112 protein-coding genes and 1 tRNA gene (2 of these 113 cut by a window edge) are annotated in these 110730 nt (G+C 71.8%); 79 read left to right on the top strand and 34 right to left on the bottom strand.

Annotated elements, in window-relative coordinates:
• From hslU to ACT80S_RS03985, 19 genes are all read left to right on the top strand, one after another.
• A protein-coding gene (hslU, locus tag ACT80S_RS03895) for an ATP-dependent protease ATPase subunit HslU (RefSeq protein ID WP_377412842.1) crosses the window boundary here: on the top strand, window positions 1-262 show its final stretch. It extends 1046 nt beyond the left edge of the window; the window shows 262 of its 1308 coding nt (coding positions 1047-1308); its start codon lies off the left edge, out of view; the stop codon is at window positions 260-262.
• Between the two features lie 240 nt (window positions 263-502).
• The gene (gene mraZ, locus ACT80S_RS03900) at window positions 503-931 is read left to right on the top strand and encodes a division/cell wall cluster transcriptional repressor MraZ (protein ID WP_377412845.1); all 429 of its coding nucleotides are present in this window, start codon (window positions 503-505) and stop codon (window positions 929-931) included.
• Window positions 932-942: 11 nt separating this feature from the next.
• Window positions 943-1854 (top strand): 16S rRNA (cytosine(1402)-N(4))-methyltransferase RsmH, encoded by a 912-nt coding sequence (gene rsmH, locus ACT80S_RS03905; RefSeq protein ID WP_377412848.1) that lies wholly within the window; start codon window positions 943-945, stop codon window positions 1852-1854.
• 1 nt (window position 1855) lies between these two features.
• Window positions 1856-2152: a cell division protein FtsL gene (ftsL, locus tag ACT80S_RS03910; protein ID WP_377412851.1), complete on the top strand. Its 297-nt coding sequence runs from the start codon at window positions 1856-1858 to the stop codon at window positions 2150-2152.
• The gene (locus ACT80S_RS03915; protein ID WP_377412854.1) at window positions 2149-3882 is read left to right on the top strand and encodes a peptidoglycan D,D-transpeptidase FtsI family protein; all 1734 of its coding nucleotides are present in this window, start codon (window positions 2149-2151) and stop codon (window positions 3880-3882) included. Before ftsL ends, ACT80S_RS03915 begins: the two co-directional genes overlap by 4 nt.
• Window positions 3882-5360 carry a UDP-N-acetylmuramoyl-L-alanyl-D-glutamate--2,6-diaminopimelate ligase gene (locus ACT80S_RS03920; protein ID WP_377412857.1) on the top strand — a complete coding sequence of 493 codons (1479 nt, stop codon included), beginning with the start codon at window positions 3882-3884 and terminating at the stop codon, window positions 5358-5360. The genes ACT80S_RS03915 and ACT80S_RS03920 overlap by 1 nt, the downstream gene beginning before the upstream one ends.
• Complete coding sequence (locus tag ACT80S_RS03925) at window positions 5357-6727, top strand: UDP-N-acetylmuramoyl-tripeptide--D-alanyl-D-alanine ligase (RefSeq protein ID WP_377412859.1); 1371 nt, start codon at window positions 5357-5359, stop codon at window positions 6725-6727. Before ACT80S_RS03920 ends, ACT80S_RS03925 begins: the two co-directional genes overlap by 4 nt.
• Window positions 6727-7905, top strand: a complete 1179-nt coding sequence (gene mraY, locus ACT80S_RS03930; protein ID WP_377412862.1) for a phospho-N-acetylmuramoyl-pentapeptide-transferase — start codon at window positions 6727-6729, stop codon at window positions 7903-7905. Before ACT80S_RS03925 ends, mraY begins: the two co-directional genes overlap by 1 nt.
• 4 nt (window positions 7906-7909) lie before the next feature.
• Window positions 7910-9418, top strand: coding sequence for a UDP-N-acetylmuramoyl-L-alanine--D-glutamate ligase (murD, locus tag ACT80S_RS03935; protein WP_377412865.1), 1509 nt, complete (start codon window positions 7910-7912; stop codon window positions 9416-9418).
• 59 nt (window positions 9419-9477) lie between these two features.
• Window positions 9478-10659, top strand: coding sequence for a putative lipid II flippase FtsW (gene ftsW, locus ACT80S_RS03940; protein ID WP_377413877.1), 1182 nt, complete (start codon window positions 9478-9480; stop codon window positions 10657-10659).
• Window positions 10660-10691: 32 nt separating this feature from the next.
• Entirely contained in the window at window positions 10692-11732 is a 1041-nt protein-coding gene (gene murG, locus ACT80S_RS03945) for an undecaprenyldiphospho-muramoylpentapeptide beta-N-acetylglucosaminyltransferase (RefSeq protein ID WP_377413879.1), read from the top strand.
• A complete protein-coding gene (gene murC, locus ACT80S_RS03950; RefSeq protein ID WP_377412868.1) occupies window positions 11729-13141 on the top strand; it encodes a UDP-N-acetylmuramate--L-alanine ligase in 1413 nt (470 codons plus the stop codon). Before murG ends, murC begins: the two co-directional genes overlap by 4 nt.
• A complete protein-coding gene (locus ACT80S_RS03955; RefSeq protein WP_377412871.1) occupies window positions 13138-14127 on the top strand; it encodes a D-alanine--D-alanine ligase in 990 nt (329 codons plus the stop codon). The genes murC and ACT80S_RS03955 overlap by 4 nt, the downstream gene beginning before the upstream one ends.
• 38 nt (window positions 14128-14165) lie before the next feature.
• On the top strand, window positions 14166-14912 hold the full coding sequence (locus tag ACT80S_RS03960) for a cell division protein FtsQ/DivIB (protein WP_377413882.1): 747 nt from the start codon (window positions 14166-14168) through the stop codon (window positions 14910-14912).
• A gap of 21 nt (window positions 14913-14933) precedes the next feature.
• Complete coding sequence (ftsA, locus tag ACT80S_RS03965; RefSeq protein WP_377412874.1) at window positions 14934-16163, top strand: cell division protein FtsA; 1230 nt, start codon at window positions 14934-14936, stop codon at window positions 16161-16163.
• Between the two features lie 163 nt (window positions 16164-16326).
• Window positions 16327-17574 carry a cell division protein FtsZ gene (gene ftsZ, locus ACT80S_RS03970; RefSeq protein WP_377412877.1) on the top strand — a complete coding sequence of 416 codons (1248 nt, stop codon included), beginning with the start codon at window positions 16327-16329 and terminating at the stop codon, window positions 17572-17574.
• Between the two features lie 94 nt (window positions 17575-17668).
• Complete coding sequence (lpxC, locus tag ACT80S_RS03975) at window positions 17669-18592, top strand: UDP-3-O-acyl-N-acetylglucosamine deacetylase (RefSeq protein ID WP_377412880.1); 924 nt, start codon at window positions 17669-17671, stop codon at window positions 18590-18592.
• 19 nt (window positions 18593-18611) lie between these two features.
• Window positions 18612-18788 carry a hypothetical protein gene (locus ACT80S_RS03980; RefSeq protein WP_377412883.1) on the top strand — a complete coding sequence of 59 codons (177 nt, stop codon included), beginning with the start codon at window positions 18612-18614 and terminating at the stop codon, window positions 18786-18788.
• A gap of 203 nt (window positions 18789-18991) precedes the next feature.
• Window positions 18992-20437 carry a S8 family peptidase gene (locus ACT80S_RS03985; protein ID WP_377412886.1) on the top strand — a complete coding sequence of 482 codons (1446 nt, stop codon included), beginning with the start codon at window positions 18992-18994 and terminating at the stop codon, window positions 20435-20437.
• A 60-nt stretch (window positions 20438-20497) separates the two neighbouring features.
• On the opposite strand, the gene ruvC is transcribed toward ACT80S_RS03985, so the two are convergent.
• Complete coding sequence (gene ruvC, locus ACT80S_RS03990) at window positions 20498-21046, bottom strand: crossover junction endodeoxyribonuclease RuvC (RefSeq protein WP_377412889.1); 549 nt, start codon at window positions 21044-21046, stop codon at window positions 20498-20500.
• A 69-nt stretch (window positions 21047-21115) separates the two neighbouring features.
• Here ruvC and ACT80S_RS03995 point away from each other — a divergent pair, with 69 nt between their 5' ends.
• Window positions 21116-21532, top strand: coding sequence for a group II truncated hemoglobin (locus tag ACT80S_RS03995; RefSeq protein WP_377412892.1), 417 nt, complete (start codon window positions 21116-21118; stop codon window positions 21530-21532).
• Between the two features lie 30 nt (window positions 21533-21562).
• Here ACT80S_RS03995 and ACT80S_RS04000 read toward each other — a convergent pair whose 3' ends face one another.
• Together ACT80S_RS04000 and radC are read right to left on the bottom strand one after the other, a co-directional pair.
• The gene (locus tag ACT80S_RS04000) at window positions 21563-22210 is read right to left on the bottom strand and encodes a Smr/MutS family protein (RefSeq protein WP_377412894.1); all 648 of its coding nucleotides are present in this window, start codon (window positions 22208-22210) and stop codon (window positions 21563-21565) included.
• Window positions 22207-22884 (bottom strand): RadC family protein, encoded by a 678-nt coding sequence (gene radC / locus ACT80S_RS04005; protein ID WP_377412897.1) that lies wholly within the window; start codon window positions 22882-22884, stop codon window positions 22207-22209. The genes ACT80S_RS04000 and radC overlap by 4 nt, the downstream gene beginning before the upstream one ends.
• Before the next feature lie 38 nt (window positions 22885-22922).
• Here radC and ACT80S_RS04010 point away from each other — a divergent pair, with 38 nt between their 5' ends.
• Complete coding sequence (locus ACT80S_RS04010; protein WP_377412900.1) at window positions 22923-23387, top strand: FKBP-type peptidyl-prolyl cis-trans isomerase; 465 nt, start codon at window positions 22923-22925, stop codon at window positions 23385-23387.
• 1 nt (window position 23388) lies between these two features.
• A complete protein-coding gene (gene ispH, locus ACT80S_RS04015) occupies window positions 23389-24333 on the top strand; it encodes a 4-hydroxy-3-methylbut-2-enyl diphosphate reductase (RefSeq protein WP_377412903.1) in 945 nt (314 codons plus the stop codon).
• Window positions 24334-24366: 33 nt separating this feature from the next.
• On the opposite strand, the gene ACT80S_RS04020 is transcribed toward ispH, so the two are convergent.
• Window positions 24367-24627: a hypothetical protein gene (locus ACT80S_RS04020; RefSeq protein ID WP_377412906.1), complete on the bottom strand. Its 261-nt coding sequence runs from the start codon at window positions 24625-24627 to the stop codon at window positions 24367-24369.
• Between the two features lie 131 nt (window positions 24628-24758).
• On the opposite strand from ACT80S_RS04020, the gene serS reads away from it, so the two are divergent.
• From serS to ACT80S_RS04035, 3 genes are all read left to right on the top strand, one after another.
• Complete coding sequence (gene serS, locus ACT80S_RS04025; RefSeq protein WP_377412909.1) at window positions 24759-26066, top strand: serine--tRNA ligase; 1308 nt, start codon at window positions 24759-24761, stop codon at window positions 26064-26066.
• Between the two features lie 63 nt (window positions 26067-26129).
• Window positions 26130-26220 (top strand) — tRNA-Ser (locus ACT80S_RS04030).
• A gap of 45 nt (window positions 26221-26265) precedes the next feature.
• Entirely contained in the window at window positions 26266-26466 is a 201-nt protein-coding gene (locus tag ACT80S_RS04035) for a hypothetical protein (protein WP_377412912.1), read from the top strand.
• Between the two features lie 421 nt (window positions 26467-26887).
• Here ACT80S_RS04035 and ACT80S_RS04040 read toward each other — a convergent pair whose 3' ends face one another.
• The gene (locus ACT80S_RS04040; protein ID WP_377412915.1) at window positions 26888-27622 is read right to left on the bottom strand and encodes a GntR family transcriptional regulator; all 735 of its coding nucleotides are present in this window, start codon (window positions 27620-27622) and stop codon (window positions 26888-26890) included.
• Window positions 27623-27763: 141 nt separating this feature from the next.
• Here ACT80S_RS04040 and ACT80S_RS04045 point away from each other — a divergent pair, with 141 nt between their 5' ends.
• From ACT80S_RS04045 to ACT80S_RS04060, 4 genes are read left to right on the top strand one after another with little or no spacing between them, the layout of a single operon-like run.
• A complete protein-coding gene (locus tag ACT80S_RS04045; protein WP_377412918.1) occupies window positions 27764-28978 on the top strand; it encodes an acyl-CoA dehydrogenase family protein in 1215 nt (404 codons plus the stop codon).
• A complete protein-coding gene (locus tag ACT80S_RS04050; protein WP_377412921.1) occupies window positions 28975-30018 on the top strand; it encodes a phosphotransferase family protein in 1044 nt (347 codons plus the stop codon). The genes ACT80S_RS04045 and ACT80S_RS04050 overlap by 4 nt, the downstream gene beginning before the upstream one ends.
• A gap of 59 nt (window positions 30019-30077) precedes the next feature.
• Entirely contained in the window at window positions 30078-31649 is a 1572-nt protein-coding gene (locus ACT80S_RS04055) for a class I adenylate-forming enzyme family protein (RefSeq protein ID WP_377412924.1), read from the top strand.
• Window positions 31649-33109 (top strand): hypothetical protein, encoded by a 1461-nt coding sequence (locus tag ACT80S_RS04060; RefSeq protein WP_377412927.1) that lies wholly within the window; start codon window positions 31649-31651, stop codon window positions 33107-33109. The genes ACT80S_RS04055 and ACT80S_RS04060 overlap by 1 nt, the downstream gene beginning before the upstream one ends.
• Window positions 33110-33179: 70 nt before the next feature.
• On the opposite strand, the gene ACT80S_RS04065 is transcribed toward ACT80S_RS04060, so the two are convergent.
• The 6 genes from ACT80S_RS04065 to ACT80S_RS04090 are packed head-to-tail and all read right to left on the bottom strand — an operon-like array spanning window position 33180 to window position 39995.
• Entirely contained in the window at window positions 33180-34001 is an 822-nt protein-coding gene (locus ACT80S_RS04065; protein ID WP_377412931.1) for an IclR family transcriptional regulator, read from the bottom strand.
• A 12-nt stretch (window positions 34002-34013) separates the two neighbouring features.
• A complete protein-coding gene (locus tag ACT80S_RS04070) occupies window positions 34014-35000 on the bottom strand; it encodes a Bug family tripartite tricarboxylate transporter substrate binding protein (RefSeq protein WP_377412935.1) in 987 nt (328 codons plus the stop codon).
• A 42-nt stretch (window positions 35001-35042) separates the two neighbouring features.
• Window positions 35043-36248 carry a CaiB/BaiF CoA transferase family protein gene (locus tag ACT80S_RS04075; protein WP_377412938.1) on the bottom strand — a complete coding sequence of 402 codons (1206 nt, stop codon included), beginning with the start codon at window positions 36246-36248 and terminating at the stop codon, window positions 35043-35045.
• Window positions 36245-37489, bottom strand: coding sequence for a CaiB/BaiF CoA transferase family protein (locus ACT80S_RS04080; RefSeq protein WP_377412942.1), 1245 nt, complete (start codon window positions 37487-37489; stop codon window positions 36245-36247). The genes ACT80S_RS04075 and ACT80S_RS04080 overlap by 4 nt, the downstream gene beginning before the upstream one ends.
• Before the next feature lie 5 nt (window positions 37490-37494).
• A complete protein-coding gene (locus ACT80S_RS04085) occupies window positions 37495-38310 on the bottom strand; it encodes an enoyl-CoA hydratase-related protein (RefSeq protein ID WP_377412945.1) in 816 nt (271 codons plus the stop codon).
• 20 nt (window positions 38311-38330) lie between these two features.
• Window positions 38331-39995 carry an AMP-binding protein gene (locus ACT80S_RS04090; RefSeq protein ID WP_377412948.1) on the bottom strand — a complete coding sequence of 555 codons (1665 nt, stop codon included), beginning with the start codon at window positions 39993-39995 and terminating at the stop codon, window positions 38331-38333.
• Window positions 39996-40099: 104 nt separating this feature from the next.
• On the opposite strand from ACT80S_RS04090, the gene ACT80S_RS04095 reads away from it, so the two are divergent.
• From ACT80S_RS04095 to ACT80S_RS04125, 7 genes are all read left to right on the top strand, one after another.
• Complete coding sequence (locus ACT80S_RS04095) at window positions 40100-40426, top strand: ArsR/SmtB family transcription factor (RefSeq protein WP_377412951.1); 327 nt, start codon at window positions 40100-40102, stop codon at window positions 40424-40426.
• 27 nt (window positions 40427-40453) lie between these two features.
• Entirely contained in the window at window positions 40454-40927 is a 474-nt protein-coding gene (locus tag ACT80S_RS04100) for an ArsI/CadI family heavy metal resistance metalloenzyme (RefSeq protein WP_377412954.1), read from the top strand.
• Window positions 40928-40937: 10 nt separating this feature from the next.
• Window positions 40938-41432, top strand: coding sequence for an arsenate reductase ArsC (locus ACT80S_RS04105; RefSeq protein WP_377412957.1), 495 nt, complete (start codon window positions 40938-40940; stop codon window positions 41430-41432).
• Window positions 41429-41917 carry an arsenate reductase ArsC gene (locus ACT80S_RS04110; protein ID WP_377412960.1) on the top strand — a complete coding sequence of 163 codons (489 nt, stop codon included), beginning with the start codon at window positions 41429-41431 and terminating at the stop codon, window positions 41915-41917. Before ACT80S_RS04105 ends, ACT80S_RS04110 begins: the two co-directional genes overlap by 4 nt.
• 1 nt (window position 41918) lies before the next feature.
• Window positions 41919-42998: an ACR3 family arsenite efflux transporter gene (gene arsB / locus ACT80S_RS04115; protein ID WP_377412964.1), complete on the top strand. Its 1080-nt coding sequence runs from the start codon at window positions 41919-41921 to the stop codon at window positions 42996-42998.
• A gap of 151 nt (window positions 42999-43149) precedes the next feature.
• Window positions 43150-44796 (top strand): acyl-CoA synthetase, encoded by a 1647-nt coding sequence (locus tag ACT80S_RS04120; RefSeq protein ID WP_377412967.1) that lies wholly within the window; start codon window positions 43150-43152, stop codon window positions 44794-44796.
• A 46-nt stretch (window positions 44797-44842) separates the two neighbouring features.
• Window positions 44843-45631 (top strand): enoyl-CoA hydratase, encoded by a 789-nt coding sequence (locus ACT80S_RS04125; protein ID WP_377412970.1) that lies wholly within the window; start codon window positions 44843-44845, stop codon window positions 45629-45631.
• 56 nt (window positions 45632-45687) lie between these two features.
• Here ACT80S_RS04125 and ACT80S_RS04130 read toward each other — a convergent pair whose 3' ends face one another.
• Complete coding sequence (locus ACT80S_RS04130) at window positions 45688-46455, bottom strand: SDR family NAD(P)-dependent oxidoreductase (protein ID WP_377412973.1); 768 nt, start codon at window positions 46453-46455, stop codon at window positions 45688-45690.
• A 241-nt stretch (window positions 46456-46696) separates the two neighbouring features.
• On the opposite strand from ACT80S_RS04130, the gene ACT80S_RS04135 reads away from it, so the two are divergent.
• From ACT80S_RS04135 to ACT80S_RS04200, 14 genes are all read left to right on the top strand, one after another.
• Window positions 46697-47392: an EthD domain-containing protein gene (locus tag ACT80S_RS04135; RefSeq protein ID WP_377412976.1), complete on the top strand. Its 696-nt coding sequence runs from the start codon at window positions 46697-46699 to the stop codon at window positions 47390-47392.
• Window positions 47393-47399: 7 nt separating this feature from the next.
• On the top strand, window positions 47400-48455 hold the full coding sequence (locus ACT80S_RS04140; RefSeq protein ID WP_377412979.1) for a Gfo/Idh/MocA family protein: 1056 nt from the start codon (window positions 47400-47402) through the stop codon (window positions 48453-48455).
• On the top strand, window positions 48452-49261 hold the full coding sequence (locus ACT80S_RS04145) for a PaaI family thioesterase (protein ID WP_377412982.1): 810 nt from the start codon (window positions 48452-48454) through the stop codon (window positions 49259-49261). Before ACT80S_RS04140 ends, ACT80S_RS04145 begins: the two co-directional genes overlap by 4 nt.
• 314 nt (window positions 49262-49575) lie before the next feature.
• Window positions 49576-50427, top strand: coding sequence for a branched-chain amino acid ABC transporter permease (locus ACT80S_RS04150; protein ID WP_377412985.1), 852 nt, complete (start codon window positions 49576-49578; stop codon window positions 50425-50427).
• A 22-nt stretch (window positions 50428-50449) separates the two neighbouring features.
• Window positions 50450-51442: a branched-chain amino acid ABC transporter permease gene (locus tag ACT80S_RS04155; RefSeq protein ID WP_377412988.1), complete on the top strand. Its 993-nt coding sequence runs from the start codon at window positions 50450-50452 to the stop codon at window positions 51440-51442.
• Window positions 51439-52167 (top strand): ABC transporter ATP-binding protein, encoded by a 729-nt coding sequence (locus tag ACT80S_RS04160; protein WP_377412991.1) that lies wholly within the window; start codon window positions 51439-51441, stop codon window positions 52165-52167. Before ACT80S_RS04155 ends, ACT80S_RS04160 begins: the two co-directional genes overlap by 4 nt.
• The gene (locus ACT80S_RS04165) at window positions 52164-52868 is read left to right on the top strand and encodes an ABC transporter ATP-binding protein (protein WP_377412994.1); all 705 of its coding nucleotides are present in this window, start codon (window positions 52164-52166) and stop codon (window positions 52866-52868) included. The genes ACT80S_RS04160 and ACT80S_RS04165 overlap by 4 nt, the downstream gene beginning before the upstream one ends.
• Window positions 52869-52926: 58 nt before the next feature.
• A complete protein-coding gene (locus tag ACT80S_RS04170; protein ID WP_377412997.1) occupies window positions 52927-54117 on the top strand; it encodes an ABC transporter substrate-binding protein in 1191 nt (396 codons plus the stop codon).
• A 112-nt stretch (window positions 54118-54229) separates the two neighbouring features.
• Complete coding sequence (locus tag ACT80S_RS04175) at window positions 54230-55825, top strand: FAD-dependent oxidoreductase (RefSeq protein WP_377413000.1); 1596 nt, start codon at window positions 54230-54232, stop codon at window positions 55823-55825.
• Entirely contained in the window at window positions 55822-56064 is a 243-nt protein-coding gene (locus tag ACT80S_RS04180) for a hypothetical protein (protein WP_377413003.1), read from the top strand. Before ACT80S_RS04175 ends, ACT80S_RS04180 begins: the two co-directional genes overlap by 4 nt.
• Before the next feature lie 13 nt (window positions 56065-56077).
• Window positions 56078-57499: an FAD-dependent oxidoreductase gene (locus tag ACT80S_RS04185; protein WP_377413006.1), complete on the top strand. Its 1422-nt coding sequence runs from the start codon at window positions 56078-56080 to the stop codon at window positions 57497-57499.
• Between the two features lie 32 nt (window positions 57500-57531).
• Entirely contained in the window at window positions 57532-59295 is a 1764-nt protein-coding gene (locus ACT80S_RS04190) for an FAD-dependent oxidoreductase (RefSeq protein ID WP_377413010.1), read from the top strand.
• A gap of 15 nt (window positions 59296-59310) precedes the next feature.
• Complete coding sequence (locus tag ACT80S_RS04195) at window positions 59311-60090, top strand: SDR family NAD(P)-dependent oxidoreductase (RefSeq protein ID WP_377413014.1); 780 nt, start codon at window positions 59311-59313, stop codon at window positions 60088-60090.
• A 78-nt stretch (window positions 60091-60168) separates the two neighbouring features.
• Entirely contained in the window at window positions 60169-61107 is a 939-nt protein-coding gene (locus ACT80S_RS04200; protein ID WP_377413884.1) for a LysR family transcriptional regulator, read from the top strand.
• Between the two features lie 26 nt (window positions 61108-61133).
• On the opposite strand, the gene ACT80S_RS04205 is transcribed toward ACT80S_RS04200, so the two are convergent.
• Window positions 61134-61907 (bottom strand): hypothetical protein, encoded by a 774-nt coding sequence (locus tag ACT80S_RS04205; RefSeq protein ID WP_377413017.1) that lies wholly within the window; start codon window positions 61905-61907, stop codon window positions 61134-61136.
• Window positions 61908-62122: 215 nt separating this feature from the next.
• On the opposite strand from ACT80S_RS04205, the gene ACT80S_RS04210 reads away from it, so the two are divergent.
• The 10 genes from ACT80S_RS04210 to ACT80S_RS04255 all read left to right on the top strand — a co-directional run bounded on the left by ACT80S_RS04210 (window position 62123) and on the right by ACT80S_RS04255 (window position 70539).
• Window positions 62123-62944 (top strand): SDR family NAD(P)-dependent oxidoreductase, encoded by an 822-nt coding sequence (locus tag ACT80S_RS04210; protein ID WP_377413021.1) that lies wholly within the window; start codon window positions 62123-62125, stop codon window positions 62942-62944.
• Complete coding sequence (locus ACT80S_RS04215) at window positions 62944-63621, top strand: TetR/AcrR family transcriptional regulator (RefSeq protein WP_377413024.1); 678 nt, start codon at window positions 62944-62946, stop codon at window positions 63619-63621. Before ACT80S_RS04210 ends, ACT80S_RS04215 begins: the two co-directional genes overlap by 1 nt.
• Before the next feature lie 173 nt (window positions 63622-63794).
• Entirely contained in the window at window positions 63795-64787 is a 993-nt protein-coding gene (gene dctP / locus ACT80S_RS04220) for a TRAP transporter substrate-binding protein DctP (protein WP_377413027.1), read from the top strand.
• Between the two features lie 67 nt (window positions 64788-64854).
• Window positions 64855-65373 (top strand): TRAP transporter small permease, encoded by a 519-nt coding sequence (locus tag ACT80S_RS04225; protein WP_377413030.1) that lies wholly within the window; start codon window positions 64855-64857, stop codon window positions 65371-65373.
• Entirely contained in the window at window positions 65370-66674 is a 1305-nt protein-coding gene (locus ACT80S_RS04230; protein WP_377413033.1) for a TRAP transporter large permease, read from the top strand. The genes ACT80S_RS04225 and ACT80S_RS04230 overlap by 4 nt, the downstream gene beginning before the upstream one ends.
• A gap of 9 nt (window positions 66675-66683) precedes the next feature.
• On the top strand, window positions 66684-67409 hold the full coding sequence (locus ACT80S_RS04235) for an SDR family NAD(P)-dependent oxidoreductase (RefSeq protein WP_377413036.1): 726 nt from the start codon (window positions 66684-66686) through the stop codon (window positions 67407-67409).
• An 8-nt stretch (window positions 67410-67417) separates the two neighbouring features.
• Entirely contained in the window at window positions 67418-68494 is a 1077-nt protein-coding gene (locus ACT80S_RS04240) for a Gfo/Idh/MocA family protein (protein ID WP_377413039.1), read from the top strand.
• Window positions 68491-69363, top strand: a complete 873-nt coding sequence (locus ACT80S_RS04245) for a sugar phosphate isomerase/epimerase family protein (RefSeq protein ID WP_377413042.1) — start codon at window positions 68491-68493, stop codon at window positions 69361-69363. The genes ACT80S_RS04240 and ACT80S_RS04245 overlap by 4 nt, the downstream gene beginning before the upstream one ends.
• A complete protein-coding gene (locus tag ACT80S_RS04250; RefSeq protein ID WP_377413045.1) occupies window positions 69356-70069 on the top strand; it encodes an SDR family oxidoreductase in 714 nt (237 codons plus the stop codon). The genes ACT80S_RS04245 and ACT80S_RS04250 overlap by 8 nt, the downstream gene beginning before the upstream one ends.
• A 17-nt stretch (window positions 70070-70086) precedes the next feature.
• Window positions 70087-70539, top strand: a complete 453-nt coding sequence (locus tag ACT80S_RS04255) for a type II 3-dehydroquinate dehydratase (protein ID WP_377413048.1) — start codon at window positions 70087-70089, stop codon at window positions 70537-70539.
• Here the strand turns inward: ACT80S_RS04255 and ACT80S_RS04260 are convergent.
• From ACT80S_RS04260 to ACT80S_RS04280, 5 genes are all read right to left on the bottom strand, one after another.
• A complete protein-coding gene (locus tag ACT80S_RS04260; protein WP_377413051.1) occupies window positions 70485-70964 on the bottom strand; it encodes a hypothetical protein in 480 nt (159 codons plus the stop codon). The genes ACT80S_RS04255 and ACT80S_RS04260 overlap by 55 nt on opposite strands.
• A 29-nt stretch (window positions 70965-70993) precedes the next feature.
• Complete coding sequence (locus ACT80S_RS04265) at window positions 70994-71230, bottom strand: hypothetical protein (RefSeq protein WP_377413055.1); 237 nt, start codon at window positions 71228-71230, stop codon at window positions 70994-70996.
• A gap of 106 nt (window positions 71231-71336) precedes the next feature.
• Complete coding sequence (locus ACT80S_RS04270) at window positions 71337-71588, bottom strand: KGG domain-containing protein (protein WP_377413058.1); 252 nt, start codon at window positions 71586-71588, stop codon at window positions 71337-71339.
• A 92-nt stretch (window positions 71589-71680) separates the two neighbouring features.
• Complete coding sequence (locus tag ACT80S_RS04275; protein ID WP_377413061.1) at window positions 71681-73039, bottom strand: sigma 54-interacting transcriptional regulator; 1359 nt, start codon at window positions 73037-73039, stop codon at window positions 71681-71683.
• A gap of 18 nt (window positions 73040-73057) precedes the next feature.
• The gene (locus ACT80S_RS04280) at window positions 73058-73291 is read right to left on the bottom strand and encodes a hypothetical protein (RefSeq protein WP_377413064.1); all 234 of its coding nucleotides are present in this window, start codon (window positions 73289-73291) and stop codon (window positions 73058-73060) included.
• Window positions 73292-73708: 417 nt separating this feature from the next.
• Between ACT80S_RS04280 and rpoN the strand changes: the two genes are divergently transcribed.
• Window positions 73709-75094 carry an RNA polymerase factor sigma-54 gene (rpoN, locus tag ACT80S_RS04285; protein ID WP_377413067.1) on the top strand — a complete coding sequence of 462 codons (1386 nt, stop codon included), beginning with the start codon at window positions 73709-73711 and terminating at the stop codon, window positions 75092-75094.
• 46 nt (window positions 75095-75140) lie between these two features.
• A complete protein-coding gene (locus tag ACT80S_RS04290; protein WP_377413070.1) occupies window positions 75141-76532 on the top strand; it encodes a sensor histidine kinase in 1392 nt (463 codons plus the stop codon).
• Here ACT80S_RS04290 and ACT80S_RS04295 read toward each other — a convergent pair.
• The 7 genes from ACT80S_RS04295 to pcp form a co-directional block, all read right to left on the bottom strand.
• Entirely contained in the window at window positions 76511-77104 is a 594-nt protein-coding gene (locus ACT80S_RS04295; protein ID WP_377413073.1) for a response regulator transcription factor, read from the bottom strand. The two genes, ACT80S_RS04290 and ACT80S_RS04295, sit on opposite strands and share 22 nt — an antisense overlap.
• Window positions 77105-77183: 79 nt before the next feature.
• Window positions 77184-78473, bottom strand: coding sequence for a tryptophan--tRNA ligase (locus ACT80S_RS04300; protein WP_377413076.1), 1290 nt, complete (start codon window positions 78471-78473; stop codon window positions 77184-77186).
• A 14-nt stretch (window positions 78474-78487) separates the two neighbouring features.
• Complete coding sequence (locus ACT80S_RS04305) at window positions 78488-79156, bottom strand: site-2 protease family protein (RefSeq protein ID WP_377413078.1); 669 nt, start codon at window positions 79154-79156, stop codon at window positions 78488-78490.
• Between the two features lie 42 nt (window positions 79157-79198).
• Window positions 79199-79834, bottom strand: a complete 636-nt coding sequence (locus ACT80S_RS04310) for an L-threonylcarbamoyladenylate synthase (RefSeq protein ID WP_377413081.1) — start codon at window positions 79832-79834, stop codon at window positions 79199-79201.
• A 44-nt stretch (window positions 79835-79878) separates the two neighbouring features.
• Window positions 79879-80769 carry a DMT family transporter gene (locus ACT80S_RS04315; RefSeq protein ID WP_377413083.1) on the bottom strand — a complete coding sequence of 297 codons (891 nt, stop codon included), beginning with the start codon at window positions 80767-80769 and terminating at the stop codon, window positions 79879-79881.
• Entirely contained in the window at window positions 80766-81617 is an 852-nt protein-coding gene (locus ACT80S_RS04320; RefSeq protein ID WP_377413087.1) for a 3',5'-nucleoside bisphosphate phosphatase, read from the bottom strand. Before ACT80S_RS04320 ends, ACT80S_RS04315 begins: the two co-directional genes overlap by 4 nt.
• A 9-nt stretch (window positions 81618-81626) precedes the next feature.
• The gene (gene pcp, locus ACT80S_RS04325) at window positions 81627-82283 is read right to left on the bottom strand and encodes a pyroglutamyl-peptidase I (RefSeq protein WP_377413886.1); all 657 of its coding nucleotides are present in this window, start codon (window positions 82281-82283) and stop codon (window positions 81627-81629) included.
• A gap of 112 nt (window positions 82284-82395) precedes the next feature.
• On the opposite strand from pcp, the gene ACT80S_RS04330 reads away from it, so the two are divergent.
• The 3 genes from ACT80S_RS04330 (at window position 82396) to ACT80S_RS04340 (ending at window position 85823) form a co-directional block, all read left to right on the top strand.
• Window positions 82396-83481 carry a transporter gene (locus ACT80S_RS04330; RefSeq protein ID WP_377413090.1) on the top strand — a complete coding sequence of 362 codons (1086 nt, stop codon included), beginning with the start codon at window positions 82396-82398 and terminating at the stop codon, window positions 83479-83481.
• A gap of 175 nt (window positions 83482-83656) precedes the next feature.
• Window positions 83657-84268, top strand: coding sequence for an OmpW/AlkL family protein (locus ACT80S_RS04335; RefSeq protein WP_377413094.1), 612 nt, complete (start codon window positions 83657-83659; stop codon window positions 84266-84268).
• A 106-nt stretch (window positions 84269-84374) separates the two neighbouring features.
• Window positions 84375-85823 (top strand): DEAD/DEAH box helicase, encoded by a 1449-nt coding sequence (locus ACT80S_RS04340; RefSeq protein WP_377413097.1) that lies wholly within the window; start codon window positions 84375-84377, stop codon window positions 85821-85823.
• A 143-nt stretch (window positions 85824-85966) separates the two neighbouring features.
• Here ACT80S_RS04340 and ACT80S_RS04345 read toward each other — a convergent pair whose 3' ends face one another.
• Window positions 85967-86803 carry a symmetrical bis(5'-nucleosyl)-tetraphosphatase gene (locus ACT80S_RS04345; protein WP_377413100.1) on the bottom strand — a complete coding sequence of 279 codons (837 nt, stop codon included), beginning with the start codon at window positions 86801-86803 and terminating at the stop codon, window positions 85967-85969.
• Between the two features lie 26 nt (window positions 86804-86829).
• Here ACT80S_RS04345 and ACT80S_RS04350 point away from each other — a divergent pair, with 26 nt between their 5' ends.
• The gene (locus ACT80S_RS04350; RefSeq protein WP_377413103.1) at window positions 86830-88125 is read left to right on the top strand and encodes a hemolysin family protein; all 1296 of its coding nucleotides are present in this window, start codon (window positions 86830-86832) and stop codon (window positions 88123-88125) included.
• A 24-nt stretch (window positions 88126-88149) separates the two neighbouring features.
• Here the strand turns inward: ACT80S_RS04350 and ACT80S_RS04355 are convergent, their stop codons facing one another.
• Both ACT80S_RS04355 and ACT80S_RS04360 read right to left on the bottom strand, forming a co-directional pair.
• Window positions 88150-88428, bottom strand: a complete 279-nt coding sequence (locus ACT80S_RS04355) for a hypothetical protein (RefSeq protein WP_377413106.1) — start codon at window positions 88426-88428, stop codon at window positions 88150-88152.
• 83 nt (window positions 88429-88511) lie between these two features.
• Window positions 88512-89525, bottom strand: coding sequence for a glycoside hydrolase family 5 protein (locus ACT80S_RS04360; protein ID WP_377413109.1), 1014 nt, complete (start codon window positions 89523-89525; stop codon window positions 88512-88514).
• 219 nt (window positions 89526-89744) lie between these two features.
• Here ACT80S_RS04360 and ACT80S_RS04365 point away from each other — a divergent pair, with 219 nt between their 5' ends.
• The 6 genes from ACT80S_RS04365 (at window position 89745) to ACT80S_RS04390 (ending at window position 96882) form a co-directional block, all read left to right on the top strand.
• Window positions 89745-91682 (top strand): AMP-dependent synthetase/ligase, encoded by a 1938-nt coding sequence (locus ACT80S_RS04365; RefSeq protein ID WP_377413112.1) that lies wholly within the window; start codon window positions 89745-89747, stop codon window positions 91680-91682.
• A 14-nt stretch (window positions 91683-91696) separates the two neighbouring features.
• Window positions 91697-92518: an ABC transporter ATP-binding protein gene (locus tag ACT80S_RS04370; RefSeq protein WP_377413888.1), complete on the top strand. Its 822-nt coding sequence runs from the start codon at window positions 91697-91699 to the stop codon at window positions 92516-92518.
• A gap of 16 nt (window positions 92519-92534) precedes the next feature.
• Window positions 92535-93464 carry a branched-chain amino acid ABC transporter permease gene (locus ACT80S_RS04375; protein WP_377413114.1) on the top strand — a complete coding sequence of 310 codons (930 nt, stop codon included), beginning with the start codon at window positions 92535-92537 and terminating at the stop codon, window positions 93462-93464.
• A 15-nt stretch (window positions 93465-93479) separates the two neighbouring features.
• The gene (locus ACT80S_RS04380; RefSeq protein WP_377413116.1) at window positions 93480-94556 is read left to right on the top strand and encodes a branched-chain amino acid ABC transporter permease; all 1077 of its coding nucleotides are present in this window, start codon (window positions 93480-93482) and stop codon (window positions 94554-94556) included.
• Window positions 94557-94602: 46 nt separating this feature from the next.
• Window positions 94603-95925 (top strand): ABC transporter substrate-binding protein, encoded by a 1323-nt coding sequence (locus tag ACT80S_RS04385; RefSeq protein ID WP_377413118.1) that lies wholly within the window; start codon window positions 94603-94605, stop codon window positions 95923-95925.
• A gap of 147 nt (window positions 95926-96072) precedes the next feature.
• Entirely contained in the window at window positions 96073-96882 is an 810-nt protein-coding gene (locus ACT80S_RS04390) for an ABC transporter ATP-binding protein (RefSeq protein ID WP_377413120.1), read from the top strand.
• A 104-nt stretch (window positions 96883-96986) separates the two neighbouring features.
• On the opposite strand, the gene ACT80S_RS04395 is transcribed toward ACT80S_RS04390, so the two are convergent.
• Window positions 96987-97676, bottom strand: coding sequence for a Crp/Fnr family transcriptional regulator (locus tag ACT80S_RS04395; RefSeq protein ID WP_377413122.1), 690 nt, complete (start codon window positions 97674-97676; stop codon window positions 96987-96989).
• 169 nt (window positions 97677-97845) lie between these two features.
• Between ACT80S_RS04395 and ACT80S_RS04400 the strand changes: the two genes are divergently transcribed.
• Window positions 97846-99111, top strand: coding sequence for a phenylacetate--CoA ligase family protein (locus ACT80S_RS04400; RefSeq protein WP_377413125.1), 1266 nt, complete (start codon window positions 97846-97848; stop codon window positions 99109-99111).
• 146 nt (window positions 99112-99257) lie between these two features.
• A complete protein-coding gene (locus ACT80S_RS04405; RefSeq protein WP_377413127.1) occupies window positions 99258-102284 on the top strand; it encodes an acetoacetate--CoA ligase in 3027 nt (1008 codons plus the stop codon).
• A 15-nt stretch (window positions 102285-102299) separates the two neighbouring features.
• On the opposite strand, the gene ACT80S_RS04410 is transcribed toward ACT80S_RS04405, so the two are convergent.
• The gene (locus ACT80S_RS04410) at window positions 102300-102509 is read right to left on the bottom strand and encodes a YgaP family membrane protein (protein WP_377413130.1); all 210 of its coding nucleotides are present in this window, start codon (window positions 102507-102509) and stop codon (window positions 102300-102302) included.
• A 99-nt stretch (window positions 102510-102608) separates the two neighbouring features.
• Here ACT80S_RS04410 and ACT80S_RS04415 point away from each other — a divergent pair, with 99 nt between their 5' ends.
• The gene (locus tag ACT80S_RS04415; protein WP_377413132.1) at window positions 102609-102944 is read left to right on the top strand and encodes an ArsR/SmtB family transcription factor; all 336 of its coding nucleotides are present in this window, start codon (window positions 102609-102611) and stop codon (window positions 102942-102944) included.
• A 60-nt stretch (window positions 102945-103004) separates the two neighbouring features.
• Here the strand turns inward: ACT80S_RS04415 and ACT80S_RS04420 are convergent, their stop codons facing one another.
• From ACT80S_RS04420 to ACT80S_RS04435, 4 genes are all read right to left on the bottom strand, one after another.
• Window positions 103005-104030 (bottom strand): YeiH family protein, encoded by a 1026-nt coding sequence (locus ACT80S_RS04420; protein WP_377413134.1) that lies wholly within the window; start codon window positions 104028-104030, stop codon window positions 103005-103007.
• Window positions 104031-104034: 4 nt separating this feature from the next.
• On the bottom strand, window positions 104035-105678 hold the full coding sequence (locus ACT80S_RS04425) for a 3-(methylthio)propionyl-CoA ligase (protein WP_377413136.1): 1644 nt from the start codon (window positions 105676-105678) through the stop codon (window positions 104035-104037).
• Window positions 105679-105697: 19 nt separating this feature from the next.
• Entirely contained in the window at window positions 105698-106675 is a 978-nt protein-coding gene (locus ACT80S_RS04430; RefSeq protein WP_377413138.1) for a Bug family tripartite tricarboxylate transporter substrate binding protein, read from the bottom strand.
• 129 nt (window positions 106676-106804) lie between these two features.
• Entirely contained in the window at window positions 106805-107851 is a 1047-nt protein-coding gene (locus ACT80S_RS04435) for an AraC family transcriptional regulator (protein WP_377413139.1), read from the bottom strand.
• A 122-nt stretch (window positions 107852-107973) separates the two neighbouring features.
• Here ACT80S_RS04435 and ACT80S_RS04440 point away from each other — a divergent pair, with 122 nt between their 5' ends.
• The 4 genes in view from ACT80S_RS04440 to ACT80S_RS04455 are tightly spaced (at most 13 nt apart) and all read left to right on the top strand, a layout consistent with a single transcriptional unit that may run on beyond the window.
• On the top strand, window positions 107974-109029 hold the full coding sequence (locus tag ACT80S_RS04440; RefSeq protein WP_377413141.1) for a BKACE family enzyme: 1056 nt from the start codon (window positions 107974-107976) through the stop codon (window positions 109027-109029).
• A gap of 13 nt (window positions 109030-109042) precedes the next feature.
• The gene (locus tag ACT80S_RS04445) at window positions 109043-109699 is read left to right on the top strand and encodes a DsbA family protein (protein WP_377413143.1); all 657 of its coding nucleotides are present in this window, start codon (window positions 109043-109045) and stop codon (window positions 109697-109699) included.
• Window positions 109700-109704: 5 nt separating this feature from the next.
• A complete protein-coding gene (locus tag ACT80S_RS04450) occupies window positions 109705-110283 on the top strand; it encodes an RBBP9/YdeN family alpha/beta hydrolase (protein ID WP_377413145.1) in 579 nt (192 codons plus the stop codon).
• A gap of 10 nt (window positions 110284-110293) precedes the next feature.
• A protein-coding gene (locus ACT80S_RS04455; RefSeq protein ID WP_377413147.1) for an acyl-CoA dehydrogenase crosses the window boundary here: on the top strand, window positions 110294-110730 show its 5' end (the start). It continues 1357 nt past the right edge of the window; the window shows 437 of its 1794 coding nt (coding positions 1-437); the start codon lies at window positions 110294-110296; its stop codon lies off the right edge, out of view.

Raw genomic sequence — 110730 nt, forward strand, 5'->3', positions numbered from 1 at the left:
GCTGCTGGCCACCGAGGGCGTGACCCTGTCCTTCACGCCCGACGCCATCACCCGCCTGGCGGCCATCGCCTACGAGGTCAACGAGCGCACCGAGAACATCGGCGCGCGGCGCCTGTCCACGGTGATGGAGCGGCTGCTGGAGGAGGTGAGTTTCGACGCCACCCGCCTGGGCGGGCAGACCGTCGCCATCGACGGCGCCTACGTCGATGCACGGCTGAAGGACCTCAGCCGAGACGAGGATCTCTCCCGCTACATCCTTTGAGCTAGGAGGGGGCTTCAGAGATCACTTTCAGAGGCTCCGCTAAGTGCTTAATTTAGAACGGTTTTTGGCGCAGATCAGCTCTCAGAAACCGCTCTAAGTCATTGATTTCATTGCGAATTTTTCGTGAGTGCGCACTTGCGTGGCTGAGTTTTCCTGCTACAGTGGGATTAAGTGCAGTTTCGTGGGAAAAAGTGTCCTTTTCCCCCCGGAACGCAGGCTTCCCCAGCAGGAAAAAACGCGGTGTTCCAAGGCGCCTCCAGTCTCAGTCTCGATGCCAAGGGTCGGCTTTCCGTGCCGACCCGGCACCGTGACGTGCTGAGCGCGAACGCCGGCAACCAGCTCACCATCACCAAGCACCCGCACGGCTGCCTGATGATCTTCCCGCGCCCCGAGTGGGAGAAGTTCCGCGAGCGCATCGCGCAGCTGCCCATGTCGGCGCAGTGGTGGAAGCGGATCTTCCTGGGCAACGCGATGGACGTCGAAGTCGACGGCAGCGGCCGCGTGCTGGTCTCGCCCGAGCTGCGCGCCGCCGCCGGCATCGAGCGGGAAACCATGCTCCTGGGCATGGGCAACCATTTCGAGCTGTGGGACAAGGCGACCTACGATGCGAAGGAAGCCGAAGCGATGGCGGGCGACATGCCCGACGTCTTCAAGGATTTCTCTTTCTGACGGCGGCGGTGGTGGACAACGCATGGACCCACACCACCGTCCTGTTGCACGAAGCGGTCGATTCGCTCGTCACCAGGATGGATGGCACCTACGTGGACGCGACCTTCGGGCGCGGCGGCCACTCCCGGTTGCTGCTGTCCCGGCTGGGGCCACAGGGACGCCTGGTGGCCTTCGACAAGGACCCCGAGGCGATCTCCGAAGCGGCGCGCATCAACGATGCGCGTTTTTCCATCCGCCACCAGGGCTTTCGCGACATCGGCGAGCTGCCGGCGCGCAGCGTCACCGGCGTGCTGATGGACCTGGGCATCAGCTCGCCCCAGATCGACAACCCCGCACGGGGCTTCTCTTTCCGCCACGACGGCCCGCTGGACATGCGCATGGACCCCACGCGCGGCCAGAGCGCGGCCGACTGGCTGGCCACGGCCGAACAAGGCCAGATTGCGCAGGTGATTCGTGACTATGGCGAAGAACGGTTTGCTGTTCCGATTGCAAAGGCGATTGTTTCTCGCCGACAGGAACGGGGCCCTCTTGCAACCACCGCCGAGCTGGCCCAGCTCGTGGCTGGCGCGGTCAAAACCCGCGAGCCGGGCCAGGACCCTGCAACGCGCACATTTCAGGCTCTTCGGATTTTCGTCAATGCCGAGCTTGAAGAGCTCGAGCAGGCGCTAGAGGCGGCCTTGGACATCCTCGAACCCCAGGGCCGGCTCGTGGTGATCAGCTTCCACTCGCTGGAAGACCGCATCGTCAAGCAGTTCATCGCGAAGCACTCGCGCGAGGTGGTGGACCGCCGCGCGCCGTTTGCGCCGCCCGCCCCGCTGAAGCTGCGCGCGCTCGGCCGCGTCAAGCCCTCGGCCGAGGAAGTCGCCGCCAACCCGCGTTCGCGCAGCGCGGTGATGCGGGTCGCCGAGAGGACCGATTCCTGACATGGCGCGCCTCAACCTCGTCCTGCTGCTGGCGGTGATCGCGAGTGCCCTGTACCTGGTGCGGGTGCAGTACGACTCGCGCCGCCTGTACATGCAGACCGAGAAGGCCCTGTCCGAGGCCCGCCAGCTCGACACCGACCGCGAGCGCCTGCTCGCCGCCAAGCGCGGCCAGGCCACGCCGCTGCGCGTGGAGGACATCGCCAAGAACCAGCTGCAGATGCGCCCGGCCACGCCCGGCATCACCCAGTACGTGACCCAGGGCGCCGCACCGGCGCTGGCCGCGGAGGGCGCGAAGTGACCCGCAGCGTGCTGTACACCTCCAGCCCGCTGCTGGCGAGCAAGACGCCGGTGTGGCGTTCCAAGTTCGTCATGGCGGCGATCGCGCTGGGCTTCGTCGGCCTGGCCGGCCGCGCCGCCTGGGTGCAGGTGATCGGCAACGACTTCTTCCAGCGCCAGGGCGAGGTGCGCTTCGCCCGCACCCTCGAGCTGCCTCCCAGCCGCGGCCGCATCCTGGACCGCAACGGCATGCTCCTGGCCACCAGCGTGCCCGCGCCCTCGATCTGGGCCATCCCCGAGGACGTGGACCGCAGCGACAAGTCCAAGCTGGCCCGCATGGCCAAGCTGCTGGAGATGCCGCTGGCCGAGCTGGAGAAGAAGCTCGAGAACGAGGAGAAGACCTTCGTCTGGGTCAAGCGCCAGGTCGACGAGCCCATCGCCAAGCAGGTGATGGAGCTGGGCATCAAGGGCGTCTACCAGCGCAAGGAATACAAGCGCCAGTACCCCGAGGGCGAGGCCGCCGCGCACATCGTGGGCTTCACCAACGTCGAGGACCAGGGCCAGGAAGGCATGGAACTCACGTTCAACAAGGAGCTGGCCGGCCGCCCCGGCTCGCGCCGCGTGATCAAGGACCGCCTGGGGCGCATCGTCGAGGACGTGCGCGAGCAGGTGCCGCCGGTGGACGGCCGGGACCTGCAGCTGTCCATCGACAGCAAGGTCCAGTTCTTCGCCTACCAGAAGCTGCGCGACGCCGTGCAGCAGCACAAGGCCGCCAGCGGCAGCGTGGTCGTGCTCGACGTGCAGACCGGCGAGGTGCTGGCCCTGGCCAACTACCCCAGCTACGTGCCGGACAAGCGCGTCAACCTCAGCGGCGCGCAGCTTCGCAACCGCGCGCTCACCGACACCTTCGAGCCGGGCTCGACGATGAAGCCCTTCGTCGCCGCGCTGGCCCTGGAGAAGGGCCTGGTCAAGCCCGAGACCCCGATCCAGACCGCGCCCGGCCGCATCACCATCGCCAATGCCACCATCACCGACGCGCACCCGCACGGCGTGCTCACCGTCAACGAGGTGATCCAGAAGTCCTCCAACGTGGGCACGGTGAAGATGGCGATGCAGCTGCCGGCGCGCGAGATGTGGGAGATGTTCAGCGCCGTCGGCATGGGCCAGCGCCCGCAGCTGCCGTTCCCTGGCGTGGTCAGCGGCCGCCTGCGGGCCTGGAAGACCTGGCGCCCGATCGAGCAGGCCACCATGAGCTATGGCTACGGCCTGTCGGCCAGCCTGTTCCAGCTGGCGCGCGCCTACAGCGTGTTCGCGCGCGACGGCGAGCTGGTGCCGGTCACCATGATGAAGACCACCACGCCCGCCCCGGGCGTGCGCGTGTTCGACGCCCGCCACGCCGGCGCCGTGCGGCAGATGCTGTACATGGTCACGCAGCAGGGCGGCACCGCGCCCAAGGCGCAGACCATGGGCTATTCCACCGGCGGCAAGACCGGCACCGCGCGCAAGCAGGAGGGCAAGGGCTACGCCGCGGGCAAGTACCGCGGCTTCTTCGTGGGCCTGGCCCCGGTGGACAAGCCGCGCATCGTCGTCGCCGTGATGATCGACGAGCCGCGCGGCGGCAGCTTCTACGGCGGCGAGGTGGCCGCCCCGGTGTTCTCCACCACGGTGGCCCAGACGCTGCGCCTCATGGGCGTGCAGCCGGACGTGAACGTCAAGCCGCAGGTGGTGGTGGGCGTGGAGGAGTCGTTCTGATGATCACCTTCCACAGCCCCCGCGACGCCGCCGACTGGCTGGCCGCCCGCGTGCAAGGCGGCCTGGGCTGCGACAGCCGCCGGGTCGGCGCGGGCGACGGCTTCATCGCCTGGCCTGGCGCCGCCACCGACGGCCGCCGCTACGTCGCCGGCGCGCTGGCGCAGGGCGCCGCCGCCTGCCTGGTCGAGGCGCAGGGCGCCGAGGCCTTCGGCTTCGGCGACGACGAGCGCATCGCCGGCTACGACGGCCTGAAGGCCGCCACCGGCCCCATCGCCGCGGCGTACTACGAGCAGCCCTCGCAGCGCCTGGACGTGCTGGCCGTCACCGGCACCAACGGCAAGACCTCCACCGCCTGGTGGCTGGCGCAGGCGCTGGCCGCCGCGCGCGGCACCGGCTGCGGCCTGGTCGGCACGCTCGGCGTGGGCTGTCCGCCGCAGGTGGAATACACCGGCCTGACCACCCCCGACCCGGTGCTGCTGCAAGGCTGGTTCCGCCGCTTCGCCGACGCGGGCCTGTCGGCCTGCGCGATCGAGGCCTCCTCCATCGGCATCGTCGAGCGCCGCCTCGACGGCACGCGCATCCGCGCCGCCGTCTTCACCAATTTCACCCAGGACCACCTGGACTACCACGGCACCATGCAGGCCTACTGGGACGCCAAGCGCGCCCTGTTCGACTGGCCCGGCCTGCAGGCCGCGGTGGTCAACATCGACGACGAGAAGGGCGACGCGCTCGCCGCCTCGCTCGCCGGCGGCGCGCTGGACCTTTGGACCGTGTCCTGCGAGCGCCCGGCCCGCCTGGCCGCCCGCGACATCGCCTACGGCGCCGCCGGCCTGGAGTTCACCGTGGCCGAGGGCGAGGCCGCCGAGCGCCTGGCCACCCGCCTGATCGGCGCCTACAACGTGGCCAACCTCCTGGGCGTGATCGCCGCGATGCGCGCCGTCGGCGTGCCGCTGGCCCGCGCGGTGGACGCCTGCCGCCACCTGCTGCCGGTGCCGGGCCGCATGGAGTGCCTGCAGCGCGAGGGCGCGCCGCTGGTGGCCGTGGACTACGCCCACACCCCCGACGCGCTGGACAAGGCCCTGGCGGCCCTGCGCCCGCTGGCCGCGCAGCGCGGCGGCCGCCTGTGGTGCGTGTTCGGCTGCGGCGGCGACCGCGACCCGGTCAAGCGCCCGCTGATGGCGGCGGTGGCCGAGAAGAACGCCGACCGCGTGGTCGTCACCAGCGACAACCCGCGCAGCGAGAAGCCGGAGGCGATCATCAGCCAGATCCTGCTGGGGCTGTCGCACCGCGACGAGGTGGTGGTCGAGTCCGACCGCGCCGCCGCCATCGTGCTGGCGGTGCGCGAGGCTGCCGCGGGCGACGTGATCCTGCTGGCCGGCAAGGGCCACGAGACCTTCCAGGAAGTCGCCGGCGTGAAGCACGACTTCGACGACCGCGTCCACGCCGCGCAGGCGCTGCAGGGGAGGGCGTCCGCATGATGTTCCACCTGCAACAGGCCCTGGCCTGGCTCGAGGGCGCCACGCTCAAGGGCGAGGGCGCCACCGCCATCGCCCGCGTGCACACCGACACCCGCAGCCTGCAGCCGGGCGACCTGTTCGTCGCGCTCAAGGGCGAGCGCTTCGACGCCAACGACCTGCTGGCCGAGGCCGCCGCCAAGGGCGCAGCCGCCGTGCTGGCGCACCGCGGCCGCATCCCCGCCGGCCTGAGCGGCATCGAGGTGGACGACACCCGCCTCGCGCTGGGCCGCCTGGCCGCCGGCTGGCGTTCGCAGTTCAGGCTGCCCCTGGTCGCCATCACCGGCAGCAACGGCAAGACCACCGTCACGCAGATGGTGGCCGCGATCCTGCGGGCCTGGCACGGCGAGGCCGCCCTGTCCACGCAGGGCAACCTGAACAACGACATCGGCCTGCCGCTGACGGTGCTGCGCCTGGACGCCTCCCACCGCGTGGGTGTGCTCGAACTGGGCATGAACCACCCGGGCGAGATCGCCTACCTCGCCGGCATCGCCAAGCCCACGGTGGCCCTCGTCAACAACGCGCAGCGCGAGCACCAGGAGTTCATGGCCACGGTCGAGGCCGTGGCCCGCGAGAACGGCTCGGTGTTCGAGGCGCTCGCCCCCAACGGCACGGCGATCTTCCCCGCCGGCGACGAATTCAGCGCGCTGTGGGCCTCGCTGGCCGGGCCGCGCGCCTGCCTCACGTTCGGTGCCGCCGACGGCGCCGACATCCTTCTGGCCGGGTCTGAATGGCAACACGGACACTGGGTGGTACGGGCGAAGACCCCGGCCGGCCCGGTCGATTTCCAGCTCCATATCGCCGGCCGCCACAACGTCGTCAACGCCCTGGCCGCCACCGCCTGCGCCCTGGCCGCGGGCGCGCCGCTGGCCGCCATCGCCGCGGGCCTGTCCGCGTTCGAGCCGGTCAAGGGCCGCTCGCGCGCGCTGTCCGTGGTCGTGGGGGGCCGCGAGCTCACCGTGGTGGACGACACCTACAACGCCAACCCCGATTCCGCGCGCGCCGCCGTCGACGTGCTGGCCGACCTGCCCGGCCCGCAGCTGCTGGTGCTGGGCGACATGGGCGAGGTCGGCGACCAGGGCCCGCAGTTCCACGCCGAGGTGGGCGCCTATGCCCGCGAGCGCGGCATCCCCGCGCTGTTCACCCTGGGCGAGCAGTCGCGCGCCATGGGCGGCACGCATTTCGAGCGCATCGAGGCCCTGCAGGCCGCGGTGCTGCAACACCTTCCGCAAGCCGCCAGCGTGCTGGTCAAGGGCTCGCGGTTCATGAAGATGGAGCGGGTGGTCGACGCGATCACCGCCCGCGCCCGAGAAGAAAAGGAACAGGCCTGATGCTGCTGAGCCTCGCCATCTGGCTGCAATCGATCTCGCCGGAATTCGGCTTCCTGCGGGTCTTCCAGTACCTCACCTTCCGCGCGGTGATGGCCGCCCTGACCTCGCTGCTGATCGGCCTGGTCGCGGGCCCCTGGGTGATCCGCCGCCTGACCGAGCTGAAGATCGGCCAGCCGGTCCGCGGCTACGGCATGCAGTCGCACCTGTCCAAGAGCGGCACGCCCACCATGGGCGGGGTGCTGGTGCTGCTGTCGATCGCCGTCGCCACGCTGCTGTGGTTCGACCTCGCCAACCGCTTCGTCTGGATCGTGCTGATCGTCACCCTGGGCTTCGGCATGATCGGCTGGGCGGACGACTGGCGCAAGGTCGTGCGCAAGGACCCGGAGGGCATGCGCTCGCGCGAGAAGTACTTCTGGCAATCCGTCATCGGCCTGATCGCCGCGGTCTACCTGGTGTTCTCCATTTCCGAGAGCTCCAACCTGAAGGTGGTGGAGCTGTTCTTCACCTGGGTGAAGTCCGGCTTCGACGTGGACCTGCCGCCCAAGGCCGGCCTGCTGGTGCCCTTCTTCAAGGAAGTGAGCTACCCCCTGGGCGTGTTCGGCTTCGTGATCATGACCTACCTGGTCATCGTGGGTTCGAGCAATGCGGTGAACCTCACCGACGGCCTGGACGGCCTGGCCATCATGCCGGTGGTCATGGTGGGCTCGGCGCTGGGCGTGTTCGCCTATGTCACCGGCAGCTCGGTCTACTCCAAGTACCTGCTGTTCCCCTACATCCCCGGCTCCGGCGAGCTCCTGATCTTCTGCGCCGCGATGGCTGGCGCGGGCCTGGCCTTCCTCTGGTTCAACGCCTACCCGGCGCAGGTCTTCATGGGCGACGTCGGCGCGCTGGCCCTGGGCGGCGCGCTGGGCACCATCGCGGTGATCGTTCGCCAGGAGATCGTGCTGGCCATCATGGGCGGCGTCTTCGTGGTCGAAGCCCTCTCGGTGATGGCCCAGGTCATGTACTTCAAGTACACCAAGAAGCGCTACGGCGAGGGCCGCCGCATCCTGAAGATGGCGCCCCTGCACCACCACTTCGAGAAGAGCGGCTGGAAGGAGACCCAGGTCGTGGTCCGCTTCTGGATCATCACCATGCTCCTGTGCCTGGTCGGCCTGTCCACCCTGAAGCTGCGGTAAGAACATGAGTCTCCAGGACCGCCACTGCCTCGTCCTCGGCCTCGGCATCTCCGGGCTGGCGATGGCGCGCTGGTGCGCCCGCCAGGGCGCGCGCGTGACGGTGGCCGACACCCGCGAGGCGCCGCCGCACCTGCAGGCCCTGCGCGAGCAGGTGCCGGGCGCGGCCTTCGTCGCCGGCGCCTTCGATGCGGCGCTGGTGGACGGCGTGGACGCCGTCTTCCGCAGCCCCGGCCTGTCGCCCCAGCAGGTGGCCCCGGTGCTCGACGCCGCGCGCGCGCGCGGCCTGCGCACCGGCGGCGAGCTGGACCTGTTCACCGAGGCCCTCGCCGCGCTGCGCGCCGAGGGCGGCTACCACCCGGCGGTGCTGGCCGTCACCGGCACCAACGGCAAGACCACCGTCACCTCGCTGACCGGCCAGCTCGTCGAGCGCGCCGGCCGCAGCGTCGCGGTGGCCGGCAACATCGGCCCCTCGCTGCTGGACACGCTCACCGCCAAGCTCGAGGCGCAGGCCCTGCCGCAGGCCTGGGTGCTGGAGCTTTCCAGCTTCCAGCTCGAAGGCGTGGCCGGCTTCGAGCCCACCGCCGCCACCGTGCTCAATATCAGCCAGGACCACCTGGACTGGCACGGCGGCATGGACGCCTATGCCGCGGCCAAGGCCCGCATCTTCGGTGCCGAGGGCACGATGGTGCTCAATCGCGAGGACCCGGTGGTCATGGCCATGCTGCCCGCGCCGGTGCGCCTCAAGGGCGGCAAGTACGAGCAGCGCGCCCACGTCACCTTCGGCGGCGACATGCCCCGCCGCCCCGGCGACTTCGGCATCGAGGTCGTGAACGGCATGGCCTGGCTGGTGCGCGCGCAGGACGCCGATGAAACCCTCAAGCGCCGCCGGGGCGAGGAGGAAGAGATCCACATCCAGCGCCTGATGCCGGCCGAGGCGCTTCGCATCCGCGGCCGCCACAACGCGATCAACGCCCTGTCGGCGCTGGCCCTGGCCAGCGCCGCGGGCTGCCCGCTCGCGCCCATGCTGTACGGCCTGCGCGAGTACCGCGGCGAGCCGCACCGGGTCGAGCCGGTGGGCATCCTCAACGAGGTCGAGTACTTCGACGACAGCAAGGGCACGAACGTCGGCGCCACGGTCGCCGCGCTGGCCGGCCTGGGCGCCGAGCGCAAGCTGGTGGTGATCCTGGGCGGCGAGGGCAAGGGCCAGGACTTCTCGCCGCTGGCCGGGCCGATCGCCCGCCATGCCCGCGCCGTCGTCCTGATCGGCCGCGACGCGCCCCTGATCCGCGCCGCGCTCGAAGGCGCGGGCGTGGCCCTGGTCGACGCCGCCTCGATGGAGGACGCCGTGCGCGCCGCCACCGAGCGCGCCCACGCCGGCGACGCGGTGCTGATGTCGCCCGCCTGCGCCAGCTTCGACATGTTCCGCGACTACGGCCACCGCGCCGAGGTCTTCCGCGCCGCGGTCGAGGCGCTGGCCGACGAGGCCGGGACGATGCTCGGGGGGGACGAATGAATTTCATCCCGGCCCGCCTCGCGCAGTGGATCGCCGGCGCCCCGCGCGACGACATCCCCATGCCCGTGCGCGGCACAGGCTTCGCCCGCCCCGGCGCCGGCGTGCGGGTCGAGCTGTTCGACCAGGCCCTGGTCTGGATCGTGGTCGGCCTCATGGCCTTCGGCCTGGTGATGGTCTATTCCGCCTCGGTGGCGATGCCGGACAACCCCCGCTTCGGCCGCTACACCAACACCTACTTCCTGGTCCGCCATTCGATGGCGCTGGCCATGGCCTTCGTCGCCGCGCTGATCGCCTTCCAGGTGCCGGTGGCCACCTGGGAACGCTACGCGCCCTGGCTGTTCGTGGGCTCGCTGGTGCTGCTGGTCGCCGTGCTGGTCCCCGGCATCGGCACCGTGGTCAACGGCGCGCGCCGCTGGATCTCGCTGGGCATCATGAACTTCCAGCCCTCGGAGCTGGCCAAGTTCGCCACCGTCCTCTACGCGGCCAACTACATGGTCCGCAAGATGGAGGTCAAGGAGCGCTTCTTCCGCGCGGTGCTGCCGATGGCGGTGGCCGTGGCCCTGGTCGGCGTGACCCTGCTGGCCGAACCCGACATGGGCGCCTTCATGGTGATCGCGATCATCGCCATGGGCATCCTGTTCCTCGGCGGGGTGAATGCCCGCATGTTCTTCCTGATCGCCGCGGTGCTGCTGGTGGCCTTCGGGATGATGATCGCGATGTCCGAGTGGCGGCGCGAGCGCATCTTCGCCTACCTGAATCCCTGGGACGAGAAGCACGCCCTGGGCAAGGGCTACCAGCTGTCGCATGCGCTGATCGCCATCGGCCGCGGCGAAGTCTTCGGCGTCGGCCTGGGCGGCAGCGTCGAGAAGCTGCACTGGCTGCCCGAGGCGCATACCGACTTCCTGCTCGCCGTGATCGGCGAGGAGTTCGGCTTCGTCGGCATCGTCGCGGTGATCCTCGCCTTCTTCTGGCTGACCCGCCGCGTCATGCACATCGGCCGCCAGGCCGTCGCCATGGACCGCCTCTTCGCCGGCCTGGTGGCCCAGGGCGTGGCCATCTGGATCGGTTTCCAGGCCTTCATCAACATGGGCGTGAACCTCGGCGCGCTGCCCACCAAGGGCCTCACGCTGCCCCTGATGTCGTACGGCGGCTCGGCCATCCTGATGAACCTCGTCGCGCTCGCGGTCGTCCTGCGGATCGACTACGAGAACCGCGTGATCATGCGGGGAGGGCGGCCGTGAAAACCGCGAACCTCTCCCGCACCGCGCTCGTGATGGCCGGCGGCACCGGCGGCCACATCTTCCCGGGCCTGGCCGTGGCCGAGGCCCTGCGCGCCAGGGGCTGGTCCGTGCACTGGCTCGGCGCCCCCGGCAGCATGGAAAGCCGCCTGGTGCCGCCGCGGGGCTTCGCCTTCGAGCCGGTGGCCTTCGGCGGCGTGCGCGGCAAGGGCCTCAAGACCCTGGTGCTGCTGCCGCTGCGCCTGCTGCGCGCCTTCTGGCAGAGCCTGCAGGTGGTGCGCCGAGTCAAGCCCGACGTGGTGATCGGCCTGGGCGGCTACATCACCTTCCCCGGCGGGATGATGGGCGTGCTGCTTGGCAAGCCGCTGGTGCTGCACGAGCAGAACTCGCGCGCCGGCATGGCCAACCGGGTGCTGGCCGGCGTGGCCGACCGCACCTTCACCGCCTTCCCGAACGTGCTGCCCAAGGCCGCCTGGGTCGGCAACCCGCTGCGCGAGGGCTTCCTGAACCAGCCCGCGCCGGCCGAGCGCTTCGCCGGGCGCAGCGGCCCGCTGAAGCTGCTGGTGGTCGGTGGCAGCCTGGGCGCCAAGGCGCTCAACGACCTGGTCCCCCAGGCCCTGGCCCTGATCCCCTCCGGCCACCGCCCCCATGTGCTGCACCAGAGCGGCAGCCAGCAGATCGACGCGCTGCGCGCCAACTACGCCGCCGCCGGCGTGCTGGCCGAGTGCACCCCCTTCATCGAGGACACCGCCTCGGCCTTCGCCGAAGCGGACCTGATCATCTGCCGCGCCGGCGCCAGCACCGTGACCGAGCTCGCGGCGGTGGGCGCCGCCGCGGCCTACGTGCCTTTCCCCCATGCGGTGGACGACCACCAGACCACCAACGCGAAGTTCGTGGTCGACGCCGGCGGCGGCTGGCTGCTGCCGCAGGCCGAACTGACCGCCGAGGCCATCGCCCGCCTCGTGCAAACCGTGACCCGTGAAGAACTCGTGAAACGCGCCGAAGCCGCCAGGACATTGAGCAAGACCCACGCCACCGACGACATCGTGGCCGCCTGCGAGGAGCTCGCCGCATGAAGCACGCGATCAAGCACATTCATTTCGTCGGCGTGGGCGGCTCGGGCATGTCCGGCATCGCCGAGGTGCTGCGCAACCTGGGCTATGCCATCTCCGGCTCCGACATCGCCGACAGCGCCACGCTGCGCCGCCTGCAGGGCCTGGGCATCACCACCTACGTGGGCCATGCCGAGGCCAACATCGCCAGCGCCGACGCGGTGGTCACGTCGACCGCGGTGCAGGCCGACAACCCCGAGGTGGTGGCCGCGCGCAAGCGCCACATCCCCATCGTGCCGCGCGCCATCATGCTGGCCGAGCTGATGCGCCTGAAGCAGGGCATCGCCATCGCCGGCACGCACGGCAAGACCACCACCACCAGCCTGGTGGCCAGCGTGCTGGCCGAGGGCGGGCTGGACCCGACCTTCGTGATCGGAGGCCGCCTGAATTCCGCCGGCGCCAACGCCAAGCTGGGCGCGGGCGACTACATCGTGGTCGAGGCCGACGAGTCCGACGCCTCGTTCCTGAACCTGATGCCGGTGATGTCGGTGGTGACCAACATCGACGCCGACCACATGGAGACCTATGGCCATGACTTCGGCAAGCTGAAGAAGGCCTTCGTCGACTTCCTGCACCGCATGCCGTTCTACGGCACCGCCATCCTGTGCGTGGACGACCCCGCGGTGCGCGAGATCCTGGAGCAGGTGAACTGCCCGGTGACCAGCTACGGCGTGAGCGAGGACGCCCAGGTGCGCGCCGTCGACATCCGCGCCGTGGGCCCGCAGATGCATTTCACCGTGCAGCGGCGCAACGGCGTCACGCTGCCGGACCTGCAGGTCCGGCTCAATCTGGCCGGCCACCACAACGTGCTGAACGCGCTGTCCGCGATCGCGGTGGCGGTGGAACTGAGCATCCCCGACGAGGCCCTGCTCAAGGCGCTGGCCGAGTTCCGCGGCGTGGGCCGCCGCTTCCAGAGCTATGGCGACCTGCCGGTGCGCGCGGCCAATGGCGGCGGCACGTTCCATGTGATCGAGGACTACGGCCACCACCCGGTCGAACTCGCGGCCACGCTGTCCGCCGCGCGCGGCGCGTTCCCGGGCCGCCGCCTGGTGCTGGCCTTCCAGCCGCACCGCTACACCCGCACGCGCGACTGCTTCGAGGATTTCGTGAAGTCCATCGGCATGGCCGACGCCGTGCTGCTCGCCGAGGTCTATGCCGCCGGCGAAGCCCCGATCGTGGCCGCCGACGGCCGCTCGCTGGCCCGCGCGGTGCGCGTGGCGGGGAAGGTGGAGCCGGTCTTCGTCGACGACATCGCCGACATGCCCGGCGCCATCCGGGAGATGGCCCGCGACGGCGACGTGGTCATGTGCATGGGCGCAGGATCGATCGGCGGGGTGCCCGCCAAGTTGGTTGAAATGGGAGGCGGCGCATGACCGTCAACGCGCAGGTCAATGTGCAGGATTTCGGCAAGGTCGCCGTCCTGATGGGAGGGCGCTCCGCGGAGCGCGAGGTGTCGCTCATGTCCGGCAGCGGCGTGCTCAAGGCCCTGCAGGGCAAGGGCGTGGACGCCCATGCCTTCGACCCCGCCGAGCGCGACCTGTCCGAGCTCAAGGCCAAGGGCTTCGCCCGCGCCTTCATCGCGCTGCATGGCCGCTTCGGCGAGGACGGCACGGTGCAGGGCGCGCTGGAGCTCCTGGGCATTCCGTACACCGGCTCGGGCGTGATGGCCTCGTCCATCGCCATCGACAAGACCATGACCAAGCGGGTGTGGATGCACGAAGGCATCTCCACGCCGCGCTACGTGCTGCTTCGCAAGGGCGCCTACACGCCGGCCCAGGTGGCGGCGGTGCCGGGCGAGCTGGGCCTGCCCCTGATCGTCAAGCCGGCGCGCGAGGGCTCCTCGATCGGCCTGGCCAAGGTGACCGACGCGGCGCAGATGGCCGCCGCCGTCGAGGCCGCCGCGGCGCTTGATTGCGACGTGCTGTGCGAACAGTTCATCGCCGGCGACGAGGTCACCTGCCCGGTGCTGGGCACCGGCGACGGCGCCCGCGCGCTGCCGGTGATCCGCATCGTCGCGCCCGGCGGCAACTACGATTACCAGAACAAGTACTTCAGCGACGACACGCAGTACCTCGTGCCCTGCGGCCTGCCCGCGGGCGAGGAGGCCGCCATCCAGGCGATGGTGCTGCGGGCCTACCAGGTGCTGGGCTGCCGCGGCTGGGGCCGCGTCGACGTGATGATCGACGCCGCCACCCGCACGCCCTACCTGCTGGAGATCAACACCTCGCCGGGCATGACCGGCCACTCGCTGGTGCCCATGTCGGCGCGCGCCGCCGGCATCAGCTACGAGGACCTGTGCGTGCAGCTGCTCGCCTCGGCCTCGCTCGACCAATCCGCCCGGGAGGACGCCGCGCCGTGACCGCTGCCGCCACCCCCCAGCCGCTCGACGTGCGACTCATGAACGCCACCGCCACGATCCTGTTCGTGGCCTGCGGCGCGCTGGTCGTCGCGGCGCTGGCCTGGTGGGCGCTGCGGCACCCGGCGTTCGCGCTGGGCCGCATCACGGTGGTGGGCGACGTCACCCACAACAGCGTCGCGACGGTGCGCGCCAACGTGGCGCCGCGCATCGCCGGCAACTTCTTCACCGCCGACCTGCGCGCCGCGCGCGAGGCCTTCCTGCAGGTGCCCTGGGTGCGCGAGGCCACGGTGCGCCGCGAGTTCCCCAACCGCCTGCGCGTGGTGCTGCAGGAGCACCGGCCGGTGGCCTTCTGGGGCGCCGAGGGCGAGACCACGCTGGTGAACAGCTTCGGCGAGGTCTTCGAGGCCAACCCCGGCGACATCGAGGACGAGGACCTGCCGCGCCTGGCCGGCCCGCAGGACCAGTCGGCCCAGGTGCTGGCGATGTACCGGGCGCTGGCGCCGGCGTTCGAGCCGCTGGACCTGGAGGTCTCGCAGCTGGTGCTCACCGCCCGCGGCAGCTGGCAGGCCCGGCTCGACACGGGCGCCACCATCGAGATGGGCCGCGGCACGCAGGACGAGGTGCTGGCGCGCGTGCGCCGCTTCGTCGACACGATCACGCAGGCGGCCTCGCGCTACGGCCGCCGGGCCGAGGCGGTGGTCGCGGCCGACCTGAGGCATGCCGACGGCTATGCCATCCGATTGAGGGGCGTCAGCACCGTGAGTGCGGACGCGCAGAAGAAATAAAGAGGACCAGCAGAGGGATCTATGGCAAAGGAATACAAGGACCTGGTCGTCGGCCTGGACATCGGCACCGCCAAGGTGATGGCGGTGGTGGCCGAGGTCATGCCCGGCGGCGAGCTCAAGCTCGCCGGCCTGGGCGTGGCGCCGTCCAACGGCCTCAAGCGCGGCGTGGTGGTGAACATCGACGCCACCGTCCAGAGCATCCAGCAGGCGCTGAAAGAGGCCGAGCTGATGGCGGACTGCAAGATCACCCGGGTCTACACCGGCATCACCGGCAGCCACATCCGCGGCATCAACTCCAGCGGCATGGTGGCGGTGAAGGACAAGGAGGTCACGCCGGCCGACGTGGCCCGCGTGGTCGAGACCGCCCGCGCCATCAACATCTCCACCGACCAGCGCCTGCTGCTGGTCGAGCCGCAGGAGTTCGTGATCGACGGCCAGGACGTGAAGGAGCCGATCGGCATGAGCGGCATCCGCCTGGAGGCCAAGGTGCACATCGTCACCGGCGCGCAGAGCGCGGCGGAGAACATCATCAAGTGCGTGCGCCGCTGCGGCCTGGAGGTCGAGACGCTGCTGCTGAACCCGCTGGCCTCCAGCATGTCGGTGCTCACCGCCGACGAGAAGGAGCTGGGCGTGGCGCTGGTGGACATCGGCGCCGGCACCACCGACGTGGCGATCTTCACCGGGGGCGCGATCCGCCACACCGCGGTGATCCCGATCGCCGGCGACCTGATCACCAGCGACATCGCGATGGCCCTGCGCACCCCGACCAAGGATGCCGAGGACATCAAGGTGGAGGCCGGCTTCGCCAAGCAGCTGCTGGCCGACCCCGAGCAGCAGGTGGAAGTGCCCGGCCTGGGCGACCGCGGCCCGCGCATGCTGTCCAAGCAGGCGCTGGCCGGCGTGATCGAGCCGCGCATCGAGGAGATCTACTCGCTGGTGCAGCAGGTGATCCGCGAGTCCGGCTACGAGGAGGTCCTCGGCTCGGGCATCGTGATCACCGGCGGCTCCAGCGTCATGCCGGGCATGGTGGAACTGGGCGAGGACATCTTCCTCAAGCCGGTGCGCCGCGGCGTGCCGAAGTACGCCAGCGCCCTGTCCGACATGGTGGCCCAGCCGCGCGCGGCCACCGTCATGGGCCTGCTCGAGGAAGCGCGCCTGGCCCGCGTGCGCGGGCAGAAGGTGGCGCAAAAGAGCGGCTCGGTGAAGACGGCCTTCGGCCGCCTCAAGGAATTCATCGTGGGGAACTTCTGATGCCGCAAGCCCGCATCTGGCTCGCGCGCGGAAGCCCGCCGGTTCGACGACGGCGGGGGCGATGTTGCCCTGCAGCACCCCCCGCCCCGGCCTGACGGCCACCCTGGTTACCCGAAAAACAATCTAGTCCAACCGGCAACTGCAAGCATTCGAGGAGTTAGCAATGAGCATCGAGATGATCGAAGTCGAGGAATTCAACATGGGCACCCAGATCAAGGTGATCGGGGTGGGCGGCGGCGGCGGCAACGCCGTCGAGCACATGATCGAGCGTGCGGTCCAGGGCGTCGAATTCATCAACGCCAACACCGATGCCCAGGCCCTGGCGCGCACCGCGGCCCACAAGACCATCCAGCTCGGGCAGACCGGCCTGGGCGCCGGCTCCAAGCCCGAGAAGGGCCGTGAGGCGGCCGAGGCCGCCGTCGAGAGCATCCGCGAGGCGATCTCCGGCGCGCACATGCTGTTCATCACCGCCGGCATGGGTGGCGGCACCGGCACCGGCGCCGCGCCGGTGATCGCCCGCGTGGCCAAGGAAATGGGCATCCTGACCGTGGGCGTGGTGACCAAGCCCTTCGACTGGGAGGGCGGCCGCCGCATGACCAACGCCGACAACGGCCTGGCCGAACTCGAAGCCAATGTCGACTCGCTGATCGTGGTGCTGAACGAGAAGCTGCTCGAGGTGCTGGGCGACGACATCACCCAGGACGAGGCCTTCGCCCACGCCAACGACGTGCTGAAGAACGCGGTCGGCGGCATCGCCGAGATCATCAACGTCCCCGGCCACGTGAACGTGGACTTCGAGGACGTGCGCACCGTGATGGGCGAGCCCGGCAAGGCCATGATGGGAACCGCCGTGGCCTCCGGCCCGGACCGCGCCCGCCTGGCCGCCGAGCAGGCCGTGGCCTGCCCGCTGCTGGAGGGCATCGACCTGTCCGGCGCCAAGGGCGTGCTGGTGCTGATCACCGCCGCCAAGGGCAGCCTGAAGCTGTCGGAGTCCAAGCTGGCCATGACCACCATCCGCGCCTGCGCCTCGCCGGACGCCCACGTGATCTACGGCACGGCCTACGACGACAGCCTGGGTGACCAGGTCCGCGTGACCGTGGTGGCCACCGGCCTGTCCCGCCAGGGCCAGGTCCGCCGCACCGCGCCCCCGCTGCAGGTCCTGCGCACCGGCACCGACAACGTGCCGTTCCAGGTCTCCGGCATGGGCGGCATGGGCAGCGTGGGCGTCCAGCCCGCCTCCGGCCTGGCCACCGCCGCGACCGCCGCCGCCGGCAACGACTACGGCAACCTGAGCGTGCCCAGCGTCTGGCGCACCAACCGCACCACCGCCGCCGCCAAGGTCGACGCGCTGGCCTCCGGCGGCATGGACGACTACGAGATCCCGGCCTTCCTGCGCAAGCAGGCGGACTGATCGCCGGGGGCCCCCTTCCGCGAGGAAGGGGGCTATCGCCGTGATCAATTCCCTTGCCGGGGAAGGTTAGTGCCTCCTCATTAAAATCGCGGGCATGCTGCAGCAACGTACCCTCAAGACCCTCACCCGCGCCGTCGGCGTGGGCCTGCACAGTGGCCAGAGGGTCGAGCTGACGCTGCGGCCGGCGCCGCCGGACACGGGCATCGTGTTCCGCCGCGTCGACCTCGCCCAGCCGGTGGACATCCCGGTGTCGGCCACCGCCGTGACCGACACGCGCATGGCCTCCACCATCTCGAATGGCGGTGCCAAGGTCCACACCATCGAGCACCTGATGTCGGCGGCCTGCGGCCTGGGCCTGGACAACCTCTACGTCGACATCACCGCCGAGGAAGTCCCCATCCTCGACGGCTCCTCCTCCTCCTTCGTCTTCCTGCTGCAAAGCGCCGGCATCGAGCTGCAGAAGGCGCCCAAGCGCTTCATCCGCGTGCTGCAGCCGGTGGAAGTGCGCGAAGGCGAGGGCGACAACCTCAAGTGGGCGCGCCTGGAGCCGTACCACGGCTACAAGCTCAGTTTCGAGATCGACTTCGCGCACCGCGTGGTCGACGCCACCGGCCAGCGCTACGAGTTCGACCTGGGGCGTGACAACTACAGCCGCGACATCGCCCGTGCCCGCACCTTCGGCTTCACCAAGGACGTGGAGATGCTGCGCGCCAACGGCCTGGGCCTGGGCGCCGGCCTCGACAACGCGGTGGTCATGGACGACTGGCGCGTGCTCAATGCCGACGGCCTTCGCTACGACGACGAACTGGTCAAGCACAAGATCCTCGACGCCATCGGCGACCTGTACGTGGTCGGCAAGCCCCTGCTGGCGGCCTACACCGCGTTCCGCTCCGGCCACGCCATGAACAACAAGCTGCTGCGCGCGCTGCTCGCCCAGCCCGCCAGCTACGAGATCGTGAGCTTCGAGGACGAGCGCCAGGCCCCCGCCGGCTTCGCCCAGCCCGCCCGCGCCTGGTGAGGCGCCAAGGACCGCGGCCATGCTTCTGTTCCGCTGGTCCCTGATGCTCCTGCTGCTGGCAGCGGGCGTGTGCTTCGCGTTCTACGCCGGCACCGGCCAGGTCCGCTTCCGGCACTGGGGCCTCGTCATCCTCAAGTGGACGCTGATCGCGGCGTTCGGTTTCTTCGCGGTCCTCATCCTCGAGCGGCTGGCCTGACCGGCCGGCTACCCCCCCTGCCCGTGACTTCCTGCGCACGTCCCGCGCGGCCGTGCCGAGCGTTGCGCGTGTAACGCACGCCCGCGCAAAACTCGCCCCATCCCCCTCGCTCCTTCACCGGGTCGCCCTGGCCGACCCCGGGCGGCCGGCTGCCTGCGTGTCCCCGCGGCCGTCCTTCAACCCCTTGAAGAAACGAGGTCTCCATGAAGACAGGCTCCCATCCCGGCGCGCGGCTGTGGCGATGCAACGCGGTGTGCGCGGCCGTCCTGCTGGCGCTGGCCGGTTGCGGCGGCGGAGGCGGCCCTCCGGGCGAGCCGCCGGCCGAGGCGATCGCCAAGGCCGCGGCCACGCGCACCTTCATCGTCCTGCTGCGGGAGGGCTCGGTCACCGGCGCCGACCTCTCGGTCTCCGCGGTGCGGCCCTACGGCGGGGAGGTGACCTTCACCTACGCCGTCGCCGTCAACGGCTTCGCCGCGCGGGTGCCGGCGCAGCGCGCCGACGACTTCGTGGCGGACATGCGCGCCCACGCCGAGGTGGTGCTGGTCGAGGAGGACCAGCCGATGTACGCGAGCCAGTCGGTGCAGCCCAATCCGCCCTGGGGCCTGGACCGCATCGACCAGCGCGCGCTGCCGCTGGACCAGCGCTACACCTACACGGCCACCGGTGCCGGCGTGCGGGCCTACATCCTGGACACCGGGCTGTTCGCCGGGCACCAGGACTTCGCCGGCCGCACCGCGCCGGGCTTCACCGTGATCAACGACGGCCGCGGCACCAGCGACTGCGTGGGCCACGGCACGCACGTCGCGGGCACGGTGGGCGGCACCACCTATGGCGTGGCCAAGCAGGTGATCCTGGTGCCGGTGCGCGTCCTCGGCTGCGGGGGCTCGGGGTCCACCAGCGGCGTGATCGCCGGCGTCGACTGGGTGGCGGCCAACGCGCCGCGGCCGTCGGTGATCAACATGTCGCTCGGCGGGGGCGCGTCGACCGCGCTGGACTCGGCCATCGCCCGCGCCACCGCGCGCGGCATCACGGTGGCCGTGGCCGCCGGCAACTCCAACGCCAACGCCTGCAACGGCTCGCCCGCGCGCGCGCCCTCGGCGCTGACGGCGGGCGCCACCGCCAGCAACGATGCGCGAGCCTCGTTCTCCAACTACGGCGCGTGCGTGGACGTGTTCGCGCCGGGGGTCGGCATCCGCTCGGCCAGCAGCACCTCGCCGACCGGCAGCCTCCTCATGAGCGGGACCTCGATGGCTTCGCCGCATGTGGCGGGCGTCGCGGCGCTGGTGCTGCAGGTGCGGCCCGGCGCCTCGGCCGAGGAGGTCGCCGCCGTCATCACCGGCACCGCCACGACGGGCGTGGTGGGCAACCCGGGGCCGGGCTCGCCGAACCGGCTGCTGTACTCGCTGGGCGTGGGGGATGCGCCGCCACCACCACCCCCGCCGCCGCCGCCGCCGCCGCCGCCGCCGCCGCCACCGCCACCGCCACCGCCACCGCCACCGCCACCGCCACCGCCACCGCCACCGCCACCGCCACCGCCACCGCCACCGCCACCGGCGCCTCCGCCGCCGGACTGGCACCCGCCCGGCAAGCCGCCCGGCTGGCACCCCCCGGGCAAGGCCCCGGGCTGGGTGCCGCCCGGCAAGCGCTGACGCAAGCGCTCAGGCAAGCGCTCAGGCAAGCGCGTGGCCGTGGCCGGGCCGCGGCGGGGGTCAGACCGCGCGGCCGGCCTTGTAGGCGCCGGTATTGCGGCGCACGCGGTCGGCGGCCTGCGCGAGCCGGGCGATGGCCTGGCCGGCATGGGCGTGGGTGACGGCCAGGCCCAGGGCATCGGCCGCGTCCGGGCCGGGCAGGCCGGGCAGGGTGAGCAGCCGCTGCACCATGGCCTGCACCTGCGGCTTGCCGGCGCGCCCGTGGCCGGCGATGGCGCGCTTCATCTGCAGCGCGGTGTACTCGGCCACCGGCAGCCCGCCCGCCACCAGGGCGGTGATGCAGGCGCCGCGCGCCTGGCCGAGCAGCAGCGTGGACTGCGGGTTGGCGTTGACGAAGACGATCTCGATCGCCGCCTCGTCGGGCGCGTAGCGTTCGCGCAGCTGGGAGATGCCGTCGAACAGCACCTTCAGCCGCGCCGGCAGGTCGCCGCGGGGCAGGTGGGTAGTCTGGATGGTGCCGCTGCCCACGTAGCGCAGGGCGTGGCCGTCCACGTCGACCACGCCGAAGCCGGTGGTCTGCAGGCCGGGGTCGATGCCGAGGATGCGCATGCCCGGGATTGTGGGGCATGGTTGATGCACCTCATTCGTGGGCGGCGGCGAGCCGCGACAATCGCGGGCATGAGTACCGAGGACATCGACGACGACACCCCCGAGGGCGAGACCCCGTTCAGCTTCATCGGCGGCGAGCCGGCGGTGCGCGCGCTGGTGGACCGCTTCTACGACCTGATGGACCTGGAGCCGCGCTACGCCGCGCTGCGCGCCAGCCACGGCCCCGACCTGGCGAGCGCCCGCGACAAGCTGTTCCTGTTCCTGTGCGGGTGGCTGGGCGGGCCGCAGCTGTACGTCGAGAAGCACGGCCACCCGATGCTGCGCGCGCGGCACCTGCCGTTCGCCATCGGCATCCAGGAGCGCAACCAGTGGGTGGCGTGCATGGACCAGGCCATGGGCGAGGTCGGCATCGAGCCGCAGCTGCGTGAGCGCCTCTACGACGCCTTCATGCAGACGGCGGACTGGATGCGCAACCGGCCGGGCTGAAGCCTGCCGGCCGCCGGGCCCGCCAGCCGGTCAGCCCGGGCCCTGCGACGGCCGCAGCAGCACCACCAGCGCCCCCGCGCCGCCCTCGGACGCGCGGGCCTGGACGAAGGCCAGGACCTGGTTCTTCTGGGTCAGCCAGCTCTGCACCCGGCCCTTGAGCACCGGCGTCTTCCCCGGCGAGCCCAGGCCCTTGCCGTGCACCACCCGCACGCAGCGGATGCCCTGGCGGTGCGACTCGCGGATGAAGTGCGCCAGCGCCTCGCGCGCGTCCTCGCGGCGCAGGCCGTGCAGGTCGATCTCGCGCTGGATGCTCCACTCGCCCTTGCGCAGCTTGCGCGTCACGTCCAGCCCCACGCCGGGGCGGCGGAAGCTCATCGCGTCGTCCACGTCGAGCAGGGTGGTGGCGTCGAACTCGTCGGACAGCGCCTCGTGCAGCACGCGCTGCTCGTCCAGCTGCTGCTGGACCGCCACCGGCGCGGGCGGGCGGCGGAACGGGTCGATGCGGCCGTCGTGCGGCAGCCGCTGCACCACGCCGGCGGCGCGCTGGAACAGGTTCTTCTCCGCCTCGGCGCGCCGCTGCGCCTCGCGCCGGGCGGCCTCCTCGGCGGCCACGCGCTGGCGCTCGCGCGCCAGGTGCGCCTGGATCGCCTTCAGGTCCTGCAGGGAGTTCGCCTTCACAGCCACCCCCGCTCGGCCATCGACAGGCCCTGGCCGGGGCCGACGATCACATGGTCGACCACCCGCACGTCCACCAGCCCCAGCGCGCTGCGAAGCAGCTGGGTGAGCGCCGCGTCGGCCGGGGAGGGCTGGACATGGCCCGTGGGGTGGTTGTGCGCCAGGACCACCGCCGCCGCCCGGTGGTGCAGGGCGCGCACCACCACCTCGCGCGGGTAGACGCTGGTCTGCGTGAGCGTGCCGCGGAACATCTCCTCCAGCGCCAGCAGGTGGTGGCGGTTGTCCAGGAACATCACCGCGAACACCTCGTGCGGCAGGTGCGCCAGGTGCAGCTGCAGGTACTCCATCACCGACCGGGGCGACTCGAAGGCCGGACGCTCGCGCAGCTGCTGCTGCATCGCCCGGCGCGCCAGCTCCAGCACCGCCATCAGCTGCGAGCGCTTGGCGGTGCCGCCCAGGCCCTTGACGCGCTGCAGGTCGGCGGCGCCGGCGCGCAGCAGGCCGGCCAGCCCGCCGAAGGTCTCCACCAGCTCCTGCGCCAGCGCCAGCACGCCCTTGCCCGCCAGCCCGGTGCGCAGCAGCAGGGCGAGCAGCTCGGTGTCGGAAAGGGCGCCGGGGCCGCGGGCCAGCAGCTTCTCGCGGGGTCTTGCGTCGGCGGGAAGTTCGAGGACGGGCATGGCTTTCTACAATGGAGGGTCAGTTTATCGGGACTCCCATGGCCTCCAGCGCACCCCGGATTGCACCGGGCTCCTTCCTCACGCTGCACTACCGCCTCGCCGGTCCGGCAGGCGACATCATCAACACCTTCAGCGGCAAGCCCGCCACGCTCACCCTGGGCTCGGGCGAACTCGCGCCCGCGGTGGAGGAGCGGCTGATCGGCCTGGAGGAGGGCGCTCACGTGACCTTCGAGCTGCCCGCGGGCGCCGCCTTCGGCGAGCGCAACCCGGAGATGGTGCAGTGGGTCGCCCGCAAGCTCCTGAACCAGATGGGGGACCCCGACGAGCAGTACCGCCCCGGCGACGTGGTGGAATTCCCCACGCCCGACGGCCTGGGCAGCTACGCCGGCGCCGTACGCCAGGTCGGCCACGAGGGCGACCCGCAGGCCGTGCTGTTCGACTTCAACCACCCGCTGGCCGGCCAGCCCGTGACCTTCGAGGCGCGGGTCATCGGGGTGCTCTGAGATGACGGTCCCCACCGGCGAGATCCTGCTGGCCGAGCCGCGCGGCTTCTGCGCCGGCGTCGACCGCGCCATCGACATCGTCGAGGCCGCCCTGGCCAAGTTCGGCGCGCCGATCTACGTGCGCCACGAGATCGTGCACAACACCTTCGTGGTCAACGACCTCAAGGCCAAGGGCGCCATCTTCATCGAGGACCTCGCCGAGGTGCCGCCCGGCGCCACCCTGGTCTTCTCCGCCCACGGCGTGAGCAAGGCGGTGGAGCGCGAGGCGCATGACCGCGGCTTCTCCGTCTTCGACGCCACCTGCCCGCTGGTCACCAAGGTCCACGTGGAGGTGGCCAAGCTGGCCAAGGAGGGCTACGAGTTCCTCATGATCGGCCACAAGGGCCACCCCGAGGTGGAAGGCACCATGGGCCAGCTGGACTCGGGCATCCACCTGGTGGAGGACGTGGCCGATGTCGCCCGCGTCAGCCCCGCCCAGGAAGACAAGCTCGCCGTGGTCACGCAGACCACGCTGAGCGTGGACGACGCCGCCGAGATCATGGCGGCGGTGGTGGCCCGCTTCCCGAACGTGCGCAAGCCCAAGCAGCAGGACATCTGCTACGCCACGCAGAACCGGCAGGACGCGGTCAAGGTCATGTCCCGCCAGGTCGACGTGGTGATCGTCGTGGGCAGCCCCACCAGCTCCAACAGCAACCGCCTCGCCGAAGTCGCCCGCAAGCTGGGCGTGCCCGCCTACATGGTGGACAACGCCGGCGAGCTGCAGCCGCAGTGGCTGGAGGGCAAGGCCCGCGTTGGCCTCACGGCCGGGGCGTCCGCGCCGGAGGTGCTGGTGCAGGAAGTCATCGCCCGCATCCGCGAGCTCGGCGCGGTGGCCGTGCGGCGCATGGAGGGCATCCAGGAGACCGTGAAGTTCCCGCTGCCCAAGGGCCTCAAGCTGTACGCCTGAGGCCCCGGCGGCCCTCGAGGCCGCACCGCCTCGTCAGGTGTTGCGGCGGCCCGGGCTGCCCTGGCCCATGTCCTGGCGTGAGCCGCCGGGGTTGCTGCGGTCCTCCTGGCGGCCCTGGCCGCCGGAGGGCTGGCGCTCCCAGTCCTGCTGCTGGCCGCCCTGCTGGCGTCCGCCGCTGGCCTGGCCGCGCCCCTGCTCCTGCTGGAGCTTGTCGCGGTCCTGCTGCGTGCCGGGGTTGTCCATGTCCTGGCGGCCGCCCCCCTGCTGCTGTTGCTGCTGCGGTTCATTCGGCATGGCGAAGTCCTTTCGGGAAAGTTGGAAGAGGCCCGCAGCCTAGGCCGCGGTTGCGGCTGCGCATGTCGGCGGCGCCCGACGGGGGGCGTGGGCACCGGCCTACCCCGGGGCCGGCCGCCTAAAATCGGCGGATGCTTGACATCAGCCTGCTTCGCAAGGACCTCGACTCGGTCATCGCCCGCCTGAGCGCGCGCAAGAGCCCCCAGCCCTACCTCGACGTCGAGGCCTTCCGCCGCCTCGAGGCCGAGCGCAAGACCCTCCAGACCCGCACCGAGGAACTGCAGTCCCAGCGCAACGCGCTGTCCAAGCAGATCGGCCAGCTCAAGGCCAAGGGCGAGTCGGCCGACGCGGTGATGGCCCAGGTTGCCGCCATCAAGACCGAGCTGGAGGCTTCGGCCGCCCGGCTCGAGCAGATCCAGCCCGAGCTGCAGGCCCTGCTGCTGGCCGTGCCGAACCTGCCGCACGAGAGCGTGCCCCCGGGGCAGGACGACGCCGGCAACGTGGTGGTGCGCGAGTGGGGCGAGCCCCGCGCCTTCGACTTCCCGGTCCGCGACCACGTGGACATCGGCGAGAAGATCGGCCTGGACTTCGAGACCGGCGTGAAGCTGGCCGGCGCCCGCTTCACCGTGATGAAGGGCCCCATCGCCCGCCTGCACCGCGCGCTCGCCCAGTTCATGCTGGACGTGCAGACCGAGGAGCACGGCTACACCGAGTGCTACACCCCCTACATCGTCAACGCCGACAGCCTGCGCGGCACCGGCCAGCTGCCCAAGTTCGAGGGTGACCTGTTCGCCGCCAAGAAGGGCGGCCAGGAGGGCGAGGTGGCCGAGGACGCGGCGCTGTACCTGATCCCCACCAGCGAGGTGCCGCTGACCAACTTCGTGCGCGACGAGATCGTCGCCGAGGCCGACCTGCCGATCCGCCTGACCGCGCACACGCCCTGCTTCCGCTCCGAGGCGGGCAGCGCCGGGCGCGACACGCGCGGCATGATCCGCCAGCACCAGTTCGACAAGGTCGAGATGGTGCAGGTCGTGCACCCGGAGAAGAGCTACGAGGCGCTGGAGCAGATGACGGGCCATGCCGAGGCCATCCTGCAGAAGCTGGGCCTGCCCTACCGCGTGATGCTCCTGTGCACCGGCGACATGGGCTTCGGCGCGGCCAAGACCTACGACCTGGAGGTCTGGCTGCCGGCGCAGGACACCTACCGCGAGATCAGCTCGGTCTCCAACTGCGAGGCCTTCCAGGCCCGCCGCCTGCAGGCGCGCTTCAAGACGGCGGCCGGCAAGAACGAGCTGGTGCACACCCTCAACGGCTCCGGCCTGGCGGTGGGCCGCACGCTGGTGGCGGTGCTGGAGAACTACCAGAACGCCGACGGCTCGGTCACGGTGCCGGAGGTGCTGCGTCCCTACCTGGGCGGCCTGGCGGTGATCGGGGGCTGAAAGGAACTGGGCGCGGAATGCGCTAGAATCGAGGTCTTCGCACCACGCGAGACCGAATAAAACGGAGCGGTGGCAGAGTGGTCGAATGCGCCGGACTCGAAATCCGGTATACGGTTATACCGTATCGAGGGTTCGAATCCCTCCTGCTCCGCCAGCACACAACCCCGCCGGGCCCACGCCCGCGGGGTTTTCTCTTTCCATGACGACGCAGACCTCCACCCCCTCCCGCCGCGCCGAGTTCGCCGAGATCGAGATCGGCCAGAAATTCTTCGACCTGATCAGCGCCGAGTACTTCATCAAGACCTCGGACACCACCGCCGCCATGGTGCGCTCGGGCGTGGGCGACCCGTCGAAGGCCGACGAGTTCGAGCCGGACGACGTGGTGCGGGTGGACGAGTAAGTCTGCCGTCCCGCCCGGTTCGCGCGCCTGGACATCGGCGAGGAAGGCCGGCTGCATCAGCGCCGCGCGCGCCTGCTCCGGCGTGCCGCCGGGCAGTTCGCCGTAGACCTTCTGCCATGCGGTGAGCAGACAGGGTGCGAAGAGCTGGTGGCCGACGATGGCGCGCGGCGCGGATCGCGTCGACCACCGTGCCGGCCTCGGAATCGGCTTGCAGGTAGGGGGGTAGGGGAAGCCGGACTTCGCGAAGCCCAGGGCGTCGCTGGCCACCACCGCATCGCCCTGGCCGGCGGACATCGCCGCGAGCAGGACGGTCTCGCCGTCCTGCGGGTTGGCCAGGGTGCGGGGCTTTTGTACGTCCGTCCCTTGGCGTAGGCCACCTGCACGTCGCACGCGGCGGCCCCGGCGAGGGCGCGCAGGCCGGTCAGCTTGATCTGCAACCTTCTGCAAGCGGCCCCTCGGTGCGACCACCGGGCCGCGCCAGCCTCGGCAGCGTCCGCTCGCCCGTCCGCTCGATATGCCGCCGCGCCGCCTTCTCCGCGCGGTGGCCGTCGCCGGCCAGCACGGCGTCGGCGATCTCGCGGTATTCCAGCGTCATCGCGTCCAGGTCGGCCCTCGTGAGCAGGGTGAAGAACTGGGTGCGGAACAAGTGGGCCTGCCAACTGGGCAGGGCCCGCACCAGCTCCGGGTTGCCGGCGATCTCGAGCATCACCTGGTAGAAGCGGGCGCGCTCCTCGAGCAGCTGCGGCAGGTCCGCGGCGGGGCGCGGCTCGACCAGGGGCTTCGCCGCCGCGGTGAAGGCGGCCGCATGGCCCTTGAGGTCGATGCGGCCGGCCGCCAGCCGCGCCGCCAGCCCGGTCAGCACCTCCAGCACCGCGAGCAGGTTGCGCGCGTCCTCGGCGGTCAGCCCGCGCACCACCGCGCCGCGGTGCGGAATGATCTCCACCACGCCATGCGAGGCCAGGATCTTGAGCGCCTCGCGCACCGTGCTGCGGCCCACGCCCAGGCGGGCCGTGAGGTCGGCCTCCACCAGCCGCTGGCCCACCAGGTACTCCCGCCGCAGCAGGCCCCGGGTGATGACCGCGGCCACCCGGTCCGGGCTGCTGGCGGGCAGGGTCTTGGCGGCGGGCGCCGGGCGGGCGGGGGCGGAGCGGGGCATCAGGGCGTCTCGCAGGGGACAGAAAATTCTAGGCGGAATTGTCTGACAATTTGACGTCTCAAGAGTAGTGAAGATAATGGCCTGATTGTCAGACAATCCGGCCCCGCCTGCTGGCGGTCCGGTGTCCAAGAAAGGCCTGTCTTGTTCGAACTCCCGCCCCATGTCGTCGCCCTGCGCGAGCGCCTGCTCGCCTTCATGGACGAACATATCTACCCCAACGAGCGCCGCTACTACGAGGAGGCCGAGCGCCTGGGGCCCTGGGCGGTCTACCCGGTCATCGAGGAGCTCAAGCCCCTGGCGCGAGCGGCGGGCCTGTGGAACCTGTTCCTGCCCGAGAAGGGCCATGGCGCCGGCCTCACCAACCTGGAGTACGCACCGCTGTGCGAGGTCATGGGCCGCGCCCACCTCGCGCCCGAGGTGTTCAACTGCTCGGCCCCCGACACCGGCAACATGGAGGTGCTCGCCCGCTACGGCACGCCCGAGCAGCAGGCGCGCTGGCTCACGCCGCTGCTGGCCGGCGAGATCCGCTCCTGCTTCGCCATGACCGAGCCGGCCGTGGCCTCCAGCGACGCCACCAACATCGAGGCCTCCATCGTCCGCGACGGCGACGACTACGTGCTCAATGGCCACAAGTGGTACACCACCAACGGCACCGACCCGCGCTGCAAGATCGCCATCTTCATGGGCAAGACCGACCCGCAGAACCCGGACCGCCACCGCCAGCAGTCCATGATCCTGGTGCCCATGGACGCGCCGGGCGTGCGCGTCGTGCGCCCGCTGGCGGTGTTCGGCTTCTACGGCGTGCCCGACCGCGCCTCGGAGGTGGTCTTCGAGAACGTGCGCGTGCCCGCCTCCAACATGCTGCTCGGCGAGGGCCGCGGCTTCGAGATCGCGCAGGGCCGGCTCGGCCCGGGTCGCATCCACCACTGCATGCGCCTCATCGGCCTGGCCGAGCGCTCGCTGGAGATGATGTGCGAGCGCGGCCTCTCGCGCGTGGCCTTCGGCAAGCCGGTGGCCCTGCAGGGGCCGTGGGGCGAGCGCATCGCGCAGGCCCGCATCCTGATCGAGCAGTCGCGCCTGCTGACGCTGCAGACCGCGCACCTGATGGATACCGTCGGCAACAAGGAGGCCAAGGCCCACATCGCCATGATCAAGGTGGCCGTGCCGGCCATGGCCTGCCAGGTCACCGACTGGGCCATCCAGATGTTCGGCGGCGGCGGCACCAACAACGACCTGGGCCTGGCCAGCGCCTATGCCACCGCGCGCCTGCTGCGCCTGGCCGACGGGCCCGACGAAGTGCACCGCCAGCAGCTCGCGAAGCTGGAACTGGCCAAGCACAAGAAGGCAGCGGCATGACTGGCGCACCGGCCCCCGGCATCGACCTGCGCGCGCTCGACGCGTGGCTCGCCGGGCGCGTGGCGGGCCTCGCGCCGCTGGCCGGGATCCGGCAGTTCCAGGGCGGCCAGTCCAATCCCACCTTCCTCCTCACCGACGCCGCGGGCCGGCGCTACGTGCTGCGCAAGAAGCCCGACGGCGTGCTGCTGCCCTCGGCCCATGCCATCGACCGCGAGTACCGCGTGATGCAGGCCCTGGCCGGCACCGCGGTGCCGGTGCCGAAGGTGCTGTGCTACTGCGACGAGCCGGGCGTGATCGGCGCGCCGTTCTACCTGATGGATTTCGTCGAGGGCCGCATCTTCTGGGACCCGGCCCTGCCCGAGCTGCAGGCGCCGCAGCGCGCCGCGATGTACGACGAGATGAACCGCGTGATCGCCGCGCTGCACACGGTGGACCCGGCGGCGGTGGGCCTGGGCGACTACGGCCGGCCCGAGGGCTTCTTCCAGCGGCAGGTCGAGCGCTGGACGAAGCAGTACCGCGCCTCGGCCACCGGGGAGATCGAGGCGATGGAGCGGCTGATCGAGTGGCTGCCGCAGCATCTTCCCGCAACCTCGCTGTCCGGCGTCTTCCATGGCGACTTCCGCCTCGACAACCTGATCTTCCACCCCACCGAGCCGCGCGTGCTCGCGGTGCTCGATTGGGAGCTGTCCACGCTGGGCGACCCGCGCGGCGACTTCGCCTACCACCTGCTGCCCTGGCGCCTGACCTCCGCCGAATTCCGCGGCATGGCCGAACGCGACCTCGCGTCGCTGGGCATCCCCAGCGAGGCCGACTACGTGCGCCGCTACGCCGAGCGCACCGGGCGGGAGGTGGACCCGGCCGACCACGAGTTCGGCGTGATCTACAGCATGTTCCGGCTCGCGGCCATCCTGCAGGGCATCCTCAAGCGCTCGCTCGATGGCACGGCCGCCGACCCGAAGGCCCATGAGACCGGCCTGAAGGCCCGCGGCGTGGCCGAGGCGGCGTGGCGGCAGGTGCAGGCCCACTGGCCCGGCGCCTGAGTCCACCCGCACCAAGACAACGGCACGCGCGAACCGAACCGCCGAATCCAGGAGACCCGATGCCCGACACCCGAATCGAACTGCAGGCCGGCCGGCTGGTGCGGGCCTACGCGTCTCGCCCGGCGAACGTGGCCGACCTGCTGCACGCCAGCTTCGCCGGGGCGGGGGAGGCCACCGCCATCGTCGACGGCGCGCGCCGCGTCAGCTACCGCGAGCTGTCCGCGCTGGCCGGCACGGTGGCTGCCAACCTCGCCGCCGCGGGTGTGCGCGCCGGCGACCGGGTGGCGGTGATGCTGCCCAATGGCCTGGACGCGATGGTCTCGGTGGTCGCCATCGCCTGGCTCGGCGCGGTGATCGTGCCGATCGGCACGCGCCTCAAGCGTCCCGAAATCAGCCACATCTTCGGCGACAGCGAGCCGGTGGCCGTGGTCTACGCGCCCGAGTTCGCGCCCGAGCTGCCGTCCGAAGGCCCGGCCCTGCGCCTGGCCGCCGGCAGCGCCGCCTGGGCCCGCCTCGACGAGTCACAGGGCGCGCCACTGCCCACGCCCGCCCTCGCGCAGGACGACCTGTTTGGCATCCTCTACACCTCCGGCACCACCGGCCGCCCCAAGGGCGCGATGCTCACGCACTTCAACGTGGTGCACTCCTGCCTGCACTGGCCCGCCGTGCTGGGCCTGGGGCGCGGCGAGCGCACCGTGCTGTGCATCCCCTGGTCGCATGTGGCCGGCCTGTGCGGCGTGGTGCTGCCGTTCCTGGCGATCGGCGCCACGCTGGCCATGATGGCGGAATTCAAGCGCCGCGAGTTCCTGCAGCTCGCGCAGGCCGAGCGCATCACCCACGCGCTGATGGTGCCGGCCATGTATGGCCTGTGCCTGCTGGAGCCCGACCTCGCCTCGTTCGACCTCGGGTCCTGGCGCCTCGGCGTGTACGGCAGCGCCCCCATGCCCGAGCCCACCATCCGCCGCTTCGCCGAGGCCTTCCCGCAGCTGCAGATGTGCAATGCCTACGGCGCCACCGAAACCACCTCGCCCACCACCATCATGCCGCCCGGCGACGGCGTGGCGCACTCGGAGAGCATCGGCCGGGTCGTGCCCTGCGGCGACATCCGCGTGATGGACGAACAGGGCCGCGAGCTGCCCCCCGGCGAGGAGGGCGAGCTGTGGATCGGCGGGCCGATGGTGGTCCCCGGCTACTGGCGCAACCCGCAGGCCGATGCGGACGCGTTCGCCGGCGGCTACTGGAAGTCGGGCGACATCGGCGCCATCGACGCGCAGGGCTACGTGCGCATCGCCGACCGCAAGAAGGACATGATCAACCGCGGCGGCTACAAGGTGTACCCGGCGGAAGTGGAGAACGTGCTCACCGGGCTGGCCGGCGTGGTCGAGGCCGCGGTGGTGGGCCGACCGGACGACATCCTCGGAGAACTCGTGGTCGCCTTCCTCAACGTCAACCAGCCGCTGGACGCCGCGCAGGTGCGCGCCTTCTGCGCCGAGCGCATGGCCGACTACAAAGTGCCGGGCCGCGTCGTCATCGGCCAGCAGCCGCTGCCGCGCAACGCCAACGGCAAGATCCAGAAGGCCGACCTGCGCCGCATGGCGCTGGAGCTGCCCGCCGAAGGAGGCCGCGCGTGATGGACCTGGACCGCACCCCCGTCCTGGTGGGCATCGGCACCGCCACCCAGCGCGAGGAGGACTTCCGCCGGGCCCTGGAGCCGATGGACCTGATGCTGCAGGCCGTGCGCGCCGCCGGCGCCGACACCGGCAGCGCCGCGGCCCTGCCCGGCGCGCAGTGGATCGCGGTGCCGCGCGGGCGATGGCGCTACACCAACCCCTCGGGCGAGATCGCCCGCAGCATCGGCGCGAAGGAGGCCACCAGCGTCTTCACCACCGTCGGCGTGCTGCAGCAGACCCTGATCGGCGAGGCCTGCGGCCGCATCGCCCGCGGCGAATCGCACACCACCCTGGTGGCGGGCTCCGATGCCGGCTACCGCCTGCTGCGCGCCCAGATCGCCGGCGAGACCGCACCCGAGCGCAGCGAGCAGGGCGCACCCGACGTGCTGCTGGAGCCCAAGGAGGAACTGCGCCACCCGGTGGAGCGCCGCGCCGGCCTGAAGATGCCGGTGGGCCTGTACGCGCTGATGGAGAGCGCCTTCCGCCATGCCCAGGGCTGGAGCGTGGAGGAACACCGCGACCGCCTGGCCGCCCTGGTCGCGGGCTTCAGCCGTGTCGCCGCCGACAACCCGCACGCCTGGACCCGCCGCGTCGTCGAGGCGGCCGAGATCCGCGAGGCCGGCCCGCGCAACCCGATGCAGGCCTTCCCCTATGCCAGGCTGCACTGCTCGTCGTGGAACGTGGACCAGGCGGCGGCCTTGCTCTTTTGCTCGGCGCGCCGGGCGCAGGAACTGGGCATCCCGCGCGAGCGCTGGGTGTTCCCGCTGGCCAGCACCGAGTCCAATCACATGGTGGCCCTGGCCGCGCGCGAGAAGCTGCACGAGTGCGAGGGCGCGCGCGTCGCCGGCGAGGCGGCCCTGGCCGCGGCCGGCCTGCGCGCCGAGCAGGTGGACCTGGTGGAGCTTTACAGCTGTTTCCCCATCGCGGTGCAGGCCTACGCGCGGGCCCTGGGCCTGCCGCTGGACCGCCCGCTCACCGTCACCGGCGGCATGAATTTCGCGGGCGGCCCCTACAACAACTACCAGCTGCAAAGCACCGCCCGCGCCGCCGAACTGCTGCGGGCCGGGCAGGGCCGCACCGCCCTGGTGTCCTGCGTCTCCGGCATCCTGACCAAGCAGGCCTTCGGCCTGTGGTCCACCGAGCCCGGCGCGGGCTTCGTGCAGCAGGACGTGAGTGGCGAGGTGGCCCGCCGCACCGGCGTGCTGCCGGTGGTGGACGGCTACACCGGCGCGGGCTGCGTGGCCGGCTGCACCGTGCTGCATGGCCGTGACCAGGCGCCGCGCGGCGTGCTGCTGGTGGACACGCCCGAGGGCCGGCGCGCCCTGGTCACGAGCACGAACCCCGCCCTCGTCGACGCGCTCCAGCGCGAGGAATTCGTGGGCCGTGCGGTGCAGGTGGTGAACGACGAGGTGACCGCATGACCAAGACTGTGGAGGAACTGCTGGTCACCACCTGCGGGTGCGCCGCGCGCACGCCATACCCCTGAGGGCCTCAGGCCGGCGGCCAGTCCCCGACCAGGCCCAGCGTGCGCGAGATGTCCTCGGCGGTCCCGCGCACCATGCGGCGGATTGAGGACAGGTGCGGCGCCATGCGCGCCGCCGGGCCGCCGGCGCTGACCGCGGCCATCACCCGGCCGCTGGCGTCGAAGATCGGCGCGGCGACCGACATGACCTCGGCGACCGTGCCGCTGTCGGTCACGCTCACCTGCTCCTCGCGTACCCGGGCCAGGGCGGCCAGCAGGGCCTTGCGCGAACCCACGGTCTTGCGCGTGAGCTTCTCGAAGTGCACGCGCTCCAGGATCGCCTCGACCTCGGCCGGCGGCAGGTAGGCCAGCATGGCGTGGCCGGTGCCGGTGGCATAGGAGGGCTTGAGGGAATCCGGCAGCACGCTGAATCGCAGCCAGTTGCCCGACTCGATCACCGAGACATAACGGCAGTTCATGCCGTCCGCGGTCAGCACCGCGAGGAAGCTGGTCTCGCCGGTGCGCCGGCTCAGGCTCTGCAGGCTCTCGCGGGCGCACTCCGGGAAGTTGCGCCGCGCGCTCGCCGCCATCGCCGCGCCCAGGGCAACGGCGAGGGGGCCAAGCCGGTACACGCCGGACGCCACCTCCAGGTGGCCCGACCCCTGCAGGGTCCTGAGCATCGTGAACAGCGTCGTCTTGGGAACGCCCAGGGCCTCGCACAGCTGGCCGAGGGTGCGGCCCTGCGGGTGCTCCGCGAGGTGGCCCAGCACCTGCATCACGCGCAGGATCGCGCGCGGGCCGGGGGCGCTGCCTTCCAGGGCCTGCAGCTCGAACACGGGGGCCTCGATCATGCGCCGGCCCGCTTACTCGGGCTGGATGCCGGCCAGGGCCACGTTGCGGCCCCAGATCTCGAGCTGGCGCTTGACCAGGTCGTTGAAGGCGCGCGGGTCCGAGGGCGTGGGCTCGGCGCCCAGGCCGGTGATGCGCTCGCGCACCTCGGGCTTGGCCAGTGCGCGCTGCAGCGCGCCGGAGACCTTCTCCACCACCTCCGCGGGCAGGCCGGCGGGGCCGAACATGCCGGTCCAGGCGGCGAGGTCGAAGTCCTTCAGGCCCAGGGCCTCCTCCACGGTGGGCAGCTCGGGGGCGAGCGCCGAGCGCTTGGCCGAGGTCACGGCCAGCGGGCGCAGGCGGCCGGACTGCAGGTGCGGGCGGGCCGAGGCCAGGTCCACCACGATGAACTGGGCCTGGCCGCCCACCACGTCGGTCAGGGCCGGCGGGCTGCTCTTGTAGGGGATGCCGACCGCGCCCATGTTCATGAGGCGGTTGATCGCCTCGGCCGGAATCTGCACCGTGGGCGTGCCGTAGGCGTAGTTGATCTTGCCCTTGTTCTGCTGCGCGTACGTCACCAGCTCCTGCGCGGTGCGCACCGGCAGGCTGGCGTTGACCGCGAGGATGAAGGGGAAGTAGGCCACGCCGCCCAGGGGCGTGAACTCGGCCACCGGGTCGTAGGGCAGCTTCTTGAACAGGTGCGGGTTGACCGAGTGCGTGGTGTTCGAGGTGAGCATCAGCGTGTAGCCGTCGGCGGGCGACTTGGCCACCGCGGTGGCGGCGATCTGCGCCGAGGCGCCGGGGCGGTTGTCCACCACGAAGGGCTGGCCCAGGGCCTGGCGCAGTTCCTCGGCGACCAGGCGCGAGATGATGTCGGTGCCGCTGCCCGGGCCGAAGCCGATGATGATCTTCACCGGATTCCTCGGGTAGCCGCCGGCCTGGGCGGAAGCGGTCGCGGGCAGGCCGCCCAGGCCGCCGAGGGCGGCGGCGGACAGCAGCTGGTTGAAGTGTCGGCGTTGCATCGTTGTCTCCTGTGTCGGTGTTGTCGAAGCGGTGAAGGGGGCTCAGGCGGCGGGCGCCCGCACGGCGCCGGCCGCGACGAGCGCCGCGCGGCGCCCGCTGTCATACCCGAGTTCCTCGAGGATCTCCAGGCTGTGTTCCCCGAGCACGGGGGCGGGGCCGGCCCAGGGCACGGGCTGGCCGTCCACGAGCCAGGGCAGGCGCACCAGCGGCACGCCCTCGCTGGGCATGAAGGTGCCGCGCTCGGCGGCGATGTCGCTCACCACCGCCTGCTCCAGGCCGCTGGCCTGCGTCACCGGCACGCCGGCGCGGGTGAAGCGCTCGACCCAGGTGGCCACGTCCTCGGCGCCCAGGCGGGCGTTGATCTCGGCCTCCAGCGCCTTCACGTGGCGCGTGCGGGCGGCCAGGGTCTGGAAGCGCTCGTCGGCGGCCAGCTCCGGGTCCGCGAGGGCCTGCACCACCGCCTCCCACAGGCGCTGGCTCGGCGCGGCGATCATCAGATCGCCGTCGCGCGCCCGGTACACCTGGTAGGGCGCGGCGATGGGGTTGCCCGAGCCGGCCTTGGGCGGGCGCTGGCCGCTGAGGCGGGCGGCGGTGGCCTGGTAGGGGATGACGCTGAAGGCCGTGTCGATGAGGGCGGTCTCCATGCGGCCGATGCGGGCGCCCTGGCTGCGCGCGAACAGCGCCGCGAGGATGCCCATGGCGATCCACTGGCCCGTGCCCAGGTCGATGAGGGAGGGCGCGCAGCGCGTGGGCGGCGAGCCCTCGTGGCCCGTCATCTGCATGATGCCGCTGAAGGCCTGCACCAGCGGGTCGTAGCCGGGCATCGATTGGCCGCGCGGCCCGGCGCCGAAGGCGTTGAGGTCGTAGTACAGCACCTGCGGGTTGGCGCGGCGCGCCGCGGCCTCGCCGATGCCCAGGCGGTCGGCCACGCCGGGGCGCATGCTTTGCAGCACCACGTCGCTGCGGCCGACGAGGGCCAGCGCCACCTCCACCGCCTCGGGCTTCTTCAGGTCCAGCGCGAGGCCGCGCTTGCCCGCGCCCATGTGGCGGTGGGTCAGGCTCTTGCCGTCCACCAGGGGCGGCCAGGCGCGGGCGTCGTCGCCCTCGAGCGATTCGACCTTGACCACGTCGGCGCCGAGCTGCGCCAGGATCATGGTGGCGAACGGGCCGGCCATGTTGGAGCTGAAGTCGGCGATGCGCACGCCGCGCAGCGGCTGCAGGGGAGGGGTGTCGGGGCGGGCGGTCACGGCAGCACCTTGGCGTCGCGCAGTCGTTGCAGTTCGTCGTCGGCGTAGCCGAGGCTGCGCAGCAGGGCGTCGGCGTCGGCGCCCACGGCGGGCGGGGCGCCGGCGGGGCCGGCGGGGGTGGCGCTGAAGTCGACCGGCGTGGCGACGCCGTTGGCCGCCTCGGGGGCCGCGCCGCCCGCGGCCTCGGGCACGCGCACGAAGGCGCCGGCGGCGATGGCCTGCGGGTCGGCGATGACCTCGTCGATCGAGTTCACCGGCGCCCACCAGACGTCCTGCGCGCGGAAGATCCCGGCCCACTCGGCGCGGCTGCGGGTGGCCAGCGCGGCGTCGATGGCGGCGACCAGCTCGGGCGCGTTGCGGCGGCGGTCGCGCGGGGTCTTGAAGCGCTCGTCCTCCACCAGGTGGGCCAGGCCCAGGGCCTGGGTGATCACCGGCCAGTGCCGCTCCGATTCCGCGCCCACCAGCCAGAACCACTTGCCGTCGCCGGAGCGGTACAGGTTCATCAGCGGGTTCTGCGGCTTGGTGCGCGGCGGCGGCGAGGCGGCGCGGCCCAGGCCGATGCGCGAGGACACGTCCATGCCGATGGCGTAGATGCCGGTGCGCAGCAGCGAGGTCGCCACCAGCTGGCCCTGGCCGGTGCGCTCGCGGTGGAACAGCGCGGCGCAGATGCCGGAGACCAGCGAGAGCGCACTCACGTTGTCGCCCAGGCCGCCCGGCAGGATCGGCGGCTGGCCGCCCTCGGGCGTGGCGCGCTCGGCCAGGCCGCTGCGGCCGGAGAAGGCCGCCATGTCGTAGCCCGGCGCGTCGCGGTCCGGGCCCTCCAGGCCGTAGGCGGTGAGGCTGGCGTAGACCAGGCGCGGGAAGCGCCGGCGCAGCGTGTCGGGGTCGAGGCCCACGCGCTCGAGGAACTGCGGGCGCATGTTGGTGATGAACACGTCCGCCGTGGCGAGCAGCCGCTCCATCAGCACGCGGCCCTCGGGCGCGTTGACGTCCAGCGCGAGGCTCCTCTTGCCCCGGTTGTACAGGTCGAAGGGCGGGCAGCGCGCCTCCCTGGAGCCGGAGAGCGCGGAGAACAGCTTGCGCATCGGGTCGCCGCCGGGCATCTCCACCTTCACCACCTCGGCGCCCCAGTCGGCCAGGATGCCGCCGGCGGCGGGGCCGGCGACCCACAGGCCCATCTCGACGACGCGCACGCCGGCGAGCGCGCCGCCCGCGTGTTGCGCCGCGGTCTCTTGCGCCATGCCGGTCATGCCTTCTTCCTCCCGCGGAACACCGGCGGGCGTTTCTCCATGAAGGCGCGCGGGCCCTCCTTGGCGTCGTCCATCGCCGCGTTCTCCTTGGTGCACTGGGTCTCGATGGCGAAGGCCTCGTCCAGCGGCAGGCCGCTGCTGCGGACCATGACCTCCTTGGTCTTTTCCAGGGCCACCGGCGCGCCCAGGCTCACTCGGCGGGCGATGTCCAGGGCCTTCTCCAGCACCTGGTCCTGCGGCACCACCCAGTTCACCAGGCCCATGGCCTGCGCGCGCTCGGCGGAGACCGGCTCGCCCAGCATCAGCAGCTCCATCGCATGGGCCCAGGGCACCTGGCGCGGCATGCGAACCAGCGAGCCGCCGCTGGCGATCAGGCCGCGGCGCACCTCGGTCACGGCGAGCGTGGCGTTGCCGGCCATCACCCGCAGGTCGGTGGCCAGCACGAACTCGGCGCCGCCGGCATGGGCATGGCCGTTGATGGCGGCGATCACCGGCTTGTAGAAGCTGGCGCCGCGCAGCAGGGCGCGGCCCAGGGCCTTGCGGTCGGCGGCGAAGCGCTCCTCCCACTCGCCCTCGGGCGGGCGGGTGCGCATCATCAGCGGGATCAGGCTGCCCATGTCGCCGCCGGCGCAGAAGGCCTGGTCGCCGGCGCCGGTGACGACCACGGCGCGGACGTCGTCGTCCTTCGCGACCTCGTCCCAGAAGTCGGCCAGCTTGACCACCATCTCGGGCGAGAGGGCGTTGCGCTTCTCGGGGCGGTTGAGGGTGACCAGGGCCACGTCGCCCCGGCGCTCCACGATCAGGTGGGACATCGTTCTTTCTTCCATGGGATTCAGGGGGCGGTCCGCGCGCGCACGGCCTCACCGGCGCCGCTGCGCAGGCCGAGGTAGTCGGCCTTGCCGTTGGGGCCGCGCCCGACGGAGTCGACGAAGACCACATGGCGCGGCACCTTGTGGCCGGCCAGGCGGTCGCGTACGTGCTGGATCAGGGTCTCCGCCGCCAGCTGCGCGCCGGCCGCCAGTTCGACCACCGCGGCCACGCTCTCGCCGAAGCGCTCGTGGGGGATGCCGACCACCACGGTGTCGCGCACCTGCGGCAGCAGCTTGATGCACTCCTCGACCTCCTCCGGGAAGACCTTCTCGCCGCCGGAGTTGATGCTGACGGAGCCGCGCCCCAGCAGGGTCACCGAGCCGTCCGCCTCGACCCGGGCGAAGTCGCCGGGGATGGCGTAGCGCACGCCGTCGATCACGGGGAAGGTGGCGGCGGTCTTCTGCGGGTCGCCGTAGTAGCCCAGGGGCACGCCGCCGCGCACCGCGATGCGGCCGACCTCGGGGCTGCCGGGGGGCAGGGGGCGGCCCTCGGCGTCGAGCACCACTGCGTTCTTGCCGAGCTTGAAGCGGGCGGCCTCGCTGGCGCGCTCGCGCGAGGAGACCGCGCGGCCCATGCCGCTGGCCTCGCTGCTATTGAGGAAGTCCACCAGCACCGCGTGGCGCGCGTGCTCCAGCAGGCGCTGCTTGTTGGCGGGGCTCCACATCATCCCGGAGGAGGAGACGGCCTTGAGGCTGGACAGGTCCCAGCGCGCGGGCTCGGCGTCGAGCGCGTCCACCATGGGGCGGCAGAAGGCGTCGCCGACGATGCACAGCTCGGTCACGCGGCGGTCCTGCACGGCGTCGAGCAGCTCGGTCATGTCCAGCGTGCGGCTCGTGAGCGTGACCACGGTGCCGCCGCGATTGAGGATGGTGGAGGCGAAGACATAGGCCGTGCCGTGCATCAGCGGCGCGGCGGGCAGGCCCACGGGGGCGGCGCTGTCCGGATCGGTCACGCGCCGGCGCACGTGGCCGAGGTCGGCCTGCGCCGGGTCGGCGGTGGTGTTGGAGGCGATGTACAGGTCATGCTGGCGCCACATCACGCCCCGCGGATGGCCGGTGGTGCCGCCGGTGTAGACCAGGACCAGGTCGTCGCCGGAACGCGGCCTGGCGCCCTGGGGCCGCTCGGCGCGGGGCGGGGCCGCCGCGGCGAGGGCGCTGGCCCAGCCCGGGCAGAGCGCCGGGTCGCCCACGTAGAGCCAGGCGCGCACCTTGGGGCACTGCGCGCGGATCTCCTCGATGGTGGCAGTGAAGCTGGCGTCGAACACCACGGCGCTGGCGTCGGCGTTGTCCCAGAGGAAGCGCAGCTCCTGCTGCTTGTAGCGGTAGTTGGTGTTCACCGGCACCAGCGAGACCTTCAGGCAGGCAAAGGCGGCCTGAAGGTACTCGGGGCCGTTGTACAGGTACAGGGCCACCTTGTCCTGGTGCCGGCAGCCCGCGCGCAGCAGCCAGTCGGCGATGCCGTTGGCGCGCTGGTCGAACTCGCGCCAGGTCAGGGTGAGGCCGCCGTGCACCTGGGCCGGGCGCTCGGGGCAGGCCTGGGCGACGGCTTCCCAGACGTCGGCGAAGTTCCATTCGGCCGCGGGGGCGCCGGGGTCCGGGGGGCGGGGGCCGGTGGCGGTCGGTTCCATGCCGGTGATTCTGAATGGGGCTGTCTTTGTTCCGAATGCGGAATTGCCCTTGCATGTCCGGGGTGGTGATGACAAGAGATCAATAATTCAAGTAATATTGAATCATGGAAGAAGATGCAGTCATCAAGGCCCTCGCCGCCCTGGCCCAGCCGGCGCGGCTGAAGGTGTTCCGTGCTCTGGTGGTCACCGGCGTGCAGGGGCTGACCCCGTCGGTGATGGCCGAGGGCCTGGGCATCTCCCCCAGCGCGCTGTCGTTCCACCTCAAGGAGCTGCTCAACGCCGGGCTGGTCACGCAGGAGCGCGCCAGCCGGCACCTGATCTACCGCGCCAGCTTCGACCGCATGAACGCGGTGCTCGGCTACCTCACGCAGAACTGCTGCGAGGGCGAAGCCTGCGCCGTCGAACCGGCGGCTGCGGCCTGCGGCTGCTGAACCCGCCTTTTTCACAAGGAGCCCCCCATGAAGCGTTTCCATGTGCACACCCATGTCCCCGACCTGCAGGCGGGCATCGCCTTCTACTCCAAGCTGTTCGGCGCGGCGCCGGCCCGCGTCGAGGCCGACTACGCCAAGTGGATGCTGGACGACCCGCGCCTGAACTTCGCCATCTCCACCCGCGGCGAGGCGCCGGGCATCGACCACCTGGGCTTCCAGGTCGACTCCGAGGAGGAACTCGCCGGCCTCAAGGCCCGGGCCGAGGCCGCCGACATGGCGCTGCTCGACGAGGGCAGCACCACCTGCTGCTACGCCCGCAGCGACAAGCACTGGGTCGTCGACCCGGCCGGCATCGCCTGGGAGCATTTCCACACGCTGGGCGACATCCCCGTCTTCAGCGAGAAGCAGGCGGCCGAGCCCGCGCCTGCCGCCCCCGCCTGCTGCGCGCCGCGCGGCAAGCCGGTGGGCATCGCTGTCAAACCGGCGTCATCCTGCTGCTGACACTGTCGACATGACCGAACCGACCTACAACATCCTGTTCGTCTGCACCGCCAACAGCGCGCGGTCGATCATCGCGGAGGCCCTGACCAACGCGCTGGCCGCGGGCCGCTTCAAGGCCTGGTCCGCCGGCAGCCAGCCGAGCGGCGCTGTGCATCCGATGGCGCTCCAGGAATTGCGCCGCCTGGGCATCCCCGTCGACGGCCTGCGAAGCAAGGGCTGGGCGGAGTTCGCCGCGCCGGGCGCGCCGCAGATGGACTTCGTCTTCACCGTGTGCGACCAGGCGGCCGGCGAGGCCTGCCCGGTGTGGCCGGGCCAGCCGGTGACGGCCCACTGGGGCATGCCGGACCCCGCGGCGGCCCAGGGCAGCGAGGAGGCCCGCCTGCGCGCCTTCCGCGACGTCGCCGTGATGATGAAGCGCCGCCTCGAGCTGCTCCTGGCGCTGCCCGTCGAGCGGCTGGACCGCATGGCGATGCAGCACCATGTCCGCGAGATCGGCCAGTCATGACCACCCACATCCTGATCCTGTGCACCCACAACTCGGCGCGCAGCGTCCTGGCCGAGGGCATGCTCAATCACTGGGCGCGCAAGCTGGGCCGCGACGTGCGGGCCCACAGCGCGGGCAGCGCGCCGAGCGGCCGCATCAACCCGCACGCGCTGCAGGCCCTGGGCCAGGCCGGCGTCGACACCGAGGGCTACCGCAGCAAGAGCTGGGACGAGTTCACGCAGCCCGGCGCGCCGCCCATGCGCCTCGTGATCACCGTGTGCGACAGCGCCGCGGCCGAACAATGCCCGTACTGGCCCGGCGGCCCGGTGAAGGTGCACTGGGGCTACCCCGACCCCTCCGGCGCCGCCGAGGCCGACAAGCCCCGGGCCTTCGAGCTCACGCGCCAGGCCATCGGCTACCGCATGCTGCAGCTGCTGCAGCTGCCGCTCGAATCGATGGACGACACCTCCCTGCGACAGGCCCTGGCCGAAATCGCCCGCCACTGACATGAACGACACCCTCACCCCGGCCGCGGCCGCCCCGGCGGCCCGGCCCGCCATCGGCTTCTTCGAGCGTTACCTCACCCTGTGGGTGGCCCTGTGCATCGTCGCCGGCGTGGCGCTGGGCCAGGGGCTGCCCGGCCTGTTCAAGGCCGTCGCCGCCCTCGAGGTGGCGAAGGTCAACCTGCCGGTGGGCCTCCTGATCTGGGTGATGATCATCCCGATGCTGCTGAAGATCGACTTCGCCGCCCTCGGGCAGGTGAGGGCGCATGCGCGCGGCATCGGCGTGACGCTGTTCGTGAACTGGGCGGTCAAGCCCTTCTCGATGGCCCTGCTCGGGTGGATCTTCATCCGCCACGTGTTCGCGCCCTGGCTGCCCGCCGACCAGGTGGACAGCTACATCGCCGGCCTGATCCTGCTGGCCGCCGCGCCCTGCACGGCGATGGTGTTCGTCTGGAGCCAGCTGTGCAAGGGCGACCCGTACTTCACCCTCTCGCAGGTGGCGCTGAACGACGCGATCATGGTGGTGGCCTTCGCGCCCATCGTGGCCCTGCTGCTGGGGCTGTCGTCGATCGCCGTGCCCTGGGACACGCTGATGGTCTCGGTGGGCCTGTACATCGTGGTCCCGGTGGTGATCGCCCAGGCCTGGCGGCGCGCGCTGCTGGCGCGCGGCACGGCGCACTTCGAGGCGGTGGCGGCGCGCCTGGGGCCGTTCTCGATCTCGGCGCTGCTGCTGACGCTGGTGCTGCTGTTCGCGTTCCAGGGCGAGGCGCTGCTGCGCGAGCCGCTGGTGATCGCGCTGCTGGCGGTGCCGATCCTGCTGCAGGTGGTGCTGAACTCGGGCCTGGCCTACTGGCTCAATCGCCGCTTCGGCGTCCAGCACTGCGTCGCCGGCCCCTCGGCGCTGATCGGGGCGAGCAACTTCTTCGAGCTGGCGGTGGCCACCGCGATCAGCCTGTTCGGCTTCCAGTCGGGCGCGGCGCTGGCCACGGTGGTGGGCGTGCTGATCGAGGTGCCGGTGATGCTGGCCGTGGTGGCGGTGGTGAACCGCTCGCAGGGCTGGTACGAGGGCCGCGCCGCCGCCTGAGGCGCTGCGACGCCGGGGCGCCGGGGCGCCGGGGCGGGCCCCCGGCCGGCTGTACGATTGCGGTCAGTTTGGATGCATAGATTCACGGCGCGGCCCGCGCCGTTTCCCTCGCGTGCGGGCCTCTCCCATCACAAAAGCCACGAGGAGCCCCATGAGCATCTACGACCAGGACCTGGACCCGAACCCCGCCAACCACGCGGCGCTCTCGCCGGTCAGCTTCGTCGAGCGCAGCGCCGAAGTCTTCGGCGACCTGCCCGCGGTGATCCACGGCAGGCGCCGCTACACCTGGGCCCAGATGCGTGAGCGCTCGGCCCGCCTCGCCGCGGCGCTGAAGGCGCTGGGCGTGGGCCGCGGCAGCACCGTCAGCGTGATGCTGCCCAACACCCCCGAGATGGTCGAGGCGCACTACGCGGTGCCGGCCCTCGGCGCGGTGCTCAACACCCTCAACACCCGCCTGGACGCCAGCCTGCTGGCCTGGCAGATGAACCACTGCGAGGCCTCGGTCCTGGTCACCGACAGCGAGTTCGCGCCGGTGATGGGCAAGGCCCTGGCCCTGCTGCAGTCGCAGCACGGGCGCACCGTGACCGTGGTCGACGTGTGCGACAGCGAGTTCGCCGGCCCGCACGAGCGCCTGGGCGCGCACGCGTACGAGGACCTGCTGGCCGCCCACGCGCCCCTGGACCGCCTGGAAGGCCCGCAGGACGAGTGGGACGCCATCGCCATCAGCTACACCAGCGGCACCACCGGCGACCCCAAGGGCGTGGTCACCCACCACCGCGGCGCCTACCTGAACGCGGTGTGCAACGCCGCCACCTGGACCCTGCCGCACTTCCCGCGCTACCTGTGGACGCTGCCGATGTTCCACTGCAACGGCTGGTGCTTCCCGTGGACGCTGGCGATGCTGGGCGGCACCCATGTGTGCCTGCGCCACATCAGCGCGCAGTCCATCCTCGAGGCGATGCGCGAGCACCGGGTGGACCACTACTGCGCGGCCCCCATCGTCCACAGCCTGATCTACAACGCGCCGGCCGAACTGCGCCAGGGCATCGACTGGCAGGTGCGCGGCATGGTCGCCGGCGCCGCGCCGCCGGCCGCGATGATCGAGGGCATGGCGAAGATCGGCTTCGCCATCACCCATGTCTACGGCCTGACCGAGGTCTACGGCCCCGCCGCGGTGGCGGTGCAGCGGCCCTCGTGGGCCGGCGAGAGCCTCTCGGAGCAGACCCGCCTGAACGGCCGCCAGGGCGTGCGCTACCCGCTGCAGGAGGGCATGACGGTGATGGACCCGGAAACGATGCGCGAGGTGCCGGCCGACGGCCAGTCCATGGGCGAGATCATGTTCCGCGGCAACATCGTCATGAAGGGCTACCTGAAGAACCCCGCGGCGACGAAGCAGGCCTTCGCCGGCGGCTGGTTCCACACCGGCGACCTGGCGGTCATGGAGCCGGACCGCTACGTCAAGATCAAGGACCGCAGCAAGGACGTGATCATCTCCGGCGGCGAGAACATCAGCTCCATCGAGGTCGAGGATGCCCTGTACCGCCACCCCGCGGTGCTGGCCTGCGCGGTGGTGGCCAAGCCCGACCCGAAGTGGGGCGAGACGCCGCTGGCCTATGTGGAGGTCAAGCCCGGCGCCACGGTGACCGCGCAGGACCTGGTGGCCCATTGCCGCGAGGTGCTGGCGCACTACAAGGTGCCGCGCGAGATCCGCTTCGAGGAGATCCCCAAGACCTCGACCGGCAAGATCCAGAAGTTCCAGCTGCGCGAGCGCGCGAAGTCGGCCTCGGCGATCGGGTGAGCCGCCGGCGCACCGGATGCCCACGACCACGACAGGAGACGAGACGATGCCCCAGGACACCACCCCCGGCCTGCCGGTGCTGCGCGAGGACGACGGCCGCGGCCTCGTCACCCTGACCCTGAACCGGCCGCAGGCGTTCAACGCGCTCGGCGAGGAGGTGCTGGCGGCGCTGCAGCGCGAGCTGGCGTCGCTGGCCGACGACGAGTCGGTGCGGGTGGTGGTCATCGCCGCCGCCGGCAAGGCCTTCTGCGCGGGCCACGACCTCAGGCAGATGCTGGCCGACCCGCGCGAGGCCTACTACCGCGACCTGTTTTCGCGCTGCGGCCAGGTGATGCTGGCCATCAACCGCCTGCCGGTGCCGGTGATCGCCAAGGTGCAGGGCGTGGCCACGGCCGCGGGCTGCCAGCTGGTGGCGCAGTGCGACCTCGCGGTGGCCTCCAGCACCGCGAAGTTCGCGGTCAGCGGCATCAACCTCGGCCTGTTCTGCGCCACGCCCAGCGTCGCGCTCTCGCGCAACGTGGGGCGCAAGCAGGCCTTCGAGATGCTGGTGACGGGCGAGTTCATCGACGCCGGGGAGGCGCGGGCGCGCGGGCTGGTGAACCGCGTCGCCGAGCCCGAGGCGCTGGACGCCGCGGTGGAGGCGCTGGTGGACAGCATCCTGGCCAAGCCGCGCGTGGCGCTGGCGATGGGCAAGCAGCTGTTCTACCGGCAGCTCGAGGCGGGGCTGGAGGCGGCCTACCAGGACGCGGTGCAGACCATGGCCTGCAACATGGTCGACGCCTGCGCGCAGGACGGCGTGCGGGCCTTCGTGGAGAAGAAGCCGGCGCGCCCCTGACCGCAGGAGGTCAGGACAGGCCGCCGCAACTGCAAGGGTGATGCGGCGCCTGCCCCTCAGACCCCGCGTCCCCCCGAGAGGTCGAACACCGCGCCGGTGCAGAAGGAGCACTCCTGCGAGCACATCCAGGTGATCATCGCGGCGGCCTCGTCCAGGCTGCCCGCGCGGCCCATCGGGATGCGCGCGAGGGCCGCCTGCATGTACTCCGGGGTCAGTTGCGACAGCAACTCGGTGGCGACCAGGGCCGGCGCGATCGCGTTCACCACCACGCCCGATCCCGCCAGCTCCTTGCCCATGGATTTGGTCAGGCCCACCAGTCCCGCCTTGGAGGCCGCATAGGCGGCGATGTTCTTCGGGCCCTCGTTGGCCGCCACCGAGGCGATGTTCACGATGTGACCGCCCTGGCGCCTCAGGTGGGGCAGGGCCGCCTGGCTCACCACCAGGGCCGCGGTCAGGTTGATCGCCAGGATGCGGTCCCAGGCGCTTCGCCTGACGTCCCAGAACGGGCCGTTGTCACCCACGATGCCCGCGCCGTTGACGAGGATGTCCAGCCGGCCGAAGTGCTGCGTGGCCTGCGCCATCGCGGCCTGCACGCGCGCGTCGTCGGTGACGTCGACCTGCTGCACGAGCACCCGCGGGCCGTGTGCGCCGTGCACGGCGTCCAGGCGGGCGGCGTCGATGTCCCAGACGGCCACGCGCGCGCCTTCCGCCACCAGCCGGTCGACCGTCGCTCGCCCCATGCCCGAGGCGCCTCCGGTGACCAGGGCCACCCGGCCTTCGAAGCGCCCGGGAATGATGCGGGGGGATGCGGGGGCGTGGACCATGGCTCGGAGTCTCCTGTTCGTTGGAATGGCCGGCACTATGCCCGGGCACGCCGGGCCGGGGAAATGGCGATTCCGCATGACCCATGTGTCCACGGGCATGGGCCGGCCAGGTATGGCCTGGAATGGATGGACCATGGGATAAGTTCATGGCGGCCGCCATGCCTTCGCCCGGATACTGCGCCGGCACAACGACAACGACCAGGAGACGACCCGCCGGGACCCGGCGTCCCGCGGCACCCCCATGCTCACGAAGTTCTCGGTCCTTCGGCGCCGCGCCGACCTCGACCCCGCGCAGTTCGCCCGCCACTGGCGCACGACCCACGTCCACGTGCTGGTCGACCAGGCCGGCCACAAGGCCTACAACCGCCGCTACGTCCAGAACCACTTCCTCCATGACGCCGGCATTCCCGGCCTCTCCCGGGACTTCGACGGCGCGGCCCAGATGCTGCCGCCCGGCGACGGCGTGCTCGCCCGCGGCTTCCAGGACGACCCGCTCTACGCGCGCTTCGTGCGACCCGACGAACTGCTGTTCCTCGACGTGCCCGCCTGCCGGGTCGTCTACTGCGACAGCCTGGTCCTGCGCGCCGACCCGCAGGCTGCCGGCGTCAAGCTGCTGGAGTTCACGCGCCGCGCGCCCGGCCAGTCGCATGCGCAGTTCATGCAGGCCTGGGCCGGGCCGCAGGCGCAGGCGCTCCTCGCGCTGCCGGGCCTGCGCGGCCTGGCGTTGCACGAGGTGCGCCAGGAGGCGTTGCGCGGCATGGCCGCCGGCGAGCCGGTGGACGCGCGCACCGCCTGGGACGGCGTGCTGGAGCTGCGCTTCGCCACGCTGGAGGACCTGCGCGCCGCGCTCGCTGACCACCCCCGCCCCGAGGACCCGCTCGTGATGCGCTTCGCCGCCCGCGAGGACCTGATCTACGACGACACCGCCACCCGCTGAGAAACCCATGACCCAAGCCGCCACTCCCGCCCGCCTGCCCGTCGCCGTCATCGGCGCCGGCGCCATCGGCCGCATGCACATCGAGCGCATCGCCACCCACCCGGACGTCAGCCTCGCCGGCATCGCCGACCCCACGCCCGCCGCGCGCGAGCTCGCGCAGTCGCTGGGCGTGGCATGGTACGCCGACCCGATGGAGCTGGCCGCCACCACCACCGCCCGCGCCGCCATCGTCGCCACGCCCAACGCCACGCATGCGGACATCGGCATCGCCTGCCTCGAGCGCGGCCTGGCGACCCTGGTCGAAAAGCCCATCGCCGACACCCTGGAGAACGGCCAGCGCCTGTGCGACGCCGCCACCCGCCTGGGCGTGCCCCTGCTGGTGGGGCACCAGCGCCGGCACAACCCCATCCTGCGCAAGGCCCGCGAGCTGGTGCAGGCCGGCGCGCTGGGCCGCGCCGTCTCGGCCACCGCCATGGCCACCTGGCTCAAGCCGGACAGCTACTTCGAGCTGGCCTGGCGCCGCCAGGCCGGCGGGGGCCCGGTCCTGATCAACATGATCCACGACATCGACCTGCTGCGTTTCCTGCTCGGGGACATCCGCACCGTGCAGGCGGTCAGCTCCAGCGCCGTGCGCGGCTTCGAGGTGGAGGACACGGCCGCCGTGGTGGTGCGCTTCGCCTGCGGCGCGCTGGGCACGCTCACCGTGAGCGACGCCGCCGCCGCGCCCTGGAACTGGGACCTCGCCGCCGGCGAGGCCGCCCACTACCCCAAGCAGGACGTGGACGCCCTCTTCATCGCCGGCACCGAGGGCTCGCTCACGCTGCCCCAGCTGCAGTTCTTCTCGTACCGCGGCAGGCGCGGCTGGCACGACCCGCTGACGCAGGAGCGCACGCCCGTGCACCGGCAGGACCCCTACGTCGAGCAGCTGCGCCACCTGCGCGCGGTCGCCGAGGGCCGCGAGTCGCCCGTGTGCTCCGGCCCCGACGGCCTGCGCACCCTGCAGGCGACGCTGGCGGTGCACGAGGCCGCGCGCAGCGGCGCCACGGTGCACCTGCCGGCATGAGCCCGGGCTTCCTGGCCCACGTCGGCGTGCGGCTGCAGGCCGGCGAGCCGGGTTTGGCGGCCTGCTCGCTGCGCGTCGGCCCGCCGCACCTCAACCCGGGCTCCCGCCTCCACGGCGCGGTGGTCATGACGCTGCACGAGGCCGCGATGGCGCAGGCGCTTCGGGCGGCCGCTCCCCCCGCGCCCGGCGCGCGCGTGCTGCCCCTCTCGAGCCACTACGAGTTCCTCGCCGCCGCGCAGCCGGGCGAGGAGGTCACGGCCCGCGCCCGCGTCACCCGCGCGAGCCGCACCGTGGTCTTCATCGACAGCGAACTCACCGGCCCGCAGGGCCTGCTGTCCACCGCGCGCGGCCTGTATGGCCTCACCAGCGCGCCGCCGGGCGAGGCCGTGCCTTCCGCGCTGCCCGCCGGCCATGTGCGCTCCCCGTCGCCGGCCGATGCCTTCTCGCGCCATGCCGGCCCGCTGTACGAGAAGCCCTGCGAGGGCGCGCGCAGCTTCGGCGCCGTCGAACTGCTGCCGCACCACGACTCGCCGGGGGCCTTCGGCGGCCCGCTCGACCTGCTGCGGCTGCTGGGGGATGTCTGCCTCGGCCGCGCCGCCGAGCGCGCCAGCGGCGGGCGGCCCGAGGTCACGCTGGCCCTCACCTTCCAGTACCTGGGCGAATTGCGCGTGGGCGACGTGGTGGCGGCCACCGCGACGGCGTGCGGCGTCACCCCGCTGGGCGCGGCCCTCACCGGTGAATTCCACGTGGGCGACCGGCTCGTGGCCACGGCCAGCGGCGCCTGGAAATACATCGGCACGCGCTGAGGGGGGCAGCCATGTCGCGCCAGGCATCCTCCATACGAATAGTTCATTGGATCGGTTATGGCTCGCGCTTCACACTGCGATGCAGCCGATGCCGGTGACCCTGGGAGTCCTCCCGGCGCAGGCATCAACAGAACGACACCTACGGAGACGACATGAGACACCCCGCCCGACCCGCCGCCGCGCCCTGACCGGCGCCGCCGCCTTCCCCTTCCCCTGATCCCGGGCCGCGAGGCCCATCACCGCGGAGCCCCGCTTCCGCACCTGCCTGCGCGCCGGTGCGGCGGGCAGGCTCACGCCTCGAGAGGACGTGTCACGTGTTAGTGAGCAACCTGTTCAACGGCCTGGTCTACGGCGCATTGCTGATCGTGATGTGCTCCGGCCTGGCCCTCATCTACGGCCTGCGCCGGGTGGTCAATTTCGCCCATGGCTCGCTGTACATGCTCGGCGCCTACCTGGGCTACACCATCGCCGCGCAGAGCAACTTCTGGGTCGCCCTGGTGGCCGCCCCGGCCGTGATGCTGGTGGTGGGCGTGCTGCTGGATCGCTATGGCTTCCGCCTGCTGCAGGACCGCGAGCCGCTGACCGTGGTGCTCGTCACCTTCGGGCTGCTGCTGGTCATCGAGGACATGGTGCAGACCGTCTGGGGCAAGGCCAACCTCTCGGTGCCCGCGCCCGACGCGCTGAACTTCTCGGTGAGCCTGCTGGGCGCGCAGGTGCCGGCCTACCGCATCGGCGTGATCGTGGTGGGCGCGGCGGTGGCGCTGGGCCTGACGCTGTGGCTGCGCCATTCGCGCGCCGGCCTCTTCGTGCGCGCCGCCTCCACCGACCCCACCACCACCGCGATGCAGGGCGTGAACACCGACCTGCTGTCCGCCCTGGTGGTGGGCGTGGGCACCGCGCTGGCCGGCCTCGCCGGCGTGGTTGCGGCGCCCTTCCTGTCGCTGTCGCCCTCCATGAGCGCCGACGTGATCATCGACTCCTTCGTGGTGGTGGTGATCGGCGGCCTGGGCTCGCTGGCCGGCGCGTTCATCGCCGCCCTGGTCCTGGGGATGGTGCAGGCGATCGGCGCGGTGTACCTGCCCGACACCGCGGTGCTGCTGCCGTTCCTGCTGATGGCGGCGATCCTGGTCTGGCGCCCGTCCGGGCTCGCCGGCAACCGCACCTGAGGCCTTTCCTGGGAAACGACGCATGAAAACCTCCCGCATGTGCCTGGCCACCGTGGCCCTGCTCGCCCTCGGCGTGCTGGTGCCGGTCGTGGTCACCTCCAACTCGATGGTCAGCCTGTTCACGCAGGCCCTGATCAACGCCGTCTTCGCGGTGGGCGTGGGCCTGCTGCTGAAACAGAACGGCATGGTCAGCTTCGGCCATGCCCTGTACTTCGGCGGCGCCGGCTACGTCATCGGCATCCTGGTGCAGACGAAGGCGATGCCCGCCGAAGTGGCCATCCTGGGATCGCTCGCCGTGATGACCGTGCTGGCCTTCCTCATCGGCCTGATCGTGGTGCGCGTGCCCGGCATCGCCTTCGGCATGCTGACCCTGGCGATCGGCCAGATGGCCTACCTCACCGCCAACCGCGCCCGCGGCATGACCGGCGGCGCCGACGGCATGAACATCGACTGGCCGGCCACCCTCTTCGGCATCCCGCAGTCCGTGCTGTTCAAGCCGCAGGCCATGTTCATCCTGAGCTGGTCCACCCTGGTCGTGGTGCTGTTCCTGCTCGCCCTGCTGCTGCAAAGCCGCTTCGGCTCGATCACCGAGTCCGTGCGTGACAACGAGGAGCGCGCCCGCTTCATCGGCATCAGCACGGTGCTGCCCCGTGCCGCGGTGTACGCGCTGTCGGCCCTGGTGGCCGGCATCGCCGGCGTGCTGTCGGCGATCAACACCGGCTTCATCTCGCCGGAGCTGCTGCACTGGAGCCTGTCCGGGATGGTCATGATGATGGTCGTGATCGGGGGCTTCAAGGTGCTGTGGGGCCCGCCGCTGGGCGCCGTCGTCTACTTCCTGTTCAAGGACGTGCTGGGCGACCACGCCACGCACTGGATGTCGATCTTCGGCATGGTGCTGATCGCGGTGATCGTGTTCTCCCCCACCGGCATTGCCGGCGCCCTGCAGCGCCTGGCCCGCCGCCGCGGCGGCCGCGCGCTCGCCGTGTCCCCCGTTGCCGTGGAGGCCCGCCCGTGACCGCCGCACCTGACGTGATCCTCCAGGCCGAGGATGTCGCCATCCACTATGGCGGCGTGAAGGCCCTCGATGGCGTCGCCATCACCTTGCGCAAGGGCCAGATCCGCGGCCTCATCGGCCCCAATGGCGCGGGCAAGTCCACCGTCATCGACGCCATCACCGGCCGGCGTCCGCTCACCCGCGGCAAGGTCACCCTGATGGGGGAGGACGTCAGCGCCCTGGGCGTGGTGGACCGCCGCCGCCGCGGGCTCTCGCGCTCCTTCCAGCGCACCTCGATCTTCGGCCAGATGAAGGTGCGCCAGCAGGTCGAGCTCGCCTCGCACAAGATGGGCGTGGCCGACAGCCATGCCGATGCCGAGGCGGTGCTGCGCGAGCTGGACCTGCGCCATCTCGCCGACGCCACCGCCGAGGACCTGGGCTACGGCGAGCAGCGCCGCCTGGACCTGGCCCTGGCCCTGGTGGGCCGCCCCGGCGTGCTGCTGCTGGACGAGCCCATGGCCGGCCTCTCGGTCAAGGAGTCGCTGGACCTGGCCCAGCACCTGAAGGCCCTGACCTCCCGCTGGGATGTCTCGGTGCTGCTGGTGGAACACGACATGGACGTGGTCTTCGGCATCTCCGACGCCGTCACCGTCTTCGAGCTCGGGCGCGTGATCGCCCAGGGCTCGCCCGCCGAGGTGCGCGCCGACCCGCGTGTGCGCGAGGCCTACCTGGGGAGCGCCGCATGACCACCCTGCTCAGTCTCGAGGGCGTCAACGCCTACTACGGCTCCGCCCACATCCTGCATGGCCTGGACCTGCGCGTGGACGCCGGCGAGCGCGTCGCCCTGATCGGGCGCAACGGCGTGGGCAAGACCACGGTGGTCAACACCATCCTCGGCCTGGCCCAGATGAAGTCGGGCCGGCTGCGCCTGGGGGGCAAGGCCATCGAGCGCCCGCGCGCCTACATGGCCGCCCAGCACGGCCTCTCGGTGGTGCCGCAGGGCCGGCGCATCGTGGCCAACCTCAGCGTCGAGGAGAACCTGCTGCTGGGCGCTGCCGTCGGCCGCAAGGGCCCGTGGACCGTGCCCGCCATCTACAAGCTGTTCCCGATCCTGCAGGAGCGCGCCCACACCCCGGGCACCGCCCTGTCCGGCGGGCAGCAGCAGATGCTGGCGGTGGGCCGCGCCCTCATGACCAACCCCGCCCTGATCCTGCTGGACGAGCCCACCGAGGGCCTGGCCCCGGTGATCGTCGACCAGCTCGCGACCATCTTCCGGGCCGTGGCCGACGAGGGCACCGCGCTGCTGCTGATCGAGCAGAACATGAGCCTGGTCACCCGGGTCGCCCACCGTTACCTGGCCATGGCCAAGGGCTCGGTGGTGGCGCAGGGCGAGGTGGAGAACTCGCGCGAGGGCCTGAAGGACCTCGAGGCGCACGTCATGGTGTGAATGACGTGGATTCCGGCCGCCGGACCGTTTCCGGTGCAAAGAGTGTGAGGAGACTTCCGTGTTGAAACTCAAGAAACTGCAGGCCCTGCTGGCGACGGCGACCCTGGCTGCCGCCATCCCGGTGACGGCGCTCGCGCAACTGAAGGACCCGGTCAAGGTCGGCCTGGTCTCGTCCAAGAGCGGCGTGTGGGCCGAGATGGGCGAGGAGACCATCCGCGGCATCCGCTTCGCGATCGACGAGGTGAATGCCAAGGGCGGCATCGAGGGCACCAAGGTCGAAGTGGCCGAGGGTGACGACGAGAGCACGCCCGACGGCGGCCGCCGCGTCGCCGAGAAGCTGGCGCGTGACGGCTTCAACCTGATCATCGGCCCGATCGGCTCGGCCACCTCGCTGTCCATCATGCAGAACCTGGACCGCTGGGACGCCGCCTACTTCGCCACCCTGAGCAAGTCCGACAAGATCACCGGCGACACGTGCAAGTCGCGCGCCTTCCGCACGGTGCAGTCCGACGCCATGGACATGGCCATGATCAACGCCTGGGCCAAGAACCTCAAGGGCAACACCTTCGGCGTGATCGGCGCCGACTACGCCTGGGGCCGCGAGTCCTCCGAGTCGTTCCGCAAGGCGGCCGAGGCGCTGGGCAAGAAGGTGCCGGTGATGCTGTTCGCCCCCCTGGGCACCAAGGACTACTCGCCCTACATCTCGCAGCTCAAGGCCGCCGGCGTGGACGCCGTGTGGGCCGCCATCCCGGGCCGCGACGGCATCGCCTTCATGAAGCAGGCCGCCGAATTCAGCCTGACGCCCAAGACCGCGCTGCTGGGGCACGCCATGCTGTCGGACTTCATGCTGCGCGCCACCGGCAAGGTGCAGGACGGGATGGCCGGAACGCTGGGCTACGCCTCCGACATCGACACCCCGCGCAACAAGGCCTTCGTCGCCGCCTTCAAGGCGAAATTCAACCGCCTGCCCACCGAGACCGAGGGCCTGGCCTACCACGGCGCCACGGTGATGCTGGAAGGCGCCCGCCTGGCCAAGAGCGGCAAGCCCGCCGAGGTGTCCAAGGCGCTGCGCGGCGCCACCATCGACTCGGTGTACGGCCCGATCCAGGTGCGCGCGGCCGACCACCAGGTCATGGTCCCCAACTTCATGGGCCGCGCCAAGGTGGCCGACGGCGGCATGCGCTCCTTCGCCGAGCACACCTACGCCCCGGCGCTGATCCCGGCTGCCTCGCCGCTTTGCAAGATGTAAGAGGGCCGCGCGGCCAGCCCGCGCATTCCTGAACCCAGCCCGCTCCCGATCCCGCTGCGGCGCCCGGCGCGTCGCAGCGCGGGGGCGGCTGTTCCCGAAAAGACGCAGACACATGAACCAAGCACAGACCCCCGCGCGCCGCGAGACCGTCGACGTCGTGGTGATGGGAGCCGGCGGCTCCGGCATGGCCGCGGCGATCGCCGCCGCCGAGGAGGGCGCGCGCGTCATCGTCCTGGAGAAGAACCCGCACGTGGGCGGCACCACGCGGCTGTCGGTGGGCTCGATCACCGCCACCGGCACCCGCTTCCAGAAGGCCAAGGGCATCGCCGACACGCCCGACGAGCACTTCGAGGACATGTCGCTGTTCCTCACCCCCGAGCTGGCCGCCAAGGAGAACCTGGCGCTGCGCCGCGTGCTGGTGGACCATGCCCCCGAGACGCTGGAGTGGCTGATCTCCATCGGCCTGTGCTTCTACGGGCCCATGCCCGAGCCGCCCCACAACAAGCCGCGCATGCACAACGTGCTGCCCAACTCCCGCGCCTATGCCTACTACCTGCACAAGGAGTGCCGCCGCCTGGGCGTGGACATCCGCCTGAACGCGCGCGTCGAGCGCCTGGTGGTGGAGGGCGGGACGGTGCGCGGCATCGTCGCCGACACCGGTGACGGCCCCACCGAATTCATCGCCGCCGGCGGCGTGGTGCTGGCCAGCGGCGACTTCAGCGCCAGCGACTCCCTCAAGCGCGAGCACGTGCCGCACGCGATGCACGTGGACGCCATCAACCCCGCCAGCACCGGCGATGGCCACCGCCTCGCGCAGCAGGTGGGCGCCTGGATCCGCAACCCCGAGGTGATGTGGGGCCCCAGCATGCGCTTCAAGGCGCCGCCGGTGGAGACCCTGCTGCGCCGCCTGCCTCCCTACCGGTGGATCACCAAGCCGATGCAGTTCGCGCTGATGAACCTGCCGCTGTGGATGTTCCGCCCCTTCGTCACGCGCTTCATGACGGCTTCGCTCGCGCCCGAGCCCTCGATGCTGCGCGCCGGCGCCGTCCTGGTGAACCAGCAGGGCGAGCGCTTCGCCGACGAGCTGGACCGGCCCGAGCTGCAGGTGGCCCGCCAGCCCGGGAAGCAGGCCTACCTGGTGTTCGACCACCGCGTGGCCAGCGCCTTCGAACAGTGGCCGAACTTCGTCTCCACCGCGCCGGGCGTGGCCTACGCCTACCTCAAGGACTACCGGCGCACGCGCCCGGACCTGTACTTCGAGGCGCCGACGCTGGAGGCCCTGGCGCGCAAGATCGACGTGCCGGTCGAGTCGCTGCGCCGCTCGGTCGAAGGCTACAACCGCGAGCTCGCCGGGCGCCCGGGCGATGCCCGCCAGCCCGTCTCGCAGGGACCGTTCTACGCGCTGGGCCCGGTCATGAGCTGGATCGTCTTCACCGAGGGCGGTCTGGCGGTGAACACCCGCCACGAGGTGATCGACACCGCTGGCGCCGCCATCCCCGGCCTGTACGCCGCGGGCTCGGCGGGGCAGGGCGGCGCCCTGCTCGCCGGCCACGGCCACCACATCGGCTGGGCCATGGTCTCCGGCCGCCGCGCCGGCCGTTTCGCCGCGCAGCAGCGCCACACGCCCGCGCCGGCGACCGCTGCCGCGTCCCGACCCGGCCCTCAATCCGCATCCCACTCCGCGCCCGTCGAGGCGACCCCCGCATGAGCCAGGACTACACCCCCCCCACCTATCCCGTCGTCCAGTTCCTCGTGGCGCGCGGCAAGCCGCTGTCGATCGCCCTGGCCGCCGCGGTGCTGCTGCTGTCGCTGGGCGCCGGCGTCGCCACCGGCGCGCTGTGGATCGTGCCCGCGGGCGTGATCGCCGCCGGCGTGCTGCTCGGGCTGCTCCTGAGCTATGTCGAGGTGCTGCGGATCATCGCGGACACGCTGATCCCCAAGTACTGAGAAGGAGCGGACCATGACCGACGCTTCCTCCCCCGACGTGATCGTGATCGGCGCGGGCCTGGCCGGCCTGTCGGCCGCCAACCGCGTGGCGCAGGACGGCCTGTCCGTCGTCGTGCTCGAACAGGGCACCGACGAGGCCTACCTGTGCAACAGCCGCTACACCGGCGGCCTGTTCCACATCGCCATGGACGACATGGCCGGCGACCCGGCCTGGGTGCGCGCCAACCTGATGCGCGTGACCCGCGACACCGCCGACCCGGCGCTGGCCGACGCGCTCACGCAGAACGCGCGGCGCGCGCTGCGCTGGCTGTCCTCCCTCGGCGTGCGCTTCATCCAGGCCGGCCCCGACGGGCTGCGCCGCAACTCGCTCTCGCCCCCGGGCGTGCGCCAGACCGGCCTGAACTGGCGCGGCCGCGCCGGCGACGTGATGCTGCGCACGCTGGGCGAACGCCTGGCCGAACGCGGCGGGCGCATCCGCCGCGGCGTGACGGCCCGCCGCCTGGTCATGGAGGAGGGCGCCTGCGCCGGCGTGCAGGCCATCACCGCGCAGGGCGAGGCGATCACGCTGCGCGCGCGCAGCGTCGTCATCGCCGACGGCGGCTTCCAGGCCAACCCCGACCTCGTGCGCCGCTTCATCAGCCCGCGCCCCGAGCGCCTGCTGCAACGCAACGCCGAGACCGGCCGCGGCGCCGGCCTGCTCATGGCCGAGGCGGTGGGCGCGAAGCTGGTGGGCATGTCCGATTTCTACGGCCACCTCCAGCACCGCGACGCCTTGACGAATGGCGGCCTGTGGCCCTACCCGGTGGTGGACTTCCTGGCCACCGCGGGCCTGGTGGTGGACGGGCGCGGCCGCCGCTTCTGCGACGAGGGCCTGGGCGGCGTCTCGGTGACCAATGCCGTCGCCCGGCTGGACGACCCGCTGTCGGCGGTGATCGTGATCGACGAGGCGATCTGGAACGGCCCGGGCCGCGACTGGCTGCTGCCCGCCAATCCCTACCTCCTGAGCGCCGGCGGCAACCTGGTGAGTGCGCCCACGCTGGGCGAGCTGGCGGGCAGGCTGGGCCTGGACGCCGCGGTCCTGCAGGACACGGTGGACCGGTACAACCGCCTCGTCATCGGGCAGCCCGGCGCCGGCGAGCAGCCGGCGCGCAGCACCGGCGCCTACAAGGCCTGGCCGGTGCTGCTGGGGCCCTTCCACGCGGTGCCGGTGTGCGCCGGCATCACCTACACCATGGGCGGCATCGCCACCGACGCGAAGGCGCGCGTGGTCGACGACGCCGGCCGGCCGATCCCCGGCCTGTACGCCGCCGGCGCCTGCACCGGCGGGCTGGAGGGGCAGGGCGGCGCCTCGGGCTACTCCGGCGGCCTGTCCAAGTCCGGCGTCTTCGGGATGCTGGCGGGCGAGGCCATCGTCGCGAGCCTGCAGCCGGCCTGAGCCCGGCCCGACACACGAAGAGGATGGAAACGATGCAAGACACGCAAGGACGGGCCCCGGCCTGGGACGAGGAGGCCGACCTGGTGGTCGTCGGCGCCGGCGCGGGCGGCATGGGCTGCGCGCTGGTGGCGGCGCTCGAGGGGCTGAAGGCGGTGCTGGTGGAGAAGTCGTCGCAGGTCGGCGGCACGATGTCGACCTCGGCCGGCACCATCTGGATCCCCGGCAACACGCAAAGCCGCGAGGCCGGCTTCGACGACACCGCCGAGGCGGCCGATGCCTACATGCAGGCGCTCACCGGCGCGCCCGACCCCTCGGGCCGGCGCGCCGCCTACCTCGAGAGCGGCCCGCAGATGGTGGACTACCTGCGTGCGCGCAGCGACGTGCAGTTCGTCCCCTGCGGCAAGCACCCCGACTACCGCGACATGCCCGGCGCCGCCGTCACCGGCCGCGCGCTCGCACCCGCGCTGTTCGACGGCCGCCTGCTGGGGCGCGACTTCGAGCGGGTGCGCCCCCCCATCCCGGAGTTCATGGTGCTGGGCGGGATGATGGCGGGCAAGGCCGACATTCCTCGCCTGATCAACCGGTTCGGTTCGGTGTCCGACTTCCTCTACGCCGGCCGGCTGTTCCTGCGCTACCTCGGCGACCGCCTGCGCTTCTCGCGCGGCACGCGGCTGGTGATGGGCAATGCGCTGGCCGCGCGCCTGTTCCACAGCCTGCGCCGGCAGCAGGTGCCGGTCCTGTTCGACAGCACGGTGCGCGAGATGGTGCGCGAGGGCGACCGCATCACCGGCGTGGTGCTGGACGTCGCCGGCACCCCGCGCCGCATCCGCGCGCGCAAGGGCGTGGTGCTGGCCACCGGCGGCTACGGCCACAACCCGGCGATGCGCCGGCAGTTCATGCCCGCGCCCACGCCGCCGCTGACGGTGGCCTGCCCGACGAACACCGGCGACGGCATCGCCCTGGGCCAGCGCCTCGGCGCCGCCGTTCGCCCCGAGACGCAGGGCCCTGGCGCGTTCTGGACGCCGGTCTCGCGCACCCGCCGCCGGGACGGCAGCCAGGGCGTGTTCCCGCACCTGTCGCTGGACCGCGCCAAGCCGGGCCTGATCGCCGTGAACGGCGCGGGGCGGCGCTTCGTCAACGAGGCGGCGTCGTACCACGACTTCGTCGAGGGCATGTACGCCTCGCACCGCACCGCGCCGACGATGCCGGCCTACCTGGTGTGCGAGGCCGCCTTCGTGCGCCGCTACGGCCTGGGCGCGGTGCACCCGGGCACCCGCGACCTCGGCCCCGCCGAGCGCGAGGGCTACCTGGCGACCGGCGCCACGCTGGAGGAGCTGGCCCGCAAGATCGGCGTCGATCCCGGCGCGCTGGTGGCCACCGTCACCCGCTACAACGGCATGGCCCGGGCCGGCCGCGACCTGGACTTCGGCAAGGGCGATACCCAGCTCAATCGCTTCAACGGCGATCCGGCGGTGCAGCCCAACCCGTGCCTCGCGCCGATCGAGCAGGGGCCTTTCGTCGCGGTGGCCGTGTGGCCCGCGGAGATCGGCACGAGCACCGGCCTGGAGACCGACCCGAACGGGCGCGTGCTCGACGCGCAGGGCCGCCCCATCGGCGGCCTGTATGCCTGCGGCGCTGACATGGCCTCGGTCATGCTCGGCACCTACCCCGGCCCCGGCACCACGCTGGGCCCGGCGCTGACCTTCGGCTACCGCATCGCCCTGCATGCCGCCGGCAAGCTTGGCGAGCCCCGCCCCGCCGCCGCGCGCGCGGCTTCCGCCGCCGTCGCGGCCTGACCTGGACGCATCGCCATGAACACCGCCTACCTGCAGAAAACCTTCGGATTGGCCGGGCGCACCGCCCTGGTCACCGGCTCGGCCCGCGGCATCGGCCGCGCCATCGCCCAGGCCCTGGGCCAGGCCGGCGCGCGCGTCGTGGTCAGCGACATCGACGCCGCCGCCTGCGAGGACGCCGCGTCGCAGCTGCGCGCCCTGGGCCTGGACGCGCGCGCAGCGCCCTTCGACGTCTCCGACCTCGCCGCGGTGCAGGCCGCCCAGCGCACCCTGGCCGTGGCGGGCTGGAACGTCGACATCCTCGTGAACAACGCGGGCAACCAGAACCGCAAGCCGCTGGTGGACATGCTGCCGCAGGAGTGGCAGTCGCTGATGAACGTGCACGTGAACGGCGCCTTCCACTGCACCCAGACCTTCCTGCGCGGCATGTGCAGCCAGGGCTTCGGGCGCATCATCACCACCTCGTCGATTTCGGCCGAGGCGACCATGCCGAACATCGCGGCCTACACCACGGCCAAGGGCGCGCTGGCGGCCTTCACCCGCGCGGTGGCGGTGGAGTACGCGGCCTACGGCATCACGGCCAATGCCATCGCGCCAGGCTTCGTGCGCACCGAGTTCACCACCGGCCTGCAGACGCGCGCGGGCTTCGAGGACTTCCTGCGCCAGTCGGTCCCGGTGGGCCGGTGGGCCGTGCCGGAGGACGTGGCGCCGGCGGTCCTGTTCCTGGCCAGCGCCGGCGCCAGCTTCGTCACCGGGCAGCTGCTCGCCATCGACGGCGGCCTGCTCGCCAGCATGTGAGGCCCCGGGGGGGTGTATGCCTTTGGGCTATAGTCCGCGGCCTGACCACGACCCGTACATGACGCTGCCCGCATGAGCCTGGACTGGACGCACCGACTTCGCCTTCGCAACCTGCAGATGCTCCTGAGCCTCGCGCAGACGGGCAACATGAGCCAGTCGGCCGAGTCGCTGCACACCACGCAGCCGGGTCTGTCCAAGTGGCTCAAGGAGCTGGAGGAGGATGTCGGGCTGCCGCTGTTCGAGCGGCATGCGCGCGGGCTGCGGCCCACCACCTATGGCGCGGCCCTGATCGCGCACGCCCGGCGCATCGAGGCCCACCTGGACACCGCCCGCGACGACATGCAGCTGATGCGCGCGGGCAGCAGCGGCCTGGTCACCATCGGCTTCGCGGGCGCGTCGTCGGTGGACACCGTGCCGATGGCCGTGCTCAAGGTCAAGGACAAGCTGCCCTCGGCGCATGTGCGGATCCTGGAGAACAAGATCGACCAGCTGATGGACGCCCTGAGCAGCGGCGAGCTGGACGTGGTGGTCGGTCCCTCGGAGATGTCCACCCAGGACCCGCGCGTGCGCACCGAGGTGCTCTATGCGGAGCCGATCCACCTCGTCGCGCGCAGCCACCACCCGATCTTCGAGCGCGCCACCATCGACTGGGAGGCGGTGATGCAGTACCCGTGGGCCCTGTGGGCGCGCGGCACGCCGGTGCGCCGCGCACTCGACCGGGCGCTGGCCCTGGTGGGACAGATACCGCCGGCCAACCACGTGGAATCCAACTCCGCCACCCTCACCACCACGCTGCTCCTGCACAGCGACATGATCGGCGTGGCCTCGCAGCGCCCGGCGCTTCGCTACAGCCGGCTCAAGCTGCTCTCGGTCATCCCGCTGAACCTCGGCGTGCTCGGCTCCATCTCCATGTACTGGCGCGAAGACGCCCTGGACCGCATCGCGGTGCACACCGCGGTCGACGCGATCCGCGAGGTGGTGCGCGAGTTCTCGACGCAGGCGGCCACACCGCCCTGAGCGCCGGCGCGTCGATTGCCCGCGGGTCAGCGGCCGCGGGAAGGCGGCGGGACGACCGCCTGTTTGACTTCGCCCGCCTGGTTGATGCCACTCGCCTGGTTGATCCCTCCGGCCTGGTTGATGCTGCCCACCTGGTTCACGTCACCCATCTGGTGCCCCCGGCCCACCTGGTTCACGCCGCCAGGGCCGACGACATTCCCGTAGTTCACGCTGCCACCGAGCACGGCCGGGGTCGGCATGGGCTGGACCACGGGTGCGGGCGGAGTCCCCGAGCGCATGACCTCGGCGCCGCCAGGTACGGGGGCCTTGCCCAGTGAGTCATACATCTGCGCCATGGCCGCCGGGTTGCCCAGGTTCAGGGCCTCGACCGCGCCTTCGACCATGGCGTTGATGTCCATCGTCAGGGCGGTCCCCAGCCAGGTGGAGAGGTTGGATTGCAGCGCCGCCACCTGCTCCTTGGTGCACCGGGGCAGGTAGCGGCGCAGCCAGTCCTCGGCGAGCGCGGCGCGCTGCACCGGGTCGTGGGTGCGCATGCCCAGGGCCTTGAACTGGGCGACCACGCACATGGGCGGCGGCGGGCCGGGCCGGGCAGCCGCGCGCTTGCGCGCGGGGGCGGAGGCCGCCGGGGCGGGCGCGTCCGGCGGGGCGGAGGCTGCGGGCGCGGGCGCTGAAGCGGCTGCCGAGGCCGCCCGGGCCGGCGCTGCGGGCGCGGCAGGTGCGGGGGCCTGTGCCCGGGCCGCAGCGGCCAGCAGCAGGCCGAGGAGGAGGGCGAGGCGGTGGACCGGTCGGACGTGGCGCATGAAGGTGGATCGGCAGCAGCCGGCGAATCTTGAAGCCCCGCATCCCCGGCGCGCGGACCTCGCGCTTCGGCGCCCCCGCCGTGCCGCCGCGAAGCCCTCGCCGCCCGAGGGAAAACCCCTGCGATGCCACAGACCGGCGGGCTGGGTAATTCACGATCGAGTGCATTATTCTCCGGTCCATCGCGCACCCGCGCCCGCCTGCCCTGGAGAAACCCATGTCCCGACCCACCCCCTTCCATGCCCTCGTCACCGGCGCCACCGGCGGCATCGGCCACGGCATCTGCCGGGCGCTGATCGACCAGGCCGGGCGCGACGGCCGCGCGCTGACCCTCACCGTCACCGGCTCGCGCGCCGGCGAGAAGCTCGATGCGCTGGCCGCCGGCCTGCGTGCGCCCGGCGTGACGGTGCACGCCCTGGGCGGCGACGTCACCGACCCGGCCCGCTGCCGCTCGCTGGTCGAGGACGTCGTGGCCCTGGGCGGCGACCTGTCCGCGCTGGTGTGCGTGGCCGGCGCCTCGGCGCCGGGCAAGCTGGCCGAGATGTCCGTCGAGCAGTGGGACCAGTGCTTCCACCTGAACACCCGCTCGGTGTGGCTGATGGCGCAGGCCGCGCGGCCCAGCCTGCTGCGCACGCGCGGCAGCATCACCGCCATCGCCTCCATGACCGGCCTCCAGCCGATCCCCGGCATGGGCGCCTATTCCCCGGCCAAGGCCGCCCTGGTGATGCTGTGCCGGCAACTGGCGCAGGAATGGGGGCCTGACGGCATCCGCACCAACACCGTCTGCCCCGGCATGATCCGCACCCCGCTGACCGAGGCCGTCTACCAGGACGACGAGACCCGCGCCCGCCGCGAGGCCCTGGTGCCGGTGGGGCGCATCGGCACGCCGGCGGACATCGGCCACGCGGTGGCCTACCTCGTGAGCGAGGGCGCGTCCTACGTCAATGGCGTGGACCTGCTGGTCGACGGCGGCATCTCCGGCCACATGATGGCCATGATCCCGGGCCGGCCCGGCAAGGCCGCCGCGCCGAAGTCCTGATGGCGGCCGCCCGCAAGCCCCGTCCGCCGCAGCCGCCCGGGGAGGCCCAGGGCGAGCGGCGCCAGCGCGACGCCGAGCGCTCGCGCCGCCTGATCCTGGCGGCGGCGCGCACCCACTTCGCCGAGCAGGGCCTGTCCGGCACGCGCCTGGACGCCGTGGCCCAGGAAGTCGGGCTCGACAAGCGCCTGATCTATTACTACTTCGGCAGCAAGGAGCGGCTCTTCGTCGAGGTGCTGGTCGACGCCATCGCCGACATCCGCCGCGAGGAGATCCGCCTGAACCTGCAGGACATGGACCCGGTGGACGCGGTGCGCACCCTGATCCGCTTCTCCTGGGACTACTACCTGCGCCATCCCGAATTCCTGCGCCTGATCAACACCGAGAACCTGCACCAGGCGCGGCACCTGGCCCAGTCCGACAACATCGGCCGCATCAACGAGCCGCTGGTGGAGTCGCTCGCCGCCATCCTCGAGCGCGGGCGCGCCGCCGGCGTCTTCCGCGGCGGGGTGGACCCGCTGCAGCTGTACATCAGCATCGTCGGCCTGACCTACTACTACGTCTCCAACCGCCACACCCTGGCCCTGATGTTCAAGCGCGACCTGATGACGCCGCGCGCGCTGGCGGAGCGCCTGTCCCACGTGACCGACGTGATCCTGGGCTACCTCCTGATGCACTGACGCCCCAGGGTCTGTCAGCGAATTCCCCGGGCCCAGGGAATTCGCTGACAGACCCTAGGGTCACCCCGAATGTTATTCACTGGGTCGTGAAATAGACTGGCCCGGCCGTCAGCGGTCGCCGGGCCTGCGCCTGCGCCGTCGAGACCGGCCGAACGATCAACAGGAGACGCCCCATGTCCATCGCCATGAACCGCCGCGCCCTCGTCCAAGCAGGTGCCGCACTCGCCGCCACGAGCCTGGTCCCCGCCGCCTTCGCGCAGGCGAGGATTCCGCTGACTTTCTCGGAGACGATGACCGACCAGGACGTCCGCGCCAAGCTGCTGGTCGAGAAGTTCGGCCCCGCCCTCGGCCCGGACTTCGAGTTCAAGCCGTACTTCGGCGCGACCCTGTTCAAGCAGGGCACCGAGATCGTCGCGATGCAGCGGGGCAACCTCGACATGGGCGCGCTGTCGGTCTCGGACATCCAGCGGCAAATCCCTGAATGGGGAATTGTGGGCGCCCCCTACGTCCTGCGCGACCTGGCCCACATGCAGAAGACCTTCGCCAGCGACGTCGGCAAGGAGCTGTTCAAGATGTCCGAGGACAAGATGGGCATCAAGATGCTCTCGGTCTTCTACATCGGCACGCGCCATGTGAGCCTCAAGCCCAAGAAGAAGATCAACAAGCCCGCCGACCTGGCCGGCATCAAGCTGCGCATGCCCGCCGGCGAGGGCTGGCAGTTCATCGGCACGGCGCTGGGCGCCAACCCGGTGCCGGTGGCCTTCACCGAGGTCTACACCGCGCTGCAAAGCGGCGCCATCGACGCCCAGGACAACCCGCTGCCGCTCACGCGCACGATGAAGTTCTACGAGGTCCTGAGCCAGTACGTGCTGACCAGCCACCTGGTGAACTTCAACATCCTGTCCATCCGCAAGTCCAAGTGGGACACGCTGAGCGCCGCCCAGAAGCAGCGCCTGCAGGCGGCCGCCGACGACGTGGCCGCAGCCATCACCGCGCAGATGGTCAAGGAGGAACAGGAGCTGGTCGCCTTCATGAAGTCCCAGGGCCTGGACGTCTACGCCCCCGACACCAAGGCCTTCCGCGACCACGCGATCGAGATCATCAAGAAGTCCAAGTACCTCGCCGAGTGGAAGCCCGGCATGCTGGACCGCATCAGCGCGCTCTGATGCCCGCCCGCGGCGGCGTCCCGGCAGGCGCGCCGCCGCGCCTTCCCGCTGATCCCGAGGGGGTTTCATGCTTGCTGCAATGAGCCGGGCGGGGCGCTGGTCCCTGGCCCGGTCGGAGAACGTCGCCGCCTTCCTGATGGCGACGATGATGGTGTCGTTCCTGTACCAGGTGACGGCGCGCTACGTGTTCAACGCGTCGACGCCCTGGGCCGAGGAGATCTGCGTCATCGCCTGGATCTGGTCGGTGCTCTGGTGCTCGGCCCTCGTGGCCAGGCCGGAGGACGACATCCGCATCGACCTGATCACCGTCGCCGTGCCGCCGCTGGCGCGCCGGGTGATCGAGGGGGGCTGCGCCGTGGCGGTGATCGTGCTGTTCGTGATCGGCCTGCCCGGCGCCTGGAACTACATCACCTTCATGCGCGTGGAGACCACCGCCGCCCTGGGCTGGCGCTTCAACTGGGTCTTCGCGGTCTACATGCTGTTCTCGCTGGCCGTGATCGTGCGACAGGCCATCGTGCTGTGGCAGGCCGTCACCGGCAGCGCGGCGCAACGCTTCCTGGAGGGCCGGGAGGCCGCCGAACTATGAGCTTCATCCAAAGCCCGTTCGGGCTCACCGTCCTGATCATCTTCGGCCTGAGCATGCTCGGCGCGCCCATCGGGCTGGCGATGATCGGCGCCTCCATCTTCTACCTGTTCGCCGTGGGCCAGGACATCGGCATCGCCGCGGAGCAATTGCTGCAGGGCCTGTACGGCAGCTACACCCTGCTGGCGATCCCGCTGTTCATCGTGGCCGCCAACTTCATGTCGGTCGGCGCCCTGAGCGACCGCCTCATGGACTTCTGCAATGCGCTGGTGGGCCGCTTCCGCGGCGGCCTGGGCCACGTGAACGTGATCTCCAGCCTGATCTTCGCCGGCATGTCCGGCTCCGCGGTGGCCGATGCGGTGGGCGTGGGCAAGCTCACCATCGAGATGATGGTCAAGGGCGGGCGCTACACCCACAGCTACGCCGCGGCCATCACCGCCGCGACCGCGGTGATCGGGCCCATCATCCCGCCTTCCATTCCCATGGTGCTGTATGCGCTGGTGTCGGACGCCTCGATCGGCTACCTGTTCCTGGCCGGCGTGATCCCCGGCCTGGTGATGACGGTGGTGATGTCCGGCGTGAACTGGTACATGGCGGTCAAGCACGGCTTCCCGGTGGAGAAGCCGGTCCCCCTGCGCGAGCTGCCGAAGATCACCTGGCACGCGCTGCCGGCGCTGATGATGCCGGTGGTGCTCCTGGGCGGCATCTACGGCGGCGTGATGACGCCGACCGAGGCGGCCGCCGTCGCCGCCGCCTACGCGCTGGTGATCTCCTGGCTCCTGTACAAGTCGGTGACCCTGCGCGCCACCTACGCGTCGCTGATCGCGAGCGCCCGCAACACCGCCTCGGTGGGCATCCTGATCGCCGGGGCGCTGGTGTTCAACTACGTGGTGACGGTCGAGAACATCCCGATGGCGATCAAGGCCTGGCTGGACACCTTCCAGCTCACGCGCGGCGAGTTCCTGCTGATGGTGAACCTGCTGCTGCTGGGACTGGGCTGCCTGCTGGACGCCAGCACCGTGCTGCTGGTGATCGTGCCGATCCTGATCCCCACGGCCCAGGCCCTGGGCGTGGACATGGTGCACTTCGGCCTGGTGGTGGTGATGAACCTCATGATCGGACTGATCACGCCGCCGTACGGGCTGCTGCTGTTCATCGTGGCCAACATCACCAAGGCCCCCTTCAAGTCCATCGTGCGCGACACGATGCCCTTCATCTACGTGCTGGTCGCGGCGCTGGCGGTGCTCACCGCCTTCCCCGACCTGGTGCTCTGGCTGCCGCGCCTGTTCGGCTACAAGGGATAACGAGCTTCCATGAACCATTACGACGTCAAGGGCCGCGTCGCCGTCATCACCGGCGGCGCCGGCGGCCTGGGCCGCGCGATCGCCCAGCGGCTGCTCGAAGGCGGCGCGACCGTCTGCATCTGGGACCTGGCCGCGCCCGCGGCGCAGCCGGGCCTGCATTTCCTGCAGGTCGACGTGACCCGCGAGGACTCGGTGCGCGAGGCCGTGCGGCGCACGCAGTCCGAGGTCGGGCCGATCGACATCCTGGTGAATTCGGCAGGCATCACCGGCCCGGTGCTGCCGGTGGCCGAGTACTCGCTGGAGGCGTGGCAGCGGGTGATGGCGATCAACCTCACCGGCACCTTCCTGTGCTGCCGCGAGGTGGTGCCGCAGATGCAGGCGCGCAACCGCGGCCGCATCGTGAACATGGCCTCGATCGCCGGCAAGGAGGGCAACGCGGGGCAGTCGGCGTATTCGGCGGCCAAGGCCGGCGTGATCGCGCTGACCAAGTCGCTGGGCAAGGAGCTGGCCGCCACCGCCATCCGCGTGAACTGCATCGCGCCGGCGATGGTGGCCACCGACCTGCTCGACCAGATGACGCCCGAGAAGCGCCGCGAGAACCTGGCCCGCATCCCCATGGGCCGCGCCGGCGAGCCGGCCGAGATCGGCGCGCTCGCAGCCTGGCTGGCCAGCGACGACTGCTCCTTCTGCACCGGCGCGGTGTTCGACGCCTCTGGCGGCCGCGCCACCTACTGATGCCGGCCATGACCGAGACCACCAGGGCGCGCATCGCCGTGATCGGCGCCGGCCTGATCGGCCGCGAGCACGTGGCGCTGCTGCGCCGCCACCCCGGCGCCGAGCTGGCCGCCATCGCCGACGTCACGCCCGAGGGCGAGGCCCTGGCGCGCGAGTGCGGCGTGGCCTGCCACGCCGATTACCGCCGCATGCTGCGCGAGGTGCCGCTGGACGGCGCCATCATTGCCCTGCCCAACCAGCTGCACCTGGAGGCCGGCCTGGCCTGCATCGAGCACGGCGTGGCCATGCTGATGGAAAAGCCGGTGGCCGACACGCTGGCCTCGGCGCTGGCCCTGGCGCAGGCGGTGGAGGCCGGCGGCGTGCCGCTCCTGGTGGGCCACCAGCGCCGCCACAGCCCCGACATCGTCGCCGCCCACCGCGCCATCACCCAGGGCGAGCTCGGCCCGCTGGTGACCGTCAACGGCATGTGGTGGATGCACAAGAACGAGCGCTACTTCGATGCCGAGTGGCGCCGCCGCCCCGGCGGGGGACCGTTGCTGATCAACCTGATCCACGACATCGACTGCCTGCGCTTCCTGTGCGGCGAGGTGGAGACGGTGCAGGCCAGCGTGTCCAGCCATGCGCGCGGCTTCGCGGTGGAGGACACCGCGGCGGTGATCCTGCGCTTCGCCAACGGCGCCCTGGGCACCTTCAGCCTGAGCGACGCCGTGCCCTCGCCCTACACCTGGGACGGCAGCTCCGGCCAGGCGCTGTACTTCCCCTCGCAGCGCGAGAACTGCTATTTCATCGGCGGTCGCCGCGCCTCGCTGGCCGTGCCCACGCTGGCGCGCTGGCAGCACGAGGGCGAGGGCCGCTGGCAGGACCCGCTGGTGTGCCATCAGGTGCAGCGCGAGGTGGCCAGCGCCTACGAGCGCCAGCTCACGCACTTCCTGGCGGTGGCCGCGCGCCGCGCGCCGCCCGTGGTCAGCGCGCGCGACGGCATGCGCACGCTGGCGACGATCCACGCGATCCAGCAGGCCGCCGCGAGCGGGGCGCCGGTGCGGGTGGACGAGGTCATCGCCGAGGCGTCAGGCGAGGTCGCATGATCCCCGCGATCGACATGTACTGCTACCACCGGTACTTCGGCGAGGTCTACCCCGGCCTCGAGGAGGACCCGGGCCGGCGTTTCACCGTGGACGACGTGCTGGCGCGCGTGCAGGCGCTGGGCCTGGGCGGCGTGTCCCTGGAGTCCTGTTTCTTCGCCGACACCGGCGCGCCGGCGGTGGCGGCGCTGCGCCGCAAGCTGGATGACGCGGGCCTGCAGCGGGTGTGGGCCTGGGGCCACCCGGGCGGCCTGCAGTCCGGCGCCGACCCGCAGGCGCTGGCCGACCTGGTGCGCCACATCGGCGTGGCCCGTGACCTCGGCGCGCGGGTCATGCGCATCTGCTGCGGCGGCCGACGCACCCGCCCCGACGACTGGGACACGCACCGCCGGCAGCTGCTGCCGATGCTGCGCGAGGCCGCGCAGGAGGGCGAGCGCCATGGCGTGGTGCTGGCCATCGAGAACCACATCGACCTGCTGGCCGACGAGCTCGTCGAGCTGCTCGAGACGGTGGCCTCGCCCGCGCTGGGCGTTTGCCTGGACACGGCCAACAACCTGCGCATGCTGGAAGACCCGGTGGAGGTGGCGCGCAAGCTCGCGCCCTGGGCCCGCGCCACCCACGTGAAGGACGTGGCGGCGTACCGCGGCAACCCGCGCACCTTCGCCTTCTGGCCCAGCGTGCCGCTGGGGCAGGGGCTGGTCGACCTCCCGACGGTCCTCGGCCTGCTGCACGAGGCGGGCTACGACGGCCTGCTGGCGCTGGAGATCGACTACCTGCACCCCCACCACCACCGCGCGCCCGGCGATGACGAGCGCGCCATCGCGGCGAGCATCGGCTACCTGCGCGGCTTGCTGGGAGAACAGCATGATTGACCTGTCCGGCCAGCGCGTGCTGTGCGTGGGCGGCAGCTCCGGCATCGGCCGGGCCACCGCGCAGCTGGCCCTGCAACTCGGCGCCGACGTGACCCTGGCCTCGCGTTCACCCGCGAAGCTGGCGGCGGCGCGCGAGGCCCTGGGCGGCGGCGCGCGCACCGCCGTTCTCGACGTGACCGACGATGCCGCGGTCGAGGCCTTCTTCGCCGAGGGCACCCCCTGGGACCATGTCGTCGTGACCGGCTCGGACGTGCGCATCGCGCCGGTGCGCGAGCTGCCGCTGGCCCAGGCCCTGGCGTCGTTCGACAGCAAGTTCTGGGGCTTCTACCGCGTCGCGCGCAGCGCCCGCCTGCGGCCCGGCGGCTCGCTCGGCGTGGTCGCCGGCTTCCTGGCCACGCGGCCCGCGCCCGGGCGCGCCCTCATGGGCGCCATCAACGGCGCGCTGGAGAGCCTGGTGCGCGGCCTCGCGCTCGAGCTCAAGCCGGTGCGCGTCAACGCGGTCTCCCCCGCGATGGTGCGCACCGAGATGTGGGCCGGCCTGCCCGAGGCCGCCCGCGCCGAGGCCTTCGCGCGTGCCGCCGCCGCGTACCCGGCGGGGTGCGTCGGCGAGCCCGCGGACATCGCCCGCCAGCTGCTGCTGCTGGCGGCCACCCCCTATGCCACCGGCGTCGTCGTCACCCTGGACGGCGGCGCCTCCATCGGCTGAACCCTGCGAGGACTTCCATGGCTTCCACGATCTACCTGCTCAATGGTCCCAACCTGAACCGCCTGGGCAAGCGCGAACCCCACATCTACGGCAACCAGAGCCTGGACCAGGTGCGCGAGCGCTGCGAGGCCAAGGCCCGTTCGCTCGGCCTGGAGCTGGTGTTCCGCCAGACCAACTTCGAGGGCGCGCTGGTCGAGAGCGTGCACGAGGCCTGCGACGGCAAGGCCGACGGCATCATCATCAATCCCGCGGGCCTGACCTTTTCCTCCGTCGTGCTGATGGACGCCCTCAAGATGTTCGACGGCCCCAAGGTCGAACTGCACATCTCGAACGTGCATGCGCGCGAGGCGGTCTACCACCACTCGCTGATGTCCCCCGTGGTGACCGCGGTGATGGCCGGCTTCGGCACGGACGGCTACACGATGTCGCTGGAGTGGATGGCGCGCCGGTTGGACAAGGCCAGCGCCTGAGCCGCCTGGAGCGCGGCCTCCTGCCGCTGCCGCAGGGCGGCGAGCTGCGCCTCGTGGTCCGAGTCCAGCCAGGCCTCCGGGTCGTCCCGGCGCAGCGACCGCTGCCGGTGCGACAGCCGCTCGATCGCGTCGTCGGCCTGCGCCAGGTCGGCCACCGCGCGGGCCACGCGCGGCCCCAGCGGACCCGCGCAGGCCTGGGCCCGGCGCAGCGCCGCGGCGACCGAGGCGCGTTCGACCGCGCCGCCCAGCCCGCTGCGCTGGGCCGCCAGCCACAGCGCGTACAGCCGCAGCGCCGAGAGCAGGCCGCGCGCCTGCGCCTCGCGCCGCGCGTGCTGGCCGACCCGCGCCACCAGCCAGGCGCTCAGCCCCGCGGCCAGCAGCAGGCCCAGCCCCATCCAGGCCAGGTGGTAGGCGAGTCCGGTCATGGCGGGCGGGTCCATGGTGCCCCGGGGCCTCAGTGCCAGCCGGCCAGCCCGGCCCAGCGGCGCGCCAGCCGCGCGAAGGCGCCGCGGCTGCCGGGCGCGAAGTGGGCCGCCTGCGCCGTGAGCGTGTGGAAGTTGCGCGCGATGCGGCGCGCCAGCATCGTGCGCTGGGCCGGGCCGGCCGCCTGCGGGTAGGCCTTCATCAGCGAGAAGGTGGCGCGCCACAGGTCGCGGCAGGCGTGGGCCAGGGGGTCGTCGGTCGCGGGCACGGGGCGTTCCTCTCCGGGGGGCGGGGTGGGGCGCATCCTAGGCAGCCCCGCGAGGCCGGCCGTGTCAGCGCGCGGCGCGGCCGCCCCGCGCCCGCTCCTACAGCCGTCAGCGCCCGGGGCGGCCGGCGGCGGACGCGCCCTCGGCCCGCGCGGCCTGCGCCCGCTGGTGGCGCTTCTTGCCTGCGGCGCGCGCCTCCTCGCTGGTGAATTCGTGGGCATGGCCGCTCTGGTGTGCCGCACGGCCGCCCAGGCTGGCGATCTCGCGCTGGCGCTTGGGGTCCATGGCGGCGAACCCGCGCAGCCCGCGGCGCGCGGGCAGGGCATCGCCGGCTGGGGCGTGGGAGTCGGGCAGGGTCATGGCGTGGCTCCTTTCAGGGTCGGACGACGGTGTCCCGCCCCGTCCATGGCAACGGGCGTGCCCGCGAGGCCGCCGTCCGGCGCGCCGGGCCCTCAGAGCCCGTAGTCCTTCAGCCGGTTGTAGAGGGTCTTCAGGCTCACCCCCAGCGCGGCGGCCGTGCGCTCGCGGTGGTGGCCGTGGTGCGCCAGCGTCGCCAGGATCACCTGCCGCTCCACCGCGGCCAGCGGCATGCCCAGGGCCACCGCCAGCGTGCCGGCCTGTGCGGCCGGGGCCTGCGCGGGCGGGTCGCGCGGCAGCCAGTCCTCGCCGATCACGTCGCCGGCGGCCATGACCCAGGCGCGCTGCAGCACGTTGCGCAGCTCGCGCACGTTGCCGGGCCAGCGGTACTGCGCCAAGCGGGCCAGCACCTGCGGCGTGGCCTGGCGCAGCGCGCCCTCGCGCTCGCCGATCTGGCGCAGGAAATGCGCCGCCAGCAGCGGGAGGTCGTCGGCGCGCTCGCGCAGCGGCGGCATCTCGATGGGGAAGACGTTCAGCCGGTACAGCAGGTCCTCGCGCAGCGCCCCCTCGGCCACCGCGCGCTCGAGGTCCCGGTTGCTGGCGGCGACCAGGCGCACGTCGGCCTCCTGCGCCGCGGTCGATCCCACGCGCATGAAGGTGCCCGACTCCAGCACCCGCAGCAGCTTGACCTGCAGCGCGGTGGGCATCTCGGTGATCTCGTCGAGGAACAGGGTGCCGCCGTGCGCGCGCTCGAAGAAGCCCTGGTGCTGGCGCTCCGCGCCGGTGAAGCTGCCCCGCTCGTGGCCGAAGATCTCGCTCTCGATCAGGTGCGGCGAGATCGCGCCGCAGTTCACCGCCAGGAACGGCTTGCCCGCGCGCCGGCTCATGTCGTGCACGGTGCGCGCCACCAGCTCCTTGCCGGTGCCGCTCTCGCCGGTGACCAGCACCGTGACCGAGGTGCCCGCCACCCGCGCGACCTGCGCGTAGACGCGGCGCATGCACTCGCTGCGCCCCACCAGGTGGCCGAAGCGGCCGGTGCGCGCCAGGTCCTCGCCGACGGCGCGCTGCGCCGCCCGGGCCTGCGCCTCGCGCTGCGCGGGGCGCAGCAGCCGCGCGAGGCTGCCCTGCAGCGCGCCGGCGCTGACCGGCTTGATCAGGTAGTCCACCGCGCGATGCCGCAGCGCGGCGATCGAGGATTCGAGGCTGGCATGGCCCGTCATGAACACGACCTCGGCGTGGCCGCGCAGGTCGTCCTCGTCCTCCAGCAGGGCCAGGCCGTTGCCATCGGGCAGGCGCAGGTCCAGCAGCAGCAGGTCGGGCTGGTGCAGCGCCATCTGCCGGCGCGCGTCGAGCAGCGAGGGCGCGGTGGCGGCGGACCAGCCCAGGCCGCCAACCAGGGTGGCGACCATGCGGGCGGCGTCGGCGTCGTCCTCGACGATCAGGGCGTGGTCCATCGGGTGCTGCGAGCGGGCTCAGTCGGGGTCGGCCTCGCCCGGGGGGGCGCTGATCATCCAGGCCAGGCGGCGGGCCTGGCGGGCGATGACGCGCCGCGCCTCGCCCGCTGCGGCGCTGTGCGGGGGCGCGGCCTGCAGGACCTCGGCCGCCGCCAGCAGCGCGCCCAGCGGCCCGCGCAGGGCGTGGCGCCAGCGCGCCAGGGCCGGGTCGCGCATGTCGCCGGCCGGGGCCGGGGGCGTGGTCGGGTTCATGCTCCCAGACTACTTCGCACGGGCTGGAATGAGGCACGGGGGCAACCGCCTGTAACCCCGGCCTTGCGGCAAGGACTACCGGTCCGGCGCGCCAGCCGCCGCGGCAGGCACGCCCTGCCGCCGCGCGGCCGTCCCGCGGGTGTGACGCAGGTCCGCGCCGCGCCCGGCGGTGCGGTCACGGCGGGTCTCAGGTGTGAGCAGGCGTGGGGCGCGCGGCCGCGCGGCACGCCGGTTGCGTGGCATGGGGATGCCTGGCCCGATCCTGCCGACCCCGTCGCCTGCGGCACCTGCTCTGCTTGCGTCACTTGCGTCACTTGCGTCACTTGCGTCACTTGCGTCACTTGCGTCACTTGCGTCGATGGCGTCGATGGCGTCGATGGCGTCGATGGCGCGTCCCGCGCCGCGCCCGGAGGCGCCGTGAACCCGTCGCTCGCCCTGCATGCCGCGCCGGCGCTGGCGACCACGCTGTCGCCGCGCCTGCAGCGCGCGGTGCGCCTGCTGCAGATGTCGTCGCAGGACTACGCCCAGGTGCTGCGCCAGCAGCTGGACACCAACCCCTTCCTGGAGCCGCTCGACGGGTTCGGCCCCGGCGAGGCCTTCGAGCCGCTCGACGATCCCCGCGACGACGGCCCGCCCGAGGACGGCTGGGGCGCCGAGCCGCTGCCGCAGGCGCGCGGCGAGCCTGGCGGGGGCCTGCTGGAGACGCTGCAGGCCCCCGCCACGCTGGCCGAGCACCTGTGCGGTCAGTTGCGGCTGCTGCCCCTGCCGCCGCGCGACCGCGCGCTCGCCCTGGCGCTCGCCCATGCGGTGGACGACGACGGCTACCTGCGCATGGCGCTGCCCGAGGCGGCTGCGCCGCTGGCGCTGCGGCCGCCGCCCGACGACAGCGAGCTGGCCATCGCATTGCGCCGGGTGCAGGCGCTGGATCCGGCCGGCGTGGGCGCGCGCGGCGTGGCCGAGTGCCTGCTGCTGCAGCTCGCGCCGGCGCCGCTGCCCGCGCCGCTGCGCGCGCTGGCCATGGCCATCGTCGCCGGCCACCTGGGCGCGCTGGCGGGGCGCGACATCGCCACCCTGGCGCGGCGCCTGCGCGCGCCGCGGGCGCAGGTGGAGGCCGCGGTGCAGGCGATCCGCCGGCTCGACCCGCGGCCCGGCTGGCGCCAGGGCGGGGCGCAGGCGTCCCATGTCACGCCCGACGTGGTGGTGCGCCGCCGGCAGGGCCAGTGGGTGGCCTCGCTCAACCCCGCGGTGGTGCCGCGCGTGCGCGTGAACGACCGCTACGCCGACCTGTTCGCGCGCCACCGCGCGGCCTGCGGCGGCGAGCTCGGCGCGCAGCTGCAGGAGGCGCGCTGGACGGTGCGCAACGTGGACCAGCGCTTCGCCACCATCCTCGCGGTGGCCCGCGCCATCGTGCAGCGCCAGCACCGCTTCCTGGCCTACGGGCCGATGGCGATGAAGCCGCTGGCGCTGCGCGAGATCGCCCAGGCGGTCGGGGTGCACGAGTCCACCGTCTCGCGCGTGAGCCACCAAAAGTTCATGGCCACGCCCGGCGGGCTGTTCGAGCTGAAGTACTTCTTCTCGCGCGGCCTGGCCACCGCCGGCGGCGGCGCCTGCTCGCCGACCGCCATCCGCGGGCTGATCCGCGAGCTCGTGGCCGCCGAGCCGCGCGAGGCCCCGCTGTCCGACGTGGCCCTGGCCCAGGCCCTGGAGCGCCAGGGCCTGCAGGTGGCGCGGCGCACCGTCACCAAGTACCGCCAGCAGATGCGCATCGAGCCCGCGGACAGGCGCTACTCATCCATTCGATAGACTAGGCGGGATTGCATCCCCCTCCATGACGCCCGTCCACCCTGCAGTGACCTATACGCCGACCGAGACCCAGTGGGTCGATGCCGAGCTGGTGCGCAACCTGATCCGCATCGCGCGCAACACCCAGCTGGCGACGTGGCTGATCATCCCGGTCTACGTGGGGGTGCTGTGGGGCGAGGCCCACGGGGCGGCCCTGGCGGCCTGGACGGTGGCCGCGGTGGCCGTGGCGATGGCGCGGATGCTGGTGATGCGGCACTACAGCCTGCGCATCCCGGGCGACGACCCGGTGGCGCAGCTGGCCTACTTCAACCGCTGGCGCCATGTGTGGTCGGTCAGCGCCTTCTCCTGGGCCTCGGTGGCGCTGCTGTTCTTCGACAGCACCAGCCTGGCGACGCAGTTCATGTGCTGGCTGATGATGGCCGGCATCGCGATGTTCGCGGTCAACAGCCTGTCCGGCCACCTGCGCTGCGCGCGTGCCTACGTGGACACGCTCATGGCCACCACCGTGTTCATCCTGGCCTGGCGCGTGGGCGTGGACGTGCCCATGGGCAGTCCCTACATCCACTACTGGCTGATCGGCCTGATGCTGATCTTCTGGCAGGTGCTGCGCCAGGCGGCGCGCCGCCTGCACCAGGGCAGCCGGCGCAACTTCGAGCTGCAGTACCGCAACAGCCAGCTGATCGAGTCGCTCACCCGCCAGACGCAGGCGGCGCTGGACGCGGTGGAAATCAAGAACCGCTTCCTGGCCAGCGCGACGCACGACATCCGCCAGCCGGTGCACGCCCTGGGCCTCTACGCCGACTGGCTGGCCAGCGAGCCGGAGCTGGTGCACGAGATCGCGCCCAAGATCCTCGAGTCGACCAAGGCGGTGAACGCGCTGTTCGATTCGCTGTTCGACCTGGTGCGGCTGGACTCCGGCAAGATCCGCCTGAACCTCACCGAGGTCCGGCTGGACCAGCTGCTGCGCGAAATGGAGGTGCAGTACCGCCCGCTGGCCGAGGCCAAGGGCCTGGAGTTCCGGGTGCGCACCGCGGGCGGGGTGGTGCAGTCCGACGCGATCCTGCTGCGCCGGATCGTCGGCAACCTGGTCTCGAACGCGATCAAGTACACGCCCGAGGGCAGCGTGCTGCTGGCGGTGCGCCATGCCTGGGGCGCGCCGCGCATCGAGGTGTGGGACACCGGGGTGGGCATCGCTCAGTCGCACCAGCGCGACGTGTTCCGGGAGTTCTACAAGGTGCCGGTGCATGCCGGCACGGAAGACGGCTTCGGCCTGGGCCTGTACATCGTGGCCCGGCTCTCGCACATCCTTGGCCACCCGGTCGACCTGGCCTCGCGGCCGGGCCGGGGCACGGTATTCCGGCTGGAGATGAAGCCCAGCGACCCGGACCAGGCGTTCGCCCGGGCCGCGTCTATGGATCAGCTGGCCAGGAGGCCGTGAACGCGGGCGTAGTGGATGGTCTGGGTGCGGCTCTTCACGCCCAGGCGGCGGAACAGGCGCCACAGGTGGACCTTCACCGTGTGCTCGGAGATGCCGAGTTCGTCGGCGATCTCGCGGTTGGACAGGCCGCGGTCCAGCATGACGATGAGCTGCTTCTGGCGCTTGGACAGCTTGTTGTCCGTGGGCGCGAGCTCCTCGAACTGGCCGTCGGCGGCCAGCAGGGCGCGCAGCGCGTTGCCGATCTCGCCGGCGCCGGACGACTTCTCGATGTAGATGTCGGCGCCGGCGTCGATGCAGATCTCCTCGGCATCGGAGGCGGGCGAGGCCGACAGCACGGCCAGGGGCGTGCCGGGGAACAGGTTCTTGATCTCGTGCACGCCCGAGGTGCCGGTGGTGTCGGGCAGCTTCAGGTCCAGGCAGATCAGGTCGGGCGCGCCGTGCTGGCGCACCGCGGCATCGAGGCCGCCCATGCGGTCGAGCTCGACCACGTTGGCTCCCGGACGCAGGCGGCGCAGCAGCATGACCACGGCCTCCCGCATCAGCGGGTGATCGTCGATCACGAATAGATTCATCGGGGAGGTGGGTTTCTGGGCCTGCATGGGTAACGGAACGTAAAGGATGACCTGCGTCCGGCTTTATAGCAGAGCTGGATTAAGCCGGCTCGTTAAATAGCGATAGCGCTGCCTTAACCTCGTCCCGCGTCACGCCCTCGCAACAATCCACCAGGCCTTCCAGGCCGGGCAATCCCTCGGCCTTGAGACGGGCCACCAGCTGGCCGGCGTCCCGGGGCGAGGCGAAGCCGCGGCTTTGCAGCAGCGTGCGGCCGCCCGGCTCGACCAGCTTGAAATAGTGCTGGCCGTCGGCCTCGCGGTACTGCTTGAACACCGGCAGCGCGGCCTTCTCCTGCTTTTTCGCGGGGGCGGCGGCCTGGCTGGCCAGGTTGCGCAGCCCCACGGCCTGGCGCACCCGGGCCAGCAGCGGCGTGGCCAGGGCGCGGGCCTTGCGGGCGCCCTCCTGCAGGATGCGCTCGACCTCGGCTGGGTGGGCGATCAGCTCCTGGTAGCGCGCGCGCATCGGCGCGATCTCGCGGTCGATGCGTTCGAACAGGAGTTGCTTGGCGTCGCCCCAGGCAATACCTTCGGCGTACAGCTTTCGCAGCGCCTCGGTTTCCTCGGGCGTGGCGAAGGCCTGGTAGATCTGGAAGAGGGCCGAGCCCTCGGTCTGCTTGGGCTCGCCCGGCGCGCGCGAGTCGGTGACGATGCCGGCGATCTGCTTGCGAATCACCTCCGGCGGCGCGAACAGGGCGATGGTGTTGTCGTAGCTCTTGCTCATCTTCCGGCCGTCGAGGCCGGGCAGGGTGGCGACCGACTCGTCCACCACGGCTTCGGGCAGGGTGAAGTGTTCGCCGTAGAGGTGGTTGAAGCTGGAGGCCATGTCGCGCGCCATCTCGATGTGCTGGACCTGGTCGCGGCCCACCGGCACCTGGTGCGCATTGAAGATCACGATGTCGGCGGCCATGAGCACCGGGTACATGAACAGGCCGGCGGTGACGTCGGCGTCGGGGTCCTTCCCGTCGGCGCTGTTCTTGTCCACCGAGGCCTTGTAGGCGTGGGCCCGATTGAGCAGGCCCTTGCCGGTGACGCAGGTCAGGAACCAGGTCAGCTCGGGGATCTCGGGGATGTCGGACTGGCGATAGAAGAAGACCTTGTCCGGGTCCAGGCCGGCGGCGATCCAGCAGGCGGCGATCTCCAGCGTGGAACGCTGGATGCGGGCCGGCTCGTCGCACTTGATCAGGGCGTGGTAGTCGGCCAGGAAGTAGAAGTTCTCGGTGCCGGGGCGGCGGCTGGCCTGCACGGCGGGGCGGATGGCGCCCACGTAGTTGCCCAGGTGGGGCGTGCCGGTGGTGGTGATGCCGGTGAGGTAGCGGACGGGAGCGGTCATGCGCGGCGAAGAGGTCAGGGAAGCAGGGCGTGCAGCGGCGCCAGCAGCAGGTTCAGGGCGGAATAGCCCAGGGCGATCAGGGGGCGCAGCCACAGCGAGCCGACCACGCCGACCACCACCAGGGCCATCACGATGAAGAAGCCCCAGGGTTCCAGGCGGGCGACGGCCACGGCCGGCCGCCGCGGCAGCAGGCCCACCAGGATGCGGCCGCCGTCCAGGGGCGGCAGCGGAAACAGGTTGAAGGCCCACATCACCAGGTTCACCAGCACGCCGGCGCGGCACATCTCGACGAAGAAGGGCTCGTCGATGCCGGCGGCCGCCATCAGCGTGAAGCCCACCGCCCACAGGATCGCCTGCGCGAAGTTGGCGGCGGGCCCGGCCAGGGCCACCCAGATCATGTCCCGCTTGGGGCGGCGCAGGCGGCTGAAGTCCACCGGCACCGGGCGCGCGTAGCCGAAAAGGAAGGCGCCCGCGGTGGCGAAATACAGCAGCAGCGGCATCAGGATGGTGCCGACCGGGTCGATGTGGGGCAGGGGGTTGAGCGTGACCCGCCCCATCTGCGTGGCGGTGGGGTCGCCGAACAGGCGGGCGGCGTAGCCGTGGGCGGCCTCGTGCACGGTGATGGCGAACAGCACCGGCAGGGCGTAGACCAGGACTTTCTGGACGAGGGCGTTGAAATCCACGGGGTGGATTGTCTCAGAGCGGTCCGTGACCCCTGCGCCGGCTCAGAGACCGAGCAGGGCGACGTCGCCGCGGCCCTCGCGCAGGACCACCGCCTCCCCGCCGTCGCCCATGGGGGTGAGGTCGACCACGGTGGTGGGCTGGGAGGGGCAGGCGCCGGCGTCGATCACCGCGGCGACCGGGTGCTCGAAGCGCTCGCGGATCTCGTGGGCGTCGTTCAGGGGCAGGTCCTCGCCGGGCGGGATCAGCGTGGTCGCCAGCAGCGGCGCGCCGTGCAGCGCCAGCAGCGCCTGCAGCGCGGTGTGCTCGGGCACCCGCAGGCCGATGGTCTTGCGCTGGGGGTGGCTCACGCGCCGCGGCACTTCCTTCGTGGCCTCGAGGATGAAGGTGAAGGCGCCGGGCGTGGCGGCCTTGAGCAGGCGGTACTGGCGGTTGTCCACCCGGGCGTAGCTGGCCAGCTCGCTCAGGTCCCGGCACAGGAGCGTCAGGTGGTGCTTCTCGTCCACCCCGCGGATCTGGCGCAGGCGGTCCACCGCGGACTTGTCGTCCAGGTGGCAGACCAGGGCGTAGCTGGAATCGGTGGGCACGGCGACCACGCCGCCGCGTTCGAGCAGGGCCACGGCCTGCTTCAGCAGCCGCGCCTGCGGGTTGTCGGGATGGACTTCGAAGTACTGGGCCATGGAAGGAATGCCTGGATGCCGTGATTGTCCGCGCTCGCGGCGGGTCAGGCCCGGCGCTGCTCGAACACCGTCAGCGCCGCGCCGCCCACGCCGCACAGCGCGATCAGCGCCATCCCCAGCAAGGACCAGCCGTCCGGCACATGGTCGAACAGGATCCAGCCGGCCGCCATGGCGAAGGCGATCTGCGCGTACATGGTGGGCATCAGCGCGGCCGCCGGCGCCCGCTGGTAGGCCAGGATCAGGAGCAGGTGGCCGACCGCGGCCAGCACGCCCATGAGGGCGATCAGCCCCCACATCGCCGGCGAGACCGCGGCGCCCCAGACCCAGGGCAGCAGCGGCATCACCACCAGCGCCCCGACCCAGCTGGTGTACAGGTGCATGGTCAGCGGGTTCTCGGTGCGGGCCATGCGGCTCGTGATCAGCTGGAAGGCGGTGTTGGCCGCGATGTGCACCAGCGGCAGCAGCATCGCCAGCGTGAAGGCCTCGCCGCCCGGCCGCAGGATCACCAGCGTGCCGGTGAAGCCGCCGGCCACCAGGCTCCAGCGCAGGGGCGAGACATGCTCCTTGAAGAACAGGCCGGCCATCAGCGTGATCACCAGCGGCGCGACCAGCACGATGGCGGTGAACTCGCCGACCGGCATGTAGTGCATGGCGACGAACAGGATCACCGTGGTCGTCGCCAGCAGCAGGCCGCGCACCAGGTGCATCAGCGGCGCGCGGGTGCGCAGGATGCCGGGGCCGCCCATGGGCAGCACGAAGGCGGTGGTCAGCACGGCCTGCACCAGGTAGCGGGCCCACACGGCCAGCAGCGTCGGCACGCCGGCGAGCATCACCACCTTGGAGGTGGAGTCCATCGAGGCGAAGAACACGGTGGCCGCCAGGCACATCGTGATGCCCGCCACCACGCGCCCCGGGCGGGTGCCGGTGCGTATCACTGGACGCGGTCCGCCAGCAGCTCCCACACCGGCGTGAGGCCGCCGGGCAGCCAGGGCAGCTGGCCCAGGTCGGTGTGGCTTTCGCCGGGGCTGTGGAAGTCGCTGCCGCGGGAGGCGGCGAGCTCGAACTCGCGCGCCATGTCGGCGTACTTCACGTATTCGGCGGCGGTGTGGCTGCCGGTGACCACTTCGACGCCGCGCCCGCCATGGGCCTTGAATTCGGAGAAGAAGGCGTATTCCTCGTTGGCGCTGAAGTCGTAGCGGGCCGGGTGGGCGATCACCGCGATGCCGCCGGCAGCGGTGATCCAGCCCACCGCGTCGGCCAGCTTCGCCCAGCGGTGCGGCACGAAGCCGGGCTTGCCCTCGGTGAGGTAGCGGCGGAACACCTCGCCGGTGTCGCGGCACACGCCGGCCTCCACGAGGAAGCGGGCGAAGTGGGTGCGCGAGACCAGCTCGGGGTTGCCCACGTACTTGAGGGCGCCCTCGTAGGCGCCCTGGATGCCCACCTGCGCCAGCTGCTGCGACATCTCCTGCGCGCGCTCGCCGCGGCCGCCGCGGGTGGCGGCCAGGCCCTGGCGCAGGGCGGCGTCGTCGGCGTCGAAGCCCAGGCCGACGATGTGCACGGTCTGGCCGGCGAAGGTCACCGAGATCTCGGTGCCGGTGAGGTACTTCATGCCGGCGTCGCGGGCGGCGGCGAGGGCGCGGTGCTGGCCGCCGACCTCGTCATGGTCGGTCAGCGACCACAGCTCGACGCCGTTGGCGGCCGCGCGCTGCGCCAGCGCCTCCGGGGTGAGGGTGCCGTCGGAGACGACGGAGTGGCAGTGCAGGTCGGCGTTGAGGATGGACACGTTGCGATTTTAGTTTGCGTCCGCTGGCGCGCCGTGGAGCGTGCCGGCGTCGATGTCGAGGTCCTGCCGCACCCGGGCGGCGCAGTCCAGCGCGAGGCGCAGGCCCTGCACGCTGCGCTCCAGCGCCAGCGAGGGCTCGCCCTGCTGCGGCAGCCACGGCAGGTGCATGAAGCCCCCGCGCGTGGCGGCCAGTCGCGGCTGCGCCAGCCGGTGCATCAGGCCGTAGAAGACGTGGTTGCAGACGAAGGTGCCGGCGCTCAGGGACACCTCGGCGGGCAGGCCGGCGGCGCGCAGCGCCTCGCGCATGGCCTTGACCGGCAGGGTGGCGAAGTAGGCCGCGGGCGCGCCGGGCACCACCGGCCGGTCGATCGGGCGGGCGCCGGCGTTGTCCGGGATGCGCGCGTCGTCGAGGTTGAGGGCCACCCGCTCCAGGCAGAGGGCGGCGCGCCCGCCGGCCTGGCCGCAGGCCAGCACCAGCGCCGGCCGATGCGCCTCGAGCAGGGCGTCCAGCCGCGCCAGCGAGGCGCCGAAGGCCGTCGGCAGCACCGCCGACACCACCTGGAGGCCCGCCACGCGCTCGCCGTCCAGGGCCCTGACGGCCTGCGCGCTCGGGTTCAGCGCCTGCCCGTCGAACGGCTCGAACCCGGTCAGCAGGATGCGCGGCAAGGTGGACATCGGGTCACTCTACCGCAGGCCCGCGCCCAGGTCCGGACCGCGGGGGCTTGCCTACTATTGATGAGTTGGCTGTAATTCACGAAACGAATTGATTCAGGACCCCATGCCCCACCTTCCCCTGACGCTCCGAAGCCTGGCCCTGGCCTGTGCGGTGGTGGCCGGCCCGGCCGGCGCGGCCGAGGGCTTCCAGGTGCGCTACAACCTGGCCGGCACCCTGGGCGGCGAGCTGTTCGCCCCGGTCGACCTGCGGGGCGTGGCGGTCGGCCTGGTGCGCTCCGATGCGCGGCTGGACAAGATCACCGGCCCGGACGGCGGCGTGGTCCGGCTGAACGTGCCAGGCGGCACCCTGCCGGCGCCGGCGGCGCAGAACCCCACCTTCCCGGCCACCTCGCCGCAGGTGGACACGACCGGCGAACTCACCCAGTACAACCTGCTGCTGGCGCGCATCACGCCCGCCGAGCGCGGCGACGAGCGCTGGGTGGTGGGCCTGAACCTGCCCTACGCGGCGCGCAAGGCCCAGAAGAGCCGGGTCTCCGGGCCGACCCCGGCGCTGAGCTTCCAGCCCACGGTCGGTCCCGCCCTGCGCGCCGGGGCCGGCGCCACGTTCAACACCCTGTACCAGGGCCAGCTCGCGGCGCTGGGGACGGCCGAGTCGACCGCCGTCGAGGGCGTGGGCGACGTGGAGCTGCAATTCGGCTGGATGCGCCGCACCGAGCCCCTGCGCCTGCAGGCCGGCGCCTCGCTGGTGGTGCCCACCGGCCGCTTCGACCCTGCCGCCGGCACCGATGTCAGCCTGGGCAAGTTCTACACGCTGCGCCCGGTCGTCCAGGCGGTGTGGCTGCCGTCGCCCGAGGTCTCGCTGGGCGGGCGCATGACCTACGGGATCAGCAACCGCAATGACGACACCGGCGTGCGCGGCGGCAACTGGCTGAGCCTGGAGGGCGCCGCCGGCGGCCTCACCCGCTGGGGTGCGTTGGGGCTGCAGGGCATCCACGTGCAGCAGGTGCAGGACGACAGCGGCAGTCCCCGGGGCGGCAACCGCCTGCGGGCCTCGCACCTGGGCGTGTTCTATTCGGCCCAGATCCCGGTGATCGAGACCGGCCTGAGCGTGAACTACATGGCCACCACCGACTCGCGCAACGCCCGCCACGGGCGCTACCTGCAGGTGCGCCTCGCCCGGCTCTTCTGAGCCCGCGGCGCCCCGGCCGGCCGGGGTGGCTTGATATTCGTCAAATTGACTTGTTGCGCTGCCGCAACCGGCGGTGGCGGGGTTGACCTGCGTCAATTCGTGGGGTCGGGCGACTTTTACAGTCGATTCGACCAGGGGTTTTCCCTTGGCCCATCGGAAACTGGAGAAACCCAAGATGAAAAAGACCTCTGTCCTCCTCGCCCTCGCCGCCCTCGGCTTCGCCGGCCATGCCCTGGCCCAGCAGAGCCCCTGGCTGGTCCGCGCCCGCGCCGTGCACCTGAACATGGCCGACAAGTCGGAGGCCATTCCCGCCCTGGGCGTCGGTGCCGACCAGATCACGGTCAACAACAAGACCATCCCCGAGGTGGACATCACCTACTTCGTGACCCCGAACATCGCCGCCGAGCTGGTCCTGACCATCCCGCAGAAGCAGACGGTGAGCATCGCCGGCACCGACGTGGGCACCTTCAAGCACCTGCCGCCCACGCTGACCGTGCAGTACCACTTCAGCCCGGCCGCCCAGGTCAGCCCCTACCTCGGCGCCGGCGTGAACTACACCCGCATCAGCAGCGTCAAGCTGCTGGGCGGCGCCGGCGACCTGGAGAACCAGTCCTTCGGCCTGGCCGTGCAGGCGGGCGTGGACTACAAGCTGGACAAGAACTGGTCCCTGAACCTCGACCTGAAGAAGGTCCAGATCCGCTCCGACGTGTTCGCCGGCGGCTCCAAGGTCAGCGCCGTCAAGCTGGACCCGTGGCTGCTGGGCGTGGGCGTGGGCTACCGCTTCTAAGCCGCAAGCGCATCCCTTCCAGGGTGCGGGGGGCGGGTCGGCAGACCCGCCCCTTTTTCCTGTCCTGCCCCCGCCCGCCCCCCAGATGCGACAATCCGGGGTTGAGATGACTGCTCCCTATTCCTCCCTCTCGCTGGCCGAGCCCCTGAAGCGTGCCGTGGCCGACATGGGCTACGAGAACATGACGCCCATCCAGGCCCAGGCCATCCCGGTGGTCCTGACCGGCAAGGACGTCATGGGCGCCGCCCAGACCGGCACCGGCAAGACCGCTGCCTTCTCGCTGCCCCTGCTGCAACGCCTGCTCAAGCACGAGAACACGTCCACCTCCCCGGCCCGCCACCCCGTGCGTGCCCTGGTGCTGCTGCCCACCCGCGAGCTGGCCGACCAGGTCGCCCAGCAGATCAAGCTCTACGCCAAGTACACGAACCTGCGCAGCGCCGTGGTGTTCGGCGGCATGGACATGAAGCCCCAGACGCTGGAGCTGAAGAAGGGCGTCGAGGTGCTGGTCGCCACGCCCGGCCGCCTGCTGGACCACATCGAGGCCAAGAACGCGGTGCTCAACCAGGTCGAGTACGTGGTGCTCGACGAGGCCGACCGCATGCTGGACATCGGCTTCCTGCCCGACCTGCAGCGCATCCTGTCCTACCTGCCCAAGCAGCGCACCACGCTGCTGTTCTCGGCCACCTTCTCGCCCGAGATCAAGCGCCTGGCCGGCAGCTACCTGAACGACCCGGTCACCATCGAGGTGGCCCGCCCGAACGAGACCGCCTCCACCGTCGAACAGCACTTCTACAGCGTGCTCGACGACGACAAGCGCCGCGCCCTGACCCAGATCGTGCGCCAGCGCGAGGTGCGCCAGGCCTTCGTCTTCGTCAACTCCAAGCTCGGCTGCGCCCGCCTGGCGCGCTCGCTGGAGCGTGACGGCTTCAAGACCACCGCCCTGCACGGCGACAAGAGCCAGGACGAGCGCCTGAAGGCGCTGGCCGCCTTCAAGGCCGGCGAGGTCCAGCTGCTGGTGGCCACCGACGTCGCCGCCCGCGGCCTGGACATCAAGGACGTGCCGGCGGTGTTCAACTTCGACATCCCTTTCAACCCCGAGGACTACGTGCACCGCATCGGCCGCACCGGCCGCGCCGGCGCCTCGGGCCTGGCGGTGAGCTTCGTCTCGGGCAGCGACGGCCGACTCGTCGCCGACCTCGAGAAGCTGCTGAAGAAGAAGCTGGACCTCGAGGCCGTCGAGTTCGAGGAAGACCGCCCGCGCGGCCGCATCAACGATGGCCGCCGCACCTGGCGTGACCGTGATGAGCGGGACCCCCGCGAGCCGCGCGCCGCGCAGGAGCGCCCGCGCGAGCCCCGCGCGCCGCGCCCGCCCGCCGCGCCGCGCGACCCGTTCTTCGACCGGCCCTACGAGGCCACCGCCCCCGCCGAGGCGGCCGCGCCCGCCTGGGAGACGGCCGCCAAGCCGGCGACCAGCCGCGTCTCGTCCAACATCAAGACCAAGCGCAAGGTCGCGGCCCTGTTCAAGGCCGCAGCGCCCGCGACGCCGGCCGCCTGAGCCGCCGCCGGCATGCCGGCCGCCTGGCCGGCGCGCCGGCCCTCGCTGCAGCCCGGCGTGCCGCCGGCAGCGCCGCGCTAAGTCGCCACGTCCAGCCGCCACGTCCAGCCGCCACGTCCAGCCGCCACGTCCAGCCGCCACGTTCAGTCGCCGCCTGGCGACTGGGACTGTTCGCAGACGACCTGGATCAGCTCGTGCCGGTCCGGGTCGGCCTCCAGCCGCAGCGCGGAGAGGCAGCCGCCCCACACGCATCCCGAGTCCAGGGCCAGCAGGTCCGGGCGCAGCAGCACGCCCAGGGTGGACCAGTGGCCGCAGGCGATGGGGGTGCCCGCCGTGCGCCGGCCCGGCACCGCGAACCAGGGCAGGGTGCCTTCGGGCGCCTGGTCCGGCCGGCCCGAGGCCTTGAGGTGCATGACGCCCTCGGGCGAGCAGAAGCGCAGGCGCGTCAGCGCATTCACCACCACCCGCAGCCGGTCGGTGCCGGTGAGGGCGTCGTCCCAGCGATCGGGCTGATTGCCGAACATGCTGCCGAGGAAGGCCACATGGTCCGGCCCGCGCAGCACCGCCTCCACCTCGCCCGCCAGGGCCATCACCTGCGCGACGTCCCACTGCGGCAGCACGCCGGCATGGACCATCAGCAGCCCGTGCGCGCGCAGGGCCATCGGCTGGTGGCGCAGCCACTCGAGCAGGGCCTCGCGGTCGGGCGCCTGCAGCACCCGGTCCACCGTGTCGCCGGGGTGCGGCGTGCGAAAGCCCTGGGCCACCGCCAGCAGGCTCAGGTCGTGGTTGCCCAGGAGGCAGCGCGCCGAGCTGCCGTAGCCCATGAGGCGGCGCAGCACGGCGTCGGAGTCGGGCCCGCGGTTCACCAGGTCGCCGAGCAGGTAGAGGGTGTCGCGGCTGGGGGAGAAGTCGATCTTGTGCAGCAGGCGGCCCAGGGCTGCGTCGCAGCCCTGCACGTCGCCGATCAGGTAGAGTGCCATGGCCCCGATTCTCCCCTTCCCCCTCGATGGATGTCCTCCTCATCGCGCTGCTGACGGTCCTCAACGGCGTGTTCGCCATGTCCGAGATGGCCCTGGCCTCCAGCCGCAAGGCGCGCCTGTCCGCCATGTCCGAGGCCGGCGACCCCGGCGCTCGCGCCGCGCTCGGCCTGATGGAGCAGCCCACGCAGTTCCTGTCGACGGTGCAGGTGGGCATCACCTCCATCGGCGTGCTCAATGGCATCGTGGGCGAGGCGGCCTTCAGCGCCGGCCTGGCGCAGTGGCTCATGGACCTGGGGGCCGGGCCGAAGCCGGCGGGCATCGCCGCGACGGGCATCGTCGTGGCGATCATCACCTTCGTGACCATCATCTTCGGCGAGCTGGTGCCCAAGCGCATCGGCCAGCTCTATCCCGAGACCGTGGCGCGCTGGGTCGCGCGGCCCATGGCCGGCCTGGCGCGGGCGGCGGGGCCCTTCGTGCGCGCGCTGTCGGCGGCCACGCAGGCGGTGCTCAAGGTCCTGCGCATCGACACCGGGCGCGAGCGCACCATCACCCACGAGGAGCTCTCGCACAGCCTGGAGGAGGGCGTGGACGCCGGCGTCTTCGCGCAGCACGAGCGCCAGATGGTGCAGAACGTGTTCCACCTCGACGAGCGCACCCTGGTGTCGATGATGCTGCCGCGCACCGACATCGAGTGGCTGGACGCCGGCCTGCCGGTGCGCGAGGCGCTGGCCCAGGCCGGGCGCGCCGGCGCGCACTCCTGGTACCCGGTGTGCCGCGGCTCGCTGGACGACGTGGTGGGCGTGGTGAGCATCGCCCGCCTGCTGGCGCTCGACCCGGGTGACGACCGCCCGGTGGCGGCCCATGCCGTGGCGGCGGCCTTCCTGCCCGAGACCCTGACCGGCCTGGAGCTGCTGGAGCAGTTCCGCGCGCATGCCGCGCGGATGGTGTTCGTGGTGGACGAGTACGGCGTGGTGCAGGGCCTGATGACCCCGCATGACCTGCTGGAGGCCATCACCGGCGAGCTCAAGCCGGTGGTGCAGGCCGAGGCCTGGGCCACGCCGCGCGACGACGGCTCGTGGCTGCTGGACGGCCTGATGCCGGTGTCCGAGCTCAAGGCCCGCCTCGACATCAAGGAGCTGCCCGACGAGGAGCGCGGGCGCTACAACACGCTGGCCGGCCTGCTCATGGCGGTGTCGGGGCACCTGCCGTCGACGGGCGAGCGCATCGACTGCGGCGGCTGGCTGTTCGAGGTGGTGGACCTCGACGGCCGCCGCATCGACAAGGTGCTGGCCTTGCCGCTGCCCCCGGCGGCCGCCGCCTGACAGGCCCCGCGGCCGCGCGGCGCCTTACCAGGCGAGGGCGGGTCGAAGGCTGGTGTTGGACCCACCCAAGGCCTGGGTCAGGGTGGGTAGTTGCGTCTCGACGACTGCCGAGCCCAGGACAGCAAGGAGTGCATCCACGTCGCGGTCGGTGAGGGGCGAGTGGTCGCGGATCCACCGACGGCTGACGGGCTTGACCGTCATCGTTGACAGGATCCGGTAGATCGGCGCGATCCGCAGGCCGTCCGGGAGGTCGGGCCAGCGCTTGAGCCGGTAGGAGCGGTTGTCGATGGAAGGATGGGCCATGGAGACAGTGTGGGCGGCCCCCGCGCCGGCGCCTTAGTGGTTCTGCCTCCACCGCGCTAGGTCGATTGCGCAAGCCGAAGGTATTAGTCCAGCAGCGCCCGCCGCAGCGGCTCCACCCAGCGCCCCGCCGCGGGGTCCCACACCCCGGAAAAGTCGGAGGCCAGCTCCCACCAGGCCCAGCCGATGCCCCGGCGCTCGGCCTCGTCGCGCACCAGCCGGGCGTAGGCCGCGCGCGAGGCCAGGTCGCCCGCGCGGTAGGCGCCGAACTCGCCCAGGTGCAGCGGCACGCCCTGGGCCCGGCTCCAGCGCACCGCGTCGTCGAGCGCGCGCGCCACCTGGGCGCGCTGGGCCTCGCTGCAGCAGGCCTGGCCGGTGGGCAGCACCTGCGGCCGCCAGGGCACGCCCTGGTGGGTGAAGTCGAACGGGTCGTAGCTGTGGATGCTGGCGATCAGGTTCGCATCGCGCGGCAGGCGCAGCGCGGGCAGGGCGCGCGGGTGGTTCCACTCGCCCGGGCCCACCAGCACCACCCGGCGCGGGTTGGTCTCGCGCACCGCCGCCAGCGCGCGCGCGGCCAGCCGGTTCCAGGCCTCGCCCTCGAGCCGGCCATTGGGTTCGTTGAACAGCTCGAACAGCAGGCGCGGCGGGCGGCCCTGGTAGCGGCGCGCCACCTGCCGCCACAGGTTTACCAGGCGCTCGTCCACCACCGCGGGGTCCACCGCGAACTCGCGCGGGTGCAGCGCGCCGCCGGTGGCCTGGCTGTAGTGGTGCAGGTTGACGATCACCCACGCGCCGCGCGCCAGCAGCGCGTCGACCACCGTGTCCACGCGCCGCGCGAAGGCCTCGTCGATCGTCGCGTCGGCGCCGGGCGCGGCATGGTTGCTCCAGCGCACCGGCACGCGCACCGTGCGGAAGTGCCGCGCCGCCAGGGCCACCAGCGCCGGCTCGGCGCGCACGCCCCAGTCGCCCTCGCGCGGGGCCTCGAGCATGTTGCCCAGGTTGATGCCGCGGCCCAGCGCGCGCGCAGTCTCGCAGGCCGCGCGGCTGACCGCGTGGCAGGCCATCCGCGACTCGCCCCAGGCCGGCGAAGCGCTGGTCAACGTGACAACGAGGAGGAGGTGCGCGGCGCACCGCGCGAGCAGGCCCATGCCGTCATCCTGACGCGAGCCTTGCGCGGCCGAGGTTACGAGGCGTTTTTCGTTCAGGGTTTGTCCTAGCCGGAACTGTCCACGCCCGAACAGTCCGCGCCTCCCCGCGGCGAACAGAATCCAGCCATCGTGGACCTGCGTGTCCGCCCCCGAGGCTCTGGAAGCACAAGAATGACCCAAGAGACATTCCCGCAACTGCTGCAGCAGCATGCCCGCGACCGCGGCGATCGCGCCGCCCTGCGCGAGAAGGAATACGGCATCTGGCAGACGCTGACCTGGTCCAAGCTGGCCTCGCTCGTCGAGCACATCGCCTGCGGCCTGCACCAGGCCGGCCTGGCGCGCGGCGAGCACCTCGTCGTGATCGGCGCCAACCGCCCGCGCCTGTACGCCACCATGCTGGCCGCGCAGTCCCTCGGCGCCATCCCGATTCCCCTGTACCAGGACGCCGCGGCGCCCGAGTGCGTCTTCCCGATCAACAACGCCGGCGTGCGCTTCGCGATGGTCGAGGACCAGGAGCAGGTGGACAAGCTGATCGAGGTGCGCGAGCAGTGCCCGCAGCTCACGCACATCTGGTACGACGACCCGCGCGGCCTTCGCAACTACACCGACCCGGGCCTGAGCTCGGTCGACGAGCTGGTGGCGGCCGGCAAGGTCTTCGCCGGCCAGCATCCCGCCTTCTACGCGGGCGAGGTGGCCCAGGGCCGCGGCGGCGACGTCGCCGCCATGTTCTTCACCTCCGGCACCACCGGCACGCCCAAGGGCGTGGTGCACACGCACCATTCGCTGCTCGATCGCGCCCGCGCCGGCGCCGAGTTCGACCGCCTCACCGAGAAGGAGGAGGTGCTGGCCTACCTGCCGCCCGCGTGGATCGGCCAGAACATCTTCTCCTATGCCCAGTGGCTGGCCTGCGGCTACGTGGTGAACTGCCCCGAGTCCGCCGGCACGGTGATGATCGACCTCAAGGAGATCGGCCCCACCTACTACTTCGCGCCGCCGCGCGTGTTCGAGGGCCTGCTCACGAGCGTGATGATCCGCATGGAGGATGCGGGCGCCATCAAGCGCCGGATGTTCCATGCCTGCATGGGCGTCGCGCGCCGCGTCGGCCCCGCACTGCGTGACGGCAAGGCCGTCTCGTTCCTGGACCGTGTGAAGTACGCCATCGGCGACCTGCTGGTCTACGGCCCGCTGCGCAACAACCTGGGCATGTCCCGCGTGCGCGTGGCCTACACCGCGGGCGAGGCCATCGGCCCCGACCTCTTCACCTTCTACCGCGCCATCGGCATCAACCTGAAGCAGCTGTACGGCTCCACCGAGACCGCGGTGTTCGTCTGCATGCAGCCGGACCACGAGGTCAAGGCCGACACCGTGGGCGTGCCCTGCCGCGACGTGAAGATCAAGGTCTCCGACTCCGGCGAGATCCTGGTGCAGTCGCCCGGCCTGCTCAAGGAGTACTACAAGAACCCGGCGGCCACCGCCGAGGTGCGCACCGAGGACGGCTGGTACCGCACCGGCGACGCCGGCTTCCTCGACGCGCAGGGCCACCTGAAGATCATCGACCGCGCCAAGGACGTGGGCCGCATGGCCGACGGCTCGATGTTCGCGCCCAAGTACATCGAGAACAAGCTCAAGTTCTTCCCCCACATCAAGGAAGCCGTGGCCGTGGGCGACGGGCGCGACCGCGTCTGCGCCATGATCAACATCGACTTCGACGCGGTGGGCAACTGGGCCGAGCGCCGCAACCTGCCCTATGCCGGCTACACCGACCTGGCGGGCAAGGTCGAGGTCTACTCCCTGATCAAGGACTGCGTCGAGCAGGTCAACGCCGATCTCGCCAACGACGAGCGCCTGGCCGGCTCGCAGGTCCACCGCTTCCTGGTCCTGCACAAGGAGCTGGACGCCGACGACGGCGAACTCACGCGCACCAACAAGGTCCGCCGCGGATTCGTCGCCGAGAAGTACGCGGTGCTGGTCGACGCCCTGTACGGCGGCAAGTCCGAGCAGTTCATCGAGACCCAGGTGAAGTTCGAGGACGGCCGCACCGGCAGCGTGAGCGCCACGCTGAAGATCGCCGACACCCAGACCTTCCCGCCCCTGAAGGCCGCAGCATGAAGATCGAGACCGACATGGCAAACCCCGGAGCAGGCGCGCAGCAGGACGGCGGCAGCGGCCGCAAGATCGGCGACGTGATCCTGGACGTGCAGAACATCTCGCTGTCCTTCGGCGGCGTGAAGGCGCTCACCGACATCTCGTTCAACGTGCGCGAGCACGAGATCCGCTCGATCATCGGCCCCAACGGCGCCGGCAAGAGCTCCATGCTCAATTGCATCAACGGCGTCTACCACCCCCAGCAGGGCGTGATCACCTTCCGCGGCAAGCAGTTCCGCGACATGAACTCGCGCCAGGTCGCCGAGATGGGCGTGGCCCGCACCTTCCAGAACCTGGCCCTGTTCAAGGGCATGAGCGTGCTGGACAACATCATGTCCGGCCGCAACCTGAAGATCAAAAGCAACCTGCTGATGCAGGCGCTGCGCCTCGGCCCGGCCGAACGCGAGGAGATGCGGCACCGCGAGTTCGTGGAACGCATCATCGACTTCCTGGAGATCCAGGCTTTCCGCAAGACCCCGGTGGGCCAGCTGCCCTACGGCCTGCAAAAGCGCGTGGACCTGGGCCGCGCGCTGGCGATGGAGCCGCAGGTGCTGCTGCTGGACGAGCCCATGGCCGGCATGAACCTGGAGGAGAAGCAGGACATGTGCCGCTTCATCCTCGACGTGAACGACGAATTCGGCACCACCGTGGTCCTGATCGAGCACGACATGGGCGTGGTCATGGACATCTCCGACCGCGTGGTGGTGCTGGACTACGGCAAGAAGATCGGCGACGGCACCCCCGACGAGGTGCGCAACAACCCGGACGTGATTCGCGCGTACCTGGGTACCTCGCACTGAGAGGGAGGCAAGACAAATGGGATTCTTCCTTGAGACCCTGCTGGGCGGCCTGATGGCCGGCATGCTCTATTCGCTGGTGGCCCTGGGCTTCGTCCTGATCTTCAAGGCCTCGGGCGTGTTCAACTTCGCCCAGGGCGCGATGGTGCTGTTCGGCGCGCTGGCCATGGCCCGCTTCGCCGAGTGGATCCCGGCCTGGACCGGCATCGACAGCAAGGTCGTCGCCAACGTCGCGGCCTTCCTGATCGCCGGCGCCATCATGTTCGCGGTGGCCTGGCTGATCGAGGCGCTGGTGCTGCGCCACCTGGTCAACCAGGAGGGCGCCACGCTGCTCATGGCCACGCTGGGCATCACCTACTTCCTCGAGGGCGCGGGCCAGACCCTGTTCGGCAGCAGCATCTACAAGATCGACATCGGCATGCCCAAGGACCCGGTGATGGCGTTCGAGGGCGTGTTCCAGGGCGGCATCCTGATCAACCAGGAGGACCTCATCGCCGCCGGCATCGCCGCGGCGCTGGTGGCCCTGCTGACCCTGTTCTTCCAGAAGACCGCCACCGGCCGCGCCCTGCGCGCGGTGGCAGACGACCACCAGGCCGCGCAGTCCATCGGCATCCCGCTCAATCGCATCTGGGTGATCGTGTGGTGCGTGGCCGGCGTGGTGGCCCTGGTGGCCGGGATGATCTGGGGCTCCAAGCTGGGCGTGCAGTTCTCGCTCGCCACGGTGGCCCTGCGCGCGCTGCCGGTGGTGATCCTGGGCGGCCTGACCTCGGTGCCCGGCGCCATCATCGGCGGCCTGATCATCGGCGTGGGCGAGAAGCTCTCGGAGATCTACCTGGGCCCGCTGGTGGGCGGCGGCATCGAGATCTGGTTCGCCTACGTGCTGGCGCTGGGCTTCCTGCTGGTGCGGCCGCAGGGCCTGTTCGGCGAAAAAATCATCGACCGCGTGTAAGGGGAGGAGACCAAGATGCTTTACCGCGAGAACGGTCAGTTCAAGACCACCTACCGTGCCGACCAGCAGATCTTCCCGATCGCGCAGGACCGCATCGTCATCGTCGCCCTGGTGCTGGCCGCCTTCCTGGTGGTGCCGGCCCTGGCCTCGGACTACCTGTTCCAGGCCGTGCTGCTGCCCTTCGTGATCATGTCGCTGGCGGCGCTGGGCGTGAACATCCTGGTCGGCTACTGCGGCCAGATCTCCCTGGGCTCCGGCGCCTTCATGGCGGTGGGGGCCTATGGCGCCTACAACTTCTTCGTGCGCTTCGAGGGCATGCCCCTGGTGCCCGCGCTGCTGCTCGGGGGCCTGTGCGCCACCTTCTTCGGCATCCTGTTCGGCCTGCCCTCGCTGCGCGTGAAGGGCCTGTACCTGGCGGTGGCCACGCTGGCCGCGCAGTTCTTCTCCGACTGGATGTTCCTGCGCATCAAGTGGCTGACGAACGACTCGCCCTCGGGTTCGGTCTCGGCCGCCGGCCTGCAGGTCTTCGGCATCCCGATCGACACGCCCCAGTCCAAGTACTGGCTGTGCCTGGCGATCCTGGTGGTCATCGCCCTCATGGCCAAGAACCTGGTGCGCAGCGCCATCGGCCGCGAGTGGATGGCGATCCGCGACATGGACGTGGCCGCCGCCGTGATCGGCATCCGCCCGATGTACGCCAAGCTCAGCGCCTTCGCGGTCAGCTCCTTCATCATCGGCGTGGCCGGCGCGCTGTGGGCCTTCGTCTACCTGGGCACCTGGGAGCCCGCCGCCTTCTCGGTGGACCTGTCCTTCCGCCTGCTGTTCATGGTGATCATCGGCGGCCTGGGCTCCATCATGGGCAGCTTCTTCGGCGCCGCCTTCATCGTGGTGCTCCCCATTCTCCTGAACCAGTTCCTGCCGGGGTTCCTGGGCCTGTTCGGCCTGGAGATCTCCACCGCCGGCCTGTCGCATGCCGAGTTCATGATCTTCGGCGCGCTGATCGTCTGGTTCCTGATCGTCGAGCCGCACGGCCTGGCCCGCCTGTGGTCCACCGGCAAGCAGAAGCTGCGCCTGTGGCCCTTCCCGCACTGAGTCCCGTCCCGTCGTTTTCCAAGCAAGCACTCCAGGAGACAAAACCATGAAACTTCGCACCCTCGCCACGGCCGGCCTGATGGCCGTCGCCGCCCTGGGCTCCAGCGCCGCGCTGGCGCAGGCCAAGGACCAGTTCTTCCCGCTGCTGTCCTACCGCACCGGTCCCTTCGGCCCCAACGGCACGCCCTGGGCCAACGGCAAGCAGGACTACATCAAGCTGATCAACGCCCGCGACGGCGGCATCAACGGCGTCAAGCTCACCTTCGAGGAGTGCGAGACCGGCTACGCCACCGACCGCGGCGTGGAGTGCTACGAGCGCCTCAAGGGCCGCCCGGGCGTGACCCTGTTCGACCCGCAGTCCACCGGCATCACCTTCGCGCTGACCGACAAGGTGATCAACGACAAGATCCCGCTGCTGACCCTGGGCTACGGCCTGTCGGTGTCGCAGGACGGCATGGCCTTCAAGTGGAACTTCCCCCTCATGGGCAGCTACTGGACCGGCGCCGACATCCTGATCCAGCACATCGCCAAGAAGGAAGGCGGCGCGGAAAAGCTCAAGGGCAAGAAGATCGCCCTCGTGTACCACGACTCGCCCTTCGGCAAGGAGCCGATCCCGCTGCTGCAGGAGCGCGCCAAGATGCACGGCTTCGACCTGTCGCTGATCCCGGTGACGGCGCCCGGCGTGGAGCAGAAGGCCACCTGGCTGCAGGTGCGCCAGCAGCGTCCCGACTACGTCCTGCTCTGGGGCTGGGGCGTGATGAACTCCACCGCCCTGAAGGAGGCCCAGGCCACCGGCTACCCGCGCGACAAGATGTACGGCGTGTGGTGGGCCGGCGCCGAGCCGGATGCCAAGGACGTGGGCGAGGGCGCCAAGGGCTACAACGCGCTGGCGCTGAACACCTCGGGCACCCAGCCCAAGGTGATGCAGGACATCCTGGCCCTGGTGCATGGCAAGGGCCAGGGCACCGGCCCGAAGGACGAAGTGGGCAGCGTGCTGTACACCCGCGGCGTCATCATCCAGATGCTCTCCGTCGAGGCCGTGCGCCGCGCCCAGGAGCGTTTCGGCAAGGGCAAGGTCATGACCCCCGAGCAGGTGCGCTGGGGCCTGGAGAACCTGAACCTGGACCAGAAGCGCCTGGACGCCCTGGGCTTCGCCGGCGTGATGCGTCCGCTGTCCACCAGCTGCGCCGACCACATGGGTTCCACCTGGGCCCGCATCCACACCTGGGACGGCAGCAAGTGGAACATGGGCAACGACTGGTACCAGGCCGACGAGCAGATCATCAAGCCGATGGTCAAGGCCGGCTCGGAGAAGTACCTGGCCGACAAGAAGCTGCAGCGCCGCGACGCGAAGGACTGCCAGTCCTGATGGGTCTTCGCCCATCAGGTCGGCAGGCTGCCGGCCGGTGGGCACCCTCCCCACCCCCTCCCGCCAGGCGGGAGGGGCAGCGGCTGCGACGCAGCCGCCAACCGACAGGGCTGCGATGCAGGTCTGTCGATTGGTAGAAGGAAAACCATGAGCGCTTCCAACATCGTCCTGAACGTCAACGGCATCGAGGTGATCTACAACCACGTGATCCTCGTGCTCAAGGGCGTCTCCCTGCAGGTGCCCGAAGGCGGCATCGTCGCCATCCTGGGCGGCAACGGCGCGGGCAAGACCACCACGCTGCGCGCCATCTCCAACCTGCTGAAGGGCGAGCGCGGCGAGGTCACCAAGGGCAGCATCGAGCTGCGCGGCGAGCGCATCGAGAACCTCTCGCCCGCCGAGCTGGTGGAGCGCGGCGTGCTGCAGGTGATGGAGGGCCGCCACTGCTTCGCCCACCTCACCATCGAGGAGAACCTCCTCACCGGTTCCTACACCCGCAAGGACAAGGGCGAGATCGCGGCCAACCTCGAGAAGGTCTACAACTACTTCCCGCGCCTGAAGACGCGCCGCACCTCGCAGGCCGCCTACACCTCGGGCGGCGAGCAGCAGATGTGCGCTATCGGCCGCGCCATCATGGCCAACCCCAACCTCGTGCTGCTGGACGAGCCCTCCATGGGCCTGGCGCCGCAGATCGTCGAGGAGGTGTTCGAGATCGTGAAGGACCTCAACACCAAGGAGAAGGTCACCTTCCTGCTCGCCGAGCAGAACACCAACATGGCCCTGAAGTACGCCAGCTACGGCTACATCATGGAAAGCGGCCGCATCGTCATGGACGGCCCCGCGCAGGACCTCGCCAGCAACGAGGACGTCAAGGAGTTCTACCTCGGCGTCGGCGGCGGCGAGCGCAAGTCGTTCAAGGACGTCAAGAGCTACAAGCGCCGCAAGCGCTGGCTGGCGTAATCGCCCCCACGCTCGCCCACTGCGTGTGGCTCACTGCCCCCCGAGGGGGCCCTCGCGCCTTGGGGCGGCCCGGCGGCGCTCAAGGCCTGCGCTTCGCGCGCGCGTCATCCGCCCGCAGCCATGTCCTGCAGCGCGGGCAGGTCCAGCACCTCGACCCCGCCGTAGGCGATGCGGATGACGCCCTTGTCCTGCATCTCGTGCAGCACGCGGTTGGCGATCTGGCGCGAGACGCCGGCCAGCCGCCCGATCTCCTCCTGCGAGATCGCCAGCTGCGGCTGCGTGCCGGGGTACAGGTCGCGGTTGAACAGGCTGGCCAGGCAGTAGGCCACCTGCGCCGTCGTGTCGTTCAGCCGCAGGCCCTGCACCAGGGCGATGAAGTGGCCCAGGCGCGCGTTTAGCTGGTGAATGAGCCAGGCCGAGAAGGGCTGGCACTCGGTCATGAGCCACTGGAAGGTGGGGGCCGGCATCAGGGCCACCAGGCTGTCCTGCAGCGCGGTCACGTCATAGGGACGCAGCTCGCCCTTGATCACCGCGCCTTCGCCCACCCAGGCGCCGGCCGGCACGCCGGTGAGCGTGGCGCTCTTGCCGCCGGGGCTGCTGTTCTCCACCTTCAGCATGCCGTCGACCACGCCGATCCAGTAGGCCGAGGGCGCGCCGCGCACGCACACCGTGGCGCCTGCCTCGTAGCGGCGCACCAGGGTGTCCTGGTGCACGCGGTCCACCTGGGCGGGCGTCAGCCCCTGGATCCACGGGGTGGCGTCGAGGAAGTCGTGCAGGCGCTGGAGGTCGTCCATCAGTTCGGGGCGGCCGGGGCGGGCCCGGCCAAGGGTCGTTCTCGGCGCATTCTCTCGCATCCGGCGAGCCGGTCCGCTGCAGCGGCACCGGGTTTTCCCGGGTGAACGCGGTGGGCCAATTGGTGGAGCGACGACAGTATCGGCGCGGCGCGCTGCGTAGATTCGCCGCATGACCGCACCGAACTACGAAGCCCAGGAGCGCCGCGAGCCGGCGCAGCGTGAAGCCGCCCTGATGGACGCCCTGGCCGCCCAGGTCGCCCATGCCAAGGCCAGCAGCCCGGCGCAGGCCGAGCGGCTGAAGGAGGTCGACCCGGCCGCCATCACCTCGCGCGCCGCGCTGGCCACGCTGCCCGTGCTGCGAAAGAGCGAACTGCTGGAGGCGCAGGCGGCGCAGCGCGGCGGCGATCCCTTCGCCGGCTTCTCGGCCTGCGGCTGGCGTGGCCTGGGCTACCCGCGCCAGGCGCGGCGCGTGTTCCAGTCGCCCGGCCCGCTGTACGAGCCGCAGGGCCTGCACCCCGACGGCTGGCGCCTGGGCCGCGCGCTGTGGGCCGCCGGCTTCCGCCCCGGCGACCTGATTCACAACTGCTTCAGCTACCACCTCACGCCGGCCGGCCTCATGACCGAGGAGTCGGCCTTCGCGCTGGGCTGCGCCGTCTTCCCCGGCGGCATCGGCAACACCGAGCTGCAGCTGGCGGCCATGAGCGACCTCGGCCCGCACGGCTACGTGGGCACGCCCAGCTTCCTGAAGATCATCCTGGAGGCGGCCGAGGCCAAGGGCATCCGCATTCCCTCGCTGACCAAGGCGCTGTTCTCCGGCGAGGCCTTCCCGCCCTCGCTGCGCGAGTGGATGGCGCAGCGCGGCGTCGCCGGCTACCAGTGCTATGCCACCGCCGACCTCGGCCTCATCGCCTACGAGACCGAGGCGCGCGAGGGCCTGGTGGTGGACGAGGAGGTCATCGTCGAGATCGTGCGTCCCGGCACCGGCGACCCGGTGCCCGAGGGCGAGGTGGGTGAAGTGGTCGTCACCATCTTCGACCCCGACTACCCCCTGATCCGCTTCGGCACCGGCGACCTCAGCGCGGTGCTGCCGGGGCGCTGCCCCACCGGCCGCACCAACACCCGCATCAAGGGCTGGATGGGCCGCGCCGACCAGACCACCAAGGTCCGCGGCATGTTCGTGCACCCCAGCCAGGTCGCCGAGATCGTGCGCCGCCACCCCGGCGTGCTGAAGGCGCGCCTGGTGGTCGAGGGCGCGGTCGCCGAGGAGCGCATGGTGCTGCACGCCGAGGCCGCGAGCGGCGGTGACGAACTCGCCGCGGCGATGGTGGCCACGGTGCGCGACGTCACCAAGCTGCGCGGCGAAGTGCGCGTGGTCGCCCCGGGCAGCCTGCCGGGCGACGGCAAGGTCATCGACGACCAGCGCAGCTACAAGTGACAAGGCGGGGTCAGGTCTTGCATCAACGCGGCAACGACTGACCCCCAGCCCTTTCGCACTGGCCCGCCAGGGCCGCGCGCTCGGGCGCCGCGCCGACCCCGGGCCGGCGGCGGGCTGGCTAGCGTGGTGTGCCAGGAGCGCAGACCATGCAGCAGTACGTGCCGTCCCGCCCGCCGCGGCCCGGTCCCGGGGTGCGGAGTGCCGGGCGGCCCCGGGGTCTCGCCCTGGCGCGCTTCACCGCCACCCTCGCCGCCGCCCACGGCCTGCGGCTGGACGGGCCCGGGGCCCTGCATGCCTTCTCGGTGCGCGAGTACCGCGCCTTCTGGTCGCACCTGGTCGCCACCTGCCGCGACGAGCTGGGCCTGGAGGGTCCGGCCGAGCCGGCCTGCGTGGGCGATGCCTGCGAGCATGCCCGGTTCTTCCCCGAGCTGCGCCTGAACTACGCCGACGCGCTGCTGAACTTGCGCGTCGCCCCCGCCGGCGCGCCGGCGCTCACCGCCTGCCATGCCGACGGCCGCGTCCTGCGCCTCACCCGCGGCGAGCTGCGCGCCGCGGTGGCCCGTGCCGCCCTCGGCCTGCGCCGCCTGGGCCTGCGCGAAGGCGACCGGGTGGTGGCGGTGGCGCGCAACGACGAGGCCATCGCCATCGCCGGGCTGGCCGCCTGCGCGCTGGGCGCGACCCTGTCCACCGCCGCGCCCGACATGGGCCGCGACGCGCTCCTGGACCGATTCGCCCCGCTCGCGCCCGCGCTGCTCCTGGCGCACACCCGGCCCCAGGCCTTCGACACCGGCGAGCCGCTGCCGCAGCGCCTGCGCGCGCTGGCCGGCGGCCTGCCGTCGCTGCGCGCCCTGGTGCGGCTGGACGGCGACGCCTCGCTGGGCCTGCCGCAGGAGGCGGACCTCGCCGCCCTCGACGCCGGCGGCGACGACACCGGCATGGCCTGGCCGCGCCGGCCCTTCGACCACCCGCTGTTCATCCTCTTTTCCTCCGGCACCACCGGCCGGCCCAAGTGCATCGTCCACGGCGCCGGCGGCAGCCTGCTGGAGCATGTGAAGGAGCACCGGCTGCACGGCGACCTCGCGCCGGGCGAGCGGCTGTACTTCCACACCGGCTGCGGCTGGATGATGTGGAACTGGCAGCTCTCGGCGCTGGCCAGCGGCGTCGAGGTCGTCACCTGGGACGGCCCGGTCGACACGCCGGCGCGCCTGTGGGCGCTGGTGGCGCGCGAGCGGGTGAACGTCTTCGGCACCAGCCCCGCCTTCCTGCGCGCCTCCCAGGAGGCCGGCCTGGCGCCGGCGCGCCAGTGGGACCTGGGCGCGCTGCGCGAGGTGCTCTCCACCGGCGCGGTGCTGCACGACGCGCAGTACGACTGGGTGCGCGAGGCGCTCGGGCCGGTGCCGCTGCAGTCCATCTGCGGCGGCACCGATATCCTGGGCTGCTTCGTCCTCGGCCACCCCTGGCTGCCGGTGGTGCGCGGCGAGGCCACGGGCCGCAGCCTGGCGATGGACGTGCAGGCCTGGCAGGGCGGGGCGCCAGCCCCGGGCACCGGGCAGCTGGTGTGCGCCAACCCGTTCCCCTCGCGGCCCCTGGGCTTCTTCGGCGACGAGGGCGGCCGGCGCTTCCACCAGGCCTACTTCGCCGAGAACCCGGGCGTGTGGACGCATGGCGACCTGGTCGCCTTCGGCCCTTCGGGCAGCGCGCGCCTGCAGGGCCGCTGCGACGGCCTGCTGAACGTGCGCGGCACCAAGATCGCGCCGGCCGAGGTCCTGCGCGTGCTGCACGAGGTGCCCGGGGTGCGCGAGGCGCTGGTGGTGCCGCGCGCCCCCGACGAGGTGGTGGCCCTGCTGGTGCTGCGCCCGGGGCAGGCGCTCGACGCCGCGCTGGCTGCGCGCATCCGGCAGGCGCTGCGTGACCGCCTCTCGCCCGCCCATGTGCCGGACCGCCTGCTGGCCGTGCCCGAGCTGCCGGCCACCCACAACGGCAAGCCCTCCGAGGCCGCGGCGCGCCGCGCGCTGCAGGGGCTGCCGGCGGACAACGCCTCGGCCCTGCGCAACCCCGCCTGCCTGGACGCGATCCGCGACCACCCGGGCCTGCGCGCCGTCCCCGGCGCCAGCGGGGACGACCCCGGCCTGCCCCTGGCGCAGCGCCTGCAGCGGCTGTGGCAGCGGCGCCTGGGCGTCGCGCGGGTGGGGCTGGACGACACCTTCCTCTCCCTCGGCGGCAACTCGCTGCTGGCGGCGGTGATCGCGCAGGAGGTCGGCCGCATGACCGGGCGCGAGCTGCCCCTGGCCGCGTTGCTGCATGCGCCCACGGTGCGCGCGCTGGCGGCCTGGATCGAGCAGGGCCCGGCGCCGGCCGGCCGCCCGCTGCTGGCGCCGGTGCGTGGCGGCACCGGCCGGCCGCTGTTCCTGGTGCACGGCCTGAGCGGTACGGTGATGGACTGCGCGCGGCTGGTGGCGGCGCTGCGCACGCCGCGCCCGGTGGTCGGCCTGCATGCCCCCGGGCTGGACGGCGACGCGCCGATGCCGCGCTGCGTGCTGGCGCTGGCGCAGGCCTACGCGGCGGCGATCCGCGCCGAGCAGCCGCGCGGGCCCTACGCGGTCTGCGGCTTCTCCTTCGGCGGCGTGGTGGCCCTGGAGATCGCGCGGGTGCTGGCGGCCGGCGGCGAGGCGCTGGAACTCGTGGCGGTGCTCGACGCGCACCTGCGCCGCGACCTCGGCGCGCTGCGCGCGCTGGGCGGCCGCGCGCTGCTGGCGGCGCGGCGGGTGGCCTGGCTGCCCGCCGCGGCGCGCTGGCAGTACCTGGCGCGGGCGCTGCGCCGCGCGCTGTCGCCGGGGCTGTACGGGCCGGCCGTCCCCGACGGTCCCCACGGCCTGCCGGTGCCCGACGCCTGGGCCTCGATGGGCCCGGCGCAGCGCGCCGTCCACCAGGCCCTGGGCGAGGCGCTCATGGCGTACCGACCCGCGCCCTTCGACGCTGCGCCGGTGCTGCTGGTGCGCCCGCGCGTGCCGCTGGAGGGCTACCCGGACCCGATGCCGGTGTGGCGGCAGGTCGCGCGCGGCGGGCTGCGCCAGGTGCGCCTGCCGGGCACCCACCTGGCGCTGGTCGGCGCCAACGCGCAGCGCACCGCGGCGGTGCTGGACGAGGCGCTGGGCCCGGGCGGCGCGGCGTGAGTGCCGCGCGCCGCCTCAGCACCCGGCGCGCACGCCGAGCCGGCGCAGGATGATCTCCAGCGGGCACCAGCGAGTGAGGGCGCTTTGCAGCAGGTTGGCGCCGACGAAGGCGGTGAGCGCCAGCCACCAGGGGCTGGCGAAGAACGGGCTGCCGGGCACGCCCAGGGCGAGCGACAGGAGGATGAAGCTGCCCGCGGCGAGGCGGACGATCTGCCAGGAAGTCATGGGCAGGGGCCTTTCGTGGAGTTGCCAGGATCTGTTTTCATCATTATTTGCTTATTTGCATTCTTGTGCAAATACGATGAAAAGGATATCCTGCGCGCCATGGACCACCTCCCGCCCGAAGCCCTCGAGGACGTCGCCGCCTACTTCCAGGCGCTGGCCGAGCCCACGCGACTGCAGATCCTGAACCGGCTGCGTGACGGCGAGTGCAACGTGAGCGAGCTGGCCGAGATGTGCGGCTTCAGCGTGGCCAACATCTCGCGCCACCTGGGCGTGCTGACCAAGCAGGGGCTGGTGGCGCGCGAGGGGCGCGGCACCAGCGTCTACTACCGCATCGCCGACCCGGCGGTCTACCAGCTGTGCGACCTGGTCTGCGGCAACATCGCCCGGCACCTGCAGGCCAGCCCGCGCAGCGCCTTCCTCACCGGCGGTCGATAGGGTCAGGTCTTGCAGCAACGCGGCAGTCGCGCGTTGTCGCGTTGCTGCAAGACCTGACCCCTACGCCCCCAGCAGCGCCAGCCCGCCGCAGGCCAGCGCCGCGAGGAACGCGGTCTCGACGGTCATCAGGGCGATCGGCTTCCAGCCGACCGAGAGGATTTCCTTCAGGTGCGACTTCATGCCGATGGCGGCCATGGCGGCCACCAGGCAGGCCTGGGACAGGTCCACCCCCGCGCGCACCACCGGCGCGGGCAGCCAGCCGGTGCTGTTGACGCCGACCAGCACCGCGAAAGCCACCGCGAACCACGGCAGCAGCGGCGGGCGCCGGCCCCCGGCCTGCGCGCCGGGCTGCGCCGCGAGGTGGCGGCGCGCCAGCCATGCCGCCAGCAGGATCACCGGCACCAGCATCGCCACCCGCACCAGCTTGACCAGCGTGGCGGCGTCGCCGGCCTCGTGCGAGATGCTGTAGCCCGCGCCCACCACCTGCGCCACGTCGTGGATGGTGGCGCCGATGAACAGGCCGGCCTGCACACCCTCCAGGTTCAGCCACTGCGCCATCAGGGGGTACAGCACCATCGCCAGCGTGGACAGCGCGCTCACCCCCACCACGGTGAACAGCGTGGCCCGCTCCTTCAGCGGGTGCGCAGGCAGGGCGGCCGACAGCGCCAGCGCCGCCGAGGCGCCGCAGATGGCCACCGCGCCGCCCGTGAGCAGGCCGAAGAACACCTGGAAGCCGAACACCCGCGCCATCACGATGCCGAAGGCGATCGTGGCGGCCACCAGCACCAGCACCAGGCCCAGCGTCTCCCAGCCCATGGCCTGCACCTGGGCCAGCGTGATCCGCAGGCCCAGCAGGGCGACGCCCAGGCGCAGCACCTGGCGCGCCACGAAGTCGATGCCCTCGGCGCACCGCGTCTGCTGCGACAGGAAGTTCAGCGCCATCCCGAGCAGCAGCGCGAACAGCATCACCGGCGCGCCGTAGTGCTGCGCGAGGAACAGCGCGGCGAGGGCCACGATGGCGCTCACGGCCACGCCCGGCCAGCGTGACTCCCACTGCGCCTGGCAGCTGGCGATCAGGGCCTGCATGGCATCAGCCCTGCGCGGCGACGAGGTGGCCGGCGTACTGGTCCCGCAGCCGGTTCTTCAGCATCTTGCCGGTGGCGCCCAGGGGGATCGCGTCGACGAAGACCACGTCGTCCGGCGTCCACCACTTGGCGATGCGGCCCTCGTAGAAGGCCAGGAGTTCTTCCTTCGTGACCGCCATGCCCGGCTTGCGAACCACCACCAGCAGCGGGCGCTCGTCCCACTTCGGGTGGCGCGCCGCGATGCAGGCGGCCATGGCCACGGCGGGATGCGCCATGGCGATGTTCTCCAGGTCGATGGAGCCGATCCACTCGCCGCCGGACTTGATCACGTCCTTGCTGCGGTCGGTGATCTGCATGAAGCCGTCGGCGTCGATGGTGGCCACGTCGCCGGTGGGGAACCAGCCGCGGCCCTGCGCGTCGGCCACCAGGGGGCTGCCCTCGCCCTTGAGGTAGTGGTCCACCACCCACGGCCCGCGCACCATCAGCTCGCCGGCGGCCTGGCCGTCCCAGGGCAGCTCGCGGCCGGCGTCGTCGACGATCTTCATGTCGATGCCGAACACCGCCCGGCCCTGCTTGGCCTGCAGCGCGCGCCGCTGCGCCGCGGGCAGCGCCAGCTGCGCGCCCTTGGGCACGCACACCGTGCCCACCGGGCTCAGCTCGGTCATGCCCCAGGCGTGGATCACCTGAACGCCGTAGCGCTCCTCGAAGGCTTCCATCATCGCCGGCGGACAGGCCGAGCCGCCGATGATGGTGCGGCGCATGGTGGAGAACTTCAGGTCGTTCGCCTGCACGTGGGCCAGCAGGCCTTGCCACACGGTGGGCACGCCGGCCGACAGCGTCACGCCCTCGGCCTCGAACAGCTCGTGCAGCGATTTGCCGTCCAGCCCCGGGCCGGGGAACACCAGCTTGGCGCCCACCATGCACGCGGAGTAGGGCAGGCCCCAGGCGTTCACATGGAACATCGGCACCACCGGCAGGATGGTGTCGCGGCCCGAGAGGTTGAGGGCGTCGGGCAGGGCCGAGGCGAAGGTGTGCAGCACCGTGGAGCGGTGGCTGTAAAGCACGCCCTTGGGGTGGCCGGTGGTGCCGCTGGTGTAGCAGAGGCTGGAGGCGGATTCCTCGTCCAGGTCGGGCCAGTCGAAGGCGTCGTCCTGCGCCTCCACCAGGTCCTCGTAGCACAGGAGGCCGGGGATCACGGACTTCTCCGGCATGTGGGCGCGGTCCACCATCAGCACGAAGTGCTTCACGGTCGACAGGCGCGAGGCCACGGCCTCCACCAGCGGCAGGAAGGTCTTGTCGAAGCACAGCACGCGGTCCTCCGCGTGGTCGGCGATCCAGGCGAGCTGGTCGGCATGCAGGCGCGGGTTCAGCGTGTGCAGCACCGCGCCCGAGCCGGACACCGCGTAATACAGCTCCAGGTGGCGGTAGCCGTTCCAGGCGAGGGTGCCGACGCGGTCGCCGCGGCCCACGCCCAGGGCGGCCATGGCCTTGGCCATGCGGCGCGAGCGGGCCGCGAGGTCGCGGTAGGTGCAGCGGTGGATGTCGCCCTCGACGCGGCGCGAGACCACCTCCTGGTCACCGTGGTGGCGTTCGGCGTGCTTCAGCAGGGAGGCGATCAGCAGCGGCTGCTGCATCATGAGTCCGTTCATGGGGGGCTCCAGGGGGCGGTTACTGCAGCTTGATGCCGAAGGCCTTGACGATGCCGGCGTTGCGCTCGAACTCGGCCTTCGTCGCGGCGGCCAGCTGCGCGGGCGGCGTGTCGGGCAGCATCTCGAAGCCGGCGCCCACCAGGCGGTCACGCACCTTGGGCGAGGCGGCAGCCTTCAGGATCGCGGCGTTGATGCGGTCCACGGTGGCGGCGGGAACGCCGCTGGCGGTCACCACGCCCACCCAGTTGCTGAAGTCCAGCTCGGGGTAGCCCTGCTCCGCGAACGTCGGCACCTGGGGCAGCTGCGGCGAGCGCGTGCGCCCGGCCACGCCCAGCGCCTGCAGCTTGCCGCTGGCGATCAGGGGCTTGGAGGTCGCCATGCCGTCGAACATCAGCGGGATCTGGCCCGCCATCACCTGGGCCAGCGCCGGCGGCGAGCCGGGGAACGGCACATGCTGCATGTCCAGGCCAGCCTTCTGGTTCAGGATCATGCCGGCGTAGTGCGAGGAGGTGCCGGCGCTGAAGGAGGCGAAATTCACCTTGCCGGGGTTGGCCTTGACCCAGGCCACCGCCGACTTCAGGTCCTTGGCCTCGATGCCGGGCGCAGCCACCAGCACCAGCGAGCTGCGGGCGATGGCGGTGACCGGCTTGACGTCCTTGAGCGGGTCGAAGGCCGTCTTCATGACATGCGGGATCTCGGTGAGCACGTTGCTCGCCGTCATCATGATCGTCTGGCCGTCGGCCGGCGCGGTGGTCATGGCCTGCACCGCGATCGCGCCGCCGGCGCCGGGCTTGTTGTCCACCACCACCGGCTGGCCGATGTCGGCGGCGAGCTGGTCGGCCACGATGCGGGCCACCACGTCCATGGTGCCGCCGGCGGGCGCGGGCACCAGCAGTTTCACCGGCTTGTCGGTCCAGGCCATGGCGGCGGGCAGGCTGAGCGCCATGACCGCGGCGCACAGCGCGCGGCGGGCGGAAAGGAAGGGGGTGTTGCGCATGCGTGTCTCCTGTGTTCGGGGCGAAGTCGGCGGGGCGCGCGTGGCCGTTCGCGGTGGCTCGAATGCTAGGCAGCGTGGCCGCGGTTGGCTTGACAATTCACGACAATCACTTGTGATTTGACGACACGGTCACCGGCGAGCCGCCCCGGCCGGCGCGCTGGCGCGGGCCCGCATCACCGAAGGCGCGCACGCGAACTGCGCCGAGAACCAGCGGGTGAACGAGCTCAGGTTGGCGAAGCCCAGGAGCTGCGTCACCTTGCCCAGGGGGTGGGCGGTGCCGACGATGTAGCGCTGCGCGAGCTCGCAGCGCACTTCGTTCAGGAGGGAGGAGAAATGGATGCCGCTGTCGTCCAGCCGCCGCTGCAGGGTGCGCACGTTCATGCCCAGGCCCGAGGCGACCTGCTCCACGCTGGCGCGCCCCATCGGTAGCAGCAGGTACACCGAGCGGCGCACGTCCAGCACGATGGAGCTCTGCCCCGGACGGGGGATGGCGTCGACGAAGGTCTGGGCGTAGCTGGCCATCGCCGCGTCGGCGTGGACATTGGGGCGGTCGAGGTCGGCGGTCAGGCACATCAGGCCGTTGAAGTCGCTGTCGAAGCGCACCGGGCAGCCGAAGAGGCGGCGGAAGATGCGCAGGTCGCCGGGCTCGGCGTGGGTGAAGTGCGCGGACTGCGGCCGCCACTGCGGCCCGAGGATCGCGCGGAAGATCAGGGTCAGCACGCCCACCGCCAGGTCGGTGGACTGCGGGCCGCCGCCGGGCTGGTCGTTCATCAGCTCCTCGCGTATCAGCGTGAGCTTGCCCGCATCCTCGATGTACAGGCCCAGCGATTCATTCAGCAGGTGGCGGTACTGCGAGATGGTGTCCAGCGCGCTGCGCATCGAGGGCTGCTGCGTGAGCAGCAGGCTGATGGGGCCGAAGTCCGAGAGCTGGCGCGCCTCCGCCATCATCAGCCCCAGCGTGTCGCAGCCGCTGACCCGGGCCGACAGCTCCAGCAGGCCCACCGCGCTGTTCACGGGAATCAGGTGGGTCGGGTCGGCCAGCATGCGCTGGGACAGCCCCATCTTCCGCAGCAGCGGCTGCGGGTTCAGCCCCAGCTTGCGGGCCACCTCCTCGTACCGGGACAGCACCACCGCGCGCACTTGCATGGCGGGCGGCGAGGCGGCGGGCTGGTGCATGTCGTCTTCTCCAGGATGGCATGAATTGATAAATGCGTGTCATGCAATGTAAAGGAGTTGGCGACGCCTCGCACCTAAATTCACGCCACCCGGGACACCCCGCATCCACGCAGGAAGGCACCATGAATTTCATCGACGGCTCCCTCTTTCCGGAAAACCAGCAGGAACTCGTCATCACCTGCGCGCCCTATGGGCCGGAGTGGATGCCGGAGGATTTTCCGGAGGACATCCCGGTCACGATGGAGGACCAGGTGCAGAAGGCGGTGGACTGCTACAACGCCGGCGCCACCGTGCTGCACCTGCATGTGCGCGAGCCCGATGGCAAGGGCAGCAAGCGCCTGTCCAAGTTCAATGAACTCATTGCCGGCATCCGCGCCCGCGTGCCGGACCTGATCATCCAGGTCGGCGGCTCGATCTCCTTCGCCCCGGAGGGCGAGGGCGCGGTGGCCAGGTGGCTGTCCGACGACACCCGCCACATGCTGGCCGAACTCCAGCCCAGGCCGGACCAGGTCACCATCGCCATCAACACCAACCAGATGAACGTGGTGGAGCAGATGTGCGAGGCCGACATCCGCGGCACCTCGCTGGCCACGCCCGAGGGCTACCGCGCCTACCGCGAGATGACCATTCCCGCGGGCCCGGAGTGGGTGGAGGAACATATCCGGCGCCTGACCGCCAACGGCATCCAGACCCACTTCCAGCTCGCCAACATCACGCAGCTGGAGACGGTGGAACGCATGATGCGCCGCGGCGTGTGCAACGTGCCCCTGGTCCTCACCTGGGTCGCCATCGGCGGCGGCTTCGACCAGCCGAACCTGTACAACCTCGCCAACTTCGTGCGCGCCTGCCCCGACGGCTCGGTCCTCACGCTCGAGACCTCCATGCTGAACGTGCTGCCGGTCAACCTGATGGCGATCGCGCTCGGCCTGCATGTGCGCTGCGGCATCGAGGACAACATCTGGCAGCCCGATCGCCAGGCCAAGATGGGCACGGTGCGCCAGATCGAGCAGCTGGTGCGCATCGCCCGCGAGGTCGGCCGCGAGGTCGCCGATGCGAAGAAGGCGCGCGAGATCTACCGCATCGGCACCTTCTACAAGGACGCCGACGAGACCCTGGCCGCCAACGGCTTCGCGCCGAACCGCAAGCCGGGCCAGCGTGGCCTGATGCAATTCGCCTGAGGCCGTGGCGCCCATGGACCGACGCCTGCGCATCGACGCCTGGTTCGACCTGGTCTGCCCCTGGTGCTGGATCGGCAGCCGGCACCTGGCCGCCGCCCTGGGCCGCCTCGCCGCCGAGGCGCCGGGCGTGCAGGTCGAGGTGGCCTGGCACCCGGTGCGCCTGATCCCGGGCGTGCCGCCCGAGGGCTGGCCCTATGCCGCGTTCTACGAGCGCCGCCTCGGCGGCCCCGAGGCGGTGAAGGCGCGCCAGGCCCAGGTGCAGGCCGCCGCCGCCCGCGCCGGGTTGGCGATCCGCTTCGACCGCATGACGGTCTTCCCCGACACCGCGGCGGCCCACCGCCTGCTCACGGTGGCTGCGGGCCAGCTGCAGGCCCGGGCCCTCGACGCCCTGCGCGAGGCGCTGTTCGAGACCTACTTCGTGCACGGCGGCCACCTTGGCGACGCCGACACCCTGGCCGCGGTGGCCCGCGCGCACGGCGTCGACCTCGCGCGTGCGCCGTTGCCCGAGGCCCTGCCGGCAGCGTCCGACGCAGCGCCGGTCTCCGGCGTGCCGTACTTCATCTTCGACCACCGCTTCGCGCTCTCCGGCGCGCAGCCCCCCGAGCACCTGCTGGCCGCGATGCAGGCCTGCCTGCGCGAGCCGGAGCCGGCCGCGCCCTCCATGCCTTGAACCCCATGACCTGCGCCGACACCCCTACCGTCCTCATCGTCCCCGGCCTGCGTGACCACGTCGACGCGCACTGGCAGACCCTGCTTGCCAGGCGCCTGCCGCGCGTGCACGGCGTGCCGCCCATGGGCCGCGAGGACCTCGACTGCGCGGCCCGCGTCGCCGCGATCGAACGCGCGATGGACGCCACCGAGGGCCCGGTGGTCCTGGTCGCCCACAGCGGCGGCTGCGTGATGGTGGCGCACTGGGCCCGGGTGACGCGCCATGCGGCCCGCGTGCGCGGCTGCCTGCTGGCCACGCCGCCCGACTTCGACCGCCCCCTGCCCGAGGGCTACCCCACGCTGGCCATGCTGGACGCCGGCGGCTGGCTGCCGGTGCCGCGCGAGCGGCTGCCATTCCGCAGCCTGGTGGCCACCAGCCGCAACGACCCGCTGGGCGACCACGACCGCGTGGTGGTCCTGGCCCGTGACTGGGGCAGCGAGATCGAGGACCTCGGCGAGGTCGGCCACCTCAATCCCGCCTCCGGCTTCGGCGAATGGCCCGCGGCCGACGCCCTGATCGATCGCCTGTCCCACCCCACCGCCTGAACCCGACACCATGAGCTACGTCGCCCCCCTCAAGGACATCCTGTTCAACCTGCGCCACCTCGCCGGCCTCGACGACCTCGCCGCGAGCATCCCCGAGTTCGCCGATGCCGGCCTGGACACCGCGCAGGCGGTGCTGGAGGAATGCGCCCGCTTCGCCCAGGACGTGGTGGCCCCCCTGAACACCGTGGGCGACCGCAACCCGCCGCGCCTGGAAGGCGGCCGCGTCACCACCGCGCCGGGCTTCGTGCCCGCCTACCGCCAGATGGCCGAGGGCGGCTGGCAGGGCCTGGAGCATCCGGCCGAATTCGGCGGCCAGGCCCTGCCCAAGTCCATCGGCGGCGCCTGCCTGGAGATCTTCAACAGCGCCAACGTCGCCTTCGCCCAGTGCGCCTCGCTCACCGACGGCGCGATCGAGGCGCTGCTGGTGGCCGGCTCGCCCGAACTGAA

It is taken from the genome of Ramlibacter sp. MAHUQ-53 (assembly GCF_052600055.1).

What these genes read in the sequence shown, in the direction of transcription:
- ACT80S_RS04395 (WP_377413122.1), bottom strand. Translation starts at nt 97,676, where the DNA reads ATGGACGACCTCCAGCGCCTGCACGACTTCCTCGACGCCACCCCGTGG.
- radC (WP_377412897.1), bottom strand. Translation starts at nt 22,884, where the DNA reads ATGCCCGTCCTCGAACTTCCCGCCGACGCAAGACCCCGCGAGAAGCTG.
- ACT80S_RS04250 (WP_377413045.1), top strand. Translation starts at nt 69,356, where the DNA reads ATGATTGACCTGTCCGGCCAGCGCGTGCTGTGCGTGGGCGGCAGCTCC.
- ACT80S_RS04385 (WP_377413118.1), top strand. Translation starts at nt 94,603, where the DNA reads ATGAAACTTCGCACCCTCGCCACGGCCGGCCTGATGGCCGTCGCCGCC.
- ACT80S_RS04380 (WP_377413116.1), top strand. Translation starts at nt 93,480, where the DNA reads ATGCTTTACCGCGAGAACGGTCAGTTCAAGACCACCTACCGTGCCGAC.
- ACT80S_RS03980 (WP_377412883.1), top strand. Translation starts at nt 18,612, where the DNA reads ATGCTTCTGTTCCGCTGGTCCCTGATGCTCCTGCTGCTGGCAGCGGGC.
- ACT80S_RS04355 (WP_377413106.1), bottom strand. Translation starts at nt 88,428, where the DNA reads ATGGCCCATCCTTCCATCGACAACCGCTCCTACCGGCTCAAGCGCTGG.
- ACT80S_RS04105 (WP_377412957.1), top strand. Translation starts at nt 40,938, where the DNA reads ATGACCGAACCGACCTACAACATCCTGTTCGTCTGCACCGCCAACAGC.
- ACT80S_RS03995 (WP_377412892.1), top strand. Translation starts at nt 21,116, where the DNA reads ATGAGTACCGAGGACATCGACGACGACACCCCCGAGGGCGAGACCCCG.
- ACT80S_RS03985 (WP_377412886.1), top strand. Translation starts at nt 18,992, where the DNA reads ATGAAGACAGGCTCCCATCCCGGCGCGCGGCTGTGGCGATGCAACGCG.
- ACT80S_RS04420 (WP_377413134.1), bottom strand. Translation starts at nt 104,030, where the DNA reads ATGCAGGCCCTGATCGCCAGCTGCCAGGCGCAGTGGGAGTCACGCTGG.
- ftsZ (WP_377412877.1), top strand. Translation starts at nt 16,327, where the DNA reads ATGAGCATCGAGATGATCGAAGTCGAGGAATTCAACATGGGCACCCAG.
- ACT80S_RS04310 (WP_377413081.1), bottom strand. Translation starts at nt 79,834, where the DNA reads ATGGCCCAGTACTTCGAAGTCCATCCCGACAACCCGCAGGCGCGGCTG.
- ACT80S_RS04415 (WP_377413132.1), top strand. Translation starts at nt 102,609, where the DNA reads ATGGACCACCTCCCGCCCGAAGCCCTCGAGGACGTCGCCGCCTACTTC.
- ispH (WP_377412903.1), top strand. Translation starts at nt 23,389, where the DNA reads ATGACGGTCCCCACCGGCGAGATCCTGCTGGCCGAGCCGCGCGGCTTC.
- ftsL (WP_377412851.1), top strand. Translation starts at nt 1,856, where the DNA reads ATGGCGCGCCTCAACCTCGTCCTGCTGCTGGCGGTGATCGCGAGTGCC.
- ACT80S_RS04090 (WP_377412948.1), bottom strand. Translation starts at nt 39,995, where the DNA reads ATGGAACCGACCGCCACCGGCCCCCGCCCCCCGGACCCCGGCGCCCCC.
- ACT80S_RS03960 (WP_377413882.1), top strand. Translation starts at nt 14,166, where the DNA reads ATGAACGCCACCGCCACGATCCTGTTCGTGGCCTGCGGCGCGCTGGTC.
- ACT80S_RS04070 (WP_377412935.1), bottom strand. Translation starts at nt 35,000, where the DNA reads ATGCAACGCCGACACTTCAACCAGCTGCTGTCCGCCGCCGCCCTCGGC.
- ACT80S_RS04295 (WP_377413073.1), bottom strand. Translation starts at nt 77,104, where the DNA reads ATGAATCTATTCGTGATCGACGATCACCCGCTGATGCGGGAGGCCGTG.
- ftsW (WP_377413877.1), top strand. Translation starts at nt 9,478, where the DNA reads ATGCCCGTGCGCGGCACAGGCTTCGCCCGCCCCGGCGCCGGCGTGCGG.
- ACT80S_RS04365 (WP_377413112.1), top strand. Translation starts at nt 89,745, where the DNA reads ATGACCCAAGAGACATTCCCGCAACTGCTGCAGCAGCATGCCCGCGAC.
- ACT80S_RS04225 (WP_377413030.1), top strand. Translation starts at nt 64,855, where the DNA reads ATGCTTGCTGCAATGAGCCGGGCGGGGCGCTGGTCCCTGGCCCGGTCG.
- ACT80S_RS04095 (WP_377412951.1), top strand. Translation starts at nt 40,100, where the DNA reads ATGGAAGAAGATGCAGTCATCAAGGCCCTCGCCGCCCTGGCCCAGCCG.
- ACT80S_RS03955 (WP_377412871.1), top strand. Translation starts at nt 13,138, where the DNA reads ATGACCGTCAACGCGCAGGTCAATGTGCAGGATTTCGGCAAGGTCGCC.
- ACT80S_RS04430 (WP_377413138.1), bottom strand. Translation starts at nt 106,675, where the DNA reads ATGCGCAACACCCCCTTCCTTTCCGCCCGCCGCGCGCTGTGCGCCGCG.
- ACT80S_RS04235 (WP_377413036.1), top strand. Translation starts at nt 66,684, where the DNA reads ATGAACCATTACGACGTCAAGGGCCGCGTCGCCGTCATCACCGGCGGC.
- ACT80S_RS03920 (WP_377412857.1), top strand. Translation starts at nt 3,882, where the DNA reads ATGATCACCTTCCACAGCCCCCGCGACGCCGCCGACTGGCTGGCCGCC.
- murG (WP_377413879.1), top strand. Translation starts at nt 10,692, where the DNA reads ATGGCCGGCGGCACCGGCGGCCACATCTTCCCGGGCCTGGCCGTGGCC.
- ACT80S_RS04100 (WP_377412954.1), top strand. Translation starts at nt 40,454, where the DNA reads ATGAAGCGTTTCCATGTGCACACCCATGTCCCCGACCTGCAGGCGGGC.
- ACT80S_RS04425 (WP_377413136.1), bottom strand. Translation starts at nt 105,678, where the DNA reads ATGAACGGACTCATGATGCAGCAGCCGCTGCTGATCGCCTCCCTGCTG.
- ACT80S_RS04340 (WP_377413097.1), top strand. Translation starts at nt 84,375, where the DNA reads ATGACTGCTCCCTATTCCTCCCTCTCGCTGGCCGAGCCCCTGAAGCGT.
- mraY (WP_377412862.1), top strand. Translation starts at nt 6,727, where the DNA reads ATGCTGCTGAGCCTCGCCATCTGGCTGCAATCGATCTCGCCGGAATTC.
- ACT80S_RS04020 (WP_377412906.1), bottom strand. Translation starts at nt 24,627, where the DNA reads ATGCCGAATGAACCGCAGCAGCAACAGCAGCAGGGGGGCGGCCGCCAG.
- ACT80S_RS04440 (WP_377413141.1), top strand. Translation starts at nt 107,974, where the DNA reads ATGAATTTCATCGACGGCTCCCTCTTTCCGGAAAACCAGCAGGAACTC.
- ACT80S_RS04255 (WP_377413048.1), top strand. Translation starts at nt 70,087, where the DNA reads ATGGCTTCCACGATCTACCTGCTCAATGGTCCCAACCTGAACCGCCTG.
- ACT80S_RS04050 (WP_377412921.1), top strand. Translation starts at nt 28,975, where the DNA reads ATGACTGGCGCACCGGCCCCCGGCATCGACCTGCGCGCGCTCGACGCG.
- ACT80S_RS04445 (WP_377413143.1), top strand. Translation starts at nt 109,043, where the DNA reads ATGGACCGACGCCTGCGCATCGACGCCTGGTTCGACCTGGTCTGCCCC.
- ACT80S_RS04085 (WP_377412945.1), bottom strand. Translation starts at nt 38,310, where the DNA reads ATGTCCCACCTGATCGTGGAGCGCCGGGGCGACGTGGCCCTGGTCACC.
- arsB (WP_377412964.1), top strand. Translation starts at nt 41,919, where the DNA reads ATGAACGACACCCTCACCCCGGCCGCGGCCGCCCCGGCGGCCCGGCCC.
- ACT80S_RS04230 (WP_377413033.1), top strand. Translation starts at nt 65,370, where the DNA reads ATGAGCTTCATCCAAAGCCCGTTCGGGCTCACCGTCCTGATCATCTTC.
- ACT80S_RS04270 (WP_377413058.1), bottom strand. Translation starts at nt 71,588, where the DNA reads ATGACCCTGCCCGACTCCCACGCCCCAGCCGGCGATGCCCTGCCCGCG.
- ACT80S_RS04370 (WP_377413888.1), top strand. Translation starts at nt 91,697, where the DNA reads ATGGCAAACCCCGGAGCAGGCGCGCAGCAGGACGGCGGCAGCGGCCGC.
- ACT80S_RS04130 (WP_377412973.1), bottom strand. Translation starts at nt 46,455, where the DNA reads ATGGTCCACGCCCCCGCATCCCCCCGCATCATTCCCGGGCGCTTCGAA.
- ACT80S_RS04205 (WP_377413017.1), bottom strand. Translation starts at nt 61,907, where the DNA reads ATGCGCCACGTCCGACCGGTCCACCGCCTCGCCCTCCTCCTCGGCCTG.
- ACT80S_RS04060 (WP_377412927.1), top strand. Translation starts at nt 31,649, where the DNA reads ATGGACCTGGACCGCACCCCCGTCCTGGTGGGCATCGGCACCGCCACC.
- ACT80S_RS04375 (WP_377413114.1), top strand. Translation starts at nt 92,535, where the DNA reads ATGGGATTCTTCCTTGAGACCCTGCTGGGCGGCCTGATGGCCGGCATG.
- ACT80S_RS04435 (WP_377413139.1), bottom strand. Translation starts at nt 107,851, where the DNA reads ATGCACCAGCCCGCCGCCTCGCCGCCCGCCATGCAAGTGCGCGCGGTG.
- ACT80S_RS04065 (WP_377412931.1), bottom strand. Translation starts at nt 34,001, where the DNA reads ATGATCGAGGCCCCCGTGTTCGAGCTGCAGGCCCTGGAAGGCAGCGCC.
- ACT80S_RS04190 (WP_377413010.1), top strand. Translation starts at nt 57,532, where the DNA reads ATGCAAGACACGCAAGGACGGGCCCCGGCCTGGGACGAGGAGGCCGAC.
- ACT80S_RS04135 (WP_377412976.1), top strand. Translation starts at nt 46,697, where the DNA reads ATGCTCACGAAGTTCTCGGTCCTTCGGCGCCGCGCCGACCTCGACCCC.
- ACT80S_RS04300 (WP_377413076.1), bottom strand. Translation starts at nt 78,473, where the DNA reads ATGACCGCTCCCGTCCGCTACCTCACCGGCATCACCACCACCGGCACG.
- ACT80S_RS04180 (WP_377413003.1), top strand. Translation starts at nt 55,822, where the DNA reads ATGAGCCAGGACTACACCCCCCCCACCTATCCCGTCGTCCAGTTCCTC.
- ftsA (WP_377412874.1), top strand. Translation starts at nt 14,934, where the DNA reads ATGGCAAAGGAATACAAGGACCTGGTCGTCGGCCTGGACATCGGCACC.
- ACT80S_RS03925 (WP_377412859.1), top strand. Translation starts at nt 5,357, where the DNA reads ATGATGTTCCACCTGCAACAGGCCCTGGCCTGGCTCGAGGGCGCCACG.
- ACT80S_RS04110 (WP_377412960.1), top strand. Translation starts at nt 41,429, where the DNA reads ATGACCACCCACATCCTGATCCTGTGCACCCACAACTCGGCGCGCAGC.
- ACT80S_RS04035 (WP_377412912.1), top strand. Translation starts at nt 26,266, where the DNA reads ATGACGACGCAGACCTCCACCCCCTCCCGCCGCGCCGAGTTCGCCGAG.
- murD (WP_377412865.1), top strand. Translation starts at nt 7,910, where the DNA reads ATGAGTCTCCAGGACCGCCACTGCCTCGTCCTCGGCCTCGGCATCTCC.
- ACT80S_RS04080 (WP_377412942.1), bottom strand. Translation starts at nt 37,489, where the DNA reads ATGGCGCAAGAGACCGCGGCGCAACACGCGGGCGGCGCGCTCGCCGGC.
- ACT80S_RS04405 (WP_377413127.1), top strand. Translation starts at nt 99,258, where the DNA reads ATGCAGCAGTACGTGCCGTCCCGCCCGCCGCGGCCCGGTCCCGGGGTG.
- ACT80S_RS04345 (WP_377413100.1), bottom strand. Translation starts at nt 86,803, where the DNA reads ATGGCACTCTACCTGATCGGCGACGTGCAGGGCTGCGACGCAGCCCTG.
- ACT80S_RS04165 (WP_377412994.1), top strand. Translation starts at nt 52,164, where the DNA reads ATGACCACCCTGCTCAGTCTCGAGGGCGTCAACGCCTACTACGGCTCC.
- dctP (WP_377413027.1), top strand. Translation starts at nt 63,795, where the DNA reads ATGTCCATCGCCATGAACCGCCGCGCCCTCGTCCAAGCAGGTGCCGCA.
- ACT80S_RS04450 (WP_377413145.1), top strand. Translation starts at nt 109,705, where the DNA reads ATGACCTGCGCCGACACCCCTACCGTCCTCATCGTCCCCGGCCTGCGT.
- ruvC (WP_377412889.1), bottom strand. Translation starts at nt 21,046, where the DNA reads ATGCGCATCCTCGGCATCGACCCCGGCCTGCAGACCACCGGCTTCGGC.
- ACT80S_RS04410 (WP_377413130.1), bottom strand. Translation starts at nt 102,509, where the DNA reads ATGACTTCCTGGCAGATCGTCCGCCTCGCCGCGGGCAGCTTCATCCTC.
- ACT80S_RS04155 (WP_377412988.1), top strand. Translation starts at nt 50,450, where the DNA reads ATGAAAACCTCCCGCATGTGCCTGGCCACCGTGGCCCTGCTCGCCCTC.
- ACT80S_RS04335 (WP_377413094.1), top strand. Translation starts at nt 83,657, where the DNA reads ATGAAAAAGACCTCTGTCCTCCTCGCCCTCGCCGCCCTCGGCTTCGCC.
- ACT80S_RS04195 (WP_377413014.1), top strand. Translation starts at nt 59,311, where the DNA reads ATGAACACCGCCTACCTGCAGAAAACCTTCGGATTGGCCGGGCGCACC.
- murC (WP_377412868.1), top strand. Translation starts at nt 11,729, where the DNA reads ATGAAGCACGCGATCAAGCACATTCATTTCGTCGGCGTGGGCGGCTCG.
- ACT80S_RS04275 (WP_377413061.1), bottom strand. Translation starts at nt 73,039, where the DNA reads ATGGACCACGCCCTGATCGTCGAGGACGACGCCGACGCCGCCCGCATG.
- ACT80S_RS04245 (WP_377413042.1), top strand. Translation starts at nt 68,491, where the DNA reads ATGATCCCCGCGATCGACATGTACTGCTACCACCGGTACTTCGGCGAG.
- ACT80S_RS04055 (WP_377412924.1), top strand. Translation starts at nt 30,078, where the DNA reads ATGCCCGACACCCGAATCGAACTGCAGGCCGGCCGGCTGGTGCGGGCC.
- lpxC (WP_377412880.1), top strand. Translation starts at nt 17,669, where the DNA reads ATGCTGCAGCAACGTACCCTCAAGACCCTCACCCGCGCCGTCGGCGTG.
- ACT80S_RS04120 (WP_377412967.1), top strand. Translation starts at nt 43,150, where the DNA reads ATGAGCATCTACGACCAGGACCTGGACCCGAACCCCGCCAACCACGCG.
- ACT80S_RS04260 (WP_377413051.1), bottom strand. Translation starts at nt 70,964, where the DNA reads ATGACCGGACTCGCCTACCACCTGGCCTGGATGGGGCTGGGCCTGCTG.
- ACT80S_RS04010 (WP_377412900.1), top strand. Translation starts at nt 22,923, where the DNA reads ATGGCCTCCAGCGCACCCCGGATTGCACCGGGCTCCTTCCTCACGCTG.
- ACT80S_RS04210 (WP_377413021.1), top strand. Translation starts at nt 62,123, where the DNA reads ATGTCCCGACCCACCCCCTTCCATGCCCTCGTCACCGGCGCCACCGGC.
- serS (WP_377412909.1), top strand. Translation starts at nt 24,759, where the DNA reads ATGCTTGACATCAGCCTGCTTCGCAAGGACCTCGACTCGGTCATCGCC.
- ACT80S_RS04390 (WP_377413120.1), top strand. Translation starts at nt 96,073, where the DNA reads ATGAGCGCTTCCAACATCGTCCTGAACGTCAACGGCATCGAGGTGATC.
- ACT80S_RS04125 (WP_377412970.1), top strand. Translation starts at nt 44,843, where the DNA reads ATGCCCCAGGACACCACCCCCGGCCTGCCGGTGCTGCGCGAGGACGAC.
- ACT80S_RS04175 (WP_377413000.1), top strand. Translation starts at nt 54,230, where the DNA reads ATGAACCAAGCACAGACCCCCGCGCGCCGCGAGACCGTCGACGTCGTG.
- ACT80S_RS04330 (WP_377413090.1), top strand. Translation starts at nt 82,396, where the DNA reads ATGCCCCACCTTCCCCTGACGCTCCGAAGCCTGGCCCTGGCCTGTGCG.
- ACT80S_RS04350 (WP_377413103.1), top strand. Translation starts at nt 86,830, where the DNA reads ATGGATGTCCTCCTCATCGCGCTGCTGACGGTCCTCAACGGCGTGTTC.
- ACT80S_RS04400 (WP_377413125.1), top strand. Translation starts at nt 97,846, where the DNA reads ATGACCGCACCGAACTACGAAGCCCAGGAGCGCCGCGAGCCGGCGCAG.
- ACT80S_RS04145 (WP_377412982.1), top strand. Translation starts at nt 48,452, where the DNA reads ATGAGCCCGGGCTTCCTGGCCCACGTCGGCGTGCGGCTGCAGGCCGGC.
- ACT80S_RS04240 (WP_377413039.1), top strand. Translation starts at nt 67,418, where the DNA reads ATGACCGAGACCACCAGGGCGCGCATCGCCGTGATCGGCGCCGGCCTG.
- ACT80S_RS04185 (WP_377413006.1), top strand. Translation starts at nt 56,078, where the DNA reads ATGACCGACGCTTCCTCCCCCGACGTGATCGTGATCGGCGCGGGCCTG.
- ACT80S_RS04215 (WP_377413024.1), top strand. Translation starts at nt 62,944, where the DNA reads ATGGCGGCCGCCCGCAAGCCCCGTCCGCCGCAGCCGCCCGGGGAGGCC.
- ACT80S_RS04040 (WP_377412915.1), bottom strand. Translation starts at nt 27,622, where the DNA reads ATGCCCCGCTCCGCCCCCGCCCGCCCGGCGCCCGCCGCCAAGACCCTG.
- ACT80S_RS04280 (WP_377413064.1), bottom strand. Translation starts at nt 73,291, where the DNA reads ATGAACCCGACCACGCCCCCGGCCCCGGCCGGCGACATGCGCGACCCG.
- ACT80S_RS04140 (WP_377412979.1), top strand. Translation starts at nt 47,400, where the DNA reads ATGACCCAAGCCGCCACTCCCGCCCGCCTGCCCGTCGCCGTCATCGGC.